This is a genomic window from Atlanticothrix silvestris CENA357 (assembly GCF_016056295.1).
GTDB lineage: Bacteria > Cyanobacteriota > Cyanobacteriia > Cyanobacteriales > Nostocaceae > Atlanticothrix > Atlanticothrix silvestris.
Window position 1 is genome coordinate 115,343 of sequence record NZ_JAECZB010000049.1, and the last position, 85,654, is coordinate 200,996.

Below are 85,654 nucleotides of genomic sequence, written 5' to 3' on the forward strand. Positions count from 1 at the left end.
ACCTTGTTTTCTGAGGTCTGCATTAGGAATACGATAAAATTTCTCAAAAATTCGCGGTAATCCTGCTGCTGGAATTTCTACTGAATTGCTAATAGTAATGATGGTTGATGGAGGCGCTTCACAAGAGTTGTGATACACACTTAAGATAATTTCACCACCAATAGGAGTATATTTACTTGCATTATGGAGCAATTCTGTCAATATTCGTTCCAAGCTTGTGCGGTCTGAAAACAGCGATGGCAAATCTGAGGGGAGATTAAGTTGTAGAGTTTGTTGATATTCTTGAAAACGGACTTGAAATGGCTCAATCACCCAAGGGAATAATTGTTGCAAGAATAAAACATCAGGGTTAATCAGTAGATCAGATAAAGTTTCCAGCCGTTGTAAGTCTAGTAAATCATTAATTAGTTCCATTTCGCGATCGCACTCGGCTTCTAAAAGCTCTAGATAACGCTGCCCTTCCTCTGGTTCAGGCGAAAGTTTTAACATTTGAATGATCATCTTCATATTACTGAGAGGCGATCGCATTTCGTGGGAAGCTAAATTTAAAAATTCATTTTTAAGTTGATTCACTGCTTCTAATTGCATTACAAGTTGCTCTTGTTCAATTTGCTTTTGACGAGCTTCAATAGCTTTTTTTCTCTCAGTAATGTCTCGAAATATCAATACTGCACCCGTGATATTATCTTGATCGTCTTTAATTGGTGCAGCACTGTCATCAATTGGTATTTCTGCTCCAATTTTAGAAATCAAAATAGTTTCTTCGGGTAATCTAAAAACATGACCATCTCGTAAGACTTTTTTTATAGGGCTTTCGATATAATTACGAGTTTTTGCATTGGCAATATTGAATACTTCTGAAGAGCTTTTGCCGTAAGCTTCTTCTTGCTTCCATCCTGTCAAATTCTCTGCCACGGGATTCATAAAAGTTATTGATTCTTGGACATCACTAGCAATCACACCATCACTGATACTTTTAAGCAGTGTAGCCAACCATTTTTGGCTAGATTTCAATTGCCTTTCTAGTTGATGTTTTGTTAATGCTATTTCAATATTAGTTTGTAATTCTCTTTCTTTGAAAGGTTTGAGTAAATAGCCAAAGGGATCTGTAATTTTTGCTCTCTCTAAAGTATGGTCATCAGCATAAGCAGTTAGATAAATTATAGGTATATCCAAATGCTTACGAATCTCTTGAGCAGCCTCCACACCATCAATTTGACCCTTTAACCTAATGTCCATCAGCACTAAATCTGGACTAAATTCTAGTGCCTTATTAATTGCTTCTTGTCCTGAAGAAGCGATCGCAGTAACTATATGACCAAATTTTTTGAGCCGATTTCCTAAATCTTTAGCTACAATAGCTTCATCTTCTACAACTAAAATTTTGGCATTTATCATCTTTTATTCCTAAATATTTTTTATACAGAAAATAGAATTTGAAACTCTACTCCCTTCTCATTTTTAATATTTATACCTCCGTCAATTTGGGTCGCTAAAGCGTCTACTAGCTGCCAACCTAATGAAGCTGTATTATTAAAATTGAAATTTGGTGGTAAGCCAATACCATTATCACTAATATTAAGTAAAATTTGCTTGTTAGGATATTCCAATATTTCAATTTTTATTTCGCCTTTCTTACCTTCTGGAAATGCATATTTCAATGCATTAGAAACAAGTTCATGGATAATTAAACCGCAGGGAAGTGCTGTATCTAAGCCTAGCAAAATATGCTCATCGATATTGAAAATTAGAGCGATCGCATCCTCATTTAATTCGTATGAAGTACATAAACTTGCTACCAAATCTTGAACATATTCACCAAAATTAATTCTTGCTAAATCTGTTGAACGATACATTTTTTCGTGAATCAAAGCCATTGATGCAATCCGCTGCTGGCTTTTTTGAAATATTTCCACATCTTGTTTGTCTTTAATATACTCAGATTGTAAACTGAGTAGACTAGAAATAACCTGTAAATTGTTTTTTACACGATGATAAATTTCCTTCAAAAGTACTTCTTTTTCTAAAAGAGAAGCTTGGAGACGCTCTTGTGATAGCTGGCGATCGCGTAGTGCAGCTTGTCTTTCGCTAATATCTTCAATAACAGCAATAAAATATTTAGGTAAACCAGAAACTTCTCGCACCAAAGACGCAGTTAGATTAATCCAAACAATAGAACCGTCTTTACGGAAATAGCGTTTTTCCATAGAGTAAGTTTGAATATCACCCGTTAACATCTGCTCAACGTATTTCAAATCGGCATCCAGATCATCTGGATGAGTAATATCTTGGAAAGTTCGCAATTGTAATTCGCGGGGTGTGTAACCAACAATATCGCAAAGTCTCTGGTTAACTAATGACCAACGTCCATTTGTTTCCACATGGGCAATACCAACAGCAGCTTGATGAAATGTGGCGCGAAAACGCTGTTCACTTTCCCGCAATGCTTCTTCTATTTGCTGACGATGAATAATTTCAGCCTCTAGGGATTCGTTGATTTTGGTCAATTCTGCGGTTCGTTGCTCAACTATGGTTTCTAATTGGTTGAGTAGGCTGCTTAAGGCTTCTTCTGCTTGCTTGTGTTCAGTAATATCAGTATGTGAGCCTACCATCCGCACAACTTTACCATTCTCATCCCACAACGCTTGACCCCGATCCAAAATCCACTTATAAGAACCGTCTTTACATAAAACTCGATGCTCGTTAATGTAAAATGGTGTAGTTTTAACAAAGTGATCTGCAACTGCTTTTGTCACGCAGTCGAGATCATCTGGATGCACTCGTTTTACCCTTTCATCTAAATGATTAGAAATTTCCTGCTCTTCATAACCGAGCATCTGCTTCCAACGAGCTGAGAAGAACACTTCATTAGTTTTAAGGTTCCAATCCCAAATACCATCATTATTACCGCGTAAAGCTAATTGCCAACGTTGTTCAGTTTCTCTCAGTATCTCCTCAGTTCTTTTTCGTTCAGCAACTTCCTTTGCTAATTGGTAGTTTGCAGTCTCTAATTGTGCAGGACTAGGTAGAGCAAGTGCCTGAGGAATTAATGACACTAGTTCTAGAGCTGTATATATAGAAACAAAAGCAGTGATAGCTTTAATTAATCCTGATAGCCAATAGGTCGGATGCCAAAGCGTCCACACTTCCAGCAAATGCGTTGTACCACAAGCAACGATAAATGAGCCAAACATGAGAAAAATCCAGTCGAAAGGCACATCTCTTCGTTGACGGACAAAATAGACCAACATCACTGGAATTGAATAATAGGCTATTGCAATTAGCAAATCGGAAACGATATGCAACCCCACTAATTCCGGCTTCCAGAGGTAGCAATGTCCATGAGGAATAAACTGGCTAAAAAAAAATTATGTAACAATTGCGTCATAGAACCTTTTTACAATTTTCACTTGAACTCCAGATACAAAGCAAGAGATCTCCAGCCTAGCTTGCCGCCAGACTTTTATAGAAGATACATAATCTCTTATACTTTAATACTTTTTTAAGTTATTAATCAGCTTATTAACTTGATAACGCAATATTTATTGTTATTAATTTATCCTAATGCTTGCTTTTGCCTAGCCGTAATTATTCTGTGCTAATTATTACTTCATATAACAAAAATAACTAATTAACAGTCATATTTTACCTATAAAATGCTATTCCGGAGTAAAAATTTTGACAATGGGATGAAAACTATGTTATTCATTGTTTCCTTGAGCAGGATTTTTTAATAAGTTTATAAACTACAAAGCAGACTGCTATAGATACTTGCAGTTAGCACAAAAATCTAGCCAATTTGCCACTCAAAAACACTTTTTTAAGCTATGGCGTTTTAAATTTTAACAACTATCATTGAGCTTTAAATATCTACAGAATTTATCGGAAAGATGCCATATCATATTACAGATTAATTGGACACATCCTCTAGAAAGATGACCTAAACCAAAAGTAAAACTACATTAATTCTGGTGTGTCGAATAACTGCTTTCTATGGAGGTTTAGCATTCAGCTAAACCTTTTTCATGGCTAAATATGCATTATTCCTTTATGTATTTTTTCACCTCATCCTATTGGAGGATGAATAACTTAACTTAAAATCGCTAAATTGTTTTGATAGATTCTACTTCTACTTAAGACTTGGTGGCAAACCAAGTCTTTTTTAAGATGTATAATTTTACTTAAATTTATTTATATGAATATAGAAATCAAGAATACCAAATTGCTATTTGCAGTCTATGAATAAAATTAATATAATTTACTATAGTATATATAGGCTATTTCTATGACATACAAATACTTTTTATCAAAGCATTTGTATAGCTCCATATCAAATTTAATAACATTTTAATGCTACTTTAGATAGATGAACTAAAGTAAGAGTAGGATTAAAGTATTTAGATATGGTAACCTCTTGGTATTTATAGGCTTGGCGATAATCCAAGCCTCTTTTATAAAAAAAATAATTTAACTCACATATTTTTTTGCTAAAAATCAATAACTTTTTTATAAAAAAACTAATAGAAAACATATTCTAATTCAATTCAAATTGATCTTGTCAAACATTATAGTGTAAAGCTTTACTAAGCATAATAATATTTTTTGAATTTGCTACAAGTCCTATAGAAAACATTGTATTTTCTCCTTCGATAGGTAGGGTAAATCTATTTTTATAGTAGTTATAATTTTATTTGTTAATGCCTGAAAAACGTGTATGCACCCTGGTAAAAAGCCAGGGTCTTCTTTTTTTTGAAACGCCATTTTGAGGAAATATATATTAATATTAATATTTTTTTATTAAGCTCAATTTATTATCCAAAATATTTAGACATATACCAAAGGAAGATGAACTTTAAAAAAAGTAGGTTTACATTAATGTAGTACGTTGTTAAGCACAGCAATTATCTAGGTTTGGTCGTCAACCAAACCTTTTTTTATAGTAAGTAGTATTCATCGCAAGACTAAACTCACGGTGCTAACTGCAAACTTTTAATTATTTACGCCACCCTACTTACTCAGCCATCAATGCTAAAGCTCGTAAAATTATTGGCGTTACACTGAAGCTAAAGACGAAACTGCTACACGCAAGTTGTGGGGTTCTTTACTTTTGGTTTAGTCTATCGCAGATGCGCGATCGCACTTTTAGAACTTGGAATACTCATTGCTGAAACAATAGGATATAGATGCTAAAGTCACATACAGAATATGAGTGAAATTCCCAACAGTCTTGAAGAGGCGATCGCCCAGTCACGCTTAGCCACCCAAGCTGCCCTTGCAGATGGCTATACCCGCTTACAAGTTGAGTTCGTGTTTCCCGAACTAAAACCCTTGCTAGTAGCAGAAGATTTTCTGCCACTGTTTGCAGAATACGAGTCTCGCCTGAAAATTTTCTTTGCTGATGCTGGTGGTGCTGCCTTAGCCCGTCGTGATTGGGCAGATGCGGCATTTAAAATTTTGGATATCGGTACAGGTAGGGCTGCTTCTCTACAGTCGAAAATTCAGCCAGAAGATGAAATTTTCTTATTCATTAACCCTACTTCCATAGAAGTCCCTCAAATCGAAAAGCTATGTGAAATGATAGGCGATCGCCCTTTAGTAATGTTAAACCCCCGCCTTGAAGATGCTGGAGTTGTGGGTATTGGTTATACAGCCAGGCAAACCCGCCAGCGTTTCATCAGTACCATTGAATCCTGCTATTATTTGCGCCCTGTAGATGACCAAACTGCCATCTTACGCTGCTATCCCAGACAGTGGGAAATATGGGTAGAAACTAACGGGAATTATCAAAAAATTGCCGAATTACCTAAAAAACCATCCGGCGATGAGTTGGATTTAATACTCTCAAAGGGACAAACCCAAACAACCACAGATGCTACACCGCCGAAAAAGCCCAATATGTTCAAAAGTTTGCAACGGTTCTTCAAAGCATTAAGTAATTAGTACTTTGTAGAGACGGCGATTTATCGCGTCTGTTGCCTTAACACGTTTTAAAAACATTGGGCGAATATAATTCGCCCAGGCAATTAGTAAGTAGACCTCTTGCATAAGTAGTTTTTATCGGCGTTTAATTATTCATAAATTTGGGCTTTTGCGAGAAGTTTAATGAGATTCTACAAACATCCTCTTATACCAATTCTCTAAAATCCAGCAACAGATTAAAACCTGTAAACCTAGAGTCAGTCTGGCTTTCTTAATTACGAATTACGAATTAGGTTGCCGAGCGAAGCCGAGGTACGAATTACGAATTACACAGCGTCTGCATTAAGTCGTTTTAACAGACCTTGAATGTAGGTAAGGGTAGCTTTGCTAATTTTTGGTTGTGTCTTTAACCAAGAATTAGCACGTCCTTCTCCTTGCTGAACTGCGAAAATTAATGCCCCCCAAGCTTGCACCTCTGGTCTATCCGGGTTAACTTGCAACGCTGCAACTGTGCGATTCCACAATCTACCTTTATCTGCTTTGAGTAAAGTGGCAATTTCCTGTACATTCTGCGGTGATGCTTCAAATACCTTTAAAGCTTTTCCCCAGCGACCATCAATTAACTCTGCTAGCACTTGTTGACTAGGACTGGCCCAAATTTTTGCTGCTTGGGTTTTAGTAAGTTGGGAATGTAAGCGAATCACATCAATTTGGGCTTTTGCTGTTGCTGGTAAAGTCTTTTTGTGTTGTTTCTGGATGAATTGCAACCACTCAAAAGCAGGTGTCCACAATCCATTACGGGCAATTAACAAGGCATTTTGGTACGCAGGATTTTTGAAGGCTGGGGGTTTGAGGTCAATTGCTTCTAGTTGAATAGGGTTGAGATACAACTTCACAGATTTGACTTGGTAAACCTGCAACTGCGGTTCTAAACCTACAGTTTGATCAATAACTAATTCTTTTGCACCACCACCAGTTACCTCTTGCCATTTGGGTATTTGTCCGCTAGGACTTTTCCAGGTCAACATCTGTTGTAGGTTAGTGCGGACTGGATTGTAATACACAATGTAACCATAAGCGTTCGCATTCGTTCCTTGTTGACGCTGACCTCGCAAATAAAACCAAACCCCTGGTGATGGTGCATCCTTTTCAAAGCGTTTCACTTCACTTAAAGATAGAGGAGCGTTGGCATCTTGGCGTTCTGCTGTACTGTCTTCCAAGAATTCTTCTAGCCCAGTTACAGGGAATTGAGTCGCTAAGCGATAGTATTTTTCTGGCTGCGATCGCAACTTTGAGTCTTGTGAACGCTGATAAATCCTCAGTTCCGCAATTTCTCGACAATTAGACTGACAATTGGGGCGCTGCTGAAAAACTGGCAATAAAAACGAATTGTCTCCCTCATCCAAAGCTAGGGTTTCCCCAGCTATGCGTTTTTGTTGACTCAGTTGATTTTGAATTTGTGGAAGAGTTTGGGGAGGTTCGTTATTATCTAAAGGAATTTGCGCCCAAGCTGGTAAAAATTTATTCACCCAGCCTGCTTGTTCTGGATTCCAGATGAGAACAATACTAATCCAGGTAAAAACTATAACTAACCCAGCACTACTAAACAAAATTGCGATCGCTAAAGTTGATGACAACCAACCGCCTCGCTGCTTATTATCTGGAGGTTTTGGAGGGATATCTTGAGTTGCATCTGCATAAGGCTGATTTGGTTTAGGAGATTTTGCCGTCAGCTTGCGCGGGCGATGTGCCATGTTATTCTCAGCCAATTAGGTGGTTAAATTTGTGCTTGTTGTTTTTCTTTTATACTCGCGCTTTGAAATGTTGCCTAGAAGTTTTTCAGTTTAATTGGGTACAAACTCGGTAAATTTGCCCATGTCATTACTAAATGATTGTGAATACACTCATTGCTTAAGTGTGGGAGTAGAGTGTAAAAAGTTGACAACTAAACTGGCTAGGCGTAATAGTGGCAAAGTCTGGATGTTTGCATGGCTACTAGTTGTGGGATTTAACGGAGTAGCACAAAAAGCAATGGCGCAGGATTACAGGGAAACTGAAGCCGATCAGAGTATAGAAGCTTCTCCCTCTTTCCCCGTATCTTCTGATGCAGATCAGTTCTCATTAGAAAATACCGAGCCGATGGCACAAGTCACATCGGTTTCCCAACTTAAAGATGTACAACCCACCGACTGGGCATTCCAAGCAATCCAGTCTTTAGTGGAACGCTACGGCTGTATTGCGGGTTATCCAGACGAAAAATATCGCGGTAATCGCTCTTTGACTAGGTATGAATTTGCCGCAGGTGTAAATGCTTGCTTAGATAGAGTCAATGAATTAATCGCCACAGGTACGAGTGATTTAGTTACCCGCGCAGATTTAGCAACTTTACAAAAATTACAGACAGAGTTTGCTGCTGAATTGAAGACTTTGCGGGGTCGAGTTGATAGTTTAGAAACCCGTACTGCCGAAATTGCAGCTAATCAATTCTCAGCCACAACTAAACTCAACGGATTGGTAATAGTTGGTGTTCAAGAACGAACAGGCAATCGTGGTGATGTTAATCCTAGAGATGGCATTAAAGATACAGATGATGGGGGTACAAACGCTAATGTCATATCTTTAACCCAACTGTATTTAACTAGTCAATTTAGCCCTCGTAGTTACTTGTTCACAGGTCTGTTAACTGGTAAAGGTGCTACTACCCCTAGATTTGACAATAATGATGTTACACGCGATCGCGTTTCTCGCAATGACGTTTTACTTGGCTACGAATTTCCTACCGACAACTGGATCATCAGTGACCTTAATTTCCATTGGTTAGTCACTGATAACTTAGCAGTAATGGTAGGAACAGAAGGTGTAAGTATGCCGTATGCTTTCCGTGGGCCCAATAGAGTAGAAAGCGCTGCTACAGGGCCATTATCTTATTTTGCCCAAAGAAACCCGATTTTAAATATAGGTTACGGACATGGTGGCATTGCTGTAGATTGGCAATTCGCCAAACGTGCCAGTTTACAGGCGATTTATTCTAGTTATAATCCTGGTAATCCTGGTCAACGTAGTGGGTTGTTTGATGGAAATACTACTACGGGCCTGCAATTGTTGTTAACACCCACTGATGCTGTTGATTTAAGTTTGTATTATGTCAATAATTATTCTTCTGACGGTTGTTTACTCAACTTTGTCGGTGATGAATGTTTGACCGTGGTTGATAGTAGCACTGGTCAATCACAACCTCTACAAACTAATGCTATCGGCGCTACTGTTAATTGGCAAGTTTCGCCCCGCATTACATTAGGTGCATGGGGTGGTTATACTAAATCCTATATTCCTGGGCGATCGGGAAATGTAGAAACGACAAATTACATGGTATTTCTGAATTTTCCTGATTTGTTTGCTAAAGGTAATCTGGGCGGAATTTATATCGGACAACCTCCTAAAATCACAAGTAGTAACTTACCTGTGGGTAGTAACATCCCAGATTTTATCAATACTGGTTTAGGACGTGCAGGAGGACAACCGGGCACAACGACGCAAATCGAAGCATTCTACCGCTTCCAGCTAACAGATAATATCAGCATTACACCAGGTATAATTCACATTCTGGAACCAAAGCACACACCAGATAATGACTCTGTGACTGTTGGCATTTTAAGAAGTAGCTTTACTTTTTAATAGTCTTACCTTGTGTAAATACTAGTTATTTTTTATTGAAAATTGGTATTGCTAAATCACCCTATTAAGTGATGCCACTTAAGTAATTTCAACGTTAAATTACATTAGAAGTAGCAATCCACAAGAAAAATATATGTTTTCATTGATAGTTAAATCAGGGCTGTCACTCTTCATACTGACAACAGCATCGCTAATTAATTATCCTGCGTCGGCAGAAATCGTAAAGACAATTTCTCAAAACCAAGAGCAAATAATACAACAGCAGCAAGAACAACAACGAGAAGAACTCAGAAGACAACAGCAGCAAGAACAACGACGAGAAGAACTCAGAAGACAACAACAGCAATGGAGCCAACGCCAGAATGAATTAAAACAACAACCTCAACAATTGTGGCAACAATTTAGATCCCAGCAAGATCAACTCAGACTACAACAACAACAGCAGCAGGAACAATTTAGACAACAAGATGAATTGAGGTTTCGATACCAGCAAGATCAACTCAGAATACAACAACAGCAGCAGCAGGAACAATTTAGACAACAACAAGATAGACTCAGACAACAGCAACAAAGATTAAATGAAAAATGGCAGTAATATCAAGCGAAATTAGGGTTTTGTACTAACGCCTTATCCAAATGCTATGGGAGTGAGGAGACAAAATAGCAACTTTCCCTTATCTTGTTGTCTCCCCAACTTCTTTAAATAGTGATTATCCTGAATATAAGGGAATCACCTTAGCGTAAATTGCCAGCAGGTGTCTGATGCTGCAAACAGAACAGATCTTACAAGACCGTTATCAAATCCAAAGCCAACTCGGCAATAATGGAATTCGTCAAACTTGGCTAGCAAAAGATTTACAAGCATCTAATGCCGAGAAATCGTTAGTTGTGGTCAAACTCTTGGCCTTTGGCGGTACTGTACAGTGGGATGACCTGAAACTCTTTGAACGAGAAGCGCAGATTCTCAAACAGCTAAACCATCCCCGCATTCCTCGGTATTTTGATTATTTTTGTATCGATGACCGTACACTCTGGTTCGGCTTGGTACAAGAATATATTCCTGGTGAATCGCTGAAGGAAAGACTTGCTGTTGGCAAAAGATTTACTGAAAAGCAAGTTAAGAAGATTGCTGCTGAGATTTTAAATATTCTCATGTATTTACATGAGATGAATCCTGGTGTATTACATCGGGATATTAAACCGAGCAATTTAATATGGGGTGAAGATAATCGGATTCATTTAGTAGATTTTGGTGCAGTTCAAGATAAGGCTGCTAAAGAGGGTGTTACATTTACCGTCGTGGGTACTTATGGTTACGCACCAATGGAACAATTTGGCGGTCGGGCGGTTCCAGCATCTGATCTTTATGCTCTAGGAGCAACTTTGATTCATTTGTTAACTGGTATTCCCCCTGCTGAATTACCCCAGCAAGATTTGCGATTGCAATTTGCTGAACGAGTTAATTTGAGTCCCAGTTTTGCCTTATGGCTGCAAAAGTTGATAGAACCTGCGCCAGAACAACGTTTCATTAGCGCCCGTCAAGCTTTAGATGTGCTGAAATCCGGTCTTGCTGTCAAATCTAAAAGTAAGAAAATCATTAACAATTCTGGTTGTGGAATTAATAATTACCATGAGGTAGTACCTGATGAAATTCAGGGATGGAATTGGGGAGCGTTTTTACTACCTTGGTTGTGGTTGTGGACAAATCAAGTTTGGTTAGGATTGTTTTGTTTTGTGCCCCAAATTGGTTGGGTAATGGCGATCGCTATGGGTGCAAAAGGCAACGAATGGGCTTGGAAAAGTAGACAGTGGCGCAGTATTGAACAATTTAAAGCTCATCAAAGAGGCTGGGCGATCACTGGTGTTTTAATTGGTGCGCCTATTAGTATTATGTTGTGGATCGGGGCGATCGCTGTATTAAAAAGTGTATTTTAAGGAGACAGGAGGAGCAACTCCCCTGCTCCTTATCTATTAATTTACTGGCGATTCCACTACGCCCACAGGACAAGAAACATTAGTCCCTCCTAACCCGCAGTAGCCGTTGGGGTTTTTGGCTAGATACTGCTGATGGTAGGCTTCTGCATAGTAAAACTCAGGTGCATCTAGGATTTCTGTGGTAATTTTTCCGTAACCTGCACCATTGAGAGCTTGCTGATAAGCGTCTTTTGATGCTTCTGCTAGCTGCTTTTGAGTTTCAGAATACACATAAATTCCTGAACGGTATTGGGTTCCAGTGTCATTACCTTGACGCATTCCTTGGGTAGGGTTGTGACTTTCCCAAAAAATCTTGAGTAGTTCAGAATAACTAATCACTTTGGGATCGAATACAACCAAAACCACTTCATTGTGACCAGTTCTGCCGCTACATACTTCTTCATAGGTAGGATTAGGCGTATAACCAGCAGCATAACCCACTGCGGTTGTGTAAACTCCTTTTAGTTGCCAAAATTTCCGTTCTGCACCCCAAAAACAACCCAAACCAAACAATGCTTTTTCCAATCCTTCAGGATAAGGAGGTTTGAGTTGATTCTTGTTAACGTAGTGATGATCGCTTACGGGTATAGGCTGTGTTCTTCCTGACAAAGCTTCTTCAGGAGTGGGCATAACCGACTTTTTGCCAAATCCAAATAGTGCCATTGATTCTAACTCTGGTTTCTCATAAACATCTTTACCTTACTTAATATTGTATTGTAAAGAATCAGGCGATCGCTATTGAAACCAAACGAGCTGGAAGATTTGTTTTAAGTAAGTCAGTGCAATAAAACCAAACTGTGTGAATAAAAGTAAATAAGGCTCAAACTCTTTCTCCCCCTGCTCCCCTGCTCCCTGCTCCCTGCCTTATCCCAACAATAATTATTTACGCCGACCTACTTAGCTAGCCACCAATGTCTCAATGCTGAAGAACTCAGCTAAATTTTTTACTTTGTGATACTTTACACCCCATGTAGAGACGCAAAAATTTGGTTTTTCTAACACCCTAGCTGCACTGTGCTAGATAAATCTACTAATTGAGGAGCTTGAATTTGTTCTTTAGCTAAAGCTAATGCTTGATAAGCAGCCTCTAACTTTGTTTGGTCTGTAGAAGTATGAGCAAAACGCTTTAAATAAGCTTCGAGATATTTAATACGTAAGTAAGGATCATCATCTGGATTCTGAAGAAAAGGAAGATCAGATTCAACCATGAAACGAATGGCCAGTAATGGAATAGGGCTACGCAATGGACGAAAGTTTGGGTTGTGCAGACCTGAACTTTGATTATTCCTGTGAAATTCTCCTAGCATTAATCCTGATTCAACAAATAATGGTTTAAGTTTTTGCTGAATACTATCAATTAATTGAAAATTTTCATTTATATGAACATCAGGAAAAATAAGCAAGAAGGCTCTATATATATCTAATTCCTTGTATTCTGTACCTGACTTAATAAAGATATCTCCATAACGTCTCACAATCTCTTCTAATTCATGGAAATGCAAATTATTTCCACGAATAACCGCCATTTGAATGCTATTTGATTTGAGAGCTTGAGGTACGAATGGACAAACTGGGCCTGGCCTTCCTAAATTACGATGATGCTTTGCTAAAAAACTTTTAACCCACTCCATAACTTCAAGCAAGTAGGGAATATCTTGCTGGGTTTGCTCAATTTCAGTAAATGTGTATAGTTGCATATGCTAAGGATAAGTACATTGAATTTTGTAATTTTCAATTGAAAATTATTCTCATAAGCATAATCAACATTAAACTAATCATTACCAAGGTAATAAAAAGTTTCTTGATTACAAACTGTTCATTTTTTTGGTATCAATCACAATGAATAAAGATGTAATACTCAGTACTTACTATCTTTATTTACTAAAATTCTTGCTTCTAAGTTCTGCTGATGCTACGGCATGAAAGGCAAGCTTTTGTAAGACACTATGGAGTCCTCAAAAGTTAATCCATTCATCGGATATATTCTATAAGACCGTTGGATTTATTTTTTAGGAAAAATTAAAGAAACTAATAGGGTGGAGTGATTGCAACTATTCTGGTCTTTACTGCGATACAGATTCGTCATGTTTTTTTAAAGTAAGGTTTTAGCCCTACCGTTTATTTTTAACTTTATTTAATGAATAAAATATGAAGTTTATGTATAAGTACTTAGAAATATTATAAAGTTTTAATAGAGATTCAACATCACTTTTATAGGATGCTGCGATCGCTTGTGGTTAACACTGAGAACATAATTTAAAAGCCCGTTTAGCGAATTACTTACTTGTAGATAATCCAGTAAAGTCTTAATTAATACGCCAATTTTAGCAAAGACAGTAGTTATCACTAAAAAGGCTAAGATCACTGTAAACAATGTGTAATGTTAATAGCATCATATTTTAATTATTTACTGCGATCGCACTCTACTATATCTATTAAAATATTGCCCTGATCATCAAAATAGGCGATCGCTGTTAATACTATTTGCCTTTACCACCGCCGAAGAATTTGTATATTCCGTATCCAATAGCTCCCACAGCAACTTTCAACGGCTTTATCAGCAATATCTTCCAAACTCATAGATTAATTTTTCCTAATCTGGTGCGTCATACAAGACTACTGAAGCATAATTATTACTAAATATAGACCAGTATTAATACGGGTACTATCTCACTTTAGCCTAAATCACTAACCAAGAGTTTTTGACAAAAAAACACATCTGGAAGCCAAAGATCCCAGGATAATGAATCATAATTAACCTCGGTAGCTTTTAGCTATCAGCCACAAGCCGCAAGCTGAGATGGTGAATACTGAAGGCTTTTAATCAACTCAACTAATTGACTATGAACTTAGAACAAGTCAAAGGTTCTCCAAATTTTTCGCCAGCTATCCGCGTCGGAGTACTGGGTTTCGGCGGATTAGGACAAGCAGCAGCCAGAGTCCTGTCTCCTAAACGGGAAATGATTTTAGTCGCAGCAGCAGATCAAAAAGGCTATGCTTACGCCGCTGAAGGATTAAATACTCAAGAATGCATTGCAACGTACCAGTCCCAAGGTTCGGTAGGTTATTTAGAACCAGTTGGTACATTAACAAATGATAGTATTCAGGATTTAATCGCCAGCGCACAACCTGTCGATGGGTATTTTTTGGCTTTACCCAACTTGCCAAATGACTTTATTCCTTCTGTTGCCAAAGAGTTTATCAAAGCTGGTTGGCGTGGAGTGCTAGTAGATGCAATTAAGCGCACTAGTGCCGTAGAACAGCTATTAGCGATGAAAGAAGAATTGCAAGCAGCCGGCATTACCTACATGACAGGATGTGGGGCTACACCTGGATTGTTAACCGCCGCCGCCGCTTTAGCAGCTCAAAGCTATGCTGAAATTCACAAAGTAGAGATTACCTTTGGGGTAGGAATAGCCAACTGGGAAGCTTACCGCGCCACTGTTCGAGAAGACATTGGTCATATACCTGGTTATACAGTAGAAACTGCCAGGGCGATGACTGACGCAGAAGTAGAAGCCCTACTAGATAAAACTAATGGTGTGTTAACTCTAGAAAATATGGAACATGCCGATGATGTAATGCTAGAGTTTGCGGGAATTTGCGATCGCGATCGCGTTACTGTTGGTGGTGTAGTCGATACTCGCAATCCCAAAAAACCCCTCAGCACCAACGTTAAGGTAACAGGGCGCACCTTTGAAGGCAAAATTTCCACCCATACCTTTACACTAGGTGATGAAACCAGTATGGCAGCGAATGTTTGCGGCCCTGCCTTTGGTTATCTCAAAGCTGGTAGACAATTGCACCAGCGCGGCATCTATGGCATATTCACAGCAGCCGAAATTATGCCCCAGTTTGTGAAGTAAGAAAGACTAGGGGCTAGCCTCTAGCCCCTCTTCATCCCTAATCTCTTCCTCAAATAGCAATGAAGGTGTTTGCATTACAAATGGCAGTTCCGCACCTACAAGACCTCGCTGAATACGTTCTGATGTCTCAGCGAAAATCACAAATAGAGGATATATAGTATTAGCCCCTTCACTTAAAATATGGCTGTGACGGGGAGGCATCAGCCACTCATAATCTTGATCTAATAAAACCTGTGTTTGTCGCCAACGTCCTAACAAATCAGAAAAGTCTTCGTAGTGACGATGAATAAAAACTAAAATTTCAGCACCAGTTTTAATTTTCCATTCTGGGTCACACATTAAAATTGCCACATCACAGGGTAAACAAGTCGCCTGTGGAGCTGTTGTCTCAGTTTGACGGAAGCGGACAATTGGCAAGGGAATAGTGATCACACTGTCATCTGGACGACGTAGACTAGGAATCATTTCCAAGTATGGTCGGTGTTGTTTTAATAATGCGATCGCAGCCAAATGATGGCTATATTCTGCCAAACTAGCTTCATAGTGAGATTTTTGTACAGGCATAATTTTCGAAAGGATGAAGTGTGTTTTTGTAGCGTCTCCAATCGAAAAAGGATGAAGTATAAATTATTTAATTTTTCATCCTTTAACTTTCATCCTTTATTTATCCTAGCTTTTCAAATACCTTAAACAGAGGCAGATACATTGCCATCAAAATTGTACCAACCATGCCTCCTAGAACCAAAATCATAATTGGTTCCAAAACGCTAGTTAATGCTTTTACTGCTTGCTCAACTTCATCTTCATAGAAGTCGGCAATTTTCATCAACATGGCATCTATTTCTCCAGTTTCTTCCCCAATACTAATCATTTGAATTGCCATAGCAGGAAAAACTTTATCTTTTTGCAAAGCAATACTAATCATGCCTCCTTGTTGAATTTCTAAACGCGCTGCATCTATGGCATTGGCAACTACTTGGTTTCCTGATGTATCTCGTACAATTTCTAAAGAAGTCAGAATTGGTACACCTGAACGGGCTAAGGCTCCAAAGGTGCGACTAAAACGGGCAACAGAAGATTTTTGAATCAAATCACCAAACAAAGGCATTTTTAAAGAAAGACGGTCAATTGTTTCGCGACCAACATGGGTTTTATAATACTGCGTGTAAGCAATTCTAAATCCGACAATACCAGCGATCAGAACTCCTACTTTCCAACTTCTTAAAATCTCACTACAAGTCATCAAAAATTGCGTTAGTGCAGGCAACTCTGTTCCCAAATCTTGGAAAATTTTAGCAAAAATAGGAATGAGAAAAACAGTCATACCGACAAAGATACCGGTTGCCAAAATACCTACGACAACTGGATAAGCTAACGCTGATTTAATTTGGTTTTGTAAACGGGCCACATCCTCTAATAACTTAGCTAAACGATTTAGCACTTCGTCAAGTACACCACCAACTTCACCAGCTTGAATCATACTGACATACAAACCATCAAAGCAATCAGGATGCTTACGCATGGAGTCAGAAAGGTTAACTCCGCTTTGAACATCATTGCTAATATCAATTAGAGCTTGTTTCAGTTTAGGGTTAGTACACTGATCAGACAGTACACCTAAACCTCTGACAATTGCCACTCCCGCATTCACCAAAGTAGCGAGTTGACGAGAGAAAACCGCTTTGTCCTTAATAGAAACTTTAACGAAAGAATTTTGAATTTTTTGTAAGTCAAAACTTCCCTGAAAGCCCAAAGATTGTTTAAGTTCTTGAACTACAAAACCTTGGTCTCTAAGATTAGTACGGGCTTGCGCCAAAGATTCAGCAACAATTTTTTCTGTTCTAGATTTTCCTTGTGGATCTCGAATACGAGCAACGTAGGTTGGCATGGATTTAAAAATTCAAAATAGTTAACAGTCAAAAATTTTTCATCAAGTCCCCAAAAGAATGACTTGTCATATCTGTTTTTTCTCTCTGTGTCCTCTGTCTTGAAAAATTTGTTACGGAGGGAAACCAACGCCATTTGCTACAAGTCGGCGGCACTTCCTTCAAGTCGGCATAGCCGACGACACTTGCTACAACGGGGAGCCACTGCGGTCTTGGGGTTTCCCCAAGTAGAGCAAGTGGCGTGGGAACCCCCTTTCAGGTTCGGGGGTTCGCAATCAACGGGAACCGCCAAGACTGCGACCCCCTCACCACAACCTATCCATTAGTCACATCTTTCTTTACAATCTTGAAACGCTTGTTTTGTAAGTATTTTAAACACTGAAGCATGAGACATACTTGACAAATTACTTTTTAATACTCTCGCTAAAATTGGGTTTTTATTGAGAATTAAAGACGAACGAATCAGGGTTACAGAAAGCGTGAGTGAATACTGTCGCAAATGTTGAGAAAGATCCGGGTAATGGATAGCACCACAACGCAGTGTCTTCCCAACGGAGTGCCTTGGGAACCCGCCCAAAGCAGTGGCTCCTCCTGACAACTTTTCGCTGCGTCTGTGCTGTTCAAAAATCTTGTATTTAACCACAGAAGCACAGAGTAAGAAACTTCATTTAATGTGCTTTAGCTGCCCCTACACCGGGTTTTGCCCCTGCTGGTGGCGTAACGGTACCGATAAGACGTTGGATTTCATCTGGCTTGGAAGTCTTAGACATTGCTGCTTCAAAAGAGATAGTTCCAGCTTTATACAAATCAGCTAAAACTTTCTCCAGAGTTTGCATCCCTAACTTGCCACCAGTTTGAATAGCTGAGTAAATTTGAGATGTTTTACCTTCTCGAATCAAGTTAGAAACAGCAGGAGTCACAATCAGAATTTCTTGAGCCATTACCCGACCATATTCACCTGGTTTAGGGTTTTTCTTAGATACTAGAGTTTGGCTAAATACCGCCACTAATGAGTTAGATAATTGCACCCGTACTTGAGTTTGTCTTTCGTGGGGGAAAACATCAATAATCCGGTCAACGGTCTGTGCAGCAGAACTGGTGTGCAGTGTACCAAATACTAAGTGTCCTGTTTCTGCTGCCGAAATCGCCAACGAAATCGTTTCCAAATCCCGCATTTCCCCTACCAAAATAATATCTGGATCTTCCCGCAAAGCTGCTTTCAAAGCATTAGCAAAACTCTTAGTATCTTCACCCAACTGCCGCTGGTGGACTAAACTTTTGATGGGTTCATAGACAAATTCAATCGGGTCTTCCACCGTTAAAATATGCTCTGCTTTGGTACGGTTAATCAAGTCAATCATTGCCGCTAAGGTAGTTGTCTTACCGGAACCTGTAGGGCCTGTCACCAGAATCAGTCCTCTGGGTTTATCTGACATTTCCCGCACCACATCTGGCAGACCTAATTTTTCAAAATTAGGAATTTTAGAACTTAGCGCCCGTAAACAAGCAGCGTAAGCACCACGCTCTTTATAAACATTGACCCGGAAACGAGCTAAACCTTTAACACCATAAGAACAATCCAACTCCCAAGTCTGCTCTAAGGTTTTACGCTGAGTATTGTTGAGCATACTAAAAATTAGTCTTTGGCACTGGTCGGCACTCAATATCTGGTCGCCTATAGGGGTGAGTTTGCCACTAATACGGAAGTAGGGAGGCAAACCTGCGGATAAATGTAAATCCGAGCCACCCATCTCAATCATCTGCTCCATCAAGTCTTCAATCATCATTTCCATAGTTCTACTTCCTTTGTTAATTGTTCGTTGTTAGTTGTCAGTTGTCAGTTGTTTTTCTATTAACTACTGACTAATGACCACTGACTAATGACCACTGACTACTGACCACTGACCACTGACCACTGACCACTGACCACTGACTAATCTTGAAAACGAGATGTCATACAATAAGGACAATCCAGCCATTCTGGTTGTAGTGTGGCATCACAAGTTCGGCAGGTTAGGCCACTCTTGCGTTTGGCTTTTAACTCTGCTTCTAAACCTGTGTCGGTAAACGTCACCCGTTCTACTTCTTCAAGGGTGGTAGCACCTTGGCGTACTAAGTCCAAACTGTAAGCCAACAAGGTTTTCATACCTTCTTCCACAGCTACTTCTTTAATGCGTTCTGTTGGTGCTTCTTGGTTGATGAGAGTTTGCAGATTTTCAGTGACGCGCATAACTTCATAAACACCACAACGTCCTTTGTAGCCAACGCCATTACATGCCGGGCATACCTGATTTTTGGTTTTGGCTTCTGCAAGGCTCTCTGATGTCAGGCTGTTAGCTTTGTAGAAGGTTACTCCCACATCTTGGGAAGCAGATAGACCATAACGAGCCAATTCTTCAACAGTGGGGGTATAGGGAATGCGGCAATCGGAACATACACGCCGCACCAAGCGTTGTGCCAAAACACCAATTAGGGAGCTAGAAACCATGAATGGTTCAATGCCCATTTCTCCTAGACGGGCGATCGCTCCTGGGGCATCATTTGTGTGTAAGGTAGTTAATACTAAGTGACCAGTTAAGGCAGCCTCAATTGCTGTTTTTGCTGTTTCTTTGTCCCGCGTTTCACCTACAAGCAACACATCCGGATCTTGTCGCAAAAATGCCCGCAACGCCGTTGCAAAATCTAGTCCTTTTTCCCGAATCACTTGTACTTGAGTAATCCCTGGCAAACTATATTCAATTGGGTCTTCTACAGTACTAATATTAATTCCAGGATCATTCTTTTCTGAGAGTGCTGAATACAGCGAGGTTGTTTTTCCTGAACCAGTCGGCCCAGTCACCAAAATTAGACCGAAAGGTTTAGACACCATATCCTGGACAATCTGTAATGTCTCCGGATCGGTAATTAACTTATTTAATCCCAGTTGAGTGGAGGAGTTATCTAAAATCCGCAGTACTACTTTTTCCCCATAGCGACTGGGCAAAGTATTTACACGGAAGTCTACTTTCCGTCCCTCAAACATCCGTCGGATACGTCCGTCTTGAGGTAAACGCCGTTCGGCAATATCTAAGTTGGAGATGATTTTAAATCGAGCTGTCACCGCCGGGATGATTTTTTTCGGCAGGGGATCAAAAGCTTCACGCAATACCCCATCTTTGCGAAAGCGAATGCGTAAGTTTTCTTCTTGTGGTTCGATGTGAATATCAGAAACCTTCTCATGCAAAGCTTTAGCCAGGATTCGGTTGACGAGGTTAATGACTGGAGCATCCTCCGCACCCTTCATTGCTGAACCGAGGTCAGCCTCCATTTCGTCGGGAGCATCCTGGATATCAAGACTGCCGAGATTTTCTAAGTCCTGATTAATATCTGTAAACTTTTCTTGTTCCAGATGCTTTTGCCGCACAGCCAACTCATCCAAATATTGATTGATGAGCTGCTGATAATCTTCTTGCGTGATCACCATGCGCTGCAATGCCAAGCCTTGGGGGCGCAAGATGCGGTTCAAATCATCCGAAGCTTCTAGATTATCCGGATCGACCATTGCCACTAAAACGTAGGGTGGGTTTTGGTCTTCATTTTTCGATAGTGGCACCAAGCGATGACGACGACAAATATCTACGGGGATCAGGGTTTCAATCAGGTTCCCCACCATCGTGTTGCCAACGTCATTGACTTCCGGATCGAGGAATTCAACGCCGTATAGTATTTTAAGTTCAAATAGCTGCTGTTTCTTATACTGCCTGAGGAACTCAGGTGATAGTTGCTGTCCAGTAAGCGACTCCAACACTTCTGTCAGGGGTCTGCCAGACTTGCGACTTTCAATCAGCGCCTGCCTCATTTGTTCGGTATTGACAAAGCCAGACTGTACTAGCTTGTTGCCGAAGGGCGAAAACTCTGTTCTTGTAGTTAGAGCGGTACTGCGCCGTTGTGGTGACGAGTAAGTCATAAATGAGCAATGAATAGGGAAAACCTCTGGTTAAAGTATTCCCAGGCTGAAGCACAAAATTTGCATTTACACTTAGCGAATTCATAGAGAGCGGTGGAATATTGGGCATTTGTGACTCCCCCCGATTCCTATGCCTAAAAACTTCATCCCTTTTATCTTTACCCTTTAATTTTTTCCCAAGATTGTTTATGGGATATTGCTAATTGATTAATGGTTAAATTTTAAGTAGTAACTCGTTAAAAAATTGACTTATGACCAATTATGAGGAGCGAAAGACAACCAGTGCCATTCGCTCAAAAGCCTGACTTTGGGAGCAGTCGGACTCGTTCGGGTTCCCGCCCCAAAGGCATATATACTAACGCGTTCACCATTTGTCACAATAAGAAGACGTTGACATCACTTCCAGGAAAATGTCAGTAAAAAATTAGCCTCACTTGTAACGCTTGCATAGCAACGGTTATAAGCTGTGGTGAAGTGCTGCCATAAACAGTATCTGGAATGAATAGATAATGATGGATGAAAATAAACAAGTAAACAATACAAGCCAGCAATTGGGTGAACCAACAGAGGTAAAGCAAGTAATGATGAGTGACTCCCCAGCCCCAATAAACTCCAACGAATCTGGCAGCGAGGTTACTGAGCAAGTGGCAGCCCAAAATAATGTATCGGGAGATACGATACTTACACAAGACGATGGCATCGCTGCAACTGAGAAGGCTGAAGTAGAAACAGCAGCTTTGGCAGCATTAACTCAACAAGTTGAGTCTTTGAAAACTCAACTAGAAGAACGCAGCACTCAATATATGCGGATTGCGGCAGATTTTGAAAATTACCGCAAACGCACACAAAAAGAAAAAGAAGAATTGGACGCACAGGTAAAGCGGAACACAATTCTGGAATTACTGCCAATAGTTGATAATTTTGAACGGGCGCGATCGCATCTCAAGCCTCAAAGTGAAGGTGAGATGACAATGCACAAAAGTTATCAAGGTGTCTACAAACAATTGGTGGATAGCCTCAAACGCTTAGGCGTTTCACCAATGCGTCCTGAAGGTCAAGAATTTGATCCCAACCTCCATGAAGCAGTAATGCGGGAACCTACGGATGAACATCCGGAAGGAACAGTGTTAGAAGAGTTAGTACGCGGATATTATTTGGGCGATCGCGTGCTGCGCCATGCAATGGTCAAAGTGGCTGCTCCTAAGGAGGATATGCTACCTGCACAGGAAAATCAGTCGAGTCCAACTGACACTTAAGCTGTAGTTGCTCGCTTTTTTGACCAAAAGTACCTAGGTTTTAGCCAAGGCGAGTATCGCATATCTCTACAAGCAGATGGCTGTTGAGGTTTATCAAACTTTAACAGCCTGTTTTTTGATAGGGGATGCGTGTCTCTAAACACTAGCTAACCCTAGGGTAACTTTATGTGTTGCAACTGCTGATAACAGTATTTACACGGTGGTTGCCCTACGCTTTAGCCCATACAAAAAAGATAGTCCGCGAAACATCACGGCAGAAGCATTCAGTACAAATACTGTAAGTATGGGAAAAGTTATTGGGATCGACTTAGGCACAACTAACAGTTGCGTCGCTGTTTTAGAAGGTGGTCAACCGATTGTGATTGCTAGTTCTGAAGGCGGACGAACCACTCCTAGTATTGTGGGATTTGGCAAGGGTGGCGATCGCTTGGTCGGTCAGCTGGCAAAACGCCAAGCCGTAACTAATGCTGAAAACACAATCTACAGTATCAAGCGATTCATCGGTCGCCGCTGGGATGATACTGACACAGAACGCGATCGCGTACCTTATGGCTGTGTTAAAGGTAGAGACGATACTGTAGATGTCCAAATTCGCGGACGTAACTACACACCGCAAGAAATATCTGCCATGATCCTGCAAAAGCTCAAGCAGGATGCGGAAAATTTCTTGGGCGAAACCGTCACTCAAGCAGTAATTACCGTACCAGCATATTTCACAGATGCCCAAAGACAAGCAACAAAAGATGCTGGTACTATTGCTGGTCTAGAAGTCTTACGGATCATCAACGAACCAACTGCCGCAGCTTTAGCTTTTGGCTTAGATAAGCAAGACCAAGAGCAACTCATTTTAGTCTTCGATTTGGGAGGCGGTACATTTGATGTATCAATCTTGCAACTTGGAGATGGAGTTTTTGAAGTTAAGGCCACTTGTGGCAACAACCAATTGGGTGGAGACGACTTTGATAACTGTATCGTTCGTTGGATGATTGAATGCTTCCAGCAACAAGAGAAATTAGACCTTTCTCAAGATAAAATGGCGCTGCAACGTCTGCGAGAAGCAGCAGAAAAGGCAAAAGTTGAACTCTCCAACATGGCTAATACTTCCATCAACTTGCCGTTCATCACCGCCGATGAAACAGGCCCGAAACACATGGAGATGGAACTCAGTCGCTCTAAATTTGAAGAATTAGCAGGGCATTTAATCGAAGCTACCATCGAACCCATGATCCAGGCGCTGAAGGATGCAGACCTGAAACCACAAAATATAGATCGAATTATTTTGGTAGGTGGTTCTACTCGTATTCCCGCAGTCCAAAACGCCCTGATCAAGTTTTTTAATGGCAAAGCTCCCGATCGCTCTGTCAACCCTGACGAAGCAGTAGCTCTAGGAGCTGCTATTCAAGCTGGAGTTTTGGGTGGTGAAGTAGATAATCTCCTTCTATTGGATGTCACGCCGCTGTCCTTGGGAATAGAAACATTGGGAGAAGTATTTACTAAAATCATTGAACGCAACACCACCATTCCTACCAGTAAGTCCCAAGTTTTTTCCACAGCAGTTGACGGACAAATATCGGTGGAAATTCACATCCTCCAAGGTGAACGGGCTATGTCCAGGGATAATAAGAGTCTTGGCAAGTTTCTACTCGCAGGGATTCCCCCGGCTCCTCGTGGCGTGCCGCAAATAGAAGTATCTTTTGAAATTGATGTCAACGGTATCCTCAAAGTTTCTGCTCAAGACAAAGGTACAGGTCGAGAGCAAAGTATTCGGATTACTAATACAGGTGGTTTAAGTACCAATGAAGTAGAACGAATGCGACAAGAGGCAGAAGTATTTGCTGACGATGACAGAAGACGCAAAGAATTAGTTGAACTCAAAAACCAAGCGAATAATCTCTTGTCTAGCTACGAATCCACCTTAAAGGATAACGGTAGCTTGATTGGCGAACAGATGAAAGCCTTGGCCCATGAAAAAGTTACACAACTCCAAGCCTTAATGACTAACGCTAGTATTTCGCTCTCAGAATTTCAACAGTGCTTGGATGATTTCCAACAAACTTTATTTGCTATTGGTGCGGATGTTTATAACCAAGCCAACGAGCAAAATAGTGATGAAGTTGAAGGTGCTTCAGATAATTTGTTGCCCTCAGACTTGGAGCATCCCATGAATGGAACGCTGATACCACAATTTAACTTTGATTTTGATGACGAAAGTACAGCACAAGCAGATTACGAAGCGATAGATTAGTAATTGGCAATAGGCAATAGGCAATAGGCAATAGGCAATAGGCAATAGGCAATAGGTAATAGCAAGAGTTATTTAATCATTTCTCCTCTGCTCCCCTAGTCCCTAGCCTCTAGCTCCTAGTCTCCTCTTTGAATGACAAACATGGTTTTATGCCCCAGCAGTTTGCTAGATTGTAGAAGCGAACTGGTGTGGGCTAAATAGTGTACCAATACAAATGCAATCAAATGCGTATGGGGGGTTTTCCACACCTGTTGGTGCGGCTAGCCCCTCTATTTCATCAGCAAGGTTTTCCCATTCTACGTAGCACAATTGTAAAGGAGACGGGTTTTGGCAGTGAGAGATCCAAAGGTCTGCTTCCTATGGTTTTAAATTTGGTAGCTTTTATCGTTTTCCACGAGTAAAGCACTTGTTGTCTAAAATTTGTTAGTGATATTTGTAAAAGGTAAAAGGTAAAATCAATTATTAATAAAAATTAACTTTTGCCTTGCTACCTAGTCTTTGTTAAGCTGCCCTCTGGGTATCTACCAGTCTTTGGGAAAGCCTATCCTTCTTTTGACTGAATCAACTTCTGCTTTCTTCCTTCTAACTTTTACCTTTGCTATATGGCCCGCGACTACTACGAAATTCTAGGTGTCTCTCGTGATGCCGATAAAGAAGAAATCAAACAAGCCTATCGCCGTTTAGCCCGGAAGTATCACCCAGATGTGAACAAAGAGCCGGGGGCGGAGGAACGCTTTAAGGAAATTAACCGCGCTTATGAAGTTCTTTCCGAGTCGGATACCAGAGAGCGTTATAACCGTTTTGGTGAAGCAGGTGTCTCAGGTGGTGCTGGTGTCGGCTTCCAAGATATGGGTGACATGGGCGGCTTTGCCGATATCTTTGAAAGTATTTTCAGTGGCTTTGCTGGTGGCGGTGTAGGTGGTCAAACGCAAAGACGGCGCAGCGGCCCGGTGCGGGGTGATGACCTACGCTTAGACCTAAAGTTAGACTTTCGAGAAGCGGTATTTGGCGGCGAAAAAGAAATTAGAATTTCACATCTAGAAAATTGTGAAGTTTGTAGTGGATCTGGTGCTAAACCAGGAACTCGCCCCCGCACTTGTGCAACTTGTACCGGTTCTGGTCAAGTCCGCCGCGTTACTAGAACGCCTTTTGGTAGTTTCACTCAAGTTTCGACTTGTCCCACCTGTAATGGTACAGGCATGGTAATCGAAGATAAATGTGATGCTTGTGATGGTAAGGGTACTAATCAAGTAACCAAAAAACTCAAAATTACCATTCCGGCTGGGGTAGATAATGGTACGCGTTTGCGAATCTCTCAAGAAGGTGATGCTGGTCAACGCAGTGGGCCTCCTGGAGATTTGTACGTTTACTTGTTTGTGAATGAAGATGAAGAATTCCATCGAGAAGGAATCAACGTTCTCTCAGAAATCAAAGTTAGTTACTTACAAGCCATTTTAGGTTGTCGTTTAGAAGTAAATACAGTAGATGGGCCAGTGGAGCTAATTATTCCCGCTGGAACCCAGCCCAATACGGTAATGAAACTGGAAAATCGCGGTGTACCACGCTTAGGGAATCCTGTGAGTCGGGGCGATCACATGCTAACAGTGTTAATTGATATTCCTACCAAGATCATCCCAGAGGAAAGAGAGTTGCTAGAAAAGCTGGCTAAAATTAAGGGAGACCGCACCGGTAAGGGTGGTCTAGAAGGATTCTTGGGAAATTTGTTTAAGTGATGCAACCCTCTGCCCTCTCAACTCCCGATGCTCAACTCGATTTGCGCGGCACTCCGTGCCCGATTAATTTTGTACGGACAAAACTACGTCTGGAGCAAATGCCGCCCGGAGGCTTACTGGAAGTATGGTTAGATGCAGGAGAACCAATTGAGCAAGTTCCTGATAGCTTGGTAATGGCAGGTTATCAAGTAGAACAAATTACAGATTGTGTTGGCTATTTTTCTTTGTTAGTACGCCATCCTGCAACTGCCTCATGAAAGTTTCTCCTAATGGACAGTTGTTGGGTACAGTTGTAGCTGTACAAGCAAATTTTTACAAAGTCCAGTTGGATGTAGGGAATCAAGAAATAAATTTTCCCCTTGGCTCTTCCTTTCTTTTATGTACCCGCAGAACACGCTTAAAAAAAATTGGTCAACAGGTAATGGTGGGCGATCGCGTGGTCATAGAAGAGCCAGATTGGTCTGGAGGACGAGGGGCGATCGCTGATGTTATACCGCGTCAAACTCAGTTAGATCGTCCACCAATCGCCAATACCAATCAAATTCTGCTGGTTTTTGCTGTTGCTGACCCACCTTTAGAACCTTATCAACTTAGCCGATTTTTAATTAAAGCTGAGTCTACTGAGTTAGATGTATTTTTGTGTCTGAATAAAAGTGATTTGGTTTCACTAGAGGTAAAAGAGGAAATTAGCGATCGCCTACTTGCTTGGGGTTATCAACCGCTATTTATCAGTGTCAAAAATGAGATGAATATTGACCAAGTAGCCAAATATTTGAATAATAAAATTACTGTAATTGCTGGGCCTTCCGGTGTGGGTAAATCTAGTCTAATTAATGCACTGATTCCCAATGCCAACCTGCGCGTGGGGGAAGTTTCTGGTAAATTAGCTCGTGGTCGCCATACCACCCGCCATGTAGAATTATTTGAATTACCTCACGGTGGTTTACTAGCAGATACTCCTGGTTTTAATCAGCCTGATTTGGATTGTACCCCAGAAGAATTAGTTCATTATTTCCCAGAGGTCAAACAGAGGTTAGCAGTTGGGAACTGTCGCTTTAGTGATTGTTTGCATCGAGATGAACCCGATTGTGTAGTTCGGGGAGATTGGGAGCGCTATCAACATTATTTGGAATTTTTAGACGAAGCGATCGCTCGTCAAACTCAGCTGCATCAACAAGCTGATCCCGAATCAAACATGAAATTAAAATCTAAAGGCAAAGGTCAAAGTCAATACGAACCCAAGCTAGAAAGTAAAAAATATCGTCGAGTTTCCCGCAAGACTCAATTGCAAGCGTTACAAGATTTGTACCAAGAAAGCGAAGACTAGGGGCTAGAGACTAGAATGTGTACTTCATCAACAAGAAAACCGCTATAGGATAGAGATAAAAAAGTGCGTAGTTTACCGCCGTAGGCATCGCTATGTCTCAATCTCTTGCCAGCAAATCTCAAGCTGATGTCACTGATAGTATAATTTTTCCACCAGGTGACATTTACAGTGACGAACCTCCCTTGGAATCTGACTTACACCGCGAACAAATCGATTTACTAATTCGCCTCATTAAGTGGTGGTGGCGCGATCATGAAGACTTCTATGCTACTGGCAACTTGACTATTTATTTTAGTCCTAACCAAAAAAAGTCAGAAGAATTTCGAGGTCCTGATTTTTTTGTGGTTTTAGATGCAGAAAAAAAAGACCGTAAAAGCTGGGTTGTGTGGCAAGAAGACGGGAAATACCCAAATGTGATTATAGAATTATTATCTGATTCCACTGCCTCGGTTGATAAAGGCCTGAAAAAGCAGATATACCAGAACACATTTCGCACTCCTGATTATTTCTGGTTTGACCCAGTTAGCTGGGAATTACAAGGATTTCACTTAGTTGATGGTCAGTACCAAGAACTGATACCCAGTGCTGATGGTTGGTTATGGAGTCAGCAGTTAGAGCTGTATTTGGGAGTCGAGTCTGGTAAACTACGTTTTTTTACCTCAGATGGGCAAATGGTAATGTTGCCAGAGGAGGAATCAAATCAACAATTACAGCAAACCAACCAACAATTACAGCAAACCAACCAACAATTACAGCAAGCCAACCAACAATTAGAACAGGAACGTCAACGGGCTGAAATATTAGCACAAAAGCTAAGAGCCGCAGGCATTGAACCTGAGTAAATATTCTAATTAAGCTTGGGGAAAATAGTGCTATGAACCAAACATTCCCTAATCAAGTCCGTTGGACAACCTCCGACTTAGAATTACTCGCAGCTGATGCATGGAATGTTCAGGTTCAGCGCTTTTTTTGCTAACCTAGCGATCGCTCGTCAATCTCAGTTTCACCAACAAGCTGATTCTAGATAAAATTTCAAGACATGTACTAAGAAAGCGAGGCAGGAATAAGGATAACTTTAGGAGGTGCAGTTGAGAGATGGGGAGATTAACTTTATGGCTACTCAACACTGTATTCTGGTGTAGAGCGAGATTAATTATAAAGAAATCAGTAAATACTGCTACGATCCCGATAAAGTCTTAAAATATTGTTAATTTCTGCCAACCCCCCAACCTTCAACTTACAAGTATTACCCCACAATCACTATGGCTATCGGCTACGTCGCGCTTGTACTCCATGCACACTTGCCCTTCGTTCGTCACCCAGAAAGTGACTACGTGCTGGAGGAAGAATGGCTTTATGAAGCCATCACCGAAACATACATTCCCTTACTGAAAGTATTTGAGGGCTTAAAGCGAGACGGCATTGACTTTAAAATCACGATGAGTATGACACCGCCTCTAGTGTCAATGCTCCGTGATCCCTTACTGCAAGAACGCTATGATATACACTTAGCCCAACTAGAAGAACTTGTAGAGCTAGAAGCCGAACGCAATGTCCATAATGGGCATATTCGTTATTTAGCCGAACATTACGCTACTGAATTTAACGAAGCGCGTCAGCTATGGGAACGCTACAACGGTGATTTGGTGACAGCTTTTAAGCAGTTCCAAGACACCAACAATTTAGAAATTATCACTTGTGGTGCTACCCACGGCTATTTGCCGTTGATGAAGATGTATCCGCAAGCTGTGTGGGCACAAATTCAGGTAGCTTGTGAACATTACGAGCAAACATTTGGACAAGCACCCAGAGGTATTTGGTTGCCGGAATGCGCCTACTACGAAGGCATGGAGCGAATGCTGGCTGATGCGGGGTTGCGTTATTTTCTCACTGATGGGCATGGCATTCTTTATGCCCGTCCGCGTCCGCGGTTTGGCACTTATGCGCCAATTTTTACAGAAACTGGTGTTGCTGCCTTCGGTCGAGATCATGAATCTTCGCAACAAGTATGGTCTTCTGAAGTGGGCTATCCTGGAGCAGCAGAATATCGAGAATTTTACAAAGATTTGGGCTGGGAAGCAGAATATGAGTACATTAAGCCCTACATCATGCCCAATGGTCAGCGGAAAAATACAGGCATTAAGTATCACAAAATTACTGGACGTGGTTTAGGATTGGCAGATAAGGCACTCTATGACCCTTATTGGGCAAGAGAAAAAGCGGCTGAACATGCTGCCAATTTTATGTATAATCGCGAGCGACAAGCCGAACACCTCCACGGGATCATGCAGCGTCCGCCGATTATTGTTTCGCCTTACGACGCAGAGCTATTTGGGCATTGGTGGTATGAAGGCCCTTGGTTTATTGATTATTTGTTCCGTAAATCATGGTATGACCAAGGAACTTATGCAATGACCCATTTGGCAGATTATTTAAAGGCAGAACCAACTCAGCAAATCTGCCGTCCTTCACAATCGAGTTGGGGTTATAAGGGTTTCCACGAATATTGGTTAAATGAGACAAATGCCTGGATTTACCCGCATTTACACAAAGCGACCGAGCGCATGATTGAAATCGCTCATTTAGAACCAGAAGATGAATTGCAGTGGAAAGCGCTGAATCAAGCTGCAAGGGAACTTTTATTAGCACAATCTTCTGACTGGGCGTTTATTATGCGGACAGGAACAATGGTACCCTATGCTGTCAGGCGGACGCGATCGCACTTAATGCGGTTTAATAAACTCTATGAAGACGTAAAAATCGGCAAAGTTGACAGTGGTTGGTTGGAAAAAGTAGAGTTAATGGACAATATCTTTCCCCAAATCAACTATCGTGTTTACCGTCCGTTGTAATCAAAATTAAAATTTCGGTTTACATAAACATAACCCCCAGTCTCATTACTTGGGGGTTATTTTTATCAGACGCGATAAATCGCATCTACAGACGGTACGGTATTGTGACGTAAATATCCAACCATAATTTACTTAAATTATCACCGAATTATCTTATGCTGCCAGTTATTGAAACTATTGCTTTACGTCAAATGGCTTCGGGCGATGGCTTGTCTTTGCAAGTGTACAAATTCATTGGCGCTCAACCGGGCAAAAAGGTTTATATTCAATCTAATTTACATGGTGCAGAAATTGCTGGTAATGCTGTTATTCATCAACTAATCGAGTTTTTTATCTCATTAAATGAGACTGATTTAATTGGTGAAATTTGGTTAGTTCCCGTTTGTAATCCTATGGGAACTAATGAACGCGCTCAGCATTTTTCTCCAGGGCGATTTTGTGTTTACGAAGCAAAAGACTGGAACCGTATTTTTTGGGACTACGAAAAAGAAGCTGATGATTTAGTTGCTTTTACCAAATCTCAATTTCATTATCACAAGGAGGATATTCGTAAAAATTATCTAGCTATAATTAAGGATAAATTTGCCGAAATTTTAGAAGAAATTCATTCTCCAAGTAGCGTTCCTTATACTGAACATTTTCGCTACCAACTACAAAATCTTAGTTTAGATGCAGACTATTTGATAGATTTACACAGTTCTACAAATCAAGGTTTAGATTACCTTTATTACTTCCAAAGTAGAGAAGAAAGTGCAAAATACTTTCTCCTCGATTTCGGAATCTTACTTGATAAATATGATGGGGATGCTTTTGATGAAGCTTTTATCAAACCTTGGTTAGCTCTGGAAGGTTATTTTCAACAGCTTGGTAGAGAAATTAAATTTGATATCGAAGCTTGGACTCTTGAACTGGGTGCGGGAATGCAGATAAATCTTAATTCTGTTGCCAAAGGTGTACAGGGTATAAAAAATTATTTAGTACAAAAAAATGTACTGCAAATCCCTGGTTTGAGTGAGCGTAAAAGCAATCATAAAATGACTTTTGCTGCAAGTAGCAAAAGAAAAAAATATTATGCGATCGCAGGTGGTATGATTCAGGCTAGAGTCGAACTAGGTAGTGTAGTTCAAACTGGAGATCAGCTATATCAAATTCTGAGTTTTAATAAAGAAAGTAAATTACCTACTGTTATAGATATTTTTGCTGAACAAAATGGATTAGTTTATGATATATCGACTAATCAGGCAGTGAATCAAGGTGAATTTGTTTTAGGAATTATTCAGTAGACTCTATCATTAACATAGAAAAATATAATCATGATCAAGAAGTGAAAAAAATTAAATTATAACTACCAATCTACATCAAATAATTATAGATAATTAGCTGAGTTTATTTGTATAAATTGACAGTTGAGAACCTAAATATTATTAAAGTTGGGAAAGAAATACTTAATACTAAGTAAGACACTTTGAGCAAACCACTAATTTGAATGAAATGCGCTATACTTAGTTATGCATTCCATAATTGTCACAAAAGATTTTGGTACATAGCTAATTCATTACTGGGTGTGGTTTATCTGCTACAACGAGATCAACCGCAACTGGAAAAAATATAGTTATGTATACTTGCCTCTACTTTTTGGACATGGGAATTCAATAGATTTAATGGTGGATAAACTTAGACAGAGGCAATCCCCGCAAGATCTCAGGGTGAATTATGTCTGTTGTGTATCTTAACAAAAAGCCAACTTATATCATCTGCAAAATATGACTGTGGAGCCAAAGGTGAATAGTATTGATAATTACGTCTTCTCTTTTTCAGGAGAAGTATTGATCCCCCAGGCTCCTCCTGAATTTAAATCGGGTTTCATCGGCATTATTGGTCGTCCAAATGTCGGTAAATCTACGTTAATGAATCAATTAATCGGGCAAAAAATTGCTATTACGTCACCAGTAGCACAAACTACACGTAATCGTTTGCGAGGGATTTTAACTACACCAGAGGCACAGTTAATTTTTGTAGATACACCAGGAATTCATAAACCCCATCATCAATTGGGGGAAGTACTGGTGCAAAATGCCAAAATAGCGATTGAATCAGTAGATGTGGTGTTGTTTGTCGTGGATGGAACAGTAGCTTGTGGAACAGGCGATCGCTATATTGCCGATTTGCTGATTCGTAGCCAAACACCAGTAATTTTGGGTTTGAATAAAATCGATCAACAACCACTAGATTCTCAATTCATCGATGATAGTTATCAGCAGTTAGCTACACCTAACAACTGGCCAATAGTAAAATTTTCCGCCAAGACTAGTGACGGATTGCCACAGCTGCAAGATTTATTAATTGAACGTTTAGAAACTGGGCCGTTATATTATCCGCCAGACTTAATAACCGACCAGCCAGAACGCTTTATTATGGGCGAATTGATCCGCGAACAGATTTTATTATTGACGCGGGAAGAAGTGCCTCATTCAGTAGCGATCGCCATTGATCAAGTAGAAGAAACACCAACTATTACCCGTGTACTTGCTACCATTCACGTCGAGAGAGATTCCCAAAAAGGAATTTTAATTGGCAAAGGTGGCTCGATGCTTAAAGCAATTGGTAGCGCAGCTCGCGAACAAATTCAAAAACTAATTTCTGGCAAAGTCTACCTAGAACTGTTCGTCAAAGTGCAACCAAAATGGCGACATTCTCGCGTCAGGTTGGCAGAATTGGGCTATCGCGTGGAAGAATAAACAAGTTGATTCAGAGTCAAAAGTCAAAAATTTCTATATTCTTGACTTTTAACTTCATACTTTATAGTTTTAAATGTATCCAGATACCAGCCATCCTTTAAATCTGCCAACAGATGCTCCATTGCGGGTGCTAATTGTTGAAGATGATCCGATGATGCAGTTAGGACTAGAACAGTCATTAATGGCTCACCCGCAATTAGAGATTGTAGGACAAGCAGAAGATGGTTATTTGGGTGTGCAAGCAGCACTAAAATTAAAACCTGATTTGGTAGTGATGGATATTGGCTTACCGCGGCTCGATGGTATTGCTGCAACACAACAGATTAAAGCCGCACTGCCAGAAACTCATGTAGTGATGCTAACATCTCACCAAACGGAGACAGAAATTATTGCTGCACTTTCTAGTGGTGCAGATGCGTATTGTATCAAAGGTGCGAGTGTAGAGCGATTGTTAAGTGCGATCGCAGCCGCAGTTGATGGTGCAGCTTACCTTGATCCCCAGATTGCGCGCCGAGTGATTGACAATCTCAAACCCCCTACACCAAAGGGAAATACTGCGAACTTATCTGGGCGCGAGTTAGAAGTATTAAAGCTTATGGTAGATGGATTAAGCAATCCAGAGATTGCCGAAAAACTCTATCTCAGTCCTAACACTGTCAAAACCCACGTCCGAGGAATTATGAACAAACTAGCAGTAGACGATCGCGTGCAAGCAGCAGTCGTAGCACTGCGTTCAGGTTTGGTTTAATTTCAATCACGAGTATCAAAGCCTCGTCCGCGAGTGTTAAGTACCTGGACAGAGTTAATTACATAAATGAATGGCAGCTTAGGACATGAGCAAATCGTAAGAGGGTGGCTGTCACAGCTATCTATAGCAGACTTGTCCTAACCAAGATGGCAACCACTATAATTGTGGCTTGACCCAGTGCAAGCTAATATTGTGTATCTTGCAGCACAAGAGCTATGGGCAACGGAGATGTTTGAAATTAATTCCCCTAATCGAATATTCCGTAAACAGATTCTTAAAAAATTGCTAAACCCAAAAGTGAGTTGGCTTTGATCTAGAATTTAGATTGACAGTAAGGATTTGATTTATAAATTAATGGATTATTCATACCAGAAGGAATTTCAAGAGGCATTAGAAAGAACGAAAAGATTAGGCTTTACTATTCCCAAATGGAAGTTTAACGATAGGCTTTTACGGTCTAAGGATTCCATTGAAAAGATTAGCAATACCTTGATGAATTTCTTGCGATATCATGATATGTCTTTTGAAGACCTATCTGCTCAATGCATAGCAGTACATACAAAAATTTCTGAAATAATCACTCAAGTAATAAGTTGTAATGCACTTGTTACAATTGGGTGGTTCTATGACGAGAATATCAATGACTCACTGTACAAATTTACAGAAGAAGAATTTAAGTCTTGGATGAGTAATGAATTGCAAGCATTTCAAGGGTCAGATGTACATGTGTGGATAACTCTCGACTCAGGTGAAGTAATTGATTTTACACTTCTGACAACAATAGGAAAAATCAACGGTATGTTTAAGCCTGGCAGTGTTTTGATGGCGAGACCTGAAAAGTCAGAATGTTTTATAAAGTACCATCCTATGGTAGTTGGGAAAGAAGCAGTTTTTCGGGCTTTTGGAAGCTGGTTTCTAGTTTAAGTAGCTAGGGACAATGATTTTTTTCATATATGTTTGGCATGTTCATATTGTATTGCGAAGAAGAAGCGGAAGATACGAGTAGTCAGTATAATCTGTGAAAGTGACTTCATAAGTTTCCAAAGCGTTATATCTCCATTTAGGGGTTGTAGCATTCCTATTTTGGTACCTAACAACTTGCTGCAAGTGACGCTCAGCTTATCCATTACCCTGTTTTGAACTGTAAATTATCTTTCACGCCCCTGAGCAACAATGTTAGATGGCTTGAGTTCTCTTTGGAGACGTTACTTCAAGCTTTTTAGTGGGGACTTGAACTGATGATTGCTATGGTGGTGGGTGACGGCCAAGCAATTTTTCCTCTGCCCGAATTGCCAGTATGATTGCACGATTCAGTTTCAAAGTATTGACAGTCGCACGCCCCATCGCTGTCAACCCAACAACTTCAATACCACTCCAGTAAAAATGTTCCCTCCAAACTTGTTGACGGGGGTTAAAAATCATTACAGTTTGACTCGTTTCCGGGTCTTCTACGTTTTGCTTTGCCCCTTTGTAGAGTGAGCAAGATACGCACGCAAGTGCTAAATTATCTGCTGTCGTTGAGCCACCTGCCACTACAGGAATCACATGATCAATGTGAAATGTAGCCGCCTGCCCCAATTGTGATAAACCACAATACTCGCAACAGTTTTCTGCCCTCTGAATAACTAATCGGCGGAAAGATGCACGGATCGTTACCATCTATTTTTACTTCGCAACCCTTCGTGACCGCAAATGCAGTAGAGATAAAAACTCGGCTAATTCGACTAAACCCTCTGCCTCTTGCCTTTCTAATAGAGTTAATGTTTCACCAGCGTCTTGACGATCTAGTAAGAGTTGAAGACGAGCATGAACAGCTTCAGGCAGTTGAAAGTGAGTCAATTCAACGGGGATCTCAATGAGTTCGGGCATAGAGGTTAAGTGAAGTAGAATACTGGCAGGTGTTTAATGCTAGTGTAACTCAAAGCTCTTTTTCCCAGTTTTGCTCCTACAGTAGTACCGCCACTTCACACATCGCTGCACCGGAACGCAACTGTAAGCTATCAGTTGAGTTGCCGAGGTTATGGCCTTAAAGTATTGTTCAGTCTTTTTCGTTGCTGACACTTGAACAAGTTTATGGAGTGATCGCCTGCTATCTAGCCAATCGTGCTGAAAGTGGTGCTTATCTAGCAACCGAGGAAGCGACATTTGATGCAATGCCCCAACCACTACAAACCTCTGATCCTGCCTTGTACGACAAGCTTATGGCAGGCAAATCACAAATAATTTAATGTTGATGCACTCGCTCCAGCAACCATAGAGAACCAACAGTACCCACAAAGTGAGCAGCAATACCATTAACATTTGCCAATTCTACGAACACATCAAGCGCACGAATAATTTTGTAAGGGTCGGTAATTGCCACACCTGGCGGTTGGGAGATAGATTTTGCTACTAGTACTCCTAACGTTGAGCCAGCACCTAATAAAGTTAATAACATTCCTACTAAACCCACAATGATTCCCAGTCGTATAGCTGCGGTTGTGTCTGCCTTACTAGGATGCAGAGAAGAATTAGGATTATCTAAACGTTTGCCTAGGCGAGTGTAACGAAAATTTAAATATACACTGAATAACAGTGCTAAAACTCCACACACAGCCCAAAATATACCAACGCCCAGCCCTGCATTCGGTTGACTGGAAAACTCACGACCAGTAGAAACAAATAACAAAACTAAGCCCGAAACTACAGCTAGTGCTAATTGCACCCAAAAGGCAATCCAGCCTGTAAAGCGAATAGTATTAGCAATTCCATGAAGCGATGGTGCTACGAGTGGTTTCGCTTCTGACTCAGTTTGCATATTATTTTCCATCTAATTGACTAACATTTTTCACTACCTAGAAATGATATTTCCACTTGCTTGTCCTATACCCCCATCCACAGAAAGAACCTTCTTATCTTGAGGAATAAATCACAAAGACGCGATAAATTACCATGTCTACAAAGGACTATTCCCCATAACCTATTCCCGCCTTTTCAAGACATGGTTAAATATTACCGACTGATGCTAGTTATCAAACTCAGGGATGATGAGCTATTAGCAATTAAATTGACAAAATTCCTCTATAGAGCGTGATATTTAAGCAATAGATAGCGATCGCCAAAGGATAAAGGGCAGCATGATTAAATCTTGGATGGTAATTGGGGGTGTAGCTTTCTTGGTTGCTTTAGCAGCTAACTTGATTACACCAAGCGATCGCAAATGGTTCAAACGCTTACAAAGACCCAGATGGCTAACTTTTGAAGCCGCAATTCCCGTAATCTGGACTGTAATTTTTATTTGTGGTGCTTGGTCAGCTTATATTGTTTGGGAACACGACCCAGGAAGCACTACAACGTGGTTAATCATGGGTTTATATTTGCTTTTAGAAATTGTCACCATTGCTTACACTCCTGTCATGTTTAGGCTTCGCAGTTTGAAAGCAGGTACAATTCTTGGTGGTACAGGTTTTATCATTGGTATTTTTTTGACACTTGCAGTCTTAACTATTTCTGGTTGGGCAGCACTGTTACTAGTTCCTTATTTATTGTGGAGTCCCATTGGTACATATACCACTTGGCAGATGATGAGTCTCAATCCTGAAGATGTCTGAGATTCCAACCAGCGACTGATTAAACCCACGCTCTTCAATTGTCAAACTTGCATTGTACAACTGGACAAAATACAGAAATAAGGGTGCAAGTATGATTACATCTGAGATTATAATTGGGGCTGTAACTTTCTTAGTTGCGATCGCTAGTTTCTTGATCACGCCGCGCGATGTTAAATGGTTTGGTCAATTAAGCCGCCCCCAATGGCTAGTTTTCGAGCCAATTATCCCGCTTATCTGGACTGTAATCTTAATTTGTGGTGCTGCTTCAGCCGATATAGTCTGGCAAAAAAATCCAGGAAGCGTAATTACTTGGCTGCTAATGGGTTTATACCTGTTAGTAGAAATAATCACCATTGCATACATACCTTTAATGTTGAGGTTCCGCAGCCTGAAAACAGGAGAAATTATTGGGCTAACCGGATTGATTACAGCTATTGTTCTCGCCATCTGCGTTTTACCGATTTCTAAACTGGCGGCGCTATTACTTATTCCTTATCTGGTTTGGAGTCCTGTTGGCGCATATACCACCGAAGAATTAAAGCAGCTAAATCCTGAAGATGCGTAATTTACGAATTACGAATTAATGCATCTATGCCAAACGTCCATAGCGTGCTGTTAAAGAATTAGCTGGGTTGGCTTGATTACTTAGCCAAGCCCACATTTGATCGCCATAGGAAAAATGCCACCACTCTCTGGGATTGCGTTGGAATCCTGCTTTCAACATCACGTCTCGCAACAACTGACGATGGGCATGATACTGTTGTGCTTCTGGGTGAGAACTATTGGCATAGTAATCGGGATGCGATCGCTCTGACAATTCATCAATCGGCGAACCCATATTCATTATTTGTCCTGTACCGTTCACCAATGTCACATCTACCGCTGCACCAGTACTATGGGGAGGGGGAGTTTGTTCATCCAAACTAGGTACAGCCCAAATTTCATAAACCGCCTCCCAAATATCTTGGCGTTGTTCTGGTGATAAATCCGCCTCAGTCAGTTTTCGCTGTTCTATCACTTCCCCAAAGCTATAATCCACCATAAATTGTTGTACAGCTACTGGACGGTAAGCATCAAAAATTTGGATTTGCCAGTTGGGAAGCAACAGATGAAGGTAATTTTGAGCTTGAACTAAATTATCCACAACACTTTGGCGGAGATAATAAGGAGAACGTTCCCCATAAGGCGCACCAAGTTTTTCATAAGGATGGGGAGATTCTACCGCAAACAGTTTTAAAGGAATCTCTATCAGTAATTCACCGCATTCTACAATAGGGATCTGGTGATAAGGTCTCATCCTCTAAGTCTCAATAAACTTCGTATTCACAGTACAAAAAAATAAGTTCGTAGTGAGCACTTTAGTGCTTAAAAGTCCAGGACTCAAGTCCTGACTACGAACTTATTTTCCCCTCAGAACCAATGAGACAGACCACTAGTTTAAGGATATGAGTAACCATTATTCTGAACCCCATCCTTATACTGTCCTGGAATTTGGCGAGGAACGGAGAGATTAGACTGTGGTACTTGAGTAGGTTGTTGCCAGCTAAAATTGTCAGAAGTACCAGGTACTACTGGAGTTGTAGGTGTGACGGCATTGGAATTAGGAGCTTGGATAGAGTAGGGTGCAACGTTAGTTGGTGTCACAGAGTTGACAAATGGTATCCCTGAGGATTGTCGTGTTTGACTTGGCAATGTCTGATTGCTGTTCAAGTTATTGTAGGGATTTGACGTTGGATTCGTTACAGCTGGCTGAGTGTAACCAGTTCCAGTATTTAGCCTTGGGGTAGGTGAAAAAGTTTGGTTTGGCAGTGCCTGAGCATTGTTTAAGTTATTGTAGGAATTTGGCGTTGGGTTCGGTACAGTTGGTTGAATGTAGCCAGTTCCATTATTTAGCCTTGTGGTAGGTGAAAAAGTTTGGTTTGGCAGTGCCTGAGCGTTGTTTAAATTATTGTAGGGATTTGGTGTTGCGTTGGGTACAGTTGGTTGAATGTAACCCGTTCCGTTATTTAGCCCATTAGTCGGGGCTAAAGTCTGACTAGGCAAAATGTTGCTGGGTGAAGTTTGAACCCCTCCTCCATAGTAAGTTTGCCCTAAAGAATTAGTTTGAGTTGAATTTACACCATTGAAATTTGATATCGACTGGTTGGAAGATTGGTTCAGTGATGATTGCAGAGGGCTGATTGAGCTAGAATTTTCACTCTTATCAGTTTCAATCCCCAGTCTAGAAGAGGTTCCTGCTGTATTTGTTAGTTCGGACGATGTATTTAAAGACTTAACACCTGAAAACTGATTACCATTTTCTAGTGTTCCAAACCGTAATAAATTTTCTGTTTGTGATACAAAAGGATTTTGCTTTTTAGGCGCAGACGCGTTATTAACTGTTCCTAAATCAGAATTTGGTTTGGCACTGTTAGAAGATAGTTGTTTGCTAATTACATCCTGCAAAAAACCTTGGCTCTTTTTCGCCTGAGATTTTTCTGGGGAAGTACTTGTAATTGCTGGTAGATTTATATCCTCCAAGTCACTATACAGAGCTGGTAAATTATCAATATCTGCTGCAATAGCTTTGTCTTCTGCTGTCAAAGAGGGGTCTTTAGGTTGTGTAGAGGTAACTTGGTTATTTTGCTTGTCAGTGAAATTTGGATTTGACCAGTATTTTAGAATTGCCAGCCCAACCACAGATAAAAAAATTGCTGTTCCCCAAAAACTAGGTTTGCCTAAATTCCATAATCTGGCTTTGATATAGCGTAAGTAGGCGGGAGGATAATGGCGATGTGGCATGGCTAGAATTACAAATTTAATAGCAATTGGTAAAAATTTACGGAAACTCACAGCGATAGAGAATATATCTCAATTGGAGTGAGATGACAGTTTTATCATAGCCTTTGAGTATGTACTTAGTCACATAGTGCTTCTCGGTTGTGTAAAGTACACATTGCTGGGAAAAAGGACTAGGAACTAGGGATTAGAGACTAATTTGGAATTATTTTGCTGATCTTAAAGTTGCTTTAAGACGGAGATTTGGAACTTTGGTCACTTTGGATATCATCAGCAATCGACAGTTGCACTAATTTATTGTTGGGGCTTGACAAAATTTCCACCTATTTCTATTTACTTTCTAACTCTTAAACTGTGCGCTGCAATGCTTTGATATGCCCATAATACCCATTCGCTTGTAGCAAACATTTGAAAAAGGTATAAAGGCGCGGCACTCCATTTAATGACGGGCAAACACCCGCCTATCATATCCGTCGGGAATGCCAAGAGCAAACAGCGATCGCACGCACCGTATTATTTACCAGGAGACTACAGCAATGATGAAAGCTGAAGATATCATGACCACGGATGTAGTTACTATTCGCGGTTCAGCAACAGTCGCTGAAGCGGTGGGACTAATGAAGGAAAAAGGATTGCGTGCTTTGGTTGTGGATCGTCGCTCTGATGATGATGCCTATGGTATCGTCACTGAAACTGATGTTGTTTATAAAGTAACAGCCTACGGTAAAGATGCCAAACAAATAAGGGTTTACGAAATTATGAGCAAACCTTGCATTGTCGTAAATCCTGAGTTAGGTGTGGAGTATGTAGCACGGTTGTTTGCCAATACTGGCATTCATAGAGCGCCTGTGATTCATGGCAAGTTATTAGGTATTATCTCGATTACCGACATTTTGACCAAGAGTAACTTTGTAGAAGCGCCAAAAGTACTAGTACTAGAGGAGAGAATTGACAAAGCGATCGCAGAGGCTCGTGCTGTTTGTACTGAGAATGGTGCTTATTCTAAAGCCTGTGCAGTCGCCTGGGACGAAGTAGAAGAACTCCAAGCAGAAGCTGCTCATCAAAAATCTGAAAGCATGGTATCAGCCAAAATATCTTTTGAAGAATACTGTAAAGACAATCCAGACGCACCAGAATGTCGAAATAACCACCCTTGATTAATTGAAGGATAGGGCATTGGGCATTGGGCATGGGAAAAAAGGGGTAAGGGGAAGGTTTAAAGGGTTGGTTTTTTCATCCTTTACCCTTTACCCTTTACCCTTTACCCCTTTTGCTGCTCCCCTACTTCTTTACCGTCGAGCAACCCGTATTAATAAGAATGCACCTATTCCGAAAAACATAAAGTTGGGCAACCAAGCTCCCATGAACGGAGAGAGTATACCTGCTTGGCCGATCGCGCCACTAATAAAGAAAATTAGATAATAAGAAAAAATCACTATAACGCTAATACCAAAACTTGTTCCTCGCCCAGTCCGCTGGGGTATGGTTCCCATTGCTGCACCGACTAAACCAAAAACTACACAGACAAATGGTAAAGCAATTTTTTGTTGAATCCGTACTTGGAGTTTACGAATTTTTTGGCGATCGCCACCGAGACGTTCCACGGTTAATTGTTCTAGTGCTTCGCTAATATTCATTTCACCGTAGTCCCGGCTTTTTTCTGCCAAACTTAATGGTGTGCGGGGTAATTGTAGTTGTTGATGTTCAAATCGCAAAATATTGCGATAAGAGCGATCGGGGGCTACTAAATAGATTGTGCCGTTGTAAAAATCCCAAACGTTTTGAGAGCCATTCCACTGAGCAGATTCTGATACCACAATTTGACTCACATTTTCTGTGGAACGATCTATAATCGTCAAACCCTTCATTCGCTTACCATCAAACTGGTCAGCATAAAATAAACGTGATAATATCCTGTTTTTACTACCATCTGCTTCTCTGATTTCCCGATACTCAGGATAAAAAATATTTTGCTGCTTAAAACTTGGCTTATCCGACTTCAGGGCACTTTCTAGAGTAAGATTTGCTTGGTAATTTGCGGCTGGTGCGATTTGCTCATTAAACACAAATGTCAGTCCCGTAACCACAAGACTCAACATCACAGCAGTCAGTACCATGCGATAGACACTTACCCCACAACCACGCAGAGCAATTAATTCGCTTTCACTAGAAAGACGGCTATAGGTCATCAAAGTAGCCAGCAGGGTGGACATAGGAAAGGCTAAAACGATGAAATTGGGAAATTTTAACAAAAAAACTTGAATAGCAATGTCTATGGGTAGCCCTGATTCTACGATCTTCCTTACTAGCTCAAATACAGCATCAATAGTTACACCAATTGACGAAAAAGCTCCAACACCAAAAAAAAATGTTGGAAACAATTCGCTAGTAAGGTAGCGATCCATGATCGTAAAAGGCAGCAGTGATCTGAGGCTATAAAAAGGCTTGAACTTTGTTGATATCATAAGCAATTTCAAGAATTAAACGCAGGCAACCCAGACAAAACAAGCATAGCTACCAAGACATTAAAGAACAGGCTTAAAAGTCTTTTAGTATAAAGAATTAATGATCAGTTTATGTCCTTAACTACTGGCGATCGCTATCAATATAATTACAAATCAATGGTAAAAAATAAAAACTAAATACAGCGGTTTTTATTTAGATGAAATAAATACACCACTGTAACCCCTAATCCCTAATCCCTAGTCCCTCACCAAAATTTAAGCTTGGAAGTTATCACCTAAGTAGTATTGCCGTACAAGGGGATTGCTGTAAAGTTCTTCTGCAATGCCAAAAGCGAGAATTTGCCCCTCGCGCATAATATAAGCGCGATCAGTAATCGCTAGGGTTTCACGAACATTGTGATCTGTGATTAAGATGCCCATACCGCGATCGCGCAGTCGTGCCACAATTTGTTGAATCTCGGAAACTGCAATGGGATCAACTCCCGCAAATGGTTCATCCAAAAGTAAAAACTTTGGCCCTTCTGTTCCAGCAGCTAAAGCCCTTGCCAATTCTGTGCGCCGACGCTCACCACCGGAAAGTTGAATACCTTTACTTTTCGCTAATTTCTCCAAGCGAAACTCCCGCAGTAAAGTTTGTACTCGTTTTGGCCACTCCCATCGTGGCACATTCGTTTGCTCTAGCACTAAAAGAAGATTATCTTGTACGGAGAGTTGGCGAAAAACGCTTGGTTCTTGAGCTAAATAGCCAATACCCAATCTTGCCCTTTTGTGCATCGGCATTCCTGTAATTTCCCGATTATCCAGCCAGACTCTCCCCTGATTAGGCTTTTCTAAACCTGTGGCAATATAAAATGTCGTCGTTTTACCAGCTCCATTGGGCCCCAGTAACCCGACGATTTCTCCTTGAGCTATAGAAAGATTGACGCGATTGACAATAAGTCGCTTGCCATAAGATTTATGAATATTCTCTAGGACAATTTTCACGATTCGCGCCTTTTGATTTGTGGTAGATGCTAATTAGAACCTTTGAAACTTGGTGTTTGGGGGGCAGGGGTAGCAGCTTGTCCGCCTTCCTCCTCCACCATGTAGATGGACTCTACTTGACGGCTAGATTGCGGTAAAGCAACAAATCGTCCTTCGTCAATCAAATAAGTCACCTTCTCAGCTCGCATACTATTGCCGCCCTGTTGCAAAATGTACACGTTGCCACTGAAATCAATGCGGCGTTCCTTGCTAAAGTATTGTGCTTGAGCCGCTGTTGCCTGAAGTTGGCGAGCCGGATACAACATTTGCACATTGCCACGAGCAGTTACTACTTGAGTTTTGGCATCATATTCTTGCACATCCGAACGGATTGTAAGTGGGCGATTTCCTTGGGCTGTTTGTGCCGTGGCAGTTTGCATTTGGATAGGAAAAGCGTTACGGCTTAACGGATTGTCAATAGACATTGCGCCTAAAAGTGCAGCTGGCAACATCAAAACTAATCCAAAGCGACGCATCTGTGATATTGGCAATTGATAACAGGGAATCATAGTAATTTGGGATTTAGGATTTCCGCTTGTATATAATTATCTCAATTACTTTATCCAGAGATAAAATCTACTATCTGGAGTAAGTTTGGATAACTGCTGGTTGAGATATTGACGCTTTGCTAAGCCTAGAGGTTTCACTGTAACTTTATCCAAATTTGTGATTGAGCTGGGGAAGCAACCGTAATTGTCCCTTAATCAAGCCTAAAAGTACAAGAGGATACTGTCAGATTTTCATTTGAGGCAAAAGACCGCAATTTCAATATATACACTAATCTGCAAAGTTGAAATTCAGGGTTAAATAAGTTCGTACTAAGTGGCTGTAGCCCTGATTTTGTTTAACACTGAAGTGCTTAGTACAAACCCTGTCAAAAATATTGGGGAATAGAAAAAAGGCTCCCATTCCCCAATCACTTATTCCAAATTATCAGAGTCAAATTTTACTCATCATTGGTTAGTACAATCCTAGGCAAAGCTTGATTGACATCGATTTCACTGGTAGTAATTTTTTCTGATCCAGTTTGTTGTAGAGTTTTTAACAACGTTGTACTCTGATCCAGTAATTTATCTACATCAATGCCGCTATAACTAGATGGGTAACGCCGCAGGCGATTGCTGCCTTCTCCCAGTAAAATCACAGCACCTCGCCAGTTTCGATTACCCAGGTGATAGAGTGCTACAGCAATTTGCAGCACGCCTTGATAAAAGGATTTTTCTGGTTCGCTGGCTTCTATCCACAGAGCTTCTAAAGTGTCATGGCAGTCATAGAATTGCCCTAAATTGAACTGTTCTACGCCTTGCCAAAACTGTTGGGGGATAGTTTCGCTCATCCCATACTGTCTCGTACTTCTTTGATTGTTTCCAGAGAGATTTCTTGTTGTTCTCCCGCAAACTCGTTATCTGGTGTGAGAAACAGCATACAATGGCATTCTTTGCGCTCTCTCATTGGTACACAAGGACAGTTCCAATACGTAGCTTTAACTTCCGCTTCTTTGTCTTCGTAGTGGCGACAAGGACACAACGGCGCACCTAAATCGTCTTTATGTTTGGCTAGTCCTTCAATGACAACTGCGGTTACAGAAGGTTCAGAACAAAAGAAAGTTCCAGTCCGCTTGGCATATTGCTCAGAAAAATGCCGCATTGCCTCTAGGCTTTTTTCGGTGGATTTGGCGTTAGCTTCTGATGATATCATGTGGATCGGCGGCTCATAATTTAAATATTTCTTTGCATTGTACCTCAGCCTCACCAGGCAATTACTGGGTGGATTTCCCCAACCTGAGTTTTTCAATTTGAATGTAATGGTTTTTGCAACTGTGATTGCAGTGCTTGTTCATTCTGTAGGATGATGCCAGGATAATCCCAACTGACTATTTCTGTTGGTGATGAGATATCCTGCCATAACACCCAACGACTACCCTGTGGTAAAGAAGAAAGTGTCAGGGGGTTTTGAGTCAACCAAATTACAGGATAGCTCTGAGACTCGCTAGTACTACTATCTTCTGGGGATGTGATTGCTGCTAAAGTTTCTAAAACAATACGCTCACCTTTGATTAATCCTGTCGATGCTGTCCACAGTTGTACCTGTAGTTGTTGTTGATGTGCATAAAAGTACAATGAAGCTGCGGCAATTACTGCTTGTTCAAAGTTTTCTGCTTGCCAATTACCACCACTATCAAGGGCAATAATTATTTCCTGTCCGCCTGTGATGATTTCTAATTCTCGTACTCGTAGTTCACCGTAGCGGGCACTAGTACGCCAATGAATGAGGCGAGTGGGATCTCCGATGCGGTAAGGACGTAGCGATCGCACCAATCCTGTGGTTGCTGTCTGCAATGGCCTACCACGGGGATCACCTCTTTTACTCTCTTCTTGTCCCATTTCATCTACTAAAGGACACGTAGCCAGAGGTAAAACAGTAGGATAAATGATCGCGATCGCCGCGCAATCACGTTGACGACGACACCAAAACAATCCCAAAGGCGCACCACTAATCAGTTCGACTTTATGCCAGCGATAAATGCCTCGATGTTGGGTGGGGTGGTAGTATACCCAGCGGTAACAGCCTTGGCTAGGTATTATCTCTATTGCCGTTCGTACTGGTTTACCCAAGACAAAAGGCAGTATATCTTCAACTTGTAGTAAGTTTACAGGTTGATTTTTGGGATTGTAGATTTCTAACTCCACCCTCAATTCATCTCCTGCTGACACAGGTGAAATAGGATGGCGGGTGATAGATAGACCAACAAGCGATCGCGGTGGTAAAACTGCTGCTACACCCAGCAGGGCAAAACTCACGCCGCTAATTGCATACAGCCATCCAGCCATTGTATTAATAGCAGCCCCGAAAAAGCAAATAGCAATTCCTGCTAGTACCCAACCAGTGTATGCAGGGGTGCTAGCTTGGATCTCTAACCAGTTAGTGATGGGTTTGGTGATTTTCATGTTTCTTTTTTAACCCAAAGCTGGTTAAAATTCACAGTGTTTCAGGGGTTGGCTAAACAAACCATAATTTAAATACTTATAGGACTTACGCAAAAACTCTCTGAAACTCCTATTTCTCCCTTCGGGTGACGCTCGTCCCTCGCTACCGCTTGCGCTAACACAGTCGCCTGCGGAGGGAAACCCTCCCCGTTCGCGGAGCGTCTCCCCTTGGGAGAAGTTGCCACAACGCGGGGAACCCGCGCAAGGCACTTCTCTCCGCAGCGCTGTTTCACCGTGTCCTCTGCGTCCTCTGCGGTTCATTTCTTTTTACCTATGCGTAAGTCCTGTACTTCAAAGAAATGCGATCGCTCATCATCTGTCTGGATATTTTTTTAATTAAATAAGGTTCCCAAGAAATTGATAATCGGTTTCCAAAAGATACCCGTCAACACATAAGGAGCATATTGCAACAATGGTAGCTTTGGCTGCTGCGGCTGCTTCACAGGTAAATACTCTAACAAACAAGGCACTATATAAGTGAGTCCATAAGCAGTTGCCAATGCTGTACTCAACTTCGGAGCAGAACCTGGTATCGGACTATAATAAATACCCAGGATGATGAAAGAAATCATCAAAAATTGCTCCCACAAAAACCAAGATTGGGGTGATATAAAATAAACTAATTGGGGAAAACTTTTGTCTACTTCTTGTCGCATTCCCAACAGCACAGCCCAAGTTGCAGCGCCAACCAGACCATCATCTCTGAGTCCATAGGTTTTTTGAAAGCGTTTAACGGCTCTTTCAGTTTCCCTGGTGAAATACCCATTTGGTTCCTTTTGCAAAAACCCTTCTTCGTGAAGAATGATTTGCAGTTCTTTAACTGCATCCTGTGATTCTGGAGTAATAGCCTTTTGACTGCGGTAAAGTTTGGGGTAAAAAATGCAAGCCCAACTCAATGGCCCAACTACTCCGTCCACCCGAAGATTATTTTTTTTCTGGAATTCTTTTACTGCCTCTTCTGTTTCTAGATCAAATTTACCACTGACATTTGTGAGAAAACCCTGTTCTTGCAAGTGTTTTTGTAGTTCATTAATTGAGTCTTGAACAGTATTCGGCGCAAAACCTCGGTAAAGTATGGGACGTTTTTTGAATACACAGACTTGTTTTTCTTCTGGAAAATAACGCTGTGATTGTTTGAGTCCAAACAAGATGGTTAATGATCTAATTAATTTTTTCATTTAGTTCTCCTCTTAGTAATCTTTGCAAAGATGAGGGTAAAAACATTTATGGCAAAAGTTATCTGTACATTCCGCCTAACTTTGAAAAGAAGTAACTTGGAGACGAGTCTACAAAATTACCTTTTAAGAGCCAATTGACAGAGTTAACAATTTGTTAGTGCTTTGTAACAATTTTGTTAGTGAAAATGTTGCTAATATGACATTTATGACAGACTCATAGGGTGATATTTATGCCAGGTCAGTCAATAGGTGGGAATCTATCCAAAACTTGGTCTCGAAAGGTTTCAAAGGACTGGGATATAGAGCGTTTACTGACTGATTTAGAGGCTAGAACCCGCAAAAGATACAGACAAAGCACCAAGAAAGACTTGTTACTTGGATTGCTATGTGGGTATAGCTTAAAAAAAATTAGTAAAGACTTGCACCGTAATAACGCTGTTGTCAGAGCTGGATTGAGTTATATCTATCGAGACATCGAAACTTTGACAGAAGAAGCAGATAACAGCGTTAGGTCAAGTAACCTAGTTTACATTCTCGAAAAACATGGATATCGCCGAGGTTCTGCACCTATGTCTGTTGTTGTCAGCCGCCGTATCCCCGACAATCTGCCAGCGCCAACCTACACAGAATTTATTGGTCGTGAAGCGGATATGAAAAAGCTACTAGAACGCCTTTCTCCAGATCATGGCGCTCACATGATCACCGTGCATGGCATTGGTGGCGTGGGTAAAACGGCGCTAGTGTTAGAGGCTGCGCGCTTGTGCTTAAAAGCTAGTTGTGAAAACTTGGCTGGTACACCTAAGTTTGATGCGATCATCTTCACCTCTGCTAAACAACAAGAACTGATTCCCAATAGTATTTTGCAACGACAACAGGGACAGCGCAATCTACGCGAAATCTTTCGAGAGATTGCCAATGCTTTAGAAGACTCCACTATTATTCAATCACCTCCTCATGATCAATTTGATCGCATCCGCCAAAGTTTCTCGAAGCAGCGAACTTTGTTGATTGTGGATAATATGGAAACTATGGAGGACAGAGATGAAGTCATAGAATTCCTCTATAATTTACCTATTTGTGTCAAAGTAGTAATTACTACCCGCGAACGAATTGCCTTGCTGCCGATTAGTCTGCATAACTTGCCCTTGGATGATGGTTTGCAATTAATTCAACAACAAGCAGCAGACAAATGTATAACTCTCAATGATGAAGAATCTAAGTTGCTCTACGATCGCACTGGGGGTATCCCTCTTGCTATTGTCTATGCAATTGGTCAAGTATCGAGTGGTTATTCCTTGAACTTGGTTTTGGAAAGATTAGCTTCTGCTACAGGCGATGTGGCACGTTTTTGTTTTGAGCAATCAGTGCAAGGAATGAAGGGACTGTCTACCCACAAGTTACTAATGTCACTGGCGATTTTTCCTAACTCTCCCATTCAAGCGGCTGTAGCTGAAGTAGCCGGACTGACATCTACTCCCGATGCTTTCAATGATGGCTTGGTACGTTTGCAGCAACTTTCCTTAGTGAGTCTCAATCGAGAAACGAAGCGGTATGAGATGCTTTCTCTGACTCGTGAATATGCTTTAGCCGAGTTAGCTGCTGACCCAGAGTTTGAAAAAGAAGCACGGAGACGCTGGGTAAAATGGTATCTAGATTTTGCCTATAGTTATGCTGGAGAAGATTGGGAAAAATGGATACATTATAAAAAACTGGAGCCAGAAGAAAGAAATCTCCGGGCAGTACTTTATTGGTGTAAAGATCAAGACCACTACGAAGAAGTCAGGGATTTATGGTTGCTTTTGAACCACTATGCAAATCTCTACGCCTATTGGGATGATCGCCTAGATTGGTTGCAATGGCTCATAGAACAATCAGAACGGCGTGGTGAATGGTCATCTTTAGTGAAGATTATAATCCGCAAAACTTGGCTGTTAATTCGGGAGTGTTCAGACAACAGTCTCAAAGAAGCAGACGAAATGTTGCGACGAGCATGGGTTTTGCGCGATCGCGCAGACTTATGTGTTCAAGCTGACTTAGCAGAAAATCTCGCTAGGCTACGAATTAGGCAAAAGAATTACGAAGATGCGCGATCATGGCTGAATGTAGAACAAAAGTTGGTAACTCAGGCTAATCTCGAAGAACAAAAACACATACGTCATTATATTCCCGTGCTTTATCATCGGGCGGTAATCTTTTATCAAGAAGGTAAATATGCTGAAGCCAAAACACTTTTTCAAGAAGTGATGCAAAGTGCAGAAAAAATTAATTGGCATCGGGTGATCAATTCTGCAAGAAATTGGCTAGCTGATATTGCGATTGAACAAGGCGATCGCGATAGCGCTCAACAGCTATTAATTCAAGGCTTCACTGTCGCTGAAATGACTCACAACAAAAGGCGCTTAGCTCGCTATCAACGCTCTCTTGCCCGTTGGGAGAAAAAATGGGGAAGCGCAGAAGAAGCCCATAAATTTGCAGCTAAGGCAATCAACGGTTTCAATCGCTTAGGAATGACCCAGGATGCAGGGGAAATGCAGTTTTTACTTAATTCTCCATAACTTATACTAATTCGTAATTCGTAATGACGCTCCTGCGTTGCGACACGCTAACGTAATTCGTAATTATGAAAGTGTTATGGCATCTGAGCTTCTAGGTTTGAGTTTGTTGCCGAATTTTAGAGAATGGCTATTACTGAAGCCTCTCACGGTTACAATACATTCCCAAAAATATAAATAACCCCAAGCCGAAGAGATACTTGAATGGGTCTGGTATGCTGGGATTGGGAGAGAAAAAGCCCTCAATAATACCAGCAATAACTAACATTGGCACAACGCCAAATACTAACTGTACTGCTTGATAACCGTAAAATTTCAACGCATCACCTCGGCGATATTTACCAGGAAATAAAATCGCTCTTGCTAGTAACAGTCCTGCACCACCGGCAAAAAAGATGGCAGGTAATTCTAGGGAACCGTGGGGAAATACAAACGCCCAAAAGGGATAGGCAAGATTATTTTGAGCTACTAATGTGCCTACAGCACCAATCAATAAGCCATTAAATATCATTAAATAAGTTGTATATGCTCCACCTGTAATTCCACCAGCAACAGCACCAAAGGATACGGAGAGATTGTTGATCATAATACCGCCGGATGCCAGAGGTTCAATGCCGACAATTGACCCCATCCACAATTGATGCTCATCTCGTACTTTAGTAATCAAATTTTCGGGTACTATCAGCGCCATAAATGTTGGATCTCGCCATGCATACCACCAAGCGACTATTGCCCCTAGTAAAAACATAGCGGTGGCGGCAGTAATGTAGGGGAATGTTTCCTGCACCACCGATGGTAGTCCCCAACGATAAAAGTCCACGACTGCATACCATTCCTGTCGTCGAGAACCTTGGTAAATTTGTGTATAAGCACGAGTTGTGAGAGATTGTAAACTTTGGATTAAAGTATTACCAACCTGCTGTGTACGGGCGCGTGCTAAATCTGCTGTGACTGAACGATACAAACTAGCTAATTCTCTAATTTCCGCTGCCCGCAGTGATTTTATTCCTTTAGTTTCTACTTGCTTTAACAAACTACTTAGACGTTGCCAATTCGGTTCTCGTCGGGCAATCCAACGTTGAATATTCATAAATTTTAGGCACATTGAGTTTAGCGTACCTTAAGATAGCCTCAAATTCCTCTCCGTACTTTCAAGGAAAGTTTAACATTATGTCTGAAAATTTTGGTTCTCCCAGTCCCACGCAACCACTGAGTATCGGTAACGTCGTCAGTGCGGCGGTAAGATTGTACCGTTCTCATCTGAAAGAATATTTTCTGCTTGCTCTGAGGGCTTATATATGGCTCATAATTCCAATTTACGGATGGGCAAAATTTTATGCTCTGACAGCGCTAATTTCTCGCTTGGCTTTCGGCGAATTGGTCAATCAACCCGAAAGTATTTCATCGGGTGAGCGTTTCGTAAATTCTCGATTGTGGCAGTTTTTGGTGGTAATACTGTTACTGTTTCTTGTTGGTATGGGAATTGGCTTGGCAGCTTTGATTTTATTTGTTTTGTTGGGCGTTTTGTCGGCAGCGCTAGTCGGGGGGATAGGCCAGCAAGGAAACCCTGCTACTTATCTTTTGTTTGGTCTGCTTGCTTTTGTAGTGGGTATTGCGGCACTTGTGGCAGTTTTGTGGTTAGTGACACGGTTTTATTTAGTGGATTTACCCCTGGCTGTCGAGGATAATGTTAATGGTGCATCAGCCATTAGCCGCAGTTGGGATCTAACTCAAGGTCATGTCTGGCGGATACTTTTGATTTCATTTGTTGCCTTTTTGATCACAGTACCTCTGCAAATTATCGTTCAGATTCTTACGAGTATTCTGCAAGTTCTTTTTGCGTCTGTACTACAACAGGAATCTGGCATTTTCACTTTAGTTTTTTTCTTACTAGTCCTAGCTTTAAGTTTCTCCAGTGGTGCGGTTATTGTACCGTTTTGGCAGACTGTCAAAGCTGTTATTTATTATGACCTGCGGAGTCGGCGTGAAGGGTTAGGTTTGAAGCTACGCGATCGCGAAATTTAAATGCCAGCACCAAGACTACTATGCACATCTTTAACTACGTTAAATTTCGCACGCCAGAAAGTGTAGAACTAGAATTCACTCTCGCTGGCATAGGTAATCGTGCCTGGGCTTTAATAATTGACTATCAAATTTTAGCTCTGACTTTGGTCGTATTTTTTATTGCCTGGACTATAGTTTCAGTGCAATTAGTAGGTTTTTGGAAAGATATTTTTGGCTCCGCATCACTTCTTTGGTTGATAGCGATCGCTTTTATTACCTGGTTTGTTATTTATGTAGGTTATTTTGTATTTTTTGAAACTCTCTGGCAAGGTCAAACCCCTGGTAAACGCTTAGCTAAAATTCGCGTAGTTCGGGATGATGGTAGACCCATTGGGCTGCAACAGGCCACTCTACGTGCCTTACTACGACCCTTTGACGAATTCCTGTTTATGGGAGCATTTTTAATTATGTTTGGTCGCCGTGAAAAGCGTCTAGGTGATTTAGTCGCTGGCACAATTGTGATTCAGGCTCAAACATTTACTGCATCGGCGACCTTAATAATTTCAGAACAAGCAAGGTCGCTGTATGAACATTTACTGCAAATTGCTGATTTATCACCATTGTTACCAGATGATTTTGCTGTAATCCGTGAGTATTTACAGCGACGTGGTGCAATGGCATTAAAGGCGAGAACTGCACTAGCTTTACAACTAACTCAACAGGTAAAAGCTATTATTGACCTAGAAAAATTACCAGACAATTTTGCCCCAGATTTGTTTTTAGAAGCTGTTTACCTTGCTTATCAACAGAGGGAATAGGAGGCAGGGGAGCAGAGGGGCAGGGAAGCAAAAAGAGGGGAAAAGGTGAGCCAGCGCGGTCTTGGGGGTTTCCCCCATGAGCGACTGGCGAACCCCAAAGGGGTTAAAGGGTAAAGGGTAAAGGACGAAGAAATAAACCCTTTCCCCCTTACCATTCCCCTTTACCCCTTCTTATCCATGCCCAATGCCCCATTTTTCAAAAATCTAAACTCGGCCAGTCTGGCTCACGATGATAGTAGGTCATATCGTCAAATTTCCGCAATTCGACACGGTTAATCAAAAATTCTGGAGAATTTAGCAACCATTGCTGATTTAACTGAGAAAGCACGGTGCTGAGATTTGTGCGGTCTAGATCTGGCGAAACCTCCCCAAAGTAGCCTAATGTAATATGTGCTGTAAAGTGATAGTGCTGTTCAATACCCAAAGCAATTAACTTCGGATTTTGATAAATTGTGCGACGAAATTGAAGAATCTGTTCGTAGCAATATTCATCCTGGGGTACTAAACAAACACCAACAGCTCTTGGCATCACTATTAATCCCAGCATTTGCCAAGAAATTGAGTTAGCTCCTTTTGTCATGGATTGTTGATATTGCTGAAATATTTCAGCACAGCAAGAGCGTAACTGTTGTTCAAATTCAGGATTTTTTGCACAAGCGTCACGGTAGGCATCGTCCCAAATTAAATCCGCCAAAGTTAAATGAAAGCTGGCAGGAGGTACAGGGACAATCAAATCGTTGTTCACAGGTAACTGTAAGAGTTCCTGTTGGTAAGCTTGTAACTGGGCATAGAAAGCAGAGTTTTTTGATTCTTCTGCCGCAGTCGGAGTAATTAGGGTGTAGCCAGGGAAAGGCGCTGCTTGTCTAGATCCGGAATGTGGCTGAAATTTAGCTGATTCCTGGATATGCTGGATTTGAGTTCTGTAAGCTTCTGGCAGCGTCATTCTTGCTACCCGATTCAGGTAAGTTTGATAGTTGTCGTCCAATCTTCGTAGCCTCGCGCTCTCACTTGATAGATTTTAGGGAAATTTGCTCAAATTAGCAGAGTGTTTAAAAAGTATTTAGCTTTTTAAAATAAGGACAGAGGAAAAGGGGCTAGGGAGCAGGGGGAGCAAGAAGAGGGGGGAAAGGTTAAAGGATGAAGAAACAAATCCTTTAACCCTGCCCCTTATCCCCAAAGGGGGCCCCACCTTCCCCTTTGCCCTTCTTACCCATGCCCCATGCCCAATGCCCCATGCCCCATGCCCTTCATCTTCTCTGAGGTTTTTCTATGCCAATTTACGTTTACTGGGGTGAGGATGATTTTGCCATCGAACAGGCGATCGCTTCGTTGCGCGATCGTGTTCTCAATCCTTTATGGACAAGTTTTAACTATACTGCATTTCCCCCAGAGCAGCCTGACGCTGTGATTCAGGGGTTAAACCAAGTGATGACACCAACCTTTGGCGCAGGTGGCCGTTTAGTGTGGCTGAGCAATACTACCATCTGTCAACATTGTCCAGAAAATTTATTAGCAGAAATGGTGCGAACCTTGCCGAGCATTCCAGACAATTCTTTTTTATTGCTTACTATTCACAATAAACCCGATGAACGACTAAAATCTACAAAATTACTCAAACAATTCGCCGCTGAGTTCCGAGAATTTCCTCTTATTCCTCCCTGGAAAACGGAATTAATCATACAATTGGTCAATCAAGCTGCTCAAGCTAGGGGGATGAAATTGACTCCTAAGGCCGCGGAAGTTGTAGCAGAAGCTGTAGGCAATAATACACGGCTTCTCTACAATGAATTAGATAAATTGCGACTTTATGCAGGAGATAATAATCAGCCTTTAAGAGAAGATACTATTATCCAATTGGTAAGAAATACTACACAAAATAGCTTACAATTGGCAGCAGCAATTAGAATGGGGGACGCAGCTAAGGCTTTAACTATCTTGAGCGATCTCATGAATGCTTCTGAACCAGGGTTACGGATAGTAGCTACTCTCATTGGTCAATTTCGCACTTGGTTATGGGTCAAGATAATCATGGACAGTGGTGAGCGTAATCCCCAAGCGATCGCTAAAGCTACTGAAGTAGGCAACCCAAAACGTATCTATTTTTTACAACAAGAAGTAAAATTTCTTTCTGTACAGCAATTAATTGCTTGCTTACCTCTATTATTGGAGTTAGAGCTTAGTCTCAAGCAAGGATCTGCGGAAATATCTGCACTTCAGACTAAGGTTATAGAACTTTGTCAAGTATGCCGAGCAAGTTAACACTATAGAAACAATTTGGACTACCTTATGGTCTTCTGGAACTTCTCGCTCTTAAAATAATTCAAAGTTATTAACATATCCCTACTATAGTTCTGTGTCACACACCTTACCTTATGAAAATAACTCTTGATTTAATTTACCGAAATAGCTTACAACAGATGTTTCCCCACAGTTTATGTTTCGGCTTTGTTGCCACTGCTAGTTTAGTTGCTAGTACTTTGACATGGAGTTCCAAAGCTAACGCGCAAGCTTTATCTATTGATAATACTGAAGTTACTAATTACGCTCAAGCAGTTTTAGCAATGGAGCCATCACGTCAAAGAGCTTTTGAAGAAATTAAAAAACTTATTGGTAACGGAGAAATTCCTAAGATTGTTTGTAACGATTCTAACAGTATGAATGGCTTACCAAACAAAGCTAGAGATATCGCCGTGAATTACTGTAATAGCTCTCAAAAAATAGTCGAAAATAATGGTCTTAGTATTGATCGTTTCAATAATATTACTGTAGAGCTACAAAATAATACCAACTTAAAACGGCAAGTGTACAATACATTAATACGTTTGCAAAAAACTCCTGAAGCTCGATAAATTAAATTTTAAAAAAGCTATTACCCCCGCATTGATACGAGGGTAAATATTAGTTATGTAGAATAACTTCACTATTCATATACTTCAATCATTAAGTGTTTTACCTTGTCGCGATAAATCTTAATTTTTGTGCCATCTAACTTAGTTAGTGTGAAGAAATTTTCTTCATTAAAGGTAACTGATTGCTTAATGATGGCAGTTAACATTATAAATAGTAAAGACTGGAGCTTAAGTAGATAGGATATGAACAAGTTAAAAGCTACAAGTTTTATATAGCGGATAATCTTTGTTTATGACCTAAATGTGATGGCTATAGCAATTTATAACAAAATTGAGTAGTTGTAACTAATTTGGATTTGTTAGAAACTCTTGTCGTTTAGCATGAATGTTTTTCATGTGCTTTTTCACTGTGTTTAAAGTAATGTGAAGTTTAGTGGCAATCTCTTTGTAGCTATAGTTACTTCGATATAGACACCAAATTTCAGCTTCTCGCGGTGTTAATTCGTATTTTTTGATTTCTGCGATCGCTATATTTTTCATGGATTCATAACGGTTTTCAATCGTTACTAGCAAGCAAGGAATATCGAATGTTTCTAAATCCAAAAATCTTACCCGAATGCGAAAAATAGTTAATTTATCAAGTACAATTTCGTCAGATAACATCATAATTGGATCAGACAAAAACCTCTGACTATCAAGTAGAGATTGGCAAAGATGCCAGATAGTTGACGGAATAGAATTAGAATCGAAATGTCCTTGATTTAGTTGACAACAAATGTGGTAAGCAGATGCATTAGCATGAACTAGTTCACCTGCTGCTGTTAAAATTAAAATGCCATCTCCTAATCCTTCTAAAATTTCTTGTAAAAACTCAGCTTGTTGTAAATTCCGCAATTTAACACTTGGTCGTTTTGGTGAAACTACGGTATTTACATTTGCAGATGTCTTTGCGAGCGTAATCATAATTAGTTTCTTCAATGTTCACAAAATGGCTCATTTGATAGACTTCATTTGGCTTCAAAATTGCACCTGGAGTTTTTAAGAGATATGTAAAAAGTACATCTCTCTTAAATAATTCTTTACAAAGAATGTAATACTTAATTCTAGTAATTACTACCAGTCAATGAGTTTTACAGCCTTCTTGGTAACATTGTTTAACTACAAACCTTAAATTGTCTATTTCGGATGAAGCGTCTGAAAGTAACAATTTATCGCATGGCTCGTAGCTTGATATAGCAATCGGCTTTGATTTCTGAACTAGCTAGGCAATATTATGATTATTTTTCCCTGCCCCTCTGCTTGTTAAGTACGTCCCACTAGGCTAGCAACCACTGTCGCTAATTCAGCTGGCTCAATGGGTTTAGGCAAATGTAGTTGATAACCTTCTTTGATTGCTCGCATCCGATCTTCGACTCTAGCATAGGCTGTCAAGGCTGCTGCTGGAATGTTTCCGCCTTGTTCTGATGGTTGCGATCGCAGTTTACGGATTAAAGAGTAACCATCTTCCTCAGGCATACCGATGTCGCTCACTAAAACATCTGGTTTCCACTGTGAAATTAGTTGCAACGCCTCTTGTACCGATGCAACTACCCGCACTTCGGCTTGACACTGTTGGAGGACTGTCAAAATAAATTCACGAGTATCGGCTTCGTCATCTACAACTAGTACTCGCACACCTAACAAAGAGGTGCCTATGTGTGGAGGAGCGAAATCTCCTTCTTTCTTGGTGCTTTTTGGCTCCACAATCATCTCTGTAGTTGGCAACAAGAGTGGTAATTTGACTGTAAAAGTCGCTCCTTTATTTTCACCCTGACTATCTACATCGACACTACCGCCATGTAATTCGACTAAATGACGGACAATTGCTAACCCTAGTCCCAGTCCACCGTGTGACCTAGTACTGGAACTATCAGCTTGACGAAACCGATCAAAGACGTAAGGCAGAAATTCCTCAGTGATACCTACGCCTGTGTCAATTACTTGGATTTGAGCATAGTTGTCAGTTTTCTGGCATTTTTCTTGACAACTAACCACAGACAGCCTAATTTTTACCTTACCACCGCGGTTTGTAAATTTGATGGCATTAGATAGCAGATTCCAGATGATTTGCTGTAAGCGTTCAATATCACCGGAAACTAAAAAACTTGAATTTGGATGCTTTGCTTCGATGAATCCACTCTCTGACTCTGGATTGTTTTGATTTAATTCCAATCTCAAATCGATTTCTTTAGCTTGAGCAGCTAGGTTGACAGTTTCAATTGCGGACTCAATAAGGGGAACCAAATCACAAGTACGGACGTTGAGGCGCAACTTACCTCTAATCATCCGCGAAATATCTAACAGATCTTCAATTAGCTGAGTTTGCGCTCTGGCATTGCGCTCGATGGTCTCTAATGCCTTAGCTGTCTGAGTTTCGCTGAGTTTACGGGCCCGTAGTAGTTGGGCCCAGCCAAGGATAGCATTGAGGGGCGATCGCAATTCATGGGACAATATCGCCAAAAATTCATCTTTCATGCGGTTGGCTTCACTCAATTGCTCAGTTTGCCGCTGCAAAGAAGCAATTAAGTTAGCGCGTTCCATAGCAATAACTATCTGGTCGCAAACTGCTTGCATCATCCCTCTTTGATTATCGCTGAAGCGGGAGCGACTGCGACTGCCAAAAGAAAGAGTCCCTAAAAGCTGTCCTTGAGCTATTAACGGGTAACTATAATAAGCATTAACCCCTAAAGAACGAATCAATTCTGTTTTTGGGTCAGTTGATTGTTGCACATTTTCTAGAGAAATGGGACAACGCCCTTGAGCTACAGCACCGCAAACGGCTTGACCAAATTTTAACCACTCAATTTTTTTGGCTAATTCCTCCGAAAAACCTGTGTAGGACGTTAGTCGCATGACCTGGGAATTGTCCTCAACCAAATAGTTTAAGTAAATATCTAAACCAATTTGCTCTTTTAGTTTTTGGAAAACACTGTCAAGCAGTGCCACTGGTTCTTGACTGGAAAGCAAATCGTTGGCTGTGCTAAATAGTAGCTGGAGTCTTTTGTAACCTAATGATAGGGCTTTTTCTACTTCCTTGAGATTGGTAATATCTTGGAATGCCAAAACGCAGGTAGCTGGATAACCGTGCATTGCTGGAAGACTATCAGCAAATATATGTAGCGAATGCACGCCTTTGGGCGTATGCCAATCTATCTCTACCCCATCCAAACGTTCTCCACGGGCGACTCTTACCCCAGGCATTTGCTCATTGGGGATGCGTTCCCCTGCTGCATCTGTGCAATAGTAAACTGTATGATACTTTTCGGCTGGAATATCTTGAGGGAATTTACCTCCAGCTACTTCATCAGCAGCTCGATTGGCAAATGTTACCCGTGCTGTTCCCGGTTCAATAAATAGCAATGGCATTGGCATCAGATTTAACACATCTTCCAACCATTTATGATGGTTTCGGAGGATTGATTCTGCTTGCTTACGTTCTGTAATATCCAAAAATGCACCAACAGATCCTCTGGTATTACCTTCTTCATCAAACAGTGGTGCAACGTACTCTAACAAATTCGCAATTTTGCCATTTTCATGGACGATATCGAGTTCATAATTGAGACATTCGACACCATGAGCAGCAGAGTATTGCATAGGGAGTTCCTCTGCTGAAAGTTCTCTGCCCTCACGGTAAACTTTAAAGTTTGTGGGCCTTTCGTGACTGGGAGCGCTGAGGGAAGCATTAATATTTGGCGAGATTCCCAACAGGTTGGCAAATGCTGGATTTACTTTAATATTTTTGCATTCTGGATCTTCAGCAATACCAATGCCAACTGGGATCACTTCTAATAAGGTTTGGAACTCAGTGACGCGACGCTGTAAATCCTTATTGAGCTTTACTATTTGTTCTTTTGCTTGTCTGCGTTCGCTCAAATCGAGAATAAAAGCAACTGATTCTTCGCGTTTTTCTCCTAGTAGTACATAACCAACTAACACTGGGATGCGGCTACCATCTTGGCGAATGTATTCTTTTTCGTAAGGTGTACAAGTACCTTTGGCATTTGCCTTTGCTTCTAAAATGCTTTGTTCATCTAAATATAGAAACTCTGGTGGCGTAATATTGTTCCAACTTAACTTACCTGCTAGTAAATCCTCACGGGTATAACCAATCATCCCCAAAAATTCGTCGTTTGCTTGTTGAATACCGCCGTACACATCAGCAAACAAAATACCAATGACGTTAGCATCTACAAAGCTTCTGAGTTTTTCTTCGTAAGCTTTGAGTTCGTTTTGAGTTTGATCATTTTGGCGAGAGAGGCGTTCAATAACTGCTGCACTTTGCCACACCAAAATAACAAAAATGACAATTAGGACTATAGCGAATATTGATACTGCGAAAGCTGGGCTATAATGTCCTGCTTGTTGACCTGCTACAATTAACCATCCCACCCAAAAAGGAACTGCGATCGCGGCAATTAACAAACGACGCGCCAATAAGCCGCCGTAGGTATCACTCATAATTACCCGCATGAATCCTTGTTCGGTATGCACCCACAAAATACCAACACAAAGCACAATGAATGTCAGTGCCGTGTATAGTTCCATTGATCTGGTGTAAGGAACAAGACCGTAGAGAACTTGTACATTGTAGGCATGGCCAATGACAGCCTGTAAGGAAAACACCGCAGCGATCGCAGTGAAAATCTGAGCATACCAATAGCTATGTTGGGTTTTTGGGTAAAGCTGAAGCTCTAAAGCTCTGCTGAGCAGTATAAAGTTTAAGGCGGTGTTCAAACCCATCAATTCTGGATGGAACACCATCACAGTACTTGGAAAATCGCCGAACAGCCGGAATACATACTGCACTAGTGTCAGCAAAGCAATCAGGCCAACAGCTGCGGCAACAAGCCTAGAAAGCTTTAAATAGAAAACGCGAGGACGAGAAGAGTTTCTTTTGTCTTTTGTCTGCTCAGACTGGGAATTTAACTTTTTAACTTTGAGCGACAGCCATAATGAAATGCCAGACAATAGAAAACATAAGGCTGTATTTGCCTTCATAATTACTGGATTGGCAAAAAAACCTACTTGAGGAAATTCAAAGCCAAAATACCTACCTAGGAGTACCAAGCCGCCGACCGCAATTGCGATCGCACTTGCCACTTGTACTACTAGTAAATTATGTAAATCTTGCGATCGCAAGCGGTTGACGTTTGACATGGAGGTTTTTGTAACCGCCTCTATCTAAGGTAGTAAATTTCAGTGTTGTTGAGCAGCTGAAATACTTAATATACTTTAGTGATCTATTATACAATAAATGATTTAATTTTTTCATCTATCTATATGCATATTTTATAGTTACAGTCTTGAATTAAGGAATAATAATTGCTAAAGTAATCAAATTTTGTTTTCAATAAAGCACCTTTGAGATTTTTATCTAGTTTAGAGGATAGCATTGCAGCTCGATTGATTGCCTCTGCTCATAAGTTGTTAAATACTTAATTTACATATTAACGGGCAACAGGGAACAGGGAATAGGGAACAGGGACTGTCTGTGACGGGGGATTTAAGCCCTTTCAAGGGTAGGGCTTGAAATTCTTACCCCCAATTTAAAGTGTGCAACTTGTATGCACAACTGATTATTCACATTATTTTGCAGATAAATAAAAGAAAGAAAGAAAGAAGTTAGCAAAATTAACCTCTTTCTCTCTGGGCTGAATAGGTGTAAGTCAAAAAAAATCGTGGTGGAGAATTAGAGACTTTCTCCATACTGAATTTTTTATTCTTCTCAAGTAATTACAGTTGGTTTTTCCATGCTGGTAAACGTGCGTACTTGAGCAACTTCATCTGCGATCGCAATGAAGTCTGCAAGGCTCTGTTGTGGATCAAGGTTGTGTTTGCTGCTATCTGGCTCATAGCTTTCTAAATAAATTCGCAATGTTGCGCCTTGAGTTCCAGTTCCAGAAAGACGATAGACAATACGAGAACCATCGGTAAATCCAATGCGGATACCCTGATTTTCGCTGATGCTACCATCAACGGGATCGGTGTAGCTAAAGTCATCGCTGTATTTGACTTCGTACTTACCAAATTTTTTCCCCTTAAGATGGGGAATTTGAGCGTGAAGTTTAGCCATTAATTGATTAGCGCGATCGCTATCTATAGCTTCGTAGTCATGGCGAGAATAGTAATTGCGACCGTATTTTTGCCAATGTTCCTTTAAGACTTGCTCAACGGGTTGTTGTTTGACTGCTAAGATATTTAGCCAAAATAACACTGCCCATAGTCCGTCTTTTTCACGAATATGGTTAGAACCACTACCAAAGCTTTCCTCTCCACAAAGAGTAGCTTTATTTGCATCTAACAAGTTACCAAAGAATTTCCAACCTGTTGGGGTTTCATAGCAATCGATACCCAAATCGGCCGCTACTCGGTCAGCTGCTTGACTAGTAGGCATAGAACGCGCTACTCCTGCCAAACCATCAGCGTAACCAGGAACTAAGGTAGCATTAGCTGTTAAGACTGCTAAACTATCACTTGGTGTGACAAAAAATTTGCGTCCTAAAATCATATTGCGATCGCCATCGCCATCAGAAGCTGCGCCAAAGTCGGGAGCATCTTCACCAAACAGTATGTCTACCAGTTCATGAGCGTAAACTAAATTTGGGTCAGGGTGTCCACCACCAAAGTCTTCTAAAGGAATACCATTAATTACCGTACCTTTAGGTGCGCCTAGTGTTTGCTCAAATAAATTCCAAGCATAAGGCCCAGTCACAGCGTGCATTGAGTCCATACACATCCGAAAATTACCACTAGTCAGCAGTTCTCGAATCCGCCCAAAGTCGAATAGCGACTCCATCAGTTTTTCGTAGTCTTGTACTGCATCAATGACTTCTACCACCATATCTGCCAACTTAGACTCACCTAATGTGTCTAAATTTACATCAGGCGCGGCCAAAATTTTGTAGTGGTCTATAATTTTGCTACGCTCAAACATTGCTGCGGTCATCTTTTCTGGTGCAGGGCCACCATTACTGCTGTTATACTTAACGCCAAAATCTCCTTCGGGCCCGCCGGGGTTGTGACTCGCAGATAGAATTATGCCACCAAGAGCGTTGTACTTGCGAATCACACAAGAGGTTGCTGGGGTAGACAAAATACCACCAAGACCGACTTTCACACGTGCAACACCGTTAGCAGCGGCCATTTTTAGGATGATTTGAATTGCTTGTCGATTATAGTAGCGACCATCACCACCCAGAATTAAGGTTTGTCCTCGCAAATCTCCTACAGTATCGAAGATAGATTGAACAAAGTTTTCCAGGTAATGCGGCTGTTGAAAAACGGTGACTGCTTTTCGCAGCCCAGAAGTACCAGGCTTCTGATCAAGGAAGGGGGTGGTAGAAATGTGACGGATGCTCATGAAAATATTTAGTAAATAAAACGTTTTTCTCTTTCCAAGTGCTTATTATAAGAATTTCTACTGCTCACTTAGTTAACAAAATTTTTAGCCATGTATAATCAGGCGGGCTATTCTGCTTTATGAATACAATTCGCGAAGCCTCTCTTTCGCGTTAGAGCTTTGAAGGATAAGAGCAGGCATCAATGGGTACAAGTGAATTCACCAATTTACTTAGTCGATGCATTGGCATTGTTAGTCGATGCATTGGCATTGTTAGTCGATACAATCGCATTGTTAGTCGATACAATCGCATTGTTAGTCGATGCAATCGCATTGTTAATCGATGCATTGGCATTGTTAGTCGATACAATCGCATTGTTAGTCGATACAATCACATTGTTATACCATTTCACGAACAATCTGATACAGACATAAACCCTGAAAACTTTGCTGCATCTAAGTTCTTTAATTGCGAATTGCGATCTTCGCAGCGTAAAGCCTGCGGCATAGCTTCTCTACGAGACGCTAACGCGAACGCTTAGAGCGACGAAGGAGCGTCATTGCGTTAGCGCAGCGTTAGCGACGAAGGAGCGTCATTGCGAATTGGTATTAGTCGATACAATCGCATTGCAAGTCAATGGGGCAGTTTTAGAAGACTTGTGTGTACACCGTAGAGAGGCACAAAGAATAAAAGTTTAAGAGGGCTTTACTGTTAATTAATTTCTCGCTCTACAAAAAATAAAGACTTGGAGCGAGATAAACTCCAAGTCTAAAAACTTAATTTTGATTAAAAAATTACTCTTGATTTAGAGCGTCAAAGATTGGGGATTTGTTTCAATCAATTTTGCCAAATCTTGTAAAAATGCCGCAGCATGAGCGCCGTAAATAATGCGATGGTCAGAAGTAATATTCACTTGCATTTGTGGTCGCACGGCAAATAAGCCATCACCTGTAGCTACTACTTGTGGACGAGATGCCCCGATCGCTAAAATTGACCCTTGTCCGGGTGGTAAAATTGCATCAAATTTATCTACACCGAACATCCCTAAGTTCGATAAGGTAAAAGTGCCACTATTATATTCTTCGGGTTGCAGTTGTTTCGTTCTAGCACGTTCTACCAAAGACTTCCAAGTACGCGAGAGTGAATAAATATCTACCATGTCTGCATTTTGCAACACAGGTGTAATCAATCCCCCATCATCCATTGCCACGGCTACGGCAATGTTGATGCCAGAATGATAAACAATTCCTTGATCTGAATAGCTGGCATTTAATAATGGGTGTTTTTGTAATGTCACTGCTACAGCTTTCGCTAGCAGGGCGGTCATTGTTACCCCTTTAGATTTAATCTGCTTGTAAAGCTTATCTAATCCATCAGTAGTAATGGTGTAACCAACATGGAATACTGGTACAGCTAGGCTAGCTAGCATATTTCGGACTACAGCATTTTGGAAGGTAGTTAGAGGCACTGTTTGACCAGGAACAGCTGCAACAGCTGGTGTAGGTGCAGGTGCTACTGTTGGAGGTGGTGGTGCAACTGGGGTAGTTTGTGCAGGTCTTGATGGAGTAATAGGTGTAGTGGCGGGTTGCTTGCCTTGATTAACAGCAGTTTCCACATCCTCGGCGACAATGCGACCGTAAGGGCCACTACCTTGTAGATTACTCAAATCAACTTTTAATTCTTTGGCCAACTTGCGGGCGCGGGGCGAGGCGACGAGTCTGCCTTCTCGGTGGTTAGAACCATTTTGAGATGCCAAAGCAGGTATTCCCGCTGAGGCAGTGGCTGCAACTGGCTCAGGAGCAGAACTAGGAGTAGCCGTAGTACTACCTGAATTGCCCAAAGATTTGGCGGTTTCGATTTCGGCTTCTGTCTCTGCTACGTAGGCGATCGCAGATCCTACCGTTGCCGTATCACCAGCTTGCACTATGATGTGGGCAAGATATCCCTCATAGAAGGATTCCACATCCATATCTGCCTTATCTGACTCGACAACCACCACGGTCTCGCCTTTTTCCACTTTATCGCCAGGCGATTTTACCCAGGAGACGATTTTACCTTCGGTCATGGTAGAGCTAAGCGCCGGCATAAATACTTCGTGAATGCTCATATGGTGGTTTCAGAATCAATAGTTTATGGACTTTAACAGCTTTTATCAGATCGAATTGTATCTCGGCACGAGAGTTTTGGATTCGAGATTTTCTATTTTAGATCAGGGTATTGATGAAGCAGAGAGATCGGGGATGCAGTGAGAGCAGAGGGGCAGGGGAGCAAAAACAATAACAACTGACAACTGACAACTAACAACTGACAACTGACTATTTACCCAGGAACCTCAAGACAACGTAAAGGTCTATATATTTGTAGCGATCGCAAATCGCTGGTCGAGATTGTGTTTTGACGGGTGATTATCAATAGTCAATATAAACCTTTCACAACTCAAACTAAATTGTTATGTATGTTTATATTTATCACAATCACTAACCCAGGCAGAGGAGGTTTTCTACAGAATATGATATGTGGTTAGTGGGGAAACTTCAATTTAAAATTCAAAATTGATAGTTGATCTGTTTGAAATTTTTGTTTAGTTTTATTATGTCGGTAAAATGGAAATTGTTTTTGATTTTGATACTAAGTGTCTTTGCCACCGCTGGTGCTGGCATTTATATCAATCAGCACCAACAATCTATATCGGTTCCAGAAACTACCAATAGTCAACAGCAGCGATTCACAATAGTACAACAGGCTCAGGATGTTACAGTATTCCCAGAGCGTGCCCACTATAAAACGATACCATTAGAAAGTATCACCTCTGCTCTCCAAGGTAGTGATCCTGCAACTCTAGCTTTAAATGCGTTAGATGAGCAAATAACAATACAAGGGAAGCGTAAGGTAGAGGTAGATTATCCGCAACAGAACCATGCTTTAGTGACTATTACCCAAATTCAGTCCAATGGTGATACCGCTAATGCAATTAAATATCGATTTGAAATGCAAACCTTGGGGCGATCGCTTTTAGTTAGTTCCCCTGCTATGTGGCAAATTGTTTGGGCTGGCTCCCAGACACAATGTCAGACTGGGAGCCGCCCCCACAAAAATTTAACTCAAAGCTGTCAGTGAAAGTATGAAGTGTGAAATATGAAGTTTCATCCTTCAGCCTTTATTTAAATATCGCCGCGAATTTCTTCTACAACGCCATCCCGCAGAACGATTTCAACTTGCATTTTGCTAATCAAGTTATCACCTCGTTCGACCTTAAAAAAGCCTTCCATTTGGAATTGATTAACTTCTTGATCCAACTCAAGAAACTGCACTTGTTGGAGATTTTGTAAGAGTTGATTTTTTTGCTCTAACAGTTCACTTTTCTTTTGATTGACTTGGAGTTGGATGTTGTCAATTTGTTGCAGTGTCTGGGGGCCAGGTGGTTGCAGACTTTGCTTTTGAATAGCGGCGATCGCTCTTTGTCCTTCAACGTCAAGTTGTTGCAGTTGCTGATCGCTTTGATTGATTTGCGCTTGCAATTGCTGTTGTACTTCCTCTTTCCAGAGGGGAGTCACAATGACTTTGACATTAACTACGCGCTTCAGAAGCAATTGAGGGTTGGAGACATCCATAAAAGTTTCACGTTCACTCTATAGTTTGCAGGCGGAATTATTAGGCAAACATTCCGTCAATAATATCGCGATAGTGTTCCGCGACAATGTGTCGCCTGATTTTCAGGGTTTGTGTCATCAAACCATTTTCAATAGAAAACGGCTCTACAACTAATCTGAATGGCCCAATGCGGTCATCTGGTCGATAACCTGGACGGTTTTTCACTTCCCGATTCAATTCTTGCCGAAATAAATCCTGGATTATTTTACTCTCCAGGTCAATTTTTTGACTGGATGAGGAGGTAACATTGTCATCCTGTACACTTAAAGTGAGGTTCTGACTGGCTGCCCATTTTTCTAGGGCTTCGATATTCGGCACAATTAAAGCACCGAGGCTACGCTGATCTTGACCGACAAGCATGATTTGGTCAATGAAAGGCGATCGCAAACAAGCATCTTCAATTGGCTGCGGCTCGATATTCTCTCCATTGGTTAAGACAATCGTATCTTTGGCTCTGCCAGTCAACACTAAGTCATTTTGTGGTGTTACCCAACCCAAGTCGCCGCTATCAAACCAACCTTCAGCATCAATGACTTTCGCCGTTGCTTCTGGATTTTGGTAATAACCTTGCATGATTTGGGGGCCTCTCAACAACACCAAGCCTCGTTTTCCAACTGGTAGAGGTTGGCGAGTTTCAGGATCTATAATCTTAACTTCTGTACCGGGGATTGGTTGCCCGGATGAACCACGGAAATTGCGCCAAGGGCGACGTGCATTGGTTACAGGAGAAGTTTCTGTTAAGCCATAACCTTGTAAAAGCTCAACTCCAGTAATTTCAAAAAAGTTATCGATGTGCCTTGGTAGCGCACCGCCACCGCTAATCACATACTTCATTTGTCCTCCTGTAGCTTGCCGTACTTTGGCATAAACCAGGCGTTCTCCTAAAGCATGGATGGGGAACAAAGCGGATGCTGTGATTTTAGCTGTTAACTTTTGGAAGGCTGAGGAATCAAGATGATCTAAACTCAAGCCTTCAGCAATTCGCCGCGCTTTAATATATTTCTCACTAGTCTCCAGTAAAAATTTAATTAGGCGTTGCTTGCTTGCTGGTTGTTCACGGAACTGCTTTTGGACTCCTTCATAAATCGATTCCCACAGGCGCGGCACAGCTATCATGTAATTGGGTTTAAATTCTTGCAAATCTCGTTTTACAGAACGTAAGTTAGTGTAAATTTGCGTGCAACCTTGAGAAAGCAAGAAATATTCACCACTGCGTTCGTAACTGTGCCATGTAGGCAGGATGCTGAGAACCATATCTCCTGGTTGTGGTTGAATTACTGCCCCCAGAGTTTTTATCTGATGCATTAAATTGTTGTGAGAAAGCATCACGCCCTTGGGTTTACCTGTAGTCCCAGATGTATAAATTAAAGTCGCTAAGGTATCGGGGCTTGGCTTGACTGGCACAAAAGTATGGTTGATACCAATTTCTATCAGCTGTGAGAAGTTCAGCACCTTGAGGGTTTCATCTTTTGGTGGTGCTTCATCTGAAAGTGAGATTACTAGGTGAATAGGTAAATCATGCAAGCGATCGCGCAGTTTTTCTAGTATCTTGAAATCTTCAACTACGAGTACTGTGCTGCCACTATGAGAAACGATATACAGCAATTCTTCTTTTTCTGCTTGGGCGCTACGCACTGCATCAATTGCCCCAGCAGTCATGATCCCTTGATCAGCAATGAACCACCGTGGACTATTATCAGCAATTAAAGAGACGCGATCGCCTGCTTGGACACCTAATGATTGTAAACCAGCAGCAAATTGTTGAATTTTCTCCGCTAGCTGGGCATAAGTAATTACTACTTCTGGTTTAGCATGAGGATTACGGAGGGCAACAATATCACCAAATCGCTTTGCTGCCAATGGCCAAATATCTGGTAATAAATCTACGTTTGTATAATTTACTAAACGCTGTAATTCCTGGCTTTCTCGCTTTGTGATCTGAGATAAAAAAGAAGATGCGGGTTGAGTTTTCGACATCATATCACCTCACTGTAATAAATTGTCTATTTTCCAGCTTATTGTGCGATCGCGCTACATTGTCTATCCTTAATATCTACATCCCATACTGTGTAAGCAATTTCGTGAATTAAACGGTTGTATTGATAAAAGTTTATGTTAAAGTTAAGTTATATAAAAAAAGCAAAACAATGGATTGCCTTATAATTCGTTGCTATGCACAATGTTTGCAGCTAAAAATAGAGACCACCTATTTTTTAAAGGGGGTGATTACCTATCGGTTTAATAGATGCTGTGCTTCTAACCTTAATTAATGCCGCTGCCTGTCTGGCGCTGCCCAAGTTTCTCTCTACTATTCTGGCGTTTAAAACCAAAGCAGCTAAAACATCAAAAAAGGTTTCAAAACCCCGAACAGTCGAAATTGCAATTACTAGTTTCCCTTATTGTACGACTTACGCCTTGACTGGTAGCCAGTTTTGCAGATTTAGTCCTCATTTCTGTTCCAAGTGTTCCCCAAATTAATGGTGTGTCTGAAGATATAAATCTTTGCATAGTTCATACCAATTTTGAACTGTAAGCGTGCAAAATAAGGGGGTGACGCTCGTTCCTCGCTACCGCTTCGCTAACGATACCCCCTTATTTTGCATTATGCTTTTGGGTAAGCGCGCCACCCCGTTGTTTCTGAGTGCGAACTTTGCCACGGGGAGTATCCCCGGTGGCAAGATTCGCCTCAATGTACCGCTTCACTGCTTCTTCCGAGACTCCACCAACAGATGAGTAAAATGTGCCATCACTCCACATTCCCGAACCCCAAAAGCGACGTTTTTTTTAAGTCTTTGAATGTATTTAATTTACCATCAGAAAGGTTTTTTCCTTTAATGAACCAGTGTGCAGAGATATTTAATGCACACATTGATTGGGCTTTTACTAACAGTACCCATAACAAAAATAAGGCACACAAGGAACTGTACCACCTGTTAAGAGTTCAGTTTCCTTTTGTGCCTTCTGGATTATTGCAAACAGTTCGAGATAACGCACTTGAGGCAATTAAAGCCACCAAATTCAAAAGCATTCCCCAGAAGAAACCAACATCAGGATGGGAGCAACGCGAAAAAGTGAGATCGTCGTGAAATGAGCAGGGGAAGCGGGGGTAGCTGGGGTAGCTGGGGGAGAAAAGAGAAAGATTTAGTAAATTTTGCTACTAAAACTCTACTAAATCCACTTAATTTCTTTCTCTTCCCCAGCTTCCCCAGCCTCCCCAGCCCCCCCAGCTTTGCCACTTCACAAAATCGCGTTGCTCCCATGGGAACCCACAGTTTTAGGTCGGGAATTAAGCGTAATTCTGCCTTACATTGGTAAGAACAAGCATTCTGGCTTTCAAGTGAAATGGAGTACTGATGTAATTGTGCTGCTTCAATACCAGATAGAGTCAGATAACGGTTAATATCTCATGGATTTTTAGTTTCAGGAGTAAATCAAGAAAATTTATTTGCTCCTAACTAATGTATTAAACAACGATCGCCTCTGCCACAGCGCCTTGCATTTTATGCATTGCATCAATCAAACTTTGCAATTGTTGGTCGGCTTTCATTACTGCTAAACCGCGCACTGTGACTTTACCGGGAGAGTAAACAAAACGCGTTTTGAGATGTTCTGGTAAGTTTGCTGCTAATAAATTCCAAGCAGGTTCTTCCATTGGGGTTTCTAAAATGACATGCTGTTTATTTTCTGGTTTAATGCGGCTAAATCCTAACTTTTTCGCTAGCTGTTTAAGTTCCATCACCCGCAACAATTGATTAGCTGGCACTGGTAAAGTACCATAGCGATCGCTCCACTCGGCAGCAATTTGAGTTAATTCTTCTTTCGATTTCACCCCGGCTACTGCACGGTATGCACTCATTTTTTGGTCTAAATCGGGAATGTAATCTGCGGGAATAAATGCTGTGAGGTTGAGGTCAATTTGCGTATCATCAACTTTAGGAATTTCTTGACCGCGAATTTCCCTAATTGACTCTTCCAACATTTGCATATACAAATCAAAACCGATCGCATCCATTTGACCGGATTGTTCTGCACCAAGCAAGTTACCCACACCCCGAATTTCCATATCGCGCATCGCCAACTGATAGCCAGAACCGAGTTGAGTAAATTCTTGAATCGCCCGCAACCTTTGCCTCGCCGCGTCAGATAACGCCCGTTGCTTGGGATAAAATAACCAAGCATGAGCTTGAATCCCTGCACGTCCGACACGACCACGCAATTGATACAGCTGTGATAAACCAAAGCGGTGAGCATCTTCAATTAAAATAGTGTTGACGCGGGGAATATCTAAGCCAGATTCAATAATTGTTGTACATACCAAGATATCTGCATCCCCATTACTGAAAGTCAGCATGGTTGACTCTAATTCGCTTTCATCCATTTGACCGTGGGCGATCGCAAATCTGCCCCCCGGTATCATCTCCCGCAAATTGGCTGTTGTCTCTTCAATGCCCTCAACTCGTGGTACTACATAAAATACCTGTCCGCCTCTGTCTAATTCTTGACGAATAGCACTGCGGATACTTTCTGAGTTCAACGGCGAAAGATGGGTTTTAATTGGTCTTCTGGTGGGGGGTGGTGTAGTAATCAAACTCATTTCCCGAATCCCGGACAAAGACATATATAGGGTACGGGGAATGGGAGTCGCAGACAGGGTAAGCACATCAACTTGAGTTTTTAAGCTTTTAATTTTCTCTTTTTGGTTTACCCCAAATCGCTGTTCTTCATCTACCACCAACAGTCCCAAATCACGAAAAGATACACCTTTACCCAAAAGTTGGTGTGTACCGACAACTATATCTAATTCACCCGCTGCTAGTCGTTTTTGAATATTGCGGCGTTCTTCGGCACTGCGAAAGCGATTGAGTAAGCCAACATTGACAGGGTAAGGAGCAAAGCGTTCTTTGAGGGTGTGATAGTGTTGCTGGGTGAGGATAGTTGTTGGCGCTAAGAGGGCGACTTGTTTACCAGAGGTAACAGCTTTGAAAATAGCGCGAATTGCCACTTCTGTTTTGCCAAAACCAACATCACCGCATACCAAACGATCCATTGGGCGATCGCTTTCCATATCTCGTTTCACATCTTGCACAGCTTTTAGCTGGTCTGTTGTGGGTTGATACGGGAAGGAATCTTCCATTTCCTCTTGCCAAGGCATATCTGGGGGATAGGAAAAACCTTCTTGTTTAGATCTTGCAGCATACAATTTGAGCAAGTCCACCGCCAACTTTTTGATCGCTTTGCGGACTCGGTTCTTGGTATTATCCCAAGCTTTACCAGTCATCTTGTGGAGTTCTGGGGCTTTATCGCCATTGGCGCGGAATCGGGATAAAGAACCAACTTGGTCAGCAGCGACTCTTAGTAAGCCATCAGCATACTGCACTACCAAATAATCACGGGTTTCATTGTTAATAGTCAGACTTTCTAACTTGACAAATTTGCCGATACCGTGGCTTCTGTGAACTACATAATCGCCTGGACGTAGTTTGTTGGGATCAACCTGCTTAGAGGTAGCTTGGCGACGCTTACGAATATAGCCGGGTGTCGCTAGGGAATGTTGCCCATAAAATTCGCGGTCAGTGACGACTACCAAGCGGAACGTCGGGAGGATAAACCCTTCGAGTTCTGCCAAACCAGAATATTTCAGGGCCACTGGTGTATGGTTGATATTTAGCTTATCAATCGCTTGGTAATCACGGGGATTCGGGATAAATTGCGCCGGACAGTCGTGTTCTTGCAATAGAGAAACAGAACGGGAAGGTTGAGCAGAAATCAACCAAATAGAAAAATTGCGATCGCGTTCTTGTCTCAGTGTTTCTGCAAGCTTACCAAATTGGTGTGGCGTAACTGGTACAGACCGACTCGCCAAATTAATGCCGCTATTTTCTTCTGCCAGTTCCGATAAATGTAATGTTTTAAATCTGGCAACATCAACGAGACATTCATCAAAAGACCGATGAATCCGAGGTAATCCACTAACAACTGACAACTGACCACTGACAACTGACCATTGCTCCTCAGCATTTTCTACCCAGCGATCGCTATGAGCATGACATTGTTCTGGTTCGTCAATCGCAATTAGAGTATTTTCGCTTAAATAGTCCAGTAGAGAGGCTGGTTTTTCAAAGGCTAACCCCAAGAAGCGACGGCTACCTTCTAGTAGTCCTGAGTTACCGATGTTAAGCTCTGAATCAGCGTCTAACTCAGCCGTTAAAGCTTGAAACTGAGGATTATTTTGCAGTTTTTCCGCGAAAATGGCAGCGAAGCTAGTAGGAGTTAGAATGATTCGGTCAATTTTGTCAACAGCAGAACGTTGAGTTGCAGGATCAAATTCTCGGATTTTCTCGATTTCGTCGCCAAACCATTCCAGTCGTACTGGCAACTCCGATGAAACTGGGAAAATATCCACAATATCACCACGTCGACTCCATTGTCCTTCTGTTTCCACCAAAGGCACTCGTTCGTACCCCAAAGTCGTGATTTGTTGACTGAAGCCATTAAGGTCAAATTCCATACCTTGCTTCAGGGTAAAGCAAAAGGGTGTAAAGGCTGCTGGGGGTGGTAAATGAGGTTGTAGCGCCCCAGCAGTAGCGACAATGGCCATCTTTGTCAGTTGTCCGTTGTCAGTTGTTTGTTGCAACTCACCACTAACAACTGACCACTGACCACTGACCAAATCAGCCAAAACCTGCATTTGTCCCCAAGTCATTTCCGTTTCGGGGTCAAAAGGTTCGTAAGGAGAGGCTTCGGAGGTGGGATAAAAATGTACAGTTTGCCATCCCATCATTTCTAACTGTGCGTAAACGCGTCCGGCTTCCTCTAGGGTTGGCACTACTACAAATAAATTTTTGCCTGAATTTTGCGCTAATGCCGAAGCCACCAAACCTTTGGGTAAGCGAGAGATGCCATTTAACCGTAAATCTTGCTGCCGATTTAGTTTGGTCAGTAGTTCTGTGCTGAGTGGCGATCGCGCCAAGGCACGCACAATAGAAGAGAATGCCATAAGTTTTACTACAGTGGGAAGTCGTTGCCGATCAAAAAATCTAGAGGCAGTTGCTGTTCACCATTTTAAAAGTGTTAACAGCCCTCTTATTAATTCTGTGAAAGAATAATATTGAACTACTAACAGACTAAAAAACTAAAACTACTACTTTTTGCATACTCAAGGCATTTATAGGAATACCTTTAATACTGGATACTAATGATTAACTCAGTTCGCTCTGATAAGCGGCAATTCTAAGATATGTCCTCCATCACTTTTGAAATTTTAATCATTTTGGTATTAATTATTGCCAACGGCATTTTTTCGATGTCTGAGATGGCGGTTGTTTCGGCACGGAAAGTCAGGCTACAGCAGCTTGCCAATCAAGGAGATGCTAAGGCAAGGGTGGCATTAAAACTAGCTGAGTCTCCAAATCATTTTTTATCCACTATTCAAATAGGTATTTCCCTAATTGGTATCTTAACTGGTGCTTTTGGAGGAGCAACAATTGCCAGTCGCCTAGCAGTCTATGTGAGACTTGTACCGTTTTTAGCACCTTATAGCGAACCTCTCTCCTTCGGGATAGTTGTTCTGATTATCACTTATTTGTCTTTAATTATCGGTGAACTAGTGCCGAAGCGTCTGGCATTAAACAACCCAGAACGGATTGCCGCGGTTGTCGCTATTCCGATGCGGGCTTTAGCGGCGCTTGCTTCCCCAGCAGTACATCTTTTAAGTACTTCTACGGATGTGATAGTGCGAATGTTGGGTATTACTCCCTCTACTGAGCCGCAAGTCACCGAGGAAGAAATTAAAATTTTAATAGAGCAAGGTACTGAAGCAGGAACCTTTGAGGAAGCGGAACAGGATATGGTAGAGCGAGTCTTTCGCCTAGGCGATCGCCCCGCCAACTCTTTTATGACACCCCGCCCTGATATTGTTTGGTTAGACTTAGATGACTCTCCTGAAGAAAACCGCGAAAAGATGGCCGAGAGTTCTTATTCACGGTATCCAGTTTGTCAGGGAGGACTCGACAATGTGTTGGGTGTAATCCCTGTCACCGACTTATTAACCCGGAGTTTCCGGGGTGAACCTCTAGACTTGACTATGGGATTGCGGCAACCTGTGTTTGTGCCAGAAAGCACTCGTGGCTTGAAAGTTTTGGAGATGTTCAAGCAAACCATCACTCATATAGCACTGGTAGTAGATGAATACGGTGTCATTCAAGGGTTAGTTACTCTTAACGACATCATGAGCGAAATCGTAGGTGATGTACCAGCAGGGCCAGGACAAGACGAACCACAAGCTGTACAGCGGGAAGATGGTTCCTGGCTTTTGGATGGGATGTTACCTGTAGAAGAGTTTCTTGAACTTTTCGACATGGAAGAGTGGGAATCTGATGAACGAGGCAGCTACCAAACATTAGGTGGTTTTGTAATTACCCATCTGGGTCGCATCCCCGCCGCCGCAGACCATTTTGAATGGGAAGGTATGCGGATTGAGGTGATGGATATGGATGGCAACCGTGTTGATAAGGTGTTAGTTGTGCCAGCGCCCAGTCAAGTAGTGGATGTGACAACAGCTGAATAACCAAGAGGGGTAAGGGGTAAAGGTTGGTCTGGCTTTTTACCTTTTTCCCTTTCCCTTCTTCATCCTTGATCAATTCTTTGATAAACGTTTAACTTCTTCACCAGCCAACATTTCATGAGCTTTTGCTAGAAACTGGGGGATTTTATCAGCCTGGGGATTTTGGGCAAGACATTGCCGTAACTCTAGTTTATCTAAATGGTCTGCTTTGTTGCCAGGAAACCAGTGGCTACCATTGCCTAAGAGGTTATAACGCATTTTGGCATAGTCTACCAAATCGTACGCGATCGCTAAATTAAATAACCACAAAATCACTTTGATATTTACCTGGCCTGGGATTTCTTCCCAAGGTGGTAAATTAATCTGCCAAGTTTTTACCCAATCTTCTCCTAAAGTGGCGATCGTTTCTGCTTCTAACCTCGCCAAAATTGCAGGTAAAATTTCTGATGAGCGATCCAGTAGTTCTAAAGTTTTCAGGTGTTCATCAAAATCTTGGGGTTTTGCTGCTCCCACACTCAGAGTATGCACTTGTGGATGACTCAGACAAAACAAATCATTAAACACCATCGGACTCAAAGGGGCGCAAAGTTCAACTAACTTTGGCGGCGGATCGTACAGTTTACCCCCTTTATCTGAAGGACTAATAATAAATACTCCCATATCATGATCAGTTGCCGCTGCAATTGCTGCCCAGTTCCATTGATTAATGTAATACCAATGCAGGTTGACATAATCAAATAAATTGGTGTTTATTGCTTGCACAATCACATCTGTAGGGCCGTGGGTAGAAAAACCGATAAATCTAACTTTCCCTTCAGCTTGTAGTTGCTGTGCTACTTCTAAACACCCACCAGGACGGATACTGTAGTCAAAGGATTCTGCGTGGTTAATGCCATGCAATCCCAACAAATCAACATAATCTAGCTGAAGATTTCGCAATGATTGTTCAAATGTCTTGCGGAATTCTTTAGCATCTGCAACAGGACTAACTTTAGTTTGAACAATTAACTGTTCACGGGGAAAATTGGGTAATATTTTCCCTAACTGCATTTCAGAGCTACCATAACCACGGGCGGTTTCAATATGATTAATCCCGACCTCGATTGCCTGGCGGATAGTTGCTTCCAGATTTGCTTGGTTGTCCGCCGGAATTTCTGATGGGGCAACATCTTGCCATTTAAACTGGTATCTCATGCCACCGCAGGAAAATACTGGCATCTGTAATTCTGTGCGTCCAAATCGTCTATATAGCATTAGGGAATTTTGGAATTATTACTCCCCTTCCCTTGTAGGGAAGGGGCTGGGGGTTAGGTCTGTATTCCATGCAATTGAGAAGCTCGATAGTACCCCTCTACCTAAGAAGCATTTTGCAACTCAGCAGTGCGGACTGAAAGCGATTGTGTTTGGCTACCTCGTTGCACTTTCACCTGCAACACTTGACCAAGACGAGTGTCTTCCACAATGTTTTGCAACTGTTCAGCACTGGTGATGGGTCTACCATCAATTTGGACAATGACATCGCCACGTCGAACACCAGCATTAGCGGCTGGAGAATTGGGTATAACTCTGATTACCACTACACCATTAACTTCTGGTATTTGGATCGAGGTGTTGGGATCACTGTTATTTTGCCTTGCCATTTCGGGCGTTAAAGTTACCATTTGCACTCCTAAATAGGGATGAGCAACTTTTCCGTCTCGTTGTAGTTGAGATGCGATCGCTTTTGCTTTATCAATAGGAATAGCAAAACCAATACCCATAGCATCAGCACGAATAGCGGTATTAATCCCAATCACTTCACCTTGATCATTCAATAAGGGGCCGCCAGAGTTACCTGGATTAATTGCAGCGTCGGTTTGAATGAAATCCAAGCGTTTGTCAGAAATACCCACTTGGGCGCTAGAACGTTTGAGAGTGCTGACAATTCCCAAGGTAACGGTATTATCAAAGCCTAAAGGATTACCAACTGCGATCGCCCAGTCTCCTACTTGCACATTCTTAGAAGAACCCAAAGGTGCAACAGGTAAGTCATTACCAGCGTTAATTTTCACAACTGCCAAATCTGTTACTTCATCAATGCCTTTAACTTGACCTTCAAAGGTGCGGCCATCTTTGAGGCGGACTGTCACCTTATCAGCTTTATCAACTACATGGGCATTGGTGAGAACTAATCCACTCTTGTCAATAATGAAACCAGAGCCTAAACCGCGTAATTGCTCAGAAGGCATCTGTTGAGGTAAGTTTTCACCAAAAAATCTACGAAAAAAGGGGTCTTCAAAAAATGGATCAACTCGACGGGATATTGTACGCTCTGTATCAATCCGTACTACTGCCGTGCCAACACGATTTACAGCTGCTGTGACAAAACTAGTGTTACCTATAGCAGCCGCCGCTGGCGATTGCCTTTGGGCAATCAATTCTGGTGTATCCGCAGCCACAGAATTAGGTGCCGGTTCTGCGAGTGAGGGTAACACCCGCAAGGTGCTAACGGTTAGTGCCACTCCTAAAATTATGGCTAATAGATGGGAACTGAGTCGACGTATAGAACGGAATAATTTGGGAAATCGCATAATCACAACCTAAATTTAGAAACCTAGTTGTTGTTTAGTCGTAACAATTTATCTATCTATGGTTATTTTTACAGTTTTGATGACAATCTCTGCCTTGTGATGTGTTGCTGTTTCTCCAATGTTGGAGTTGAGACCTATTGCAAAGTCTCTGTAATTAAAGTAATTGAACATTCAGCGCCGTAGCTATTATGGAGATTTCCCATTGCAAGGTTCGGTTTTTACCATTTTAATGAGGTCAGCTAATCCCCATTCTCTATTACCATTAGTGAACCATTCTCCTCTAGGCTAGGATCTTAAGTATCACCAGTGCCCCAATAAACCATGAATGGATCAAACCGATTAACTCAAGCATCTTTGCCCATAGCCCAGCAAGTAGAAAATTCCCACAGCCATGAGCATACAGATCATACTCATGGACATGGAGAGTCGGTTCATCCTCACGTCCATAGCGAAGAGTCCTTACGGCGAATTGTTAATCGACTATCACGTATAGAAGGACACATCCGCGGTATTAAGACAATGGTGCAGCAAAATAGCCCTTGTCCTGACGTTCTGTTACAAATTGCCGCTGTGCGGGGCGCATTAGATAAGGTAGCAAGAATCGTTTTGGATGAGCATTTAACTGAGTGTATTGCAAGAGCTGCCAAAGAAGGCAATATGGAAGTTGAAATTGCACAGTTGAAAGCCGCTTTAGATCGGTTTCTACCTTAATTCGTCACAACATATTTTTTAGATTATATTTGTAGGCTTTCTTTTCAAATCGTAGGATGCTTGCAACAAGCCGGAATCATAAGTTTTAACTGTCTTCAACTCTAGTGATATTTCTAGATTGGGATCTTTCACAATCAGTGGAATGCCATCTCCTAGAATAATGGGGTGTATGGAGAGAATTAATTCATCAATAAAACCATGTTGCAAAAAATAGTAAATAATTTGTGCGCCTCCAACTAGCCATATATCAGGGCCGCTGGCTTGACGTAGGGTGTTGATAAATTCTTGCCAATTACTCCTCACAAATGTCACGTTTTCATCTGTTTCATTTTCTATAGTTTTGGAGAAAACAAAACCTTTTTTGCCTTTATAGGGATATTCTCCAAAACCCAATAATTGTTGATAGGTTTTACTACCCATAACTACTGTGTCAATTTGGGCAAAGAATTCAGTGTAACCATAGTCTTGATCAGTAAATAGCCAATCCACTTCACCTGATTGCCTAGCAATGTATCCATCAAGACTAGAAGCAATAAACAAAGTGATTTTTCGCATAATTTTCACGAAGATTTTTTAGTTCTTACTGATGGATGAACATTATGCGATCGCCCATACTTATAGATATGGTCAATTAAATGCCAATTATTTGAGTTTTTGAGTTGGTAGATTCTGTTCTAACCACTGAATAACCTGATGGCCAAGGCGAGTACCATCTAATCGGTCGATTTCACGAATTCCAGTAGGACTAGTGACATTCACTTCGGTAAGGTAGCCACCGATTACGTCAATACCCACAAAAATTAAGCCGTCTTTACGTAATTTTACGGCTAATTGGGTACAGATTTCAGACTCTCTTGAGGTGATTTTGGTTTGAGCGACTGTACCACCTGTGGCCATGTTATTACGAAAATCACTGCCACTAGAAAGGCGATTAAGGGCACCAATTGGTTCACCATCGAGTAAAATAATTCGCTTATCTCCCTCTTTTGCCTCTGTGAGATAAGTTTGCACCATTACTGGCACTCGACCTTGAAGGGTACTAAGTTCAATTATGGAGTTGAAATTGCGATCGCCTGATTGTAGAACTAAAATTCCTTCCCCAGCTTTATTACCTAGTGGCTTGAGAATAGTCATTCCCTTAGCTTCAACAAATTGCCTAATAACTTGCTTATCGGCACTGACTATCGTTTCTGGAATTGCATCGGTAAACTGGAGGGCATACATTTTTTCGTTTGCCCCTCGAATACCACTAGGACTGTTAATTACTAAAGTTTTGTTTTGGTCAACGTAATCTAGAATGTAGGTAGCATAAAGGTATGAGTCATTGACTGGTGGATCTGTTCGCATGAACACAGCATCCATTGTTTCCAGAGGAGTTAAGGAACGTTCACTTAACTTATACCAAGGATTCGCCGCTACCCACTGCCCTTCCATCAACTGTATTGGTACAAGTTCCACCTGCTGTAATATAGCCCAAGCATTGCCATTTGCCACACTCAGCAGGTTTGCTTGAGTCACCCAAATTTCATGTCCTAGAGCTTGTGCTGCTTCCATCAGTGCAACACTAGTATCATGACATGGGTCGAGTTGATGGATAGGATCAATAATAAAAGCCAGTTTCACGCTTTTCGCCTCAATCACCAGGGAATTCTGAATTATTCAATTTAGATTATCTCCTGATGTTCAGACCGATTCACAATTGCTTTTATAGAAAAAAGCACAATCCTCATATTTTTTCAGCCTACACGTTGCTAGCAGCTAGTAGCTCATCTAGCTTACCTTGACTGTCTAATGCGTGGATATCATCACAACCACCAATATGCTCGTCGTTGATAAAAATTTGTGGTACAGAGCGTCTTCCATTAGATCTTTCAGCCATTTTATCTCGTGCTGCTTCGTCTCCATCAACACTGTATTCGGTAAATTCAACTCCCTTCTGCTTGAGCAAACCTTTGGCACGAATACAAAATGGGCAAGTCCTCCAAGTGTAAATTTCTACTTTGGCAGCCATAACATCCTCAATTTGGTTTAATACTTCTTAATTTTAGATCTTTGCTCTTGACCATAGCGGCTTATCCAGTTTTTTTTAACTGTAGAAATGGCTCAGTATAGTTGTAAAAAATAAAAATTACTCCCTTCTTGGCTTTCAACTACCAAAATCTTGTCGGCTGAGTTTCGTTTCTCAGTTCAACTCATTCAGTAATTGTGGCTTAGGAAAGAAGTATCAATAGTCTATCGATTCTTAAATTTTGTCTACAACTGGAATCTTGATTATATTTTATGTTTTTGCATCCTGTAATTTAACAAATTGACAGTATTGCAGTTATAAAAATTGGGTCAGAAGTATTTATTCACCTCTAAGCCCATGTTTGATTTCTATGAAAATTCAGCAGTATTTTTTAAGCCTGTGGAATATCTTTTTTGTTTTTCTTGTTCAATCTGAATGTACCCATAGCTAATAAGCCTAAAGCCGCTACTGTACCAGGTTCGGGTACTTGTACAGGTGGAGATTTAGGGGGAGCAGGTGGTGTATAGTAAGTCGGAGGTAATGGTGCAGGCGCTGGTGCTGGTGCTGGTGCTGGTGCTGGTGCTGGTGCAGGCGCAGGTGCTGGTGTTGGTGCTGGTGCTGGTGCAGGCGCAGGTGCAGGTGCTGGTGCAGGTGCTGGTGCTGGTGCTGGTGCTGGTGCTGGTGTTGGTGCTGGTGCTGGCGCTGGTGCAGGTGCTGGTGCTGGTGCAGGTGCTGGTGTGGATACACCTGCAAGTTTGCTACTTCCTTCACGACTGGAACCAGGAAGCCCTACACTTGTTGCACGCAAGCCGAAGTCTTGATTGAAAAACTGATCGAGGGTTAAGGCTGCTGTAGCGTGAGAAAGGACAAATGTTGCTGTTTGAAAGTCGTCTTTACCACCCTTTAAACCGTTTGTACCAATTTCTACACCGTATTCAAATGTATGTGTATTTCCATCACCGTTGAGATTGGCTGAACCGACACTTCCAAGCTGTCCACTGGTGCTATATGCAGTTGTTGTTACGCCCACACCTGCTACTTGGAGACCAGATAGAAGCGCATTATCCTTAATGTTAAAGAAGACTCCGCGGATATCGCCAATATTTTTGTAAGTTGAGTCTGTTAAAAACTCTACTTTAAACTGAACTTTTCCAGCACCCGCAACTGTGTCATCAAGAGTATATTTAATTTGCAGCGGATTGCCTGTAAAGTTAGTAGCAGTGAAACTCATTGAGGCGGCATTAGCAGGGTTGAAGGAAGATGTAGCTACAGCTACACCCGCAGCCACTAATAGGGAATATCCCAGCCGAATAGAAAATGCTTTTGCCATAGGTGATGTACTAAATAATAGCCGTTCCCTGCGGAACTATTTGTTAATTGCAAATCCAATTGTGTACTTGTATTTGCTAAACGTCTGCTATTTTTCAGCGTTTTATTCATATCTTTATTTATTGGTTTTTTTATATAAATAATCGTTGAATTAATAGTATAAATACTGAGATCAAGTAGTTGGATTGGGAACTCACAATCTCAGAAATGTGGTTCCCTATGTTTGAGTAATTGAGAAGACTATAGCCAAGGGCGGCTAATTGTTTCTAACCCCGTAATTTCATCATCGTTTAATCTCCAACCCAAAGCACCTGCATTCTGACGCACATGTTCGGCTGTTTTCACCCCAGCAATGGGAATAACGTTCCCCTGAGCAATCAACCAATTGAGCGCAACTTGAGCCGGGGTGCGATCGTATTTTTCTCCTAAACTGCGTAGTAAAGATATTACTGGTACAATTTTCTGTAAACCTTCTTTCTTAAACCGTGAGTCTATCTTCCTAGCACCGCTAGGAATTTCAGCGCCTTCAGGGGTATATTTGCCTGTGAGCAATCCCTGAGCTAGGGGACTATATGCCAAAATAGTTACACCCAGATCACGAGCAGTTGTCAGAATACCTTTGCTTTCAATTTGGCGACTGAGTAAAGAATAACGTACCTGGTTCACAGCCAAAGGTACTCCACGGGCTGCCAATATTTGATGTGCGTCTCGCATTTGTTCTGCTGAGTAATTACTCACACCTATTGCAGCAATTCTGCCTCGCTTCACTTCATCTGCAAGGGCATTCATTAAAGTTTCTTGGCTTAAAAAGAAGGCAAACGGCCAATGCACTTGGTATAAGGCTATTTGTTTTACTTGTAGACGTTTAAGGCTATCAGTTAAAGCATCAGCAACAGACTGACTCGTGAATCGCCACGGTAAAGGGCCAAATTTCGTGGCAATTTGCACAGGCTTTTGTGCTTGCTGCATAAATTGCCCTAAAAATTGTTCACTCTTTCCCATTCCGTAAACTTCAGCAGTATCGAAGAAGGTAATACCAGCTTCTAAGGCTGCTGTAAAAGCTGCTTGCAATTGTTCTGGGCCGTAGCGATCGCCATAGTTCCAAAATAGTTTATCACCCCAAGCCCAAGTGCCTATGCAAAGGGGTGTAACAGCTGGACCATTTTGCCCTAATGTGACGGTTTCCATGTTGGCAAAATTTAATTTGTTTACATTTCTTTACCTTTCTAGTGTAGCGTTTCAAATAAAGAGCTATTGTACTTAATTAGTACTCACTCATAGAGTCATTTAGTATCACCAAATTTCTTATACTCCCTAATATACTTAAAAGGAAAAGGGATTACGGTACCAGGGCGAACGCATCTTATTTACTAATAAAAAGTAAGAAAGATTTCAAAATGACATAAATAATTGAAGAAATTGAGTCAATTATAAACAAAACAAATTAAATATTTGCTCAATTTGTGAATTAACTTATCTTCAACTAGACGGTTATTCATTCTTACTAAAAATATCCACTTATGGGGTAAATAAAAGCATATTTATTGAGAGAATAAATAAACCTTTCATATAAAACATTCAATTCAAGTTTTGATATACTGTTTTAAGCTAACGCTAAAACACTTAATAAATAGTTATTATTCATCGCGGCGAGAAACTGTCTATTTTTGATTCCTCGTTTGACTCGCTTCTCTTTACCTAAAAGATTGACAGCAATTTGCCGTAATACCGCAAAATTCTGTGGAGCATTGTCTTTCCTAATCCGGCAGTCATCTTCTTTTAAAGCAACATCCAACACCCAATGTAATGAGTTTTCTATACCCCAATGGCTGCGAACAGCATTAGAAAATTCTTCAGCATTCTTGATAAGGCTACTAATGAAATAACGAGTTTCGACTGTTGTTTTACCATCCGATAAGCGAATGGACTCTACCATCCCAACACTGCTAAACTTTGATCACGCTGAATCTGGATCAAGTTGTGACCCAATTCCAGTTAACATTACGTAATTGCGAATTTCATGACGACCATGCCCTGTTTCTTCTGTTTTATGTGTGCTATGCTCAATTCCTTCAAAACTCATGCTTATCCCTGTTCTAAATAGTTTTTCAACTGAGTCATAAAGATTACCTTGGTTCTTTTTTAATGTGATTACATAATCTGCTGATTGCTGTGTAATTAACTTCACAATCTCTTTCTGGCAACCGATTGCATCAATCGTCACGATACATCCAGATAGCTCTAATACCTTTAATAATTCGGGAATTGCTGTAATTTCATTTGATTTTTTATCTCCTTTTACCTGTCCCAAAACTAATTTATTTGTAGTTGCCCAAGCACTTACCATTTGGATTGCACAAGAGTCATGACTCTTATCATACGAGCCACATACAGTTTTTCCGTCAATTGCAACTACTTCACCCGAAGTTATTTTCTGTATTGATTTCATCCAGTTTAAGAAACATGACTGAAATTCCTGTGGATCTAACTGTGCAAATACTCTTGCAAAAGTATCGTGTGATGGTATCCCATTTGGTAGCTCCAAAAATGTTTTTAACCACTCATACTTCGCACATCCATATGTTTCAATTGCTACCCAACTGTCCGCCCCACATATCACCGCACAAATGGCAATAGTCAAGATATCAATGGGAGCATCCCAGTTTTTTGCAAAGAAGGTGAAAATCAGTCAGGATAAGTAAGACGAGTGCATTTACCTAGCAATGACCCCAGAACAACAGCAAGCTCTTCAAGAACATATTCAGGCAATCTCTAAAATATTGTACGAAGATACGTCAAAAGAAAAGCTCACAAACCTTGCAGGAATTGAAGAGGCAGTGCGAAGTCAAATGCAGAAGCACGTCACGCCAGAAGTAGGGGTTTTTTTATCGAAACAGTTACAGACACAAGAGCAGGGTATAAACGAAGACTAAAAAGCGAATGTCACGAAGATAAGCTGGGGAGGCTGGGGGAGTAAAGAGTAATCATTAGTAATTTTTACTACTACGATATCCTTGAATACACTACTTTC

General features: G+C 41.3%; 66 protein-coding genes and 4 pseudogenes (1 of these 70 only partly in view). 30 read left to right on the forward strand and 40 right to left on the reverse strand.

Annotation, left to right across the window (positions count from 1 at the left end):
- The 3 genes and pseudogenes from I8751_RS16245 to I8751_RS30440 all read right to left on the reverse strand — a co-directional run.
- Positions 1-1,398: the 5' portion of a hybrid sensor histidine kinase/response regulator gene (locus I8751_RS16245; protein WP_214440178.1), read on the reverse strand. It extends 129 nt beyond the left edge of the window; only the first 1,398 of its 1,527 coding nucleotides appear in the window; it begins with the start codon at positions 1,396-1,398; its stop codon lies off the left edge, out of view.
- A gap of 20 nt (positions 1,399-1,418) precedes the next feature.
- Positions 1,419-2,009, reverse strand: coding sequence for a sensor histidine kinase (locus tag I8751_RS30435; protein ID WP_404800432.1), 591 nt, complete (start codon positions 2,007-2,009; stop codon positions 1,419-1,421).
- A 75-nt stretch (positions 2,010-2,084) separates the two neighbouring features.
- Positions 2,085-3,350: pseudogene (locus I8751_RS30440) on the reverse strand (PAS domain-containing protein); the annotation flags it as partial.
- Positions 3,351-5,205: 1,855 nt separating this feature from the next.
- On the opposite strand from I8751_RS30440, the gene I8751_RS16255 reads away from it, so the two are divergent.
- Positions 5,206-5,940: a DUF1995 family protein gene (locus I8751_RS16255; RefSeq protein WP_214440180.1), complete on the forward strand. Its 735-nt coding sequence runs from the start codon at positions 5,206-5,208 to the stop codon at positions 5,938-5,940.
- A gap of 305 nt (positions 5,941-6,245) precedes the next feature.
- Here I8751_RS16255 and I8751_RS16260 read toward each other — a convergent pair whose 3' ends face one another.
- Positions 6,246-7,673 (reverse strand): hypothetical protein, encoded by a 1,428-nt coding sequence (locus I8751_RS16260; RefSeq protein ID WP_214440181.1) that lies wholly within the window; start codon positions 7,671-7,673, stop codon positions 6,246-6,248.
- Between the two features lie 226 nt (positions 7,674-7,899).
- Here I8751_RS16260 and I8751_RS16265 point away from each other — a divergent pair, with 226 nt between their 5' ends.
- The 3 genes from I8751_RS16265 to I8751_RS16275 all read left to right on the forward strand — a co-directional run bounded on the left by I8751_RS16265 (position 7,900) and on the right by I8751_RS16275 (position 11,529).
- Positions 7,900-9,594: an iron uptake porin gene (locus I8751_RS16265; RefSeq protein ID WP_214440244.1), complete on the forward strand. Its 1,695-nt coding sequence runs from the start codon at positions 7,900-7,902 to the stop codon at positions 9,592-9,594.
- Positions 9,595-9,727: 133 nt separating this feature from the next.
- Complete coding sequence (locus I8751_RS16270) at positions 9,728-10,189, forward strand: hypothetical protein (RefSeq protein WP_214440182.1); 462 nt, start codon at positions 9,728-9,730, stop codon at positions 10,187-10,189.
- Between the two features lie 167 nt (positions 10,190-10,356).
- A complete protein-coding gene (locus I8751_RS16275) occupies positions 10,357-11,529 on the forward strand; it encodes a serine/threonine protein kinase (protein WP_214440183.1) in 1,173 nt (390 codons plus the stop codon).
- 36 nt (positions 11,530-11,565) lie between these two features.
- Here I8751_RS16275 and msrA read toward each other — a convergent pair whose 3' ends face one another.
- Together msrA and I8751_RS16285 are read right to left on the reverse strand one after the other, a co-directional pair.
- Positions 11,566-12,231, reverse strand: coding sequence for a peptide-methionine (S)-S-oxide reductase MsrA (msrA, locus tag I8751_RS16280; RefSeq protein ID WP_214440184.1), 666 nt, complete (start codon positions 12,229-12,231; stop codon positions 11,566-11,568).
- 332 nt (positions 12,232-12,563) lie between these two features.
- Positions 12,564-13,265, reverse strand: coding sequence for a DUF6875 domain-containing protein (locus I8751_RS16285; RefSeq protein WP_214440185.1), 702 nt, complete (start codon positions 13,263-13,265; stop codon positions 12,564-12,566).
- Between the two features lie 1,146 nt (positions 13,266-14,411).
- Here I8751_RS16285 and bioU point away from each other — a divergent pair.
- Positions 14,412-15,434 (forward strand): (S)-8-amino-7-oxononanoate synthase BioU, encoded by a 1,023-nt coding sequence (gene bioU, locus I8751_RS16290; protein WP_214440186.1) that lies wholly within the window; start codon positions 14,412-14,414, stop codon positions 15,432-15,434.
- Positions 15,435-15,440: 6 nt separating this feature from the next.
- Here the strand turns inward: bioU and I8751_RS16295 are convergent, their stop codons facing one another.
- From I8751_RS16295 to I8751_RS16310, 4 genes are all read right to left on the reverse strand, one after another.
- Entirely contained in the window at positions 15,441-15,998 is a 558-nt protein-coding gene (locus tag I8751_RS16295; RefSeq protein WP_214440187.1) for a hypothetical protein, read from the reverse strand.
- Between the two features lie 100 nt (positions 15,999-16,098).
- Positions 16,099-17,322, reverse strand: a complete 1,224-nt coding sequence (locus I8751_RS16300) for a type II secretion system F family protein (RefSeq protein WP_214440188.1) — start codon at positions 17,320-17,322, stop codon at positions 16,099-16,101.
- A 666-nt stretch (positions 17,323-17,988) separates the two neighbouring features.
- Complete coding sequence (locus I8751_RS16305) at positions 17,989-19,113, reverse strand: type IV pilus twitching motility protein PilT (RefSeq protein WP_214440189.1); 1,125 nt, start codon at positions 19,111-19,113, stop codon at positions 17,989-17,991.
- Between the two features lie 140 nt (positions 19,114-19,253).
- The gene (locus tag I8751_RS16310; RefSeq protein WP_214440190.1) at positions 19,254-21,266 is read right to left on the reverse strand and encodes a GspE/PulE family protein; all 2,013 of its coding nucleotides are present in this window, start codon (positions 21,264-21,266) and stop codon (positions 19,254-19,256) included.
- Positions 21,267-21,775: 509 nt separating this feature from the next.
- On the opposite strand from I8751_RS16310, the gene grpE reads away from it, so the two are divergent.
- From grpE to I8751_RS16370, 12 genes are all read left to right on the forward strand, one after another.
- The gene (grpE, locus tag I8751_RS16315; protein ID WP_214440191.1) at positions 21,776-22,522 is read left to right on the forward strand and encodes a nucleotide exchange factor GrpE; all 747 of its coding nucleotides are present in this window, start codon (positions 21,776-21,778) and stop codon (positions 22,520-22,522) included.
- 283 nt (positions 22,523-22,805) lie between these two features.
- A complete protein-coding gene (dnaK, locus tag I8751_RS16320) occupies positions 22,806-24,767 on the forward strand; it encodes a molecular chaperone DnaK (protein ID WP_214440245.1) in 1,962 nt (653 codons plus the stop codon).
- Positions 24,768-25,369: 602 nt separating this feature from the next.
- A complete protein-coding gene (gene dnaJ, locus I8751_RS16325) occupies positions 25,370-26,500 on the forward strand; it encodes a molecular chaperone DnaJ (RefSeq protein ID WP_214440192.1) in 1,131 nt (376 codons plus the stop codon).
- Positions 26,500-26,757: a sulfurtransferase TusA family protein gene (locus I8751_RS16330; RefSeq protein WP_214440246.1), complete on the forward strand. Its 258-nt coding sequence runs from the start codon at positions 26,500-26,502 to the stop codon at positions 26,755-26,757. Before dnaJ ends, I8751_RS16330 begins: the two co-directional genes overlap by 1 nt.
- Positions 26,754-27,827, forward strand: a complete 1,074-nt coding sequence (gene rsgA, locus I8751_RS16335) for a small ribosomal subunit biogenesis GTPase RsgA (protein ID WP_214440193.1) — start codon at positions 26,754-26,756, stop codon at positions 27,825-27,827. Before I8751_RS16330 ends, rsgA begins: the two co-directional genes overlap by 4 nt.
- 92 nt (positions 27,828-27,919) lie before the next feature.
- Complete coding sequence (locus I8751_RS16340) at positions 27,920-28,669, forward strand: Uma2 family endonuclease (RefSeq protein ID WP_214440194.1); 750 nt, start codon at positions 27,920-27,922, stop codon at positions 28,667-28,669.
- 420 nt (positions 28,670-29,089) lie between these two features.
- Positions 29,090-30,679: a glycoside hydrolase family 57 protein gene (locus tag I8751_RS16345; protein WP_214440195.1), complete on the forward strand. Its 1,590-nt coding sequence runs from the start codon at positions 29,090-29,092 to the stop codon at positions 30,677-30,679.
- 155 nt (positions 30,680-30,834) lie between these two features.
- A complete protein-coding gene (locus tag I8751_RS16350; protein WP_214440196.1) occupies positions 30,835-31,962 on the forward strand; it encodes a succinylglutamate desuccinylase/aspartoacylase family protein in 1,128 nt (375 codons plus the stop codon).
- A gap of 480 nt (positions 31,963-32,442) precedes the next feature.
- Positions 32,443-33,417 carry a GTPase Era gene (gene era, locus I8751_RS16355; protein WP_214440197.1) on the forward strand — a complete coding sequence of 325 codons (975 nt, stop codon included), beginning with the start codon at positions 32,443-32,445 and terminating at the stop codon, positions 33,415-33,417.
- A 73-nt stretch (positions 33,418-33,490) separates the two neighbouring features.
- Positions 33,491-34,165 carry a response regulator gene (locus I8751_RS16360; RefSeq protein WP_214440198.1) on the forward strand — a complete coding sequence of 225 codons (675 nt, stop codon included), beginning with the start codon at positions 33,491-33,493 and terminating at the stop codon, positions 34,163-34,165.
- A 177-nt stretch (positions 34,166-34,342) separates the two neighbouring features.
- Positions 34,343-34,477 (forward strand): hypothetical protein, encoded by a 135-nt coding sequence (locus I8751_RS30445; RefSeq protein WP_214440199.1) that lies wholly within the window; start codon positions 34,343-34,345, stop codon positions 34,475-34,477.
- 27 nt (positions 34,478-34,504) lie between these two features.
- Positions 34,505-35,089, forward strand: coding sequence for a hypothetical protein (locus I8751_RS16370; protein ID WP_214440200.1), 585 nt, complete (start codon positions 34,505-34,507; stop codon positions 35,087-35,089).
- 321 nt (positions 35,090-35,410) lie between these two features.
- Here the strand turns inward: I8751_RS16370 and I8751_RS16375 are convergent, their stop codons facing one another.
- Together I8751_RS16375 and I8751_RS16380 are read right to left on the reverse strand one after the other, a co-directional pair.
- On the reverse strand, positions 35,411-35,824 hold the full coding sequence (locus I8751_RS16375; protein ID WP_214440201.1) for an HNH endonuclease: 414 nt from the start codon (positions 35,822-35,824) through the stop codon (positions 35,411-35,413).
- Positions 35,825-35,830: 6 nt separating this feature from the next.
- Positions 35,831-36,034: a hypothetical protein gene (locus I8751_RS16380; RefSeq protein WP_214440202.1), complete on the reverse strand. Its 204-nt coding sequence runs from the start codon at positions 36,032-36,034 to the stop codon at positions 35,831-35,833.
- Positions 36,035-36,216: 182 nt separating this feature from the next.
- Between I8751_RS16380 and I8751_RS16385 the strand changes: the two genes are divergently transcribed.
- The gene (locus I8751_RS16385; protein ID WP_225894194.1) at positions 36,217-36,393 is read left to right on the forward strand and encodes a hypothetical protein; all 177 of its coding nucleotides are present in this window, start codon (positions 36,217-36,219) and stop codon (positions 36,391-36,393) included.
- On the opposite strand, the gene I8751_RS16390 is transcribed toward I8751_RS16385, so the two are convergent.
- Complete coding sequence (locus I8751_RS16390; RefSeq protein WP_214440203.1) at positions 36,390-36,962, reverse strand: DUF3611 family protein; 573 nt, start codon at positions 36,960-36,962, stop codon at positions 36,390-36,392. The two genes, I8751_RS16385 and I8751_RS16390, sit on opposite strands and share 4 nt — an antisense overlap.
- Positions 36,963-37,281: 319 nt before the next feature.
- Between I8751_RS16390 and I8751_RS16395 the strand changes: the two genes are divergently transcribed.
- Both I8751_RS16395 and I8751_RS16400 read left to right on the forward strand, forming a co-directional pair.
- A complete protein-coding gene (locus I8751_RS16395) occupies positions 37,282-37,755 on the forward strand; it encodes a TspO/MBR family protein (protein ID WP_214440204.1) in 474 nt (157 codons plus the stop codon).
- Between the two features lie 91 nt (positions 37,756-37,846).
- Positions 37,847-38,320 (forward strand): TspO/MBR family protein, encoded by a 474-nt coding sequence (locus I8751_RS16400; protein WP_214440205.1) that lies wholly within the window; start codon positions 37,847-37,849, stop codon positions 38,318-38,320.
- A gap of 24 nt (positions 38,321-38,344) precedes the next feature.
- Here I8751_RS16400 and I8751_RS16405 read toward each other — a convergent pair whose 3' ends face one another.
- Together I8751_RS16405 and I8751_RS16410 are read right to left on the reverse strand one after the other, a co-directional pair.
- Positions 38,345-39,052: a M15 family metallopeptidase gene (locus I8751_RS16405; RefSeq protein ID WP_214440206.1), complete on the reverse strand. Its 708-nt coding sequence runs from the start codon at positions 39,050-39,052 to the stop codon at positions 38,345-38,347.
- A 140-nt stretch (positions 39,053-39,192) separates the two neighbouring features.
- Positions 39,193-40,536, reverse strand: coding sequence for a hypothetical protein (locus I8751_RS16410; RefSeq protein WP_214440207.1), 1,344 nt, complete (start codon positions 40,534-40,536; stop codon positions 39,193-39,195).
- A 533-nt stretch (positions 40,537-41,069) separates the two neighbouring features.
- Here I8751_RS16410 and I8751_RS16415 point away from each other — a divergent pair.
- The gene (locus tag I8751_RS16415) at positions 41,070-41,690 is read left to right on the forward strand and encodes a CP12 domain-containing protein (protein WP_214440247.1); all 621 of its coding nucleotides are present in this window, start codon (positions 41,070-41,072) and stop codon (positions 41,688-41,690) included.
- Between the two features lie 132 nt (positions 41,691-41,822).
- Here I8751_RS16415 and I8751_RS16420 read toward each other — a convergent pair whose 3' ends face one another.
- From I8751_RS16420 to I8751_RS16450, 7 genes are all read right to left on the reverse strand, one after another.
- Positions 41,823-42,938, reverse strand: coding sequence for an LptF/LptG family permease (locus I8751_RS16420; RefSeq protein WP_214440248.1), 1,116 nt, complete (start codon positions 42,936-42,938; stop codon positions 41,823-41,825).
- Between the two features lie 315 nt (positions 42,939-43,253).
- On the reverse strand, positions 43,254-43,982 hold the full coding sequence (lptB, locus tag I8751_RS16425) for an LPS export ABC transporter ATP-binding protein (RefSeq protein WP_214440208.1): 729 nt from the start codon (positions 43,980-43,982) through the stop codon (positions 43,254-43,256).
- A 29-nt stretch (positions 43,983-44,011) separates the two neighbouring features.
- A complete protein-coding gene (locus I8751_RS16430; protein ID WP_214440209.1) occupies positions 44,012-44,530 on the reverse strand; it encodes an LptA/OstA family protein in 519 nt (172 codons plus the stop codon).
- A gap of 437 nt (positions 44,531-44,967) precedes the next feature.
- Positions 44,968-45,357: a DUF309 domain-containing protein gene (locus I8751_RS16435; RefSeq protein ID WP_214440210.1), complete on the reverse strand. Its 390-nt coding sequence runs from the start codon at positions 45,355-45,357 to the stop codon at positions 44,968-44,970.
- Positions 45,354-45,719, reverse strand: coding sequence for a ferredoxin thioredoxin reductase catalytic beta subunit (locus I8751_RS16440; RefSeq protein ID WP_214440211.1), 366 nt, complete (start codon positions 45,717-45,719; stop codon positions 45,354-45,356). Before I8751_RS16440 ends, I8751_RS16435 begins: the two co-directional genes overlap by 4 nt.
- Before the next feature lie 92 nt (positions 45,720-45,811).
- A complete protein-coding gene (locus tag I8751_RS16445; protein WP_214440212.1) occupies positions 45,812-46,969 on the reverse strand; it encodes a DUF58 domain-containing protein in 1,158 nt (385 codons plus the stop codon).
- Positions 46,970-47,340: 371 nt separating this feature from the next.
- The gene (locus I8751_RS16450) at positions 47,341-48,186 is read right to left on the reverse strand and encodes a peptidoglycan-binding domain-containing protein (RefSeq protein WP_214440213.1); all 846 of its coding nucleotides are present in this window, start codon (positions 48,184-48,186) and stop codon (positions 47,341-47,343) included.
- Between the two features lie 230 nt (positions 48,187-48,416).
- Between I8751_RS16450 and I8751_RS16455 the strand changes: the two genes are divergently transcribed.
- Positions 48,417-50,741: a tetratricopeptide repeat protein gene (locus tag I8751_RS16455; protein ID WP_214440214.1), complete on the forward strand. Its 2,325-nt coding sequence runs from the start codon at positions 48,417-48,419 to the stop codon at positions 50,739-50,741.
- A gap of 130 nt (positions 50,742-50,871) precedes the next feature.
- On the opposite strand, the gene I8751_RS16460 is transcribed toward I8751_RS16455, so the two are convergent.
- The gene (locus tag I8751_RS16460) at positions 50,872-51,828 is read right to left on the reverse strand and encodes a stage II sporulation protein M (RefSeq protein ID WP_214440215.1); all 957 of its coding nucleotides are present in this window, start codon (positions 51,826-51,828) and stop codon (positions 50,872-50,874) included.
- A gap of 80 nt (positions 51,829-51,908) precedes the next feature.
- On the opposite strand from I8751_RS16460, the gene I8751_RS16465 reads away from it, so the two are divergent.
- Together I8751_RS16465 and I8751_RS16470 are read left to right on the forward strand one after the other, a co-directional pair.
- Positions 51,909-52,763: a glycerophosphoryl diester phosphodiesterase membrane domain-containing protein gene (locus I8751_RS16465; RefSeq protein ID WP_214440216.1), complete on the forward strand. Its 855-nt coding sequence runs from the start codon at positions 51,909-51,911 to the stop codon at positions 52,761-52,763.
- A 20-nt stretch (positions 52,764-52,783) separates the two neighbouring features.
- A complete protein-coding gene (locus tag I8751_RS16470; protein WP_214440217.1) occupies positions 52,784-53,560 on the forward strand; it encodes an RDD family protein in 777 nt (258 codons plus the stop codon).
- A 196-nt stretch (positions 53,561-53,756) separates the two neighbouring features.
- Here the strand turns inward: I8751_RS16470 and I8751_RS16475 are convergent, their stop codons facing one another.
- Positions 53,757-54,545 carry a DUF1868 domain-containing protein gene (locus I8751_RS16475; RefSeq protein ID WP_214440218.1) on the reverse strand — a complete coding sequence of 263 codons (789 nt, stop codon included), beginning with the start codon at positions 54,543-54,545 and terminating at the stop codon, positions 53,757-53,759.
- A 284-nt stretch (positions 54,546-54,829) separates the two neighbouring features.
- On the opposite strand from I8751_RS16475, the gene holA reads away from it, so the two are divergent.
- Entirely contained in the window at positions 54,830-55,819 is a 990-nt protein-coding gene (holA, locus tag I8751_RS16480; protein WP_214440219.1) for a DNA polymerase III subunit delta, read from the forward strand.
- Positions 55,820-55,932: 113 nt separating this feature from the next.
- Positions 55,933-56,409 (forward strand): DUF4168 domain-containing protein, encoded by a 477-nt coding sequence (locus tag I8751_RS16485; RefSeq protein WP_214440220.1) that lies wholly within the window; start codon positions 55,933-55,935, stop codon positions 56,407-56,409.
- 345 nt (positions 56,410-56,754) lie between these two features.
- On the opposite strand, the gene I8751_RS16490 is transcribed toward I8751_RS16485, so the two are convergent.
- The 4 genes from I8751_RS16490 to I8751_RS16505 form a co-directional block, all read right to left on the reverse strand.
- Positions 56,755-57,372, reverse strand: coding sequence for a helix-turn-helix transcriptional regulator (locus tag I8751_RS16490; protein WP_214440221.1), 618 nt, complete (start codon positions 57,370-57,372; stop codon positions 56,755-56,757).
- A gap of 339 nt (positions 57,373-57,711) precedes the next feature.
- Complete coding sequence (locus tag I8751_RS16495) at positions 57,712-61,608, reverse strand: ATP-binding protein (RefSeq protein WP_214440222.1); 3,897 nt, start codon at positions 61,606-61,608, stop codon at positions 57,712-57,714.
- A gap of 568 nt (positions 61,609-62,176) precedes the next feature.
- A complete protein-coding gene (locus I8751_RS16500) occupies positions 62,177-63,811 on the reverse strand; it encodes an alpha-D-glucose phosphate-specific phosphoglucomutase (protein ID WP_214440223.1) in 1,635 nt (544 codons plus the stop codon).
- Between the two features lie 785 nt (positions 63,812-64,596).
- Positions 64,597-65,898: a dihydrolipoamide acetyltransferase family protein gene (locus I8751_RS16505; protein WP_214440224.1), complete on the reverse strand. Its 1,302-nt coding sequence runs from the start codon at positions 65,896-65,898 to the stop codon at positions 64,597-64,599.
- Positions 65,899-66,407: 509 nt separating this feature from the next.
- Between I8751_RS16505 and I8751_RS16510 the strand changes: the two genes are divergently transcribed.
- Complete coding sequence (locus I8751_RS16510; protein WP_318780337.1) at positions 66,408-66,908, forward strand: hypothetical protein; 501 nt, start codon at positions 66,408-66,410, stop codon at positions 66,906-66,908.
- 44 nt (positions 66,909-66,952) lie between these two features.
- On the opposite strand, the gene I8751_RS16515 is transcribed toward I8751_RS16510, so the two are convergent.
- The 4 genes and pseudogenes from I8751_RS16515 to mfd form a co-directional block, all read right to left on the reverse strand.
- The gene (locus I8751_RS16515) at positions 66,953-67,402 is read right to left on the reverse strand and encodes a YlqD family protein (protein WP_214440226.1); all 450 of its coding nucleotides are present in this window, start codon (positions 67,400-67,402) and stop codon (positions 66,953-66,955) included.
- A gap of 40 nt (positions 67,403-67,442) precedes the next feature.
- Positions 67,443-69,419, reverse strand: coding sequence for an AMP-dependent synthetase/ligase (locus tag I8751_RS16520; RefSeq protein WP_214440249.1), 1,977 nt, complete (start codon positions 69,417-69,419; stop codon positions 67,443-67,445).
- A 615-nt stretch (positions 69,420-70,034) separates the two neighbouring features.
- Positions 70,035-70,211: pseudogene (locus I8751_RS16525) on the reverse strand (hypothetical protein); the annotation flags it as partial.
- Between the two features lie 694 nt (positions 70,212-70,905).
- On the reverse strand, positions 70,906-74,439 hold the full coding sequence (gene mfd, locus I8751_RS16530; protein WP_214440228.1) for a transcription-repair coupling factor: 3,534 nt from the start codon (positions 74,437-74,439) through the stop codon (positions 70,906-70,908).
- 240 nt (positions 74,440-74,679) lie between these two features.
- On the opposite strand from mfd, the gene I8751_RS16535 reads away from it, so the two are divergent.
- Positions 74,680-76,008, forward strand: coding sequence for a hemolysin family protein (locus tag I8751_RS16535; protein WP_214440229.1), 1,329 nt, complete (start codon positions 74,680-74,682; stop codon positions 76,006-76,008).
- Between the two features lie 69 nt (positions 76,009-76,077).
- Here I8751_RS16535 and I8751_RS16540 read toward each other — a convergent pair whose 3' ends face one another.
- Positions 76,078-77,259, reverse strand: coding sequence for an aldo/keto reductase (locus tag I8751_RS16540; RefSeq protein ID WP_214440230.1), 1,182 nt, complete (start codon positions 77,257-77,259; stop codon positions 76,078-76,080).
- Positions 77,260-77,360: 101 nt separating this feature from the next.
- Entirely contained in the window at positions 77,361-78,575 is a 1,215-nt protein-coding gene (locus tag I8751_RS16545) for an HhoA/HhoB/HtrA family serine endopeptidase (RefSeq protein WP_214440231.1), read from the reverse strand.
- A gap of 321 nt (positions 78,576-78,896) precedes the next feature.
- Here I8751_RS16545 and I8751_RS16550 point away from each other — a divergent pair, with 321 nt between their 5' ends.
- Positions 78,897-79,286, forward strand: coding sequence for a metal-sensing transcriptional repressor (locus tag I8751_RS16550; RefSeq protein ID WP_214440232.1), 390 nt, complete (start codon positions 78,897-78,899; stop codon positions 79,284-79,286).
- An 18-nt stretch (positions 79,287-79,304) separates the two neighbouring features.
- Here the strand turns inward: I8751_RS16550 and I8751_RS16555 are convergent, their stop codons facing one another.
- The 6 genes and pseudogenes from I8751_RS16555 to I8751_RS29695 all read right to left on the reverse strand — a co-directional run.
- Positions 79,305-79,841 carry a dihydrofolate reductase family protein gene (locus I8751_RS16555; protein ID WP_214440233.1) on the reverse strand — a complete coding sequence of 179 codons (537 nt, stop codon included), beginning with the start codon at positions 79,839-79,841 and terminating at the stop codon, positions 79,305-79,307.
- A gap of 87 nt (positions 79,842-79,928) precedes the next feature.
- Complete coding sequence (gshB, locus tag I8751_RS16560; RefSeq protein ID WP_214440234.1) at positions 79,929-80,909, reverse strand: glutathione synthase; 981 nt, start codon at positions 80,907-80,909, stop codon at positions 79,929-79,931.
- Positions 80,910-81,027: 118 nt separating this feature from the next.
- The gene (gene grxC, locus I8751_RS16565) at positions 81,028-81,297 is read right to left on the reverse strand and encodes a glutaredoxin 3 (RefSeq protein WP_214440235.1); all 270 of its coding nucleotides are present in this window, start codon (positions 81,295-81,297) and stop codon (positions 81,028-81,030) included.
- Positions 81,298-81,685: 388 nt separating this feature from the next.
- Positions 81,686-82,624, reverse strand: a complete 939-nt coding sequence (locus I8751_RS29690; RefSeq protein ID WP_225894195.1) for a PEP-CTERM sorting domain-containing protein — start codon at positions 82,622-82,624, stop codon at positions 81,686-81,688.
- Between the two features lie 239 nt (positions 82,625-82,863).
- Positions 82,864-83,811 (reverse strand): aldo/keto reductase, encoded by a 948-nt coding sequence (locus I8751_RS16575; protein ID WP_214440236.1) that lies wholly within the window; start codon positions 83,809-83,811, stop codon positions 82,864-82,866.
- 415 nt (positions 83,812-84,226) lie between these two features.
- Positions 84,227-85,273, reverse strand: a pseudogene (locus I8751_RS29695) (ISAs1 family transposase); the annotation flags it as partial.
- 73 nt (positions 85,274-85,346) lie between these two features.
- Here I8751_RS29695 and I8751_RS16590 point away from each other — a divergent pair.
- Positions 85,347-85,561 (forward strand): annotated as a pseudogene (locus I8751_RS16590) (ISKra4 family transposase); the annotation flags it as partial.
- Positions 85,562-85,654 lie beyond the last annotated feature (93 nt).

What these genes read in the sequence shown, in the direction of transcription:
- I8751_RS16255 (WP_214440180.1), top strand. Translation starts at nt 5,206, where the DNA reads ATGAGTGAAATTCCCAACAGTCTTGAAGAGGCGATCGCCCAGTCACGC.
- I8751_RS16260 (WP_214440181.1), bottom strand. Translation starts at nt 7,673, where the DNA reads ATGGCACATCGCCCGCGCAAGCTGACGGCAAAATCTCCTAAACCAAAT.
- I8751_RS16265 (WP_214440244.1), top strand. Translation starts at nt 7,900, where the DNA reads ATGTTTGCATGGCTACTAGTTGTGGGATTTAACGGAGTAGCACAAAAA.
- I8751_RS16270 (WP_214440182.1), top strand. Translation starts at nt 9,728, where the DNA reads ATGTTTTCATTGATAGTTAAATCAGGGCTGTCACTCTTCATACTGACA.
- I8751_RS16275 (WP_214440183.1), top strand. Translation starts at nt 10,357, where the DNA reads ATGCTGCAAACAGAACAGATCTTACAAGACCGTTATCAAATCCAAAGC.
- msrA (WP_214440184.1), bottom strand. Translation starts at nt 12,231, where the DNA reads ATGGCACTATTTGGATTTGGCAAAAAGTCGGTTATGCCCACTCCTGAA.
- I8751_RS16285 (WP_214440185.1), bottom strand. Translation starts at nt 13,265, where the DNA reads ATGCAACTATACACATTTACTGAAATTGAGCAAACCCAGCAAGATATT.
- bioU (WP_214440186.1), top strand. Translation starts at nt 14,412, where the DNA reads ATGAACTTAGAACAAGTCAAAGGTTCTCCAAATTTTTCGCCAGCTATC.
- I8751_RS16295 (WP_214440187.1), bottom strand. Translation starts at nt 15,998, where the DNA reads ATGCCTGTACAAAAATCTCACTATGAAGCTAGTTTGGCAGAATATAGC.
- I8751_RS16300 (WP_214440188.1), bottom strand. Translation starts at nt 17,322, where the DNA reads ATGCCAACCTACGTTGCTCGTATTCGAGATCCACAAGGAAAATCTAGA.
- I8751_RS16305 (WP_214440189.1), bottom strand. Translation starts at nt 19,113, where the DNA reads ATGGAAATGATGATTGAAGACTTGATGGAGCAGATGATTGAGATGGGT.
- I8751_RS16310 (WP_214440190.1), bottom strand. Translation starts at nt 21,266, where the DNA reads ATGACTTACTCGTCACCACAACGGCGCAGTACCGCTCTAACTACAAGA.
- grpE (WP_214440191.1), top strand. Translation starts at nt 21,776, where the DNA reads ATGATGGATGAAAATAAACAAGTAAACAATACAAGCCAGCAATTGGGT.
- dnaK (WP_214440245.1), top strand. Translation starts at nt 22,806, where the DNA reads ATGGGAAAAGTTATTGGGATCGACTTAGGCACAACTAACAGTTGCGTC.
- dnaJ (WP_214440192.1), top strand. Translation starts at nt 25,370, where the DNA reads ATGGCCCGCGACTACTACGAAATTCTAGGTGTCTCTCGTGATGCCGAT.
- I8751_RS16330 (WP_214440246.1), top strand. Translation starts at nt 26,500, where the DNA reads ATGCAACCCTCTGCCCTCTCAACTCCCGATGCTCAACTCGATTTGCGC.
- rsgA (WP_214440193.1), top strand. Translation starts at nt 26,754, where the DNA reads ATGAAAGTTTCTCCTAATGGACAGTTGTTGGGTACAGTTGTAGCTGTA.
- I8751_RS16340 (WP_214440194.1), top strand. Translation starts at nt 27,920, where the DNA reads ATGTCTCAATCTCTTGCCAGCAAATCTCAAGCTGATGTCACTGATAGT.
- I8751_RS16345 (WP_214440195.1), top strand. Translation starts at nt 29,090, where the DNA reads ATGGCTATCGGCTACGTCGCGCTTGTACTCCATGCACACTTGCCCTTC.
- I8751_RS16350 (WP_214440196.1), top strand. Translation starts at nt 30,835, where the DNA reads ATGCTGCCAGTTATTGAAACTATTGCTTTACGTCAAATGGCTTCGGGC.
- era (WP_214440197.1), top strand. Translation starts at nt 32,443, where the DNA reads ATGACTGTGGAGCCAAAGGTGAATAGTATTGATAATTACGTCTTCTCT.
- I8751_RS16360 (WP_214440198.1), top strand. Translation starts at nt 33,491, where the DNA reads ATGTATCCAGATACCAGCCATCCTTTAAATCTGCCAACAGATGCTCCA.
- I8751_RS16375 (WP_214440201.1), bottom strand. Translation starts at nt 35,824, where the DNA reads ATGGTAACGATCCGTGCATCTTTCCGCCGATTAGTTATTCAGAGGGCA.
- I8751_RS16380 (WP_214440202.1), bottom strand. Translation starts at nt 36,034, where the DNA reads ATGCCCGAACTCATTGAGATCCCCGTTGAATTGACTCACTTTCAACTG.
- I8751_RS16390 (WP_214440203.1), bottom strand. Translation starts at nt 36,962, where the DNA reads ATGCAAACTGAGTCAGAAGCGAAACCACTCGTAGCACCATCGCTTCAT.
- I8751_RS16395 (WP_214440204.1), top strand. Translation starts at nt 37,282, where the DNA reads ATGATTAAATCTTGGATGGTAATTGGGGGTGTAGCTTTCTTGGTTGCT.
- I8751_RS16400 (WP_214440205.1), top strand. Translation starts at nt 37,847, where the DNA reads ATGATTACATCTGAGATTATAATTGGGGCTGTAACTTTCTTAGTTGCG.
- I8751_RS16405 (WP_214440206.1), bottom strand. Translation starts at nt 39,052, where the DNA reads ATGAGACCTTATCACCAGATCCCTATTGTAGAATGCGGTGAATTACTG.
- I8751_RS16410 (WP_214440207.1), bottom strand. Translation starts at nt 40,536, where the DNA reads ATGCCACATCGCCATTATCCTCCCGCCTACTTACGCTATATCAAAGCC.
- I8751_RS16415 (WP_214440247.1), top strand. Translation starts at nt 41,070, where the DNA reads ATGATGAAAGCTGAAGATATCATGACCACGGATGTAGTTACTATTCGC.
- I8751_RS16420 (WP_214440248.1), bottom strand. Translation starts at nt 42,938, where the DNA reads ATGGATCGCTACCTTACTAGCGAATTGTTTCCAACATTTTTTTTTGGT.
- I8751_RS16430 (WP_214440209.1), bottom strand. Translation starts at nt 44,530, where the DNA reads ATGATTCCCTGTTATCAATTGCCAATATCACAGATGCGTCGCTTTGGA.
- I8751_RS16435 (WP_214440210.1), bottom strand. Translation starts at nt 45,357, where the DNA reads ATGAGCGAAACTATCCCCCAACAGTTTTGGCAAGGCGTAGAACAGTTC.
- I8751_RS16440 (WP_214440211.1), bottom strand. Translation starts at nt 45,719, where the DNA reads ATGATATCATCAGAAGCTAACGCCAAATCCACCGAAAAAAGCCTAGAG.
- I8751_RS16445 (WP_214440212.1), bottom strand. Translation starts at nt 46,969, where the DNA reads ATGAAAATCACCAAACCCATCACTAACTGGTTAGAGATCCAAGCTAGC.
- I8751_RS16450 (WP_214440213.1), bottom strand. Translation starts at nt 48,186, where the DNA reads ATGAAAAAATTAATTAGATCATTAACCATCTTGTTTGGACTCAAACAA.
- I8751_RS16455 (WP_214440214.1), top strand. Translation starts at nt 48,417, where the DNA reads ATGCCAGGTCAGTCAATAGGTGGGAATCTATCCAAAACTTGGTCTCGA.
- I8751_RS16460 (WP_214440215.1), bottom strand. Translation starts at nt 51,828, where the DNA reads ATGAATATTCAACGTTGGATTGCCCGACGAGAACCGAATTGGCAACGT.
- I8751_RS16465 (WP_214440216.1), top strand. Translation starts at nt 51,909, where the DNA reads ATGTCTGAAAATTTTGGTTCTCCCAGTCCCACGCAACCACTGAGTATC.
- I8751_RS16470 (WP_214440217.1), top strand. Translation starts at nt 52,784, where the DNA reads ATGCACATCTTTAACTACGTTAAATTTCGCACGCCAGAAAGTGTAGAA.
- holA (WP_214440219.1), top strand. Translation starts at nt 54,830, where the DNA reads ATGCCAATTTACGTTTACTGGGGTGAGGATGATTTTGCCATCGAACAG.
- I8751_RS16485 (WP_214440220.1), top strand. Translation starts at nt 55,933, where the DNA reads ATGAAAATAACTCTTGATTTAATTTACCGAAATAGCTTACAACAGATG.
- I8751_RS16490 (WP_214440221.1), bottom strand. Translation starts at nt 57,372, where the DNA reads ATGATTACGCTCGCAAAGACATCTGCAAATGTAAATACCGTAGTTTCA.
- I8751_RS16495 (WP_214440222.1), bottom strand. Translation starts at nt 61,608, where the DNA reads ATGTCAAACGTCAACCGCTTGCGATCGCAAGATTTACATAATTTACTA.
- I8751_RS16500 (WP_214440223.1), bottom strand. Translation starts at nt 63,811, where the DNA reads ATGAGCATCCGTCACATTTCTACCACCCCCTTCCTTGATCAGAAGCCT.
- I8751_RS16505 (WP_214440224.1), bottom strand. Translation starts at nt 65,898, where the DNA reads ATGAGCATTCACGAAGTATTTATGCCGGCGCTTAGCTCTACCATGACC.
- I8751_RS16515 (WP_214440226.1), bottom strand. Translation starts at nt 67,402, where the DNA reads ATGGATGTCTCCAACCCTCAATTGCTTCTGAAGCGCGTAGTTAATGTC.
- I8751_RS16520 (WP_214440249.1), bottom strand. Translation starts at nt 69,419, where the DNA reads ATGTCGAAAACTCAACCCGCATCTTCTTTTTTATCTCAGATCACAAAG.
- mfd (WP_214440228.1), bottom strand. Translation starts at nt 74,439, where the DNA reads ATGGCATTCTCTTCTATTGTGCGTGCCTTGGCGCGATCGCCACTCAGC.
- I8751_RS16535 (WP_214440229.1), top strand. Translation starts at nt 74,680, where the DNA reads ATGTCCTCCATCACTTTTGAAATTTTAATCATTTTGGTATTAATTATT.
- I8751_RS16540 (WP_214440230.1), bottom strand. Translation starts at nt 77,259, where the DNA reads ATGCTATATAGACGATTTGGACGCACAGAATTACAGATGCCAGTATTT.
- I8751_RS16545 (WP_214440231.1), bottom strand. Translation starts at nt 78,575, where the DNA reads ATGCGATTTCCCAAATTATTCCGTTCTATACGTCGACTCAGTTCCCAT.
- I8751_RS16550 (WP_214440232.1), top strand. Translation starts at nt 78,897, where the DNA reads ATGAATGGATCAAACCGATTAACTCAAGCATCTTTGCCCATAGCCCAG.
- I8751_RS16555 (WP_214440233.1), bottom strand. Translation starts at nt 79,841, where the DNA reads ATGCGAAAAATCACTTTGTTTATTGCTTCTAGTCTTGATGGATACATT.
- grxC (WP_214440235.1), bottom strand. Translation starts at nt 81,297, where the DNA reads ATGGCTGCCAAAGTAGAAATTTACACTTGGAGGACTTGCCCATTTTGT.
- I8751_RS29690 (WP_225894195.1), bottom strand. Translation starts at nt 82,624, where the DNA reads ATGGCAAAAGCATTTTCTATTCGGCTGGGATATTCCCTATTAGTGGCT.
- I8751_RS16575 (WP_214440236.1), bottom strand. Translation starts at nt 83,811, where the DNA reads ATGGAAACCGTCACATTAGGGCAAAATGGTCCAGCTGTTACACCCCTT.